This window comes from Halomonas borealis (assembly GCF_004798905.1).
GTDB lineage: Bacteria > Pseudomonadota > Gammaproteobacteria > Pseudomonadales > Halomonadaceae > Halomonas > Halomonas borealis.
In genome coordinates, this window is the sequence record NZ_SDMO01000002.1 from 1 (window position 1) to 115094 (window position 115094).

The following is a 115094-nucleotide window of genomic DNA, read 5'->3' on the forward strand; positions in this document are numbered from 1 at the left end:
CAAACTTGGTTCAAGATTCAAACGTTCTCTTGACGAGTCGCTTGTCTTGATATTCAGTGACTAGTCACCGACATCCCGACAAGCGCCCACATGAATTATCTGATCGATTGTTAAAGAGCCACTCACACTCGATAAGGAGCGGAGCATCTTGCGTTACCGGCCACTTGGCCAGCGCCTCGCAAGGAAGGCGTATTCTACGCGATCGGTGCGTCGTGTCAACCCGTGATCTCGCGGCTCGAAAGCGCCGAGTGGGCGACCGCGCCATCGCCTGAACAACCAAGGCGACGTCCGATCGAGTGGTGAGCATTCTACCGATTCCGGCGTTCCTGTCAACCGAGCATTTTTCGATAACGCCGAAAAACCTCAAAGAAAACAAGTGCTTCTACCACCCATCACCGCCTGCAACGTTACCCGTCGCCGGCAGCGGATGCGTACTTTACGGGCTACGGCGGAGGGACGCAAGGGCTTTTTGACCGCCTTCGCGCAATCGCCGGAGCGCCGCCGATGCGACACCCCGGCGCAGGCTTTACTCTCCGGAGGACAGGCGCACCATGCCGTTGCTGCTGCCATAGGCACTGATGCTAACTTCATACGTGCCCGGCTCCAGGCGACGCACGATGCGCGAACCAAGCCCCAGGTCGGCGGCATCGTCGTTCTGCGCGTCGACACCGTTTCCACTCAGGCTGAGGATAGTATCCACGGCGCTCGACGTACTCTCCAGCACCACTTCACGCGCCTCGTCGACCACCAGTTGATACGTGAGGTGCCCACCGGCCGACATCTCGCCATAGATCGTCTCGCCCGGCGCCATCTCGCCCCCGTCGCTCATGCGGCCCTCGAAGGCAGCGGTATTGGCACTCAGGGTATAGACGCCATTCCCGCTGTAGCTCTGCACATCCAGGGTATAATCACCGGGCTCCAGCACGGTGCTGATCAGCGAATTGCGATCGCCCCCGCTGTCGTCATCGCTGAGATCGACACCATTGCCCTGCAGGCGCAGCACCGGGTCGAAATCCTGGGACGCGAGCGCCAGGTTCACCTCGGCAACTTCCTCGACGGTGAACTGATAGCGGTTGTTGCCGATACCACCGTACTGCCCCTGGACCTCGTCGCCGCTGGCGATCGGCCCATCGTTGCGAAACTCGCCGCTGAACTCGCCACGCTGCATCGCCAGTTCATAGTCACCGCGACTGTTACCGTAACTCGCCACCTCGACGCGATAGTCACCGGCCATCAGCACCGTCTGGATGCGCGAATCGGTATTGCGACCGCTATCATCGTTGCGGATCTCGGTGCCATCGCCGCTCACGCTGAGCACGGTATCGAAGTCCGATGAGCCGAGCTCTACGGTCACCTCGGAAGGCTCGTCGAGATGCAGGGCATAGAAGTTCGACGACTCGCCGTCCAGGCTGCCGCCGATGCGATCGCCATCACGCAGCGGCCCGCCGTTGCGACGCCCCTCGGCGAGATCGCGCTGCTCGGCGAGCAGTTGATAGCTTCCCCCGGTGCTCAGCAGGTGGCTCGCACACTCCGTCGCGGCCATGTTGGGCTTGGCCGCCTGCCCCAGCTGGACACGATAGTCGCCCGCTTCCAGATAGGCATCGAGGCGCAACTCGCCGGCGGCGCACGACTCGGCCCGCTGGTTCACGTCCTCACCCAAGAGACGCATGTCGAGCCCCTCCTCACCGGACAGGGCCAGCTCGAGGTGCGCGGGGGCATCCAGGCTGAGCGAATACTCGGCCGCGCCGTCTTCCAGCCGGCCAACCAGCGGATCGCCGGCCGTCAGGGCGTTTGCCTCGTCGGCCGCCTCGGCTTCCAGCGCATAGGGCCCGAAGGCGGCACCATCGCGGCCATTGACCACCACCAGGGTGCAACGCTGCGCCTCGGGAGCGGTCAGCAGGATCGCCGATTGGCCATCGGCGCCTGCCTCGGCCGACCCCAGCCAGTGGCCTTGATCGTCGAAGGCCGACAACGAGGCGTCGAAGGGCGCTTCCAGCGTATAGCGATAGCGCTTGGCACCGTCATCGCCGCACAGCCAGTGCGCCGAATAGCGAGTCCCGTTATTGAGGTTGACCGGGCTGGTCGAGGTCAGCTCCCCCTCGATGCCCACACCGGCCGACACCTCAGGCGCCGAGGCGAAGCGCGCCTCGTCGTCGCTGCAACCCGCCAGCAGGATGAGCCCAGCCAGGCCCACCAGCAGGCGACCCGATGAAGCGCAGAAGCGCCGAGTTTCTTGAGTATCCACGTGTTGTCTCCCTACGAAGTGGCGGCGGCCCCGCATCGGCGGGGCAAGCGCACTATAGCGGAAAACGCCGTGCATCGAGCCACGACTCCCGTCACGACGCCTCACGAGACCAGAGAATCCGCCCCCAGATCGGCGATGCTGCGCGCCCCGGTGAGAGTCATGGCGACGCGCATCTCCTTGTCGATCAGCTCGAGCAGGTGCGTCACTCCCGCCTCGCCGGCGGTCGCGAGCGCATACACGAAGGCACGGCCCAGCAAGACGGTATCGGCCCCCATGGCGATCATACGGACGACGTCGAGCCCATTACGCACCCCGGAATCGGCCAGGATAGCCAGGTCGCCCTTGACCGCATCGGCGATGGCCGGCAAGGCCTGCGCGGTGGAAGGGACCCCATCAAGCTGACGGCCGCCGTGATTGGAGACGACGATGCCATCCGCCCCGAAGCGCACGGCATCGCGGGCATCTTCGGGGTCGAGGATGCCCTTGATGATCATCGGTCCATCCCAGAGTTCGCGAATCCACTCCAGGTCCTTCCAGGAGATGGAGGGATCGAAATTGTCGCCAAGCCAGGCGATGTAGTCCTCGAGCGCCGTCGGCTGACCGCGATAGTCCGACACATTGCCCAGATCATGAGGGCGCCCATGCACGCCCACGTCCCAGGCCCAACGCGGATGGGTGGCGGCCTGCAACATGCGTCGAATCCCCCCATGCTTGCCGCTCATGCCGGAATGGGCATCGCGGTAGCGCGCCCCGGGCACCGGCATATCGACCGTGAAGACGAGCGTCTTGACGCCCGCCGCCTTGGCACGCTCCAGGACATGGCGCATGAAGCCGCGATCCTTCAGCACATAGAGCTGGAACCAGAGTGGGCGCCCCACGGCCGAGGCGACCTCATCGATAGGGCATACCGACACCGTGGACAACGTGAACGGTATCCCCTTGCCGGCGGCCGCCCGGGCCGCCTGCACCTCGCCACGCCGCGCATACATACCCGTCAGCCCCACGGGGGCCAGGGCCACGGGCATGGCCAGGGACTCACCGAACAACTCGGTCGCAAGCGATAGCGAGGACATGTCCTTCAGCACGCGTTGACGCAATGCGACCCCGGCGAGGTCTTCGACATTCCGCCGCAGCGTGTGCTCCGCATAGGCGCCCCCATCGGCATAGTGGAAGAGGAAGGGCGGAATGCGACGCTTGGCGGCCTGGCGATAGTCCGTGGCGGCGGAAATGATCATGGCGAGCCCTGTACAGTGGATGAGCGGTCAATGAATGGCTAACGCAGGCTCCGTGGCCCCACTTCGGGGCCATCGACACCCGGCCGGCGCCTCTCGTCGAGCCCCCACTGACACGGCACGCCGGAGAAGCGATGCCCGGCCGAACGGGTGGAGCGCAGCCGCCCACCGTTCGAGCGCAACGAGGGACGTCGGTGGAAAGCATGGGCCGGTTCTCGACGCCTATGACGATGGATGCCCGACGAAGAAAAATTGGTAAAACCAATTAACCCTTAAGGATGTCGATAGCCTATGGCTCGACTATCAGGGTGTCAAAATTCCGCTCGCCCAACCTCCCCATACCTTGGTATTAAGGCAGGAATACAGAGCCGCAAGCCCTTGAAAAATCACCGTAATGCCCAGGCGCCTTCACGACATAACATTGGTAATACCAATTCAAAAACGCTACCATGTGAGCATAGATCTTCCGCCCAGGAATGCCCCATGTCCTACCCGACCCTGCGCCAGCCGCGCCTTGCCGACGTGATCACCGAACGCCTCGAAGCACTGATCCTCGAAGGCAGCCTCAAGCCCGGCCAACGCCTTCCGCCCGAGCGCGAACTGGCCGAGCGCTTCGGTGTCTCGCGCCCCTCGCTGCGCGAGGCGATCCAGAAGCTCGCCGCGCGCGGCCTGCTGCAAAGCCGTCAGGGCGGCGGCACCTTCATCACCGAGGACCTCCACAGCGGCTACAGCGACCCGCTACTGGAGATGCTCTCGCGGCACGGCGAGTTTCACCTCGACCTGCTCGAGTTCCGCGATGCCATGGAAGGCCTCTCCGCCTACTATGCCGCGCTGCGTGCCACACCCACCGACAAGGCGGTGATGCTGCAACGCTTCGAGGAGCTCGAGGCCCGCTTCGCGGCCCGCGACGCGGCCGAGGAAGCCAAGGCCGATGCCGCCTTCCACCTGGCCATCGCCGAGGCCGCCCACAATGTGATGCTGCTGCACAGCATCCGTGGCATCTTCCACCTGCTGGAGCGAAGCATCGTCGACAACCTCGAGCAGCTGTTCGCCAAGCCCGATGCCCGCGAGCGCCTGATGACCCAGCACCGCGCGTTGCTCGACGCCATCCTCCAGGGGCGCGCCGAGGAAGCCCGCGCCTGCTCCCACGACCACCTGGTCTACGTGGAAGAGAACCTGCTCGCCGCGGCCCGGGCCGAGACCCGCGCCCAGCGCTCGCTGCGTCGCGCCCAGTCCATGCCGACACCGCCAACCGAGGCATGACGCACGCCTCGCCCACGCCCTCACGGCGCCGCCGACTGCGCGCCCTGCTGGCCCTCATCGGCCTGGCCGGCCTGGCATTATGCCTGTGGCAAACCGCCCAGGTCGCCCGCGAGCAAGCGCTTCAGGCGCTGCGCGACGACGCCGAGAATGAGCTGCGCCTGTCGGTGGCCGGCCTCACCGGGCACCTGTCGCGTCACGACTACCTGCCCGAACTGCTGGCTTCCCGCGAAGCCGTCAAACGCTTCCTGGCGGCCCCCACGCAGCAGGACCCGATGCCGCTCAACCGGCTGCTCGATCGTTTCCGCGCCACCGCCGACGTCTCCGACATCTACCTGCTCGACCGCCATGCCGACACCCTGGCGGCCAGCAACTGGCATCGCGACAGCACCTTCATCGGCGAGAACTACCGTTTCCGGCGCTATTATCAGCAGGCCATCCAGGGCCACAAGGGCCGCTTCTTCGGCCTCGGCCTACGCTCCCGGGAGCGCGGCTACTACTTCTCGGCCCCCGTATGGCTCGACGACACCGCCCCCAGCGCCCGGCCCGACGGCGTCATGGTGCTCAAGATACTACTGCATGCCGTCGAACAGAGCTGGGCCGAGCAGGATGCCGAGCTGCTGGTCACCGACGGCGACGGCGTGATCTTCATGGCCAGCCGCCCGGAGCTGCGCCTCACCGCCACCGAACCGCTCGACGCGGCCGAGCGGGCGGCCCTCCGAGCCTCGCGACGCTACGCCGACGCCGCGCTGCCACCGGCCGGCATCCGCGCGTTCGAACGGCGCGACGAGCGCGCCCGGCTGGTGGACTTCACCGCCGGCCCGCTGGTCGGCGAGCGCTACCTGAGCCTGACTCGCCCCGTGCCTGGCTTCGGCTGGGACATGCACATCCTCAAGCCGCTCACCCCGGTGATCGATGCTCAATGGCTAGCCGCCGCCCTGGCCGGGGGGCTCTATGGCCTGGTGGTGCTGGGCGGCGGCATCGGCTGGCAACGGCTGAGGCTGCGCCGTGAGCGCGAACGCTTCGCCGAGCGCGAACGCCGCACCCTGGCCCGGGCCCGCGACGAGCTGGAGCGCCACGTCGAGGCACGCACCCACGACCTGACCGCCACCAATCGACGCCTCTCCGATGAGATCGAGGAACGCCGCCGCGCCGAACAGCGCCTGCGCGAGACCCGCGACGAGTTGGTCCAGGCCGCCAAGCTGGCGGTGCTCGGCCAGCTGGCCGCCGGCATCAATCACGAGCTCAACCAACCGCTGGCGGCGATCCGCGCCTACGCCGAAAATGCCCGCGCCTTCATCGCCCGCAGCCGGGTCGAGGCCGCCGACGCGAATCTCGGCCAGGTCATCGAGCTCACCGAGCGCATGGCCGAGATCAGTGCCCAGCTGCGGCAGTTCTCGCGCAAGAGCGGCGACAACCTGACCGCCGTCTCGGTGGCCTCCTGCCTGGACTACGCCCTGCGACTGTTCCAGGTTCGGCTCGGCGAGGGCGATGTGACGGTGGAGCGCCATCAGCCCGACGACGAGCTCTGGGTACGCGCCGACCCGGTACGCCTCGAACAGGTGCTGGTCAACCTGATCGGCAACGCCCTGCAGGCGACCGCCGAGGGCCACTCACCGCGCCTGACGCTCGCCATCACCGCCGATCACCAACGCGTGCACCTGGTGGTCGCCGATAACGGCCCCGGCATCGCCGAGGAACGGCTGTCGCGCATCTTCGAGCCCTTCTACACCACCAAGGCCGCCGGCAGCGGCCTGGGGCTGGGACTCTCGATCTCGGCGCGTATCATCGACGACCTCGACGGCCGCCTGGAGGTCGCCAACGGTGCCGAAGGCGGCGCCCGCTTCACCATCAGCCTGCCCCGCGACACGGGCACCGACACCCCGGCATTCCGTGAGGAGCGACTTCCCCATGCTTGAACTCCCGGCGACCCCGGTGATGATCATCGACGACGAGGCGCACCTGCGCATCACCGCCGGCCAGACCCTGGAGCTGGCCGGCTATGAGCCCCACGCCTTCGAGCGTGCCGAGGACGCCCTGGCGGCGCTGACGCCCGACTTCCCCGGCGTGGTGATCAGCGACATCCGCATGCCCGGCATGGATGGCATGGCGCTGCTGCGCGACATCCGCGAGCGAGATCCGGACCTGCCGGTGGTGCTGATTACCGGCCACGGCGACATCTCCACCGCCGTGACGGCGATGCGCGACGGCGCCTGGGACTTCCTCGAGAAACCCTTCGCCGGAGAGCATCTGGTGGAGGTGGTACGACGCGGCATCGACAAGCGCCGCCTGAGCCTCGAGAACCGCACCCTCAAGGCCGAACTCGAGGCCCAGCAGTCGGCCCCGGGGCCCCGCCTGGTCGGCCGCACCCCGGCGCTACAACGGCTGGCCTCCATGGCTCAACGCATCAGCCAGGTCGAGACCGACGCGTTGCTGTTCGGCGAGACCGGCACCGGCAAGGACCTGGTGGCTCGCGCCATTCACGAACGCAGCGCCCGCGGCGGCCGCCCCTTCGTCGCCATCAACTGCGGCGCGGTCCCCGAGAGCACCATCGAATCGGAACTGTTCGGCCACGAGAAGGGCGCCTTCACCGGCGCCGTGGAGCGGCGCATCGGCAAGTTCGAACATGCCCAGGGCGGCACCGTGTTCCTCGACGAGATCGAGTCCATGCCGCTGGCCTTGCAGGTCAAGCTGCTGCGGGTGCTACAGGAACGCAGCATCGAGCGGCTCGGCTCCAATCAACCGGTCGGGCTGAACATCCGCGTCATCGCCGCCACCAAGGTCGATCTCAAGGCCGCCGCCGAGGCCGGCCATTTCCGCGAGGACCTCTACTACCGGCTCAACGTGGTGACCCTACCGGTTCCTCCGTTACGCGAGCGCCGCGAGGACATCCCCCTGCTGTTCCAGCATTTCGCGGTGATCGCCGCCAACCGCAGCGGCCTGGAAGCCCCACCGCTGGACGCCACCGGCACCTCGGCGCTGCTGGCCCACGACTGGCCCGGCAACGTGCGCGAACTGCGTAACCTCGCCGAACGTTACGTGCTGCTGGGCGTGACCTGCGACTATCGGCTGGAGACGCTGCTGGCAGGCGACGAGCATGAGGGCGGCGAGCCGTCCCTGCCCCGCCAGGTGGAGCTGTTCGAGAAGAGCCTGATCAGCCAGGCGCTGGCCCGTCATCAGGGCCGCGTCAGCGAGGCCTGCGCGGCGCTGGATGTGCCACGCAAGACGCTCTACGACAAGCTGAAGAAGCATGGCCTCAAGGCCGAGGACTACCGCCAGAGCGCCGAGCCCTGAGCCAGCAGATCGGCCAACGGCTGCCACGGCGGCAGCCAGGGCAAGAGGCTCGCCGCCACCACCAGCATGGCCAAGGAATTGCCCGGTTGGCGCCAATCGAAGGGCTTGAGAGCGGTGCCGAAGGAGCGCTTGAGGCGCGCCCCGGTGAGGTCGACGCTATACAACTCGTCGAGCGACAGGTGGATCACGAAGCCGACCGCCAGCGCCGCGCCGTAACTCCAGGCCAGCTGGTCGGACAGCGAGAACAGGCGATGGCCGAGGGCCGTGGTGATCAACCCGCACAGTGCCCCGGCCAGCAGCGAGTGCCAGATGCCGCGATGCACGGTGAAACGACAGAACAACGCCCCGCCGAGGTAGCGCACGGCCAGGTAGATGCCGCCGCAGGCCACCATCAACGGCCCCGGCTCCAGGCGACGCTGCAGCCACAGCGCCCCGGCCACCACGGCGGGGATCGCCAGCAGGTTGAAGATCAGGCGGATCGCCTTGGAACGGTCGGCGTCGATATCGGGGAGGATGCCACCGAAGGTTACCAGCGCCAGGATCGGCAGCCCCTCGGCCAGCCCCCATAGCCCGGCCTGCCAGCCGACATGGGCGACCACCGCGCCTAGGGACGCGGCCACGCCGAGGTGGGTTCGAAAGTCGGCCATGACCGCGGCGCCTCACTGACTGGATAAAACATCAGTTTAGCGCTCGACATGGCCAAAGAAAACAATCAGTTGGCGGATCAAGCGTTTCTTGCACCTCGCGCGAGTGCGCTGGCCCGGAATCGCCCCTCATCCGCCTGGCCCCTCAGCCCTGCGCCGCCAGGTATTCGTCCTTCAGCTTGACGTAGTTGCCGGCGGTATAGGGGAAGAAGGCGCGCTCCTTGTCCTTGATCGGGCGCAGCGCCTTGGCCGGGTTACCGGCGTAGACATGGCCGCCCTCCAGGCGCTTGCCCGGCGGCACCACGGCGCCGGCGGCGATGATCACCTCGTCTTCGACCACCACACCGTCCATGACGATGGCTCCCATGCCGACCAGGATGCGACTGCCCAGGGTGGCCCCGTGCAGGATCGCCTTGTGGCCGACGGTGACATCGTCGCCAAGGGTCAACGGGAAGCCCTCGGGATTGAAGTCGCTGGCATGCGTGATGTGCAGCACGCTGCCGTCCTGGATGCTCACCCGGCGCCCGATGCGGATGCGGTGCATGTCGCCGCGAATCACCGCCATCGGCCACACCGAGCAATCGTCGCCCAGCACCACGTCGCCCAGCACCAGGCAGGCCGGATCGATATAGACGCGCTCGCCCAGCCGCGGGCTCGTGCCCTGCCAGGGCCTCAGTGTCTTGGCTTCGCTCATCACACCGCTCCCATCGTCAGATCAGTCCAGACACCAATACTACCAGCGTCAGCGGAATCGACACCCAGCGCACCGTGGTACGCCACAGGCGAAAGCCGGTGGGGCCGGCGTCCAGGGCGCGCAGCGCCACCACCTCGGGCAGCACCCAGGCGGCGAACACCGCGATCAGCGCGCCACCCACGGGCAGGAATATCTCCGGTGGAATGGTGGTCACCAGGTCGAAGGCGTTCATCCCGAACAGCACCTCGACGTCGGCGAGCGTCGAGAAGGACAGCACCGACAAAAGCCCCACCAGCCACACCGCCACGCCCACCGCGGCGGCGGCCTGAGCGCGCTTGAGCCCCCAGCCCTGCAGGGTGGCGACCATCGGCTCGGCCAGGTTGATCGACGAGGTCCAGGTCGCCAGCAGCAGCAGCAGGAAGAATAGCGACAACCAGAAGGCCCCGAACGGCAGGTCGGCGAAGGCCACCGGCAGGGTCACGAACATCAGTCCCGGCCCTTCGGCGGGGTCCATGCCCTGGGCGAAGACCACCGAGAAGATCGCGATGCCGGCCAGCAGCGCCACGGTGATATCCAGCACCGCGACGCCCAGCGCCGCCCGCGGCAGGCTCTGATGATCGGGCATGTAGGCACCGTAGGCCATCAGCGCACAAGCCCCCACCGCCAGGGTGAAGAAGGCGTGCCCCATGGCGGCGAACAGCACCGAGGGCGTCACCGCCGACAGGTCCGGAGTGAACAGCCAGGCCAGCGCCGGACCGAAACCATCGGTGGTGGCGGCGTGGCCGGCCAGCACCAGCAACAACAGGTAGAGCAGCGGCATCAACAGGTTGTTGAGCCGCTCCAAGCCCTTGGTCACCCCGGCGGCGACCACCAGCATGGTCAGCACCAGGAACAGGGTATGGTTGAAGGTCATGCGCCCCGGGTCGGCGAGGAAGGCATTGAAGCCGGCACCGACCTGGGCGGCATCCTGGCCGGCGAAGTCACCATTGATCGCCGAGACGAGGAACTCGATGGACCAGCCCGACACCACCGAATAGAAGGACAGGATGCAGAACACCGTGAAGGCGCCGAACAGCCCCAGCCAGCGCCAGTGACGGCTATGCCCGGCCTGGGCGGCCAGATGGCTCAGCGACTGCATGGGGCTGCGTCGCCCGGCGCGGCCGATCAGGATCTCGGCCATCATCACCGGCAGCCCCAGCAGCGCCACGAAGGCCACGTAGAGCAGGATGAAGACGGCACCACCGTTCTCGCCGGCGATATAGGGAAAGCGCCAGATATTGCCCAGCCCCACCGCGGCACCGGTCACCGCCAGGATGAAGGCGCGGCGGCTGCTCCAGCGCTCCAGGGTTTCGTTCATCGCCTCGTCTCCGGCCTGAAGTGAAAAATGGCGCCAAGCCTAGCACATTGAAACCCGCCTCGACCGCCCGCATCTAAGCGCTATGACCCTTTTCACCGTCATCCTTTTCCCTCGAGGTGCGCATGTCCACGAATCCCCTGCTCGACGCCCACACCCTGCCGCCCTTCGCCGAGATCAAGCCCGAGCACGTGGTGCCGGCGATCGAGACGCTGCTGGCGGAGAACCGCGAGGCCATCGAGGCCCTGGTGGCCCGGGCCGAACGGGAGACACCCCGCTGGGAGACCCTGGCCGCGCCGCTGGAGGCGCTGAACGACCGCCTGTCGCGGGCCTGGTCGCCGGTCTCGCATCTCAACGGCACCATGAACAACGCAGCGCTACGCCAGGCCTTCGAGACCAGCCTCGGGCAACTGTCCGAGTACAGCACCTGGCTCGGCCAGCACGAAGGGCTGTTCCGCGCCTGGCAGGCCCTCAAGGACGGCCCGGCCTGGGCCGAGCTCGACGAAGGCCAGCGGCGTACCGTGGACAACACCCTGCGTGACTTCCGCCTGGCCGGCGTCGACCTGCCCACCGAGCAGAAACGCCGCTACGGCGAGATCCAGGCGCGGCTGTCGAGCCTCACCAACACCTTCTCCAATCAGCTGCTCGACGCCACCCAGGCCTGGCACCTGGACCTTCGGGATGACACCCGCCTGGCCGGGCTACCCGAGAGCGCGCTGGCGACCCTCAAGGCCAACGCCGAGGCCAAGGGGATCGAGGGCTATCGCATCACCCTGGACTTCCCCAGTTTCCTGCCGGTGATGACCCATGCCGACGACCGCGAGCTGCGCCACCAGGTCTACACCGCCTTCGTCACCCGTGCCTCCGACGCGGGCCCCAACGCCGGCGAATTCGACAATGCCCCGGTGATGGAAGAAACCCTGGCGCTGCGCCAGGAGCTCGCCGAACTGCTGGGTTTCGCCACCTACGCCGACTACTCGCTGGCCACCAAGATGGCCGACTCCCCCGGCCAGGTGATCGGCTTCCTCGAGGACCTGGCCAACCGTGCCGTGCCCCAGGCCCGCGAGGAATTCGCCGAGCTGGCCGCCTTCGCCCGCGATGAGCTGGGCATGGACGCACTCGAGCCCTGGGACGTGGGCTATGCCAGTGAGAAGCTGCGCGAGGCGCGCTACGCCATCTCCGATGAGCAGCTGCGCCCCTACTTCCCCGCGCCGCGCGTGGTCGATGGCCTGTTCCAAGTGGTCGAGCGGCTCTACGGTGTGACCTTCGAGGAACACGAGACGGCGCCCCGCTATCACCCCGACGTGCGCTACTTCCGCATCCTCGACGCCGGCGCGCCGATCGCCGGCTTCTACCTGGATCTCTATGCCCGGGAAGGCAAGCGCGGCGGCGCCTGGATGGACGAATGCCGAGTGCGTCGTCAGGAGGGCGACACGCTGCAGTTGCCGGTGGCCTACCTGACCTGCAACTTCACCCGTCCGGTGGGCGACGCCCCGGCATTGCTGACCCACGACGAGGTCACCACCCTGTTCCACGAGTTCGGCCACGGCCTGCATCACATGCTGACCCGTCAGGACGTCGCCGACATCTCCGGCATCAACGGCGTGGCCTGGGACGCGGTGGAGCTGCCCAGCCAGTTCATGGAGAACTATTGCTGGGAACGCGAAGGCCTCGATTTGATCGCCGGCCACGTCGACAGCGGCGAGCCGCTGCCCGAGGCGCTCTTCGACAAGCTGCAGGCGGCCAAGAACTTCCAGTCGGCGATGGGCATGGCGCGCCAGCTCGAGTTCTCGCTGTTCGACTTCCGCCTGCATCGCGAGCTCTCCGCACCTTCCGCCGACGACATTCAGGCGCTGCTCGACGAGGTCCGCGACGCCGTCTCGGTGCTGCCACGGGCTACCTTCAACCGCTTCCAGAACGGCTTCGGGCACATCTTCGCCGGCGGCTACGCGGCGGGCTACTACAGCTACAAGTGGGCCGAGGTGCTGTCCGCCGATGCCTGGAGCGCCTTCGAGGAAGCCGGCATCTTCGACGCCGAGACCGGCCAGCGCTTCCGCACCGAGATCCTCGAACGCGGCGGCTCCCGCGACGCCGCCGAGCTGTTCCGCACCTTCCGCGGCCGCGAGCCCAGCGTCGAACCGCTACTGCGCCACAGCGGCATCCGCGCCGCCTGATACCCACCAAGGTGACATCGCACGGCAGCGCATCCGCGCCGCCTGAACACACCCGACCCCATCGACCAGGAGGCCTCATGGCTACCCCGAAACGCTTCATCGCCGGCGCCATCTGCCCGCGCTGCGCCGAGATGGATCGCATCCGTGCCTGGGAACAGAACGGCGTGCGCTACCGCGACTGCGTCAGCTGCGACTTCTTCGAACAGCTGCCCATCGAAGACGACGGCCAGGCCGAGCTCGAGACCCGCGTCAATCGCGAGCACGAGGCGCCACAGGCCGACGACTTCCAGACCGTGAAGATCCTCGACCCCAAGGGCTGATCCCGCCCGTCGTTCCTACTACCCCGAATCGAGCGCACGGGGCCGGTGCTCTTTACAGGAGCGCCGAACACGTCGGCGAGCGAATTCGGCGCCTATGAGAGATAGGCGAGGCTTGCTCCGGGTTGATGCACCGGCAGGGCGATTCGCCCGCGCAGACATGGGTGCAGCGCTTCCCCTGGCACCTCACCCAATGCACAAGGGGCCTCCCGTAGGAGGCCCCTGGTATCTTTATCGACGCGATGGCCTAGCCATCGATGACCCCGCAGGCGACGCGGGCCCCGCCACCGCCGAGCTTGGGCTCGTCGGAGTAGTTATCGCCGCCGGCATGCACCATCACCGCGCGCCCCGCCAGGTCGGCGACCTCGAGACGCGGCGCCAGCAACGGCGTGGTGGCCTCGCCTTCGGCATCCACCGCCAACACCGGCAGGTCGCCGAGATGACCCTCTCCGTAGGGGCCGGCATGGGTACCGGTATCCTGCGGGTCGTAGTGGCCCCCCGCCGATGCCGCGGCCACCGTTTCACCGCCCTTCTCCGCCGGTTCGCAACTCGGCGTCTGGTGGACATGCAACCCATGCAGGCCCGGCTCGAGCCCACCGAGGTCCGGTGTCACCAGCAGGCCATGGGGGCTGTTCTCGAGGCTCAGGGTGCCGATGGACTCGCCGACGCCCTCGGCATCGACCGAGTGGAGCTCGACCTCGGAAGCGGCCTGGGCCGTCCCGGCCAGCCACAACGAAGCACCAAGCCCCAGTGCCAACATACCTATACGCATCATCGCGATCCTCCTTGGGGATGTACTGGAGCCTTCCAGGCTAATCGACACCATCGCCGACGCCAACCACCATCGCCACGCCACTCGCCGTGCGGAAAATCGCACAACCCGGGCGTATAGGCGTGCGGATTCTCGGAATCGATGTCGTCGAAAGGCCTCGACCTTGGTCGAACAAATTCCTGCCAAGTATTTGAATATAAAACCTTACCTTCGTCATGGAACACCCCTTGCTGCTTCCTGAGTGTCGCAAGATGGCCCGCGCGACCGTCGCCGGGCCGACCACTACCAACAACACCTCGAAAGGCCGACTCGCACCATGTCGGCCTCTCGCCACGGGAGACACGCCATGACCACCACGACCCGGATCCTCACCGGCACCCTGGCCGGCGCCATGCTGATCGCCGGCAGCGCCCAGGCCGAGCGCAGCGACTGGCCGGACAACTTCACCGTCGGCACCGCCAGCCAGGGCGGCACCTACTTCGTCTACGGCTCCGGCTGGGCCAACATGATCGCCGACGAGCTGGGCGTGTCCGGCGGCGGCGAGGTCACCGGCGGGCCCAACCAGAACCTGGCGCTGGTGCACACCGGCGACCTGGCCCTGGGCCTGAGCACCATGGGCCCGGCCGCCGAGGCCGTGGCCGGCAAGAGCCCGCTGGCTCCCGGCGTGGCGATGGATAACGTCTGCGCGCTGTTCCCGATGTATGAGACGCCGTTCTCCATCACCACCCTCGAGGGCAGCGGCATCGACACGATCGCCGACATCCCCGACGGAGCCACCATCGGCTTCGGGCCGGCGGCCTCCACCTCCGACACCTATTTCCCCAAGATCCTCGAGGAGCTGGGCGTGGACTTCGAGCGCCGCAACGGCGGCTGGAACGATCTCGGCGGCCAGCTGCAGGACGGCCTGATCGACGTCATCGCCTTCGCCGCGGGCATCCCGATCCCGGCGGTCAGCCAGCTCGAGGTGCAGACCGACGTCAACATCATCGAGTTTACCGCCGACGAACAGCAGCGGATCGTCGACGCCTTCCCGGTCTCACCGTTCCAGATTCCGGCCAGCACCTACCAGATCCTCGAGGAAGATGCGCGCGCCGTATCCATGTGGAACTTCACCATCGCCGGCTGTGACCTGCCCGAAGACTTCGTCTACGAGATCACCAAGCTGAGCATGGAGAACAACGACCGCATGCGTGACATCCACCGCAGCGCCCAGTTCAGCGTGCCGGAGAACCTCGAGTACAACACCGTCCTGCCGTTCCACCCGGGCGCCGTGCGCTGGTTCGAAGAGAACGGCTACGAGATCCCCGCCGAACAGCAGCTCTGAGTCATTGACCGTCCCGCGCCCCCGCCCCGTCCCGGTGCGGGGGCGACTGTTACACCTTCGCCTCTCCTCCAAGGGTGACTCCCATGTCCCAGCATCCCGATCCCCGTCACACCGAGCGTGACGACGAGGAGATCACCGCCGTTGTCGCCGAGGGCGTCGACGACGACGCGGCGGAATCCAACCGCCGCCTCTATTCCGGCTGGCAATGGCTGCTGTTCGCCGCCATTGCCATCGCCTACTCCAGCTTCCATCTGGTGTCGCTCAACCTTTACCCGATGGAGACCTGGTCGTTTCGCATCGTGCACATCTGCGGCGCGCTGATCCTCGGCTATGGCCTCTATGCCGGCACCCGCTTCGCCGACGACGACCGGCGTCCCTCGCCCGCCTGGCTGGGCTGGCTTGGCTATGCGCTGCTGATCCCTGCGGGCTATGCGCTGTACCAGGTATTCATGATGCAGGCCGCCATGAACGATGGCGCCATGCGCATCGCGCCCGAGATCGAGGCCTTCCACTACGGCTATCCGCTGTTGCTTTCCACCGCCGCCGGCATCGTGCTCTCGTGGAGCTTCCGCCAGTATCGCCACCGCATCTCGCCGGCCGACCTGGTGCTGATGGTCTGCGCCGTGGCCAGCGCCGGCTACCTGCTGGTGATGTTCAACAGCCCGCTGCGCGCCTCCACCGGCACGCCCTTCGCGCCGATGGGCATCTCCTACGCGGCGATCGCCGGCGCGGCGCTGATCCTCGAGCTGACCCGCCGCGTCGCCGGCCTGGCGCTGGTGATCATCGCCGCCATCTTCCTGGCCTACGTGTTCGCCGGCCCCTACCTGCCGGGCTTCCTCGGCTACCCAGGGCTCTCGGTGGGGCGCTTCTTCAGCCAGGTCTACACCGACGCCGGCGTGCTCGGCCCGACCACCGCGGTGTCCTCGACCTACATCATCCTGTTCATCATCTTCGCCGCCTTCCTGCAGGCCTCGAAGGTCGGCGACTACTTCGTCAACTTCGCCTTCGCCGCCGCCGGCCGCGCCCGCGGCGGCCCGGCCAAGGTATCGATCTTCGCCTCCGGCCTGATGGGCATGATCAACGGCACCAGCGCCGGCAACGTGGTCTCCACCGGCTCGCTGACCATCCCGCTGATGAAGAAGGTCGGCTACCCGGCGCGCAGCGCCGGCGCCATCGAGGCCGCCGCCTCCACCGGCGGGCAGATCATGCCGCCGATCATGGGCGCGGGCGCCTTCATCATGGCCGAGGTCACCGGCATCCCCTACACCGATATCGCCGTGGCGGCGTTGATCCCGGCCATCCTCTACTTCCTGTCGATCTACTGCATGGTCGACTTCGAGGCGGCCCGCAAGGGCATGCGTGGCATGCGCAAGGATGAGATCCCGCGGTTCTCGAAGCTGGTCAAGCAGGTCTACCTGTTCGCCCCGATCATCATCCTGATCGCCGCGCTGTTCATGGGCTATTCGGTGATCCGCGCCGGCACCCTGGCCACCGCCTCGGCCGCCGTGGTGAGCTGGATCTCGCCCCACAAGATGGGCATCCGCGCGATTCTCCAGGCCCTGCAGCTGGCCGGCACCATGTCGATCCAGATCATCGCCGTGTGCGCCTGCGCCGGCCTGATCGTCGGCGTCATCGCGCTGACCGGCGTGGGCGCGCGCTTCTCCTCGCTGCTGCTCGGCCTGGCCGGGGTCAGCCAGCTGCTGGCGCTGTTCTTCGCCATGTGCATCTCGATCCTGCTGGGCATGGGCATGCCGACCACGGCCGCCTATGCGGTGGCCGCCTCGGTGGTGGCGCCGGGGCTGATCGGGATCGGCATCCAGCCGCTGGTGGCACACTTCTTCGTGTTCTACTTCGCGGTGGTGTCGGCGATCACTCCGCCGGTGGCGCTGGCCTCCTATGCGGCGGCAGGCATCTCCGGGGACAACGCCATGGGCACCTCGGTGGCCTCGTTCAAGATCGGCCTGGCCGCCTTCATCGTGCCGTTCATGTTCTTCTACAGCCCGGCGATGCTGATGGAAGGCTCCTGGCTGCAGATCCTGCGGGTCGGCGTGACCGCGACGCTGGGCATCGTGCTGCTGTCGGCCACCGTCCAGGCCTGGTTCTTCGGCCCGGTGAAGGCCTGGCAACGGCTGGCGATGCTGGTCGGTGCGCTGTGCATGATCTACGGCGGCGTCATCACCGATGTGGCTGGCCTGGCCATCGGCGCGGCCCTGCTGCTGATGCAACGTGGCCACAGCGGCGGCACGCCCAGCGCGGCGACATCGAGCTGACACAGACTCCCCACCGACGCAAAAAGGCCCTGCCGGATGGCAGGGCCTTTGCGTTAGCCCGGCGTCGCCTCAGCCGCGGATGTTGTCGACCACCCGCAGGGCCGGCGTGGCCTGGTTCAAGGTGTAGAAATGCAGCCCCGGCGCGCCGCCGTCGAGCAGGCGCTGGCACAGCCGCGAGATCACCTCCTCGCCGAAGGCGGCGATCGACTCGCTGTCATCGCCGTAGGACTCCAGCTGCTTGCGGATCCAGCGCGGTATCTCGGCGCCGCAGGCATCGGAGAAGCGCGCCAGCTTGGTGTAGTTGGTGATCGGCATGATGCCCGGCACGATCGGCGCCTCGACACCCAGGGCGCGGGCCCGCTCGACGAAGTGGAAGTAGGCGTCGGCGGAGAAGAAGTACTGGGAGATGGCGAAATTGGCCCCGGCCTTCATCTTGCGGGCGAAGTTTTCCACATCACGATCGAAGCTGGGGGCCTGGGGATGAACCTCCGGATAGGCGGCCACGGCGATCTCGAAGTGGTCACCGGTTTCCTCGCGGATGAACTCGACCAGCTCGTTGGCGTAACGCAGCTCGCCGACGCCGCCCATGCCGGAAGGCAGGTCGCCACGCAGCGCCACCAGGCTGTCGATGCCTTCCTCACGATACTGGGCCAGCAGGTCGCGCAGCGCGGCCTTCTCGCTGCCGATGCAGGACAGGTGCGGCGCGGTGGTGAAACCGGACTCGCGCACCTGGCGCACGGTCTCGGTGGTGCGCTGCTGGGTGGAGCCGCCGGCGCCGTAGGTGACGGAGAAGAAACGCGGCCCGCGAGTGGCCAGAGCATCCCGGGCCTGCATCAGCTTGTCGCGCCCGGCCTCGGTGTTGGGCGGGAAGAATTCGAAGCTGATACCCAGCGGATGCTCTTGTGCGCTCATCGATCCAGTCCTCTTGGTGGAGCGGTGAAGGAGCCACGCGCCGGCGGCGGGCGGCTGATGAATGACCACATTGTGACCAGCCGGCGGCGCGCCGACCAATGAAAGTTTCGTCGCCGCTGTATCGATTTCTTTCATGTAGTGGCCGGAGTCCCCATGACTCATTTTCCGATTGCCCCCCACGGCCGACTGACAACACCGCCTCGCGCGAGGCATCATGAGGCTCCGCTCGACACGCAAGGCGACGACGCATGACGCTCGACCCCGACACCCTGATGGGTCCGCTGTGGACGCTGCTGGCCTTCGTCGGCCTGGGCTGGCTGGCGGCGCGACGCCTGGCCGTCGACCCCCGCCCCATCGCCACCCTGCTGATCTACCTGATCGCCCCGCTGACCTTCTTCCGCGGCCTGACCCTGGGTGGGCCGACGCCCGCCTACCTGCTGCTCACCGCGGCGCTGTTCGCCACCGCCTGCCTGGTGGCACTGCTGGTCAGCTCGGTGGCCCGACGCACCCTGCCCGGCGAGGAGGCCGCGGTGCTGGCATTCTCGGCCGGCACCGGCAATACCGGCTACTTCGGCCTGCCGGTGGCGCTGGTGCTGCTGCCGCCGGAGGGCGTGACGCTATACCTGTTCGGGGTGCTGGGCGTGACCCTCTATGAATTCACCCTGGGCTTCTACCTGAGCGCCCGGGGACGCTTCTCGGTACGCGAAAGCCTGTCCAAGATCCTGCGTCTGCCGCTGATCTACGCCTTCCTGGCGGCGCTGCTGGTAGAGGGCGCCGGGCTCGAGGTGCCGGCGGCCGTGATGGAGGGGCTCGAGGTGTTCCCGCCCACCTACACCCTGCTCGGCATGATGATCATCGGCATGACGCTGGGAAGCGTCTCGGTGCGCCAGTTCGACTGGCGCTTCATCGGCGCCTGCGTGGCGGTGCGCTGTGCGCTGTGGCCGCTGCTCGCGCTGGGCGTGGTGCTGGCGTTACAGGCAACCGTCGGGCTCGCCCCGACCCTCGCCACGGCGCTACTGCTGATCGGCGTGGTGCCCATGGCCGCCAACGTGGTGGTGGTGGCCATGGAACTCGGCATCGCCCCGGAGAAGGGCGCGCTGGCGGTGCTGCTCACCACCCTGGCCGCGCCGCTGCTGATTCCGCTCTATCTCGGCTGGATGCTGCCGCTGGTCGGCGGCTAGCGGCAGGCTCTCGTGCTCGCCATGGCCCCGGCGGGAGCGCTCGGCCGTGAGTGAGCGTCAGTAACGATAGCCGTCGGGCTTGAACGGGCCCTCCGGCGCGAGGCCGGTGTACTCGGCCTGGGCATCGGTCATGTGGGTGACCACCCCGCCGAAGCCTTCCACCATGTAGCGGGCCACCTCCTCGTCCAGCCGGCGCGGCAGCACCGAGACGCCGAGCATCGCACGCCGCTCGGCCGCGTCGAGCTCGGCGAAGCGCCGCTCGTACAGGTGAATCTGCGCCAGCACCTGGTTGGCGAAGGAACCATCCATCACCCGCGACGGGTGGCCGGTGGCGTTACCCAGGTTCACCAGCCGCCCCTCGGACAGCAGGATCAGGTAGTCGCGGCTTTCCGGGTCGTACTCGCCGGGATCGCTGTCACGATAGGCCTTGTGGACCTGGGGCTTGACCTCTTCCCAGTGCCACTGGCGGCGCATGTAGGCGGTATCGATCTCGCTGTCGAAGTGGCCGATGTTGCACACCACGCAGCCCCGCTTGAGGGTCTTGAGCATCGCCGCGTCGCAGGCATCGATGTTGCCGGTGGCGGTGACCACCAGGTCGAGGCGCGCCATCAGGCTGCGGTCGATGCTCTCCATGCCGTGATTGACGCCGTCGCGATAGGGCGAGACCACCTCGAAACCGTCCATGCAGGCCTGCATGGCACACAGCGGATCGATCTCGGCGACCTTGACGATCATGCCTTCCTGGCGCAGCGATGCCGCCGAGCCCTTGCCCACATCGCCGTAGCCGACCACCAGCGCCTGCTTGCCGGCCAGCAGGTGGTCGGTGGCGCGCTTGATGGCATCGCTCAACGAGTGACGGCAACCGTACTTGTTGTCGTTCTTGGACTTGGTCACCGCGTCGTTGACGTTGATCGCCGGCACCCTGAGCGAGCCCGCCTGGGCCATCTCCAGCAGCCGGTGCACGCCGGTGGTGGTCTCCTCGCTGAGGCCGTGGACGGCGTCGAGCAGTTCGGGGCGCTGCTCGTGGAGCAGCGCGGTAAGATCGCCGCCGTCGTCGAGCACCAGGTTGGGCACCCAGCCGTCGGGGCCTTCCACGGTCTGTGCGATACACCACCAGAATTCATCCTCGCTCTCGCCCTTCCAGGCGAACACCGGTATGTCCGTGGCGGCGATGGCCGCGGCGGCATGATCCTGGGTGGAGAAGATGTTGCACGACGACCAGCGCACCGAGGCGCCCAGGTCGATGAGGGTCTCGATCAGCACCGCGGTCTGGATGGTCATGTGGATGCAGCCGGCGATGCGCGCCCCGGCCAGGGGCTGGCGCTGTCGATACTGCTCGCGGATCGCCATCAACGCCGGCATCTCGGTCTCGGCGATGCGGATCTCGCGCCGCCCCCAGTCGGCTAGGGCGATATCGGCCACCTTGTGATCCCCGGTGGGCGCGGATACGGCGGGCTGGTTCATGCGTCACCTCTTCTCGACGAAAAGCGTGCCTTCACTATAGGCAGCCTCGCGAGCGGCGGACAATCAACGCGAGGCGACGCCCGCGAAACCGGCGATGCCGACCTCCTTCAGTCGGCTCGCCAGGGTCAAGACCTCGGGGTCGTCGAAGAAGGCGGCCAGATCAACGGCGCGCGTCGGCCCCACGCCGGGCAGGGCCCGCCACTCGGCCTCGCTGCGCCCCGCCAACGCCGCCCATCCGTTCGACGGGCCGGCGGCCCAGCCGGGGGGAGGCCCCAGCGCCTCGAGCCAGGCGACGAACGGGCGCTGTCGCGCCGTCCCGAAACGCGTGGCGAGGCGCTGGGCACGTATATCGCCGATGCCGGATGCGCGCTCGAGCTCGGCGGGCGCGAGCGCCAGCCAGTCGAGCAGGCCTTCCACCAGCCCGGCGTCGATCAACGACCGCCAGGTGCCGGGCCCCAGCCCGGGGATGTCCAGTGCCGCTTCGCCGGAGAGCCACGCCAGCCGTTCGAGGAACTGGCCCTCACAGCCCGGCTCGGGGTGCCAGCAGGACAGCGCATAATAGTCAGCGGGCGACGGCGGCGTGACCTCGGGGCGCTCGGCGGCCCGCCAGGCCACACCCTCGAGGCGGGGAATCGTCGCCCCCGCCAGAGCCACGACCACGCTGTCGCCGGGGCGAATATCGAACGCCTGCCAGCGAGACAGCGAGCCGACGGAGACCCGGCGGAGCGTGCGGCCGTCGAGGCGCACCGGCATCAGCTGCAAGAGCGGCGTGATGCGACCGGTGCGGCCGATGCGAAACTCGACGCCGCGCACCTCGGCGAGCGCCTCGCGAGGCGGATACTTCCAGGCCGCGGCCCAGCCCGGGGCCTCGGCACGCCAACCAGCGCCGTCCGGCCGCCCACCCCGCTTGAGCACCACGCCATCGGTGGCGAAGGGCAGCGGGCCGCGATACCAGCGCTCGCGCAGGCGGCGCGCGTCCTCGAGGCCCTCCACGGCTCGACTCCAGCGCCCGGTATCGGCGAAGCCCATCGCCGCGAGTCCTGCGAGACGTTCGCTCATGGCGGCGGGGCCGTCGGGCCAGGCCCACACGAACAGGCCGATCTCCGCGGCCAGGGCCGGTGCCAACCGTTCCCGGGCCAGCCATCCCGCCACCTCGCTGCGCGCCCCGGCGCCACCGGCCTGTGCCTGGATGTGGTCGTCGAGGCGCCGATACAGCTCGCCCTGCAGCACCACACGCCCGGGTGGCGCCTCCGTCAATCGCTCGGGCACCGCCGGCAGGCGCCGGAGGCGGGCCGTCCAGTCCTGGCCGCTCTCGCCATCGCCACGGCTGATCGCCCGTACCAGCCGGCCGTCGTCGAAGACCAGCGTGACCGCCACGCCATCCACCTTGGGCTGCAGCCAGGCGTCGTCGCGGCGTGCCAGCCAGGTGCGGACCGCCGGCTCGCCATCGAGCTTGGCAAGCCCGGTCTGGGCGACGGGATGAACGCGCTCGCCGGCCGAGCCCGCCTGGGGCGGCGAAGCCTCGGGCGCCCGCCCGGGGAAGCATCCCCGCCAGGCCTCGAGGCGCTCGCGCGCCTGGTCATAGACGGCGTCGCTGACCGGCGAGCCACCGTCGCGACGGTAGGCGTCGTTCCAGCCTTCGAGGCGGGCGTGGAGGGCGACGATTTCACGCTCGGCGCGGGCGCCGGGCCAATCCGGGCAGGCGGCAAGCGCCGGCAGAGACCCGACATGCAGGCAGACACAGAGCAGGAACACGGTGAGACGGCGAGGCATGACGAGCACTCCGGCGGGGCCTGTCTCGAGCCTAGCAAAGGGCCCCGCCCGGCATTGCCGGACGGGGCCCTCGTGACGTGTGCGAGATCGCCGATCCCGCTAGCGGCTCACAGCCCGGCGGCGGAGCGCAGCCCGGCGGCGCGGTCCGTCTTCTCCCAGGGGAAGGCGGTGAAGGTCTCGGTGTGCGGCTCGCCCTGGGTGTCGGTCCAGGTGTAGGAGGACTCGAACGGCTCACGACCGAAGTGGCCGTAGGCCGCGGTCAGCCGGTACATCGGGTGCAGCAGGTCGAGCATCGAGGTGATGGCGTTGGGCCGCAGGTCGAAGTGCTCGCGGACCAGCTCGATGATGCGCTCGTCGCTGACCCTGCCGGTGCCGAAGGTGTTCACCGACACCGAGGTCGGCTCGGCCACGCCGATGGCATAGGAGATCTGGATCTCGCAGCGCTCGGCCAGGCCGGCAGCGACGATGTTCTTGGCCACGTAGCGGCCGGCGTAGGCGGCACTGCGGTCGACCTTGGACGGATCCTTGCCGGAGAAGGCGCCGCCACCGTGACGCGCCATGCCGCCGTAGGTGTCGACGATGATCTTGCGTCCGGTCAGGCCGCAGTCTCCCACCGGGCCACCGATCACGAACTTGCCGGTCGGGTTGATGTGGTATTCGGTGGTCTCGGTCAGCCATTCGGCGGGGATCACCTGCTCGATGATCTCACGCCGGATCATCTTGCGCAGGTCCTGCTGATCGATCTCCGGATCATGCTGGGTGGACAGCACCACGGCATCGACGGCGCAGGGCTTGCCCTGCTCGTCGTAGCGGAAGGTCAGCTGGCTCTTGGCGTCCGGGCGCAGCCACGGCAGCATGCCGTTGCGGCGCAGCTCGGCCTGGCGCTCCACCAGGCGGTGCGAGTAGTGGATCGGCGCCGGCATGTAGGAGTCGGTCTCGTCGGTGGCGTAGCCGAACATCAGCCCCTGGTCGCCGGCGCCCTGGTCCTCGGGCTTCGAACGATCGACGCCCTGGGCGATCTCCACGCTCTGCTTGCCGATCAGGTTCAACACGCCGCAGGTATCGCCGTCGAAGCCGACGTCGGAGGAGGTATAGCCGATATCGAGGATCACCCGACGCACCAGGTCCTCCAGGTCGACCCAGGCCGAGGTGGTGATCTCGCCGGCGACGATCGCCACGCCGGTCTTGACCATGGTCTCGCAGGCCACGCGGGCGTTGCGATCACGCGCGATGATGGCATCGAGCACCGCGTCGGAGATCTGATCGGCGATCTTGTCCGGGTGCCCCTCGGAGACGGATTCGGAGGTAAACAGGGAGTATTCGCTCATGGCGTCCTCGGCCCTCAGGAAATGGGAGGAAGGCATCTGGCCCCAAGGCACGGGCGGGTGGCATGGCGCCGAGGCCCGGGCGGACCGGCTGGCTGCGGATTTTACACGCTCGCCGCGGGGCTTCCTAGCGCCTTGCCATCACCGAGGACGGCCCGCGCGGCGGCGAATTTGAAGGCCGCGGCCCATTCGGCGACAATAAGCCCCCTGATTCGAGCGTGCCGCTCCCTTTCGCGGCACATTCCAGCCGAGATCCATGCCCGGCCATCCCCGACCGGGCTGCGTCATTGCTACTATCTGCCGCAGGCGAGGAGCTGACCCCCATGCCGTCCCGTTTCGATTTGGCCAATGCCATTCGCGCCCTGTCCATGGACGCCGTTCAGAAGGCCAATTCCGGCCACCCCGGCGCCCCCATGGGCATGGCCGACATCGCCGAGGTGCTGTGGAACGACTACCTCCAGCACAACCCGGCCGACCCGCACTGGCCGGACCGCGACCGTTTCGTGCTCTCCAACGGCCACGGCTCCATGCTGCTGTATTCCCTGCTGCACCTCTCCGGCTACGGCCTCGACCTGGAACAGCTGCAGAACTTCCGCCAGCTGCACGCCCAGACCGCCGGCCACCCCGAGCTCGGCTACGCCCCGGGCATCGAGACCACCACCGGCCCGCTGGGCCAGGGCCTGGCCAACGCCGTGGGCATGGCGCTCGCCGAACGCACCCTGGGCGCTCAGTTCAACCGCCCCGGCCACACCATCGTCGATCACTACACCTACTGCTTCCTGGGTGACGGCTGCCTGATGGAAGGCGTCTCCCACGAGGTCGGCTCGCTGGCCGGCACCCAGCGGCTCGGCAAGCTGATCGCCTTCTACGACGATAACGGCATCTCCATCGATGGCGAGGTCGAAGGCTGGTTCACCGACGACACCGCCAAGCGCTTCGAGGCCTACGGCTGGCACGTGGTGCCCGTCGTCGATGGCCACAAGCCCGAGGAGGTCAAGGCGGCCATCGAGCTGGCCCGGAGCCATAGCGACAAACCCAGCCTGATCGTCTGCAAGACCATCATCGGCTTCGGCGCCCCCAACAAGCAGGGCAAGGAAGAGTGCCACGGCGCCGCCCTGGGCGAGGACGAGGTCGCCGCGGCCCGTCAGCAGCTCGGCTGGCCCCACGCCCCCTTCCACGTGCCGGAAGACATCTACCAAGGCTGGGACGCCAACGAGGCCGGCGCCACCCGCCAGGCCGAGTGGCAGGCGCGTTTCGAGCGCTACACCGAGGCCCACCCCGAGCTGGCCCGCGAGTTCTCGCGCCGCCAGCAGGGCGATCTGCCCGCCGAGCTGACCAGCGAGGCGATGATCGTCCAGGCCCAGGAGAAGGGCGACTCGATCGCCAGCCGCAAGGCATCGCTCGCCTGCCTCAACGAGCTCGGCCCGCAGCTCCCCGAACTGCTCGGCGGCAGCGCCGACCTGGCGCCCTCCAACCTGACCTTCTGGAAGGGTGCCGAGGCGATCTCCGCCGAAGCCCCCGGCGGCAACTACCTGCACTACGGCGTCCGCGAGTTCGGCATGGGCGCGGTGATGAACGGCCTGGCCCTGCATGGCGGCTTCGTCCCCTACGGCGCCACCTTCCTGATCTTCATGGAATACATGCGCAACGCCGTGCGCATGGCGGCGCTGATGGGCCAGCGTGCGGCCTACGTGTTCACCCATGACTCCATCGGCCTCGGCGAGGATGGCCCGACCCACCAGCCGATCGAGCAGCTGACCAGCCTGCGCACCACGCCCAACCTCTCCACCTGGCGCCCCTGCGACACCGTGGAGACCGCGGCGGCCTGGAACGCGGCCATCAAGCGCCACGCCGGCCCCACCGCCCTGGTGCTGTCGCGCCAGGGGCTGCCGCATCAGCAGCGCGACTCGCAGCAGCTGGCCGATATCCAGCGCGGCGGGTACGTGCTGAAGGACTGCACGGGTACCCCCGAGCTGATCCTGATCGCCACCGGCTCCGAGGTCGGCCTGGCCATGGACGCCGCCGCCGAGCTCGGCGAACAGGGTCGTGCGGTGCGCGTGGTCTCCATGCCCGCCACCGACGTCTTCGACACGCAGGATGCCGCCTACCGCCAGGCCGTGCTGCCGGCGGAAGTGGGCAACCGCATCGCCGTCGAGGCCGGCCACCGCGACTACTGGTACAAGTACGTGGGCCTCGAGGGCCGCATTCTGGGCATGGACAGCTTCGGCGAATCCGCCCCGGCCGGCGACCTGTTCAAGCACTTCGGCTTCACCGTGGAGAACCTGGTCGCCGAGGCCGAGCTGCTGCTGGACGACGCCGACGACGACTGATCGTCATCCCGACGCCACGCGTCACGACGAAGGGCACGGCATTCGCCGTGCCCTTCGTCGTTATAGGCCCCGCTACCCGCGACTCGAGCCGCCCGGGGTGGGCCCGTCTCAAGCGAGGGTGACGTCTTCCGACAGGTACACATCCTGGATGGCGTTGAGCAGCTCGACGCCCTCGGCTATGGGCTTCTGGAAGGCCTTACGGCCGGAGATCAGCCCCATGCCACCGGCGCGCTTGTTGATCACCGCGGTGCGCACCGCCTCGCCCAGATCGCTATGGCCCTTCGAACCACCCCCGGAGTTGATCAGCCCGGCTCGGCCCATGTAGCTGCTGGCCACCTGGTAGCGGGCCAGGTCGATGGGATGATCGGAGGTCAGCTCGTCATACACCTTGCCGTGGGTGTGGCCGAAGCCGATGTCGCGATAGCCGGCGTTGGTCTCGGCCAGCTTCTGCTTGACGATATCGGCCTTGAGGGTCGCCGCCAGGTGGATGGCCTGGCCGGTGAGGTCCGCGGCGGTATGGTAGTCGTGGCCCTGGTGCTTGAAGGCCGGGTTGCGCAGATAGGCCCACAGCACCGTGACCATGCCCAGCTGATGAGCGCGCTCGAAGGCCTCGCTGACCTCGGCGATCTGGCGGCGACTCTCGGGGGAGCCGAAGTAGATGGTGGCGCCGACCGCCGCACAGCCCATCTCGAAGGCCTGCTCGACCTGGGCGAACAGCGTCTGATCGAACATCGCCGGGTAGCTCAGCGTCTCGTTATGGTTGAGCTTGAGCAGCATGGGGATCTTGTGAGCATAGCGTCGCGCCACCGACGACAGGCCGCCAAGCGTCGAGGCCACGGCGTTGCATCCCCCCTCGATGGCCAGCTCGACGATGTTGGCCGGATCGAAGTAGGCCGGGTTGGGGGCGAAGGAGGCGCCGGCCGAGTGCTCCACGCCCTGGTCCACCGGCAGGATGCTCAGGTAGCCGCTGCCGCCGAGCCGGCCGTGGTCGAACAGCGCCTGCATGTTACGCAGGACCTGGGGGCGGCGGTCGCCGTGGGCCATCACTCGATCGATGTAATCGGGGCCCGGCGCGTGGATCGACGCGGCCGGGATGCCGCGGCACTCATGGGTCAGCAGGCTGTCCGTTTCACTGCCGAGCAACTGCGCTATATCGGTCATCGCACCCTCTCTCCTTGATGATTGACTGACGGTATTCCCCTAGCCTAGAGCAAGCGGCGGCCCACAACAGCCCACCGATGCAACGAGAACACCGCCATATTGGCTATCCCGAACTCGACTTGTCAGCGCTTCCCGCCGGCATCCGTCTCTCGCTGCCTACAATGCCCGCCCGACGCCGACACGAATGCCTCGCCCCGGCGAAAGAGCAACGGATTTCCCCCCGCCTCCCTGGCATGATGACGCCTGGGAAGGGGCCATTCAGGAGGAACGACGTGATCGCACTACTGCGCGGATTTCTGTGGCTCACGGGGGTGTGGCTGGCCGGCGAGACGCTGGTCGTGCTGCTCGACCTCCCGGTCTCGGCCGGGGTGGTGGGCATGCTCTTGATGACCGCTCTGCTGATGCTGCGCATCGGGCGACTCGATGACATCGCCGCCGCCGGCCAGCCGTTGATCGGCCTGCTAGCGATGCTGATCATGCCCGGCGTGGTGGGGGTGTTCTTCCTCGCCGACGACTTCGCCGGCCAATGGCTGGCCGTCGCGGTAGCGCTGATGGGCGGCACGCTCGCCAGCGTGCTGACCACGCTGTTGCTGATGCGCCGCTGCATGCCTTCCGGTCCCGAGCCGGAGACGCCGAAGGAGCCCCGCTCATGAGCGATGCCCTGATAGAACTGCGCGAGGCATTGCTGATCACCCCGCTATCGTCCATCGCCATGACGCTGGCCGCCTATCTCGCCGCCCTGTGGGCTGTCGAGCGCCTGGGGCGCCCCAGCTGGTGCCCACCGGTGCTGCTGGCCGCGCTGCTGGTCGCCGCCACCCTGTGGGGGCTGTCCATCGACTTCGCCGACTACCGACGCGGCGCGGACTGGCTGATGTTGCTGCTTGGCCCGGCCACGGTGGCGCTTGGGGTGCCGCTCTACCAGCAGCTTCATCATATCCGCGCGCTGTGGAGGCCGCTGGCTCTGAGCCTACCCCCGGCGGCGGCGCTAGCCTCCTGCTATTCGCTGGCGCTGGCCTGGGTGATGGGCGCCAGTCCCGAGGTACTGGCCTCGCTGGCGCCCAAGTCGGTGACCGCCCCGATCGCGCTCGGGATCGTCGAGGCGCTCGGCGGTTCGGTGCCGCTGCTGATGGGCGGGCTCCTGGTCACCGGCGTGATGGCGACCCTGGCGGTCAGCCTGCTGGCCCCGCCGCTGGGCATTCGCGACCACCGTATCCTCGGCTTCGCCCTGGGGGTCAACGGCCATGCCATCGGCACCGTACGCGCCTTCGAGATGAGCCCCACCGCCGGTGCCTTCGCGTCTCTGGGCATGAGCCTGACCGGCATCCTCACGGCCCTGTGCCTGCCGCTGGCCTGGCGGCTGCTGGGCCTCTAGGCGGGCGCCGGTGACCGTCTCGCGACGACGATCGCGAAATAGGCTAGAATCGCCGCCTCGTATCTACCGGAATCGGGAGTCTCGGACAGGCCATGGCCCTACGTATCGCCATCAACGGTTACGGCCGCATCGGCCAATGCGTGCTGCGCGCCCTCGTCGAGCGAGGCATGCCGGAGCTGGAGGTGGTGGCCATCAACGAGCTGTCCGGGCTCGACACCATCGCCTACCTGACCCGCTTCGACACCACCCACGGCCGCTTCCCCGGCCGCGTGGAGGTGGACGACCAGTACCTGATGATCGATGAGCGGCCCATCCGCGTGCTCTCCGAGGCCGACCCGGCCAACCTGCCCTGGGCCGAGCTCGGCATCGACCTGGTGCTGGAATGCTCCGGCAGCTTCAAGGAGCGCGCCACCGCCGAGACCCACCTGGCCGCCGGCGCCGGGCGTCTGCTGTTCTCCCAGCCCGCCGAGAGCGACGTCGACGCCACCATCGTCAGCGGCATCAACGACGCCGACCTGACCCCGGCCTGCCGGGTGATCTCCGCCGCCTCCTGCACCACCAACTGCCTGGTGCCGGTGTTGACGGTGCTCGACGAGGCACTGGGCCTCGAACACGGCGTCACCACCACCATTCATTCGGCGATGAACGACCAGCCGGTGATCGATGCCTATCACCAGACAGACCTGCGCCTGACCCGCTCGGCGATGCACTCCATCGTGCCGGTGGACACCGGCCTGGCGCTCGGCATCAACCGCCTGATGCCGCACCTCGCCGAGCGTTTCGAGTGTCTGCACGTGCGCGTGCCGACGATCAACGTCTCGGCCATGGACCTGGCACTCTCGGTACGCACCGACACCGACGCCGACGCGGTCAACGCCCTGCTGCGCGAGGCCAGCACCCAGCGCCTCTCGGGGCTGCTCGGCTACACCGAGACGCCCATGTCCTCGGTCGACTTCAACCACGATCCGCGCTCCGGTATCGTGGACGCCACCCAGACCCGGGTGGCCGGCGGCCGCCTGATCAAGATGCTGTGCTGGTTCGATAACGAGTGGGGCTTCGCCAATCGCATGCTCGACGTCGCCGGCCGCATCGCCCGACTGGGCCCGGTGCCGCCCTCCGATGCCTGAGACCCCTTCGGCCTTCCCAGACGAGGAATCTGCTTCCATGAACGTGCGCAAGATGACCGACCTCGACCTCGACGGTAAGCGAGTCCTGATCCGCGAGGACCTGAACGTACCCGTCAAGCACGGTCAGGTGACCAGCGATGCCCGCCTGCGGGCGGCCCTGCCGACCATCCAGGCGGCGCTCGAAGCCGGCGCTCAGGTGATGCTGATGAGCCACCTCGGCCGCCCCACCGAGGGCGAGCCGGCCACGGAGTTCTCCCTGGCACCGGTGGCCGACCATCTCGGCGGCCTGCTCGGATGCCCGGTGCGCCTGGCCAAGGACTACCTGACGGAGGCCCCTGCCTTCGCCGCCGGCGAGGTCGTGCTGCTCGAGAACGTGCGCTTCAACCGGGGCGAGAAGCAGGACGACGAGGCGCTTGCCAAGGCCTACGCGGCGCTGTGCGACGTCTACGTGATGGACGCCTTCGGCACCGCCCACCGTGCCCAGGCCTCGACCCACGGCGTGGCACGCTTCGCCCCCGCGGCCTGCGCCGGCCCGCTGCTGGCCCAAGAGCTCGAGGCGCTGGAGCAGGCGCTGGCCACGCCGAAGCGGCCGATGGCCGCCATCGTCGGCGGCTCCAAGGTGTCCACCAAGCTCGAGGTGCTCAACGCGCTGTCCGAGAAGTGTGACCGGATCATCGTCGGCGGCGGCATCGCCAACACCTTCATCGCCGCGGCCGGCTACAACGTCGGCAAGTCGCTGCACGAGGCCGACCTGGTCGACGTCGCCCGGACGCTGATGGACAAGGTCGAGATCCCGCTGCCCTCCGACGTGGTGGTGGCCACCGAGTTCTCCGACTCCGCCACCGCCGAGGTCAAGCCGGTCGATCAGGTGAATGACGACGAGATGATCCTCGACATCGGCCCCGAGACCGCGGCACGGCTCGGCGAGCAGCTCAAGGCCGCCGGTACCATCCTGTGGAACGGCCCGGTGGGCGTGTTCGAGATCGACCAGTTCGGTCACGGCACCGAGGCGCTATCCCACGCCATCGCCGAGAGCGAGGCCTTCTCCATCGCCGGCGGCGGCGACACCCTGGCGGCCATCGACAAGTACGGCATCGAGGACCGCGTCTCCTATATCTCCACCGGCGGTGGCGCCTTCCTCGAATATGTCGAGGGCAAGGCCCTGCCGGCGGTGGTCGCCCTGCAAGCGGCGGCCCGTTAACCCACTCCATCGATACCGGGCGCGGCGCCGGCCCGCCGCGCCCCTCACGGACTACAAGGTGACTTCATGGCACTGATCAGCATGCGCCAACTGCTGGACCACGCCGCCGAGCACGGCTACGGCGTTCCGGCCTACAACGTCAACAACCTCGAGCAGATGCGCGCCATCATGGAGGCCGCCGACGAGACCGACTCGCCGGTGATCATCCAGGCCTCCGCCGGTGCCCGCAAGTACGCCGGCGCGCCCTTCCTGCGCCACCTGATCCTGGCCGCCGTCGAGGAATTCCCGCACATCCCGGTGGTCATGCACCAGGATCACGGCACCAGCCCCGCGGTGTGCCAGCGCTCCATCCAGCTGGGCTTCTCCTCGGTGATGATGGACGGCTCGCTGGGCAGCGACGGCAAGACCCCGGCCAGCTACGACTACAACGTCGACGTGACCCGCCGCACCGTGGACATGGCCCACGCCTGTGGCGTCTCCGTCGAGGGCGAACTGGGCTGCCTGGGTAGCCTCGAGACCGGCATGGCCGGCGAGGAAGACGGCGTCGGCGCCGAGGGCAAGCTCGACCACGAGCAGCTGCTGACCGACCCCGAAGAGGCCGCCGACTTCGTCAAGGCCACCCAGGTCGATGCCCTGGCGATCGCCATCGGCACCAGCCACGGCGCCTACAAGTTCACCCAACCGCCCACCGGCGACACCCTGTCGATCTCGCGTATCAAGGAGATCCACGCGCGCATCCCCGAGACCCACCTAGTGATGCACGGCTCCTCCTCGGTCCCCCAGGAGTGGCTCAAGGTGATCAACGAGTTCGGTGGCGCCATCCCCGAGACCTACGGCGTGCCGGTCGAGGAGATCGTCGAGGGCATCAAGCACGGCGTGCGCAAGGTCAACATCGACACCGACCTGCGCCTGGCCTCCACCGGTGCGGTGCGTCGCTTCATGGCCGAGAACCCGGCCGAGTTCGATCCGCGCAAGTTCCTCAAGGCCAGCACTGCGGCCATGAAGGCCGTCTGCAAGGACCGCTATGAGGCCTTCGGCACCGCCGGCCAGGCCAGCAAGATCAAGCCGATCAACCTCGAAGAGATGTTCCTGCGCTACGAGCGTGGCGAGCTGGACCCGCGCGTCAAGTAAGCGACGCCGCCCACCGGCCCTCGGCCGGTGGCCCCCCCCTGCGAGCCCCGTCATGCATAATCTCTGGATTCCCGTCGTCGCGATCCTGCTCGTCGCCGGGCTGATCTTCGGCGGCCAGGCGGTCTCCGACGCCCAGCGTAACGACGCGATCGCCACGCGCATCGCCGAACGTCTCGAGGCGCCAGACACGCTCGAGATCGAGCGCCTGCTCGAGGTCAACAAAGGCTACGGGCTGTGCGGCGAGGCCGTAGGCGGCGAGCGAACCGCCGTGCCGTTCTACTACCACAGCGTCACCGAGCGGCTGGCGCTGGGCGCCGATGCCTCACTCTACCGCGAGCACTGCACCCGCCACATGCCCTGACACCCATCGTCAGGCGCCTAGGAATAGCGCGCCCGGAAGTGCCACTCGCCGGGCGCCATGTCGTTGTGGATCGCCGCCACGATATCGGGGTCGAGGGCCGGATCGTCCAGGGCATAGAGCCCGCACGCCGACAACGCCTGAGGCGTGCTGAGCGTGTCGGCGATGCGCTCGTAGACCACCCGCGTGCAGCAGGGCATCCGCTCGCTGCTGTCCGCCACCCCCAGACGGATCCCGTTGAGCCGGGCCACATGGCTCTTGAAGCTGGGGAAAAGCACGGTCTGGGTCATCTCGTGGCCGTTGAGCGACTCATGATCGACCAGGAACAGGCGGTCGGTCAGCAGCATCGCCGCACCACGGTAGCGGTTGTGCCAGTAACGTCCGCCGGTACGCGGTGGCATGCGTTCGATGCGTTGGTAGAGGATGTCCTCGCCACGCCGCTCGAGGCAGACCAGGGTGCACAGCACCTGGCCGGGCCGCGACATCGCCAGGTAATACTCGTGGTAGCAGCCGAGGTAGCGCGACATGCCTTGCCGGCCCCTTTCGAGCAGCGTGGGAGGCAAGGCAAGCGAAGGGGCTCGCCGGGTGGCACCGCCCTGTTCCGGATGCAGCCGCACCAGCTCGCGGAACGCCCCGTGGGAGAGCAGGATCTCGTGGACCTCGACGCCGAAGAAGTCACAGATCCGACGCATGGTGTTGCTGGCAGGCTTGTAGCGACCGCTGAGATAGCGGTTGAACTGCGCCCGGTTGATATCGAGCCGACGGCACACCTCGGCGATGGAGCGGTAGTAGCTGCACATCAGCCGCAGGTTGGCCGCGAAGTCATCATGCATGTCGTACGGAGTCCTCGGGGGGAGCGCTTGCCGCGCGATGGCGCACAAGGGTGCACTGGGTGCGCCTAACAGTGCGCCAGAGTGCACCATAGCGTCAAATCCCAGCGCGCCTCCCAGCTGCTTAAATCCCTCATACCACCAATAAGGCCAAAATGGAGACAACTGAAATGCTGGCTTTTCTCAACGACCTGCTCTGGGGCAAGGTCTTGATCGTGCTGCTGATCGCCGTGGGCATCGGCTTCACCGTGGCCTCTCGCTTCGTACAGTTCCGCTACTTTGGCCGTATGTTCCGCATTCTCGGTGCCAGCCAGGCCTTCAGGCGCGACAAGCATGACCACCTGAGTTCCTTCCAGGCGCTGGTGCTGTCGGTCGCCGGCCGGGTCGGCGGTGGCAACATCGCCGGCGTCGCCGTGGCCATCACCCTAGGCGGGCCGGGCGCGATCTTCTGGATGTGGCTGGTCGGCCTGATGGGCATGGCCACCAGCTTCCTCGAGTGCACCCTGGCGCAGACCTACAAGCAGTCCGAAGGCGATGGTACCTACCGCGGCGGCCCGGCTTACTACATCGCCCGCGGCCTCGGCCGCCGCTGGAACTGGCTGGCCGGGCTCTACTCGGTGCTGTTGCTGGCCACCTTCGGCTTAGCCTTCACCGCCCTGCAATCCTATTCCGTGGCCACCTCCTTCAGCGACGCCTTCGGGGTGCCAGTACTCTACAGCGGCCTCGGCTTGGCCCTGCTGGTGGGCCTGATCATCTTCGGTGGCATCAAGCGCATCGCGCGCATCACCGAGTTCCTGGTGCCGATCATGGCCGTCGGCTACATCCTGGTCACGCTGCTGGTGCTGGCCCTGAACATCACCCAGATCCCCGAGGTGATCGGGCTGATCGTGAGAAGCGCCTTCGGGCTCGAGCCCGCCATCGGCGGCGGTATCGGCGCGGCGATCCTGATGGGCGTCAAGCGCGGGCTGTTCTCCAACGAGGCCGGCCTCGGCAGCGCCCCTAACGTGGCGGCGGTGGCCTATGTGCCGCACCCGGTCAACCAGGGCATCGTGCAGGCCTTCTCGGTGTTCATCGACACCGTGGTCATCTGCTCCGCCACCGCCTTCCTGATCCTGCTCAGCGGCGCCTACGACCCGGCTTCCGGCGTCGATGTCGCGGGCATCGCCCTGACCCAGGAAGCGCTGGCCGATCATGTCGGCGAATGGGGCCGCACCTTCGTCAGCATCGCGTTGCTGCTGTTCGCCTTCAGCACCATCCTCTACAACTACTACCTGGGCGAGAATAGCCTGAACTTCTTCAGCCGCCGCAATCAGGGCCTGTTCAACGTCTTCCGCGTGACCATCGTGCTGCTGGTCTGCTGGGGCGCCACCACCGATCTTGGCACCGCGTTCGGCTTCGCCGACGTGACCATGGGCCTGCTGGCGGTGGCCAACCTGATCGCCCTGATCATGCTGTTCAAGCCCGGGCTGCGCATCCTGAGTGACTTCGACGGCCAGATCCGCGACGGCGTCGAACAGCCGGTCTTCAACGCCAAGGACCATCCGACGCTGGGGCTGGACCCCAAGTCCTGGGAGCTCGAACCCGAAGACCTCGAGCGCGCCCACCAGACGCTGGGCAACGCCCGGCACTGATCCGCGCCTGCGGCGTCTCGCATCGCACCTGCGGCCCCGCTTCGGCGGGGCCGCTGCGTGTCACGCCACCTTGACGCGACACCCGGCTTCGCGCTGGACTGAACGCCCCGCGCCACGGCGAAACCCGTGGGCGACGCTCACGCTCAGCCAGGAGCCCGCATGCCCGCACCGCCATCGCTCGTGTTCGCCTCGCCGCGCGCCGCAGCCCCGATCGTCTTCACGCCCCACGCTTGCCGGCCATGTTGAGCACACTCTCGCTGCCGCTCGCCCTCGCGGCCTTCGTCGCCTGCACCCTGGTCATCGGCGTGGTGGGCACGCGCCTGACCCGCATCGTCGATGAACTGGCCGACCGCACCGGCCTCGGCGAGGCCATCGCCGGCGCCGTCTTGCTGGGCATGGCCACCTCGCTGTCGGGGCTGGTGCTGTCGGTCTCGGCGGCCCTGGCCGACCACCCCACCCTGGCGATGAGCAACGCCCTGGGCGGCATCGCCGTGCAGACCCTGTTCCTGACCATCGCCGACCTGACCCATCGTCGCGCCAACCTCGAGCACGCCGCCGCCTCCATCGGCAACCTGATGCAGGGCGGCCTGCTGCTGTGCCTGCTGGCCCTGGTGCTGGTGGGCCGCTTCGCCCCGGAGTGGACGCTGTGGCAGGTTCACCCCGTCACCCCGCTGATCGTGATCGTCTACCTGTTCGGGCTGCGGCTGGCAGAGCGCACCCGCGACCGCCCCATGTGGCGCCCGGCCCAGACCCGGGAGACCACCCCGGACGTGCCGGATGCACAGGTCGCGTCACGCTCGTCGGCGCGACTGTGGTTGAGCTTCCTGGGCCTGGCGCTGGTGCTCGGTGCCAGCGGCTGGCTGCTGGAAGGCGTCGCCTCGGTGATCGCCGAGGACACCGGCCTCGGCCAGTCGATCGTCGGCGTGCTGATGACCGCGGTGGTCACCTCGCTGCCGGAGCTGGTCACCTCGGTGGCGGCGGTGCGGCGTGGTGCGCTGACCCTGGCGGTGGCCGGTATCATCGGCGGCAACGCCTTCGACACCCTGTTCGTGGCCGCCTCGGACGTCGCCTATCGCGGCGGCTCGATCTATCACGCCATGCCCGACGGCGTGGCGCTGTGGGTGGCCCTGTCACTGCTGATGACCGCCATCCTGATGGTCGGCATGATCCACCGCGAGCGCCTGGGGCCGGGGCGCATCGGCTTCGAGAGCCTAGCCATCGCCGGCTGCTACCTGGCCGGGGTAGCGATGCTGGTGGCGACCTCACACTGAGCACCGAACCCTGGCGCCGAATGTGCAACAAGAGTTGAATTGAAAAACAGTGTTCACAAAGTGGTGAAAAGCGTCTTAAACTAAAGGAGGACGCCGCGATATGACACAATAGCGTTAAAACCGAATGACACGCCCGCGAGGTTACCGGTGATGGCCCGCCCACTCTGCCTGCTCTTCGACTGCGACGGCACCCTCGTCGATAGCGAGCCCCTGCTCGCCGCCGAGATGGAAGCCAGCCTCACCGCCGTGGGCTTGCCCTTCCAGGCCAGCGACTATGTCGGAGAATTTCGCGGCGCGCGCTTCCGGCATATCGTCGCCGAGCTTGAGCGCCGCCATGGCCGCATCGACCCCGAGCGCCTCGACGCTTTGGAACGCGACATGCGCGCCAACCTCAACCGTCGCCTGGCGACCGACCTGATGCCCATCAGCGGCGCCCCCGAAGCGCTGGCCGCCCTGGCCGGGCACCCCATGGGCGTGGTCTCCAACGGGCCGGTCAACAAGATCCGCACCTCGCTGCTCGCCACCGACCTCGAACCGGTCTTCGATCATCACCTGTTCAGCGGCTACGAGGCGCAGTGCTGGAAACCCGACCCCTGCCTGTACCGCCACGCCGCGGCGTTGATGGGTTATGCCCCCGAGGAGTGCGTGGCCATCGATGACGCCCTGGTCGGCGTCCAGGCCGCGCTTAGCGCCGGCATGACGGTGATTCACTTCAACCGCTTCGCCGATGCCGAGGAGACGCCGGAAGGCGCCATCATGATCACCAGGCTGTCCCAGCTGCCCACCGTGATCGCTCGCCTGGCGCATCACCGGCAGCGCATGATCTCGCAGGCCTGAGACGCTCCCCCACCATGGTCTAACCCTATTCGACTTGCCATGCGGCGACGTCTACGAGTAGCTTGGGAACGTTCCCATTTACTCGATATTCGCTCATGCACAGCGCCTCTTCCCGCACCGATGCCACCCTGCTCGAGGTCGCCCGCGACGCCGGCGTCTCCAAGACCAGCGTCTCGCGCTACTTCGGCGGCGAGCGCGAGCGGCTGTCCGCCGACCTGCAGGCGCGCATCGCAGGCGCCGCCCAGCGGCTCGGCTACCGCCCCAATCAGATGGCCCGCAGCCTCAAGGGCGGGCGCTCGCGGCTGATCGGCATGCTGGTGGCGGATATCCGCAACCCCTTCTCGGTGGCGGTGATGCATGGCCTCGAGCAGGCCTGCCGGGCCCGCGGCTTCTCGCTGATGGTCTGCAACACCGACAACGACCCGGCCCAGGAACGCGAGCACCTGGCACTGCTGGCGGGTTATCGGGTCGAGGGGCTGGTGATCAATCCCACCGGCCAACCCAGCCACGAGCTGCGTCAGCTGGCCGACCAGGGCCTGCCACTGGTGCTGCTCGACCGCACCCTCGGCGACCTCGAGGCCGACGTGGTGGGCCTCGACAACGCCCACGCCATCGACACGGCCCTCGATCACCTGCTGGCCCAGGGCTACGGCGAGGTGCTCTACCTCAGCGAGCCGCCTTCCCGGGCCAGCTCCCGCCAGGCCCGCCTGGCGCGGGTCGAGCAACGCCTGGGCGAGGGCGCGGGGCTTAGCGGCGAGGCCTGCTGCCTGGAGCCAGGCGATGCACCTGCCCTGAACGCCGCCATCGCCGCCTTCCTGGCCGCCCCGGGCGCGGCGCCGAAGGCGCTGCTGTGCGCCAACGGCAACGTCACCCTGGCCGCCACCCGCGCCCTGCAGGCGCTCGACGTGGGCCTCGGCGAGACGGGCCTGATGGGCATCGACGAGCTCGACTGGTGCGAGCTGGTCGCCCCGGGCATCACCACCCTCGCCCAGCCCACCGAGGACATCGGCCGCGCGGCGGTCGACCGCCTGCTGCGACGCCTCGACGCCCCCGGCGAGCGTGCCCCGCCACGCCGCAGCGACTACGGCGGGCGGCTGATCGCCCGCGGCTCCACGCGGCGCTGAGCGGCGCCGCCAGGCCGCCCAACTCGACGCCCGACACCCCAATGGTAACGTTCCCAACCCGAGAGGCCCGCCATGCACACATCCGCTCCCGAGATCCTCACCTTCGGTGAGGCCATGACATTGTTCGTCGCCCAGACCCCCGGCGCCCTCGCCGAGGTCGACGCCTTCAGCCGCGGCATCGCCGGAGCCGACACCAACGTCGCCATCGGCCTGGCGCGGCTAGGCTTTCATGTCGGCTGGCTGAGCCGGGTCGGCGACGACAGCTTCGGCACTTACATTCGCCATACCCTCGAGGCCGAAGGCCTGGACTGCCGCCACCTGGCCCGCGATCCCGACCACGCCACCGGCCTGGTGTTCAAGGAACGCGCCGCGGAGGGCGCCGACCCCCACGTCGAGTACGTCCGCCGCGGCAGCGCCGCCAGCCAGCTGTCGCCGGCGGACGCCGCGACGGTGGAGTTCACCGCCGCTCGCCACCTGCACGCCACCGGCATTCCTCCGGCGTTGTCGGGCTCCGCGCGTGCGCTGTCGCAGCACATGCTCGACCAGGCTCGGGCGGCCGGCGCCAGCATCTCCTTCGACCCCAACCTGCGCCCCGCCCTGTGGGCCAGCGAGGCCGAGATGTGCGAGACCCTCAATGCGCTGGCGGGCCACGCCGACTGGGTGCTGCCCGGCCTCACCGAGGGACGCCGGCTGACCGGCCTGGAGACGCCGCACGACATCGCCGGCTTCTATCTCGAACGCGGCGCCAAGGCGGTGATCATCAAGCTGGGGCCGGAGGGCAGCTACTACCGTGGTGCGCTCGGCGGCCGAGAGGAAAGCTTCAGCGTGCCCGGCGTGCCGGTAGCCGAGGTGGTGGACACCGTGGGCGCCGGAGACGGCTTCGCCGTAGGCGTGGTCAGCGCGCTGCTCGATGGCCGCTCGCCCCGGGAAGCGGTGCGTCGCGGCAACCTGATCGGCGCCCAGGCCGTGCAGGTGCGCGGCGACATGGAGGGCCTGCCCTCCCGCGAGCGCCTGACGGTCCTGGAGGCCGATGCATCACCTTCCACCGCGTGACCCGGCCGCCGGCCGCGCCCAACGTCCATCGCACAAGGAGCCCGACATGAAGAAACGCATCCTGGCCTACGGCCGCCTCAACGACGAGCAGTTGCGCGAGCTGCGCCGCGACTTCCACGTCGACGTCTTCACGAACCTGGAGTCCGCCGACGACCCGGCCTTCCGCGAGGCCCTGGGCGAGGCACACGGACTGGTCGGCGCCAGCCTCAGCATCACCCCCGCGCTGCTCGACGCGGCGCCCCAGCTGGAGGCCATCGCCAGCATCTCGGTGGGCTATGACAACTACCCGGTGGAAGAGCTGACGCGACGCGGCATCCTATTGTGCAACACCCCGGACGTGCTCACCGAGACCACCGCCGACACCGGTTTCCTGCTGATCATGAGCGCGGCGCGACGCGCCGTGGAGCTCGCCGAGTTCATCAAGCACGGCGAATGGCAAACCAGCATCGGCGCGGCGCAGTTCGGCTCCGATGTTCACGGCAAGACCCTGGGCATGGTGGGCTTCGGGCGCATCGGTGCGGCCATCGCCCGACGCGGGGCGCTGGGCTTCGGCATGCGCATCCTGTATTCCAACGCCTCGCCCAAGCCGGCGCTGGAGGACGAACTGGGCGCCCGGCGCCGCGAGCTCGACGAGCTACTCGGCGAGGCTGATTTCGTGTGCGTGACGGTGCCGCTGAGCGCCGAGACCGAGCGGCTGATCGGCGCCCGGGAGTTCGCGCTGATGCGCGACTCGGCGATCTTCGTCAACATCGCCCGCGGCAAGGTGGTCGACGAGGCGGCGCTGATCGCGGCCCTCACGGCCGGTGAGATCCGCGCCGCGGGGCTCGACGTCTTCGAGCGCGAGCCGCTATCCCAGGACTCGCCGCTGCCGCACATGGCCAACGTGGTAGCGCTGCCGCATATCGGCTCGGCGACCCACGAGACCCGCACCGCCATGGCACAGCGCGCGGTCGACAACATCACCCGCGCGCTCAACGGCCAGCGGCCCATCAGCCTGGTCAACGCGGCGGCCTGGCCACGCGCCTGACGCCCCGCCGACCCTCACCTTCCCCGACACGCGAGGACACCATGACTGCCCCCCTCTGCCTGCTCTTCGATTCCGACGGCACCCTGGTCGACAGCGAGATCCTGCTCGCCGAGGTGATGGCGGAGACGCTCACGTCCTGCGGCCTGCCCTTCACCGCGCGACAGTACATGGAAGCGTTTCGTGGCGTACGCTTCCTGGCCATCGTGCGCGAGCTGGAAGGCCGCTACGGCGCCCTCGACGAGGAGCGGCTGCGATCCATGGAAGACACCCTGCGCAGCCGCATGGAGGCGCGCATGCGCGAGGAGCTCCATGCCATCGATGGCATGCCGGCGGCCCTCGAGGCCCTGGCCGAGTACCCCAAGGCGGTGGTCTCCAACGGCCCCGAGCGCAAGATTCGCTGCGCCATGCACAGCGCCGACCTGGCGCACCACTTCGGCGAGCGGCTGTTCAGCGCCTATACCCTCGGCGTGTGGAAACCCGACCCGTCGCTCTACCTCAAGGCCGCCGAGGCCATGGGCCATGCGCCCGAGCGCTGCGTGGTGATCGACGATGCCGCGGTGGGCGTGGCGGCCGGGCTCGCCGCCGGCATGCGGGTCGTGCATCTGAACCGCTTCCCGGAAGAGGAAAGCACGCCGGACGGCGCCATCACCATTCATCAGGCCGGCGAGCTGCCGGCGGCGATCGCCGAGCTAGCCGCCAAGGCGACGCAGCCGGCCTGAGTCGACCGCTCTTGCTGAATGATTCCCCTGAACGACAGCGCCCCACCGGCCATACCGGCGGGGCGCTGTCGTCTCGAGTGCGCATCTTCGGGCTCAGGCCATTAGCGACCGTACCGCAAGCTCCACGCCACGCAACTCGGCCAGCCCCTTGAGGCGACCATAGAGCGGATAACCGGGCGCGGTATCACGATGCTGATCATCGAGGATATGGTGACCGTGATCGGGACGTAGCGGCAGGCGTGGGCCGCCTTCCCGTTCGCGACGACGCTCCTCGGCGACCAGTTCCCGGACGACCCCGACCATGTCCACGTCGCCGTCGAGGTGCGGCGCTTCATGGAAGGACCTCGGATCCGGCGACTCACGCTGGGTCGAGCGCAGGTGGGCGAAGTAGATCTTCGGCCCGAAGCGCCCTGCCATCGCGACCAGGTCGATATCGGCGCTGACGCCATAGGAGCCGGTGCACAGGGTCAGGCCGTTGGCCGGGCTGGGCACGACGTCGAGGATCCACCGGGCATCCTCGGCGGTCGAGACCACCCGCGGTAGCCCCAGCAGTGGACGGGGCGGATCGTCGGGGTGGATCGCCATGCGGATGCCCACCTCCTCGGCCACCGGAACCACCGCCGCGAGGAAGTCACCCAGATGCTCGCGCAGTCGATCGGCGTCGATCTCGGCGTACTCGGCCAGCACCCCCCGAAACTGCTCCAGGGTATAGTGCTCCTCGGCCCCCGGCAGCCCGGCGATCAACGTATTGACCAACTTATCGCGGCCGGCCGCATCCAGATGGTCGAGATGCTCCCGAGCCGCGGCCTTCTCGGCATCACTGTATTCGGCCTCTGCGCCAGGGCGGGCCAGCAGGTAGAGGTCGAAGGCGGCGAAGGCGGTCTGATCGAAACGCAGCGCCAGGGCGCCGTCCGACAGCGCCCAGGTCAGGTCGGTGCGAGTCCAGTCAAGCACCGGCATGAAGTTGTAGCAGACGGTATCGATGCCGCAGGCGGCCAAGTTGCGCAGGGTCTGGCAGTAGGTGGCAATCAGCTCATCGCGCTGGGGCAGGCCCAGCTTGATCGCCTCATGCACTGGCACGCTCTCCACCACCGACCAGGTCAGCCCGGCGGCCTCGATCATCGCCTGGCGCTCACGAATCGCCTCCACCGACCACACCTGGTCGTTAGGTAGCTCATGCAGCGCCGTGACGATCCCGGTCGCTCCGGTCTGACGGATCTCGTCGAGGCGAATAGGGTCGGCCGGACCGAACCAGCGCCAAGTATGCTCCATGATAATATCCTCTTGTTCAGGCTCGCCCGAGGGAGATCAACGCCCCGGCGAGCCCATGTTGCGTCAGGGTGGTATAAGCGTTGGTGACCGCCTCGGCGAAGGAGGCATCGACCGCCAGCGCCGGTGGAAAAACGGCCTCCACGGCCAGGAAGGCCGCGACCAGGGCCGGGATATCGTCGCCATAGCGCGCATGCAAGGCCGCCAGGCGGCCGGCCAGCGGATCGTCCACCGCGAGAGGCCGCCCGCCCAGGTCGGCACCCGCCGTATAGCGAATCCAGGCGGCCACACCAAGCGCAATGCAGGGCGCACCTTCTCCCTCCGCCAGGCGAGCCTCTGCACCCTGCAGCCAGCGCTGGGGCAGCTTCTGGCTGCCGTCCATGGCGATCTGCTGCAGCCGATGACGCAGGCTGTCATTGGCAAAGCGCGCGAGCAGCTGCTCGGCATAAGCGGCGAGGTCGGTACCCTCGGGCATGGTCAGGGTCGGCGCGGCCTCTTCCAGCATGTAGCGGCGCAGAAGGACTTTGAGGTCATCGTGGCTGACGGCTTCGAAGACCGTCTCGATCCCGTCCAGGGCGCCTAGATAGGCCAGCAGCGAGTGGCTGCCATTGAGCATGCGCAGCTTCATGGTCTCGAAGGGGGCCACCTCGGCGACCATCTCCACGCCGTCGGCTTCCCAAGCCGGGCGACCCTGGGGGAAGTCGTCTTCGATCACCCACTGGGCAAAGGCCTCGCAGACCACGGCATTGGGGTCCTCGACACCCAGCTCACTCAAGCGGGCAAAGTCGGCATCGGTCATCGCCGGCACGATGCGATCGACCATGCTGCAGGGGAAGGCCACCTCGGCGGCGATCCACTCGGCCAGGGCGGCATCACCCCGCTCGGCCAGCTGGATGACGGCGGTGCGGGTGCGCTGGCCGTTGTCCGGCATATTGTCGCAACTCAGTACCGTGAAGGGTGCCAGCCCCGAATCGCGGCGCCGGCGCAGCGCCTCGACCAGGATCCCGGGCGCGGTGCGCGGCGCCGCGGGCGTGGCGATATCGGCGGCGATCATCGGCGCGTCGGCCAGCAGCTCGCCGCTGGCCGGGCTCAGGAAGTAGCCCTTCTCGGTCACCGTGAGAGTCACGATACGTGTCTCGCGAGAGGCCATGCGTGCGAGTAGCGCCTCGCGGTCGCGTCCCCATTGGCCGTGTTCGTCACGACCGGTGAACAGCGCCTCCTCGATCACGCCGATTTCACGGACGGTGACGCTCTCGCGATTGGCGTACTCGACGACGTGGTAGCGGTGGCCGGCCTCGCGCAGAGCGTCGACCAGCCCGACGCTTGAGCGCAGGTTGGCGCTGCTCACCCCCCAGGCGGCGTCGCCGCTGCGTTGGCGATAGCGCTCCAGGTAGATCGCCTGGTGGGCGCGATGGAAGGCACCCAGCCCCAGGTGGACGATGGCGATGCGCCCGCTGGCGGCGCCGACCGGCAACCGTGTGACATCCGGCATCACGATCTCCATGTCAGAGGGTATCTCCACCTCACTGGCCCAGTATCAGGTTGGGCAGCCATAGCGAGATGAACGGCAGATAGGACACCAGCAACAACACCACCAGGTTGCAGGCCAGAAACGGCAGGATGGCTCGGGCCACAGTCAGCATCTGCAGGTTGCCAATCCCCGCGACCACGAACAGGCACACCCCCACCGGTGGCGTGGTCAGGCCGATCATCAGGTTAAGCACCGCCATGACCGCGAAATGGACCGGATCCATGCCCACCCCAGTGGCCACTCCCAGCAACGCCGGGAACAGGATGATCAATGCGGCGATGGTCTCCATGAAGGCGCCGACACACAGCAGAATCAGATTGAGGATCAGGATCACCACCAGCGGGTTCTCGCTGATCGACAGGATCCCCGAGGCCACCATCTGCGGGATTTGCTGGCTAGTCAGGATCCAGCCGAACAGATTGGCCAGCCCCACCAGCAGCAACAGCGCCGAGGAGGTCAGCACAGTATCGCTGAGGATACCCGGCAGCTTGCGCCAGGAGAGCCCCTTGTAGACGTACATGCCGACCACCAGCGCGTAGAGACTGGCGACGATGGAAGCCTCGGTGGGGGTGAAGAAACCGCCGATGATGCCGTAGAGGATGATAGCCGTCATCAGCAACGCCCAGAAGGCGGTGCGCCCCTCGCGCAACAGCTCAAGTAGCGGCACACGTTGCTCCTTGGGGTAGCCGCGCCGGACGGCCAGCAGGTAGACGGTGACCATCATCGCCACGCCTAACAGGAGGCCGGGAATGGCGCCTGCCAGGAACATGCGCCCCACCGAAACACCGGTCAGCGAGCCGGCGATGATCATCGGCACGCTAGGCGGAATGATCGGCCCGATGGTCGAGGATGCCGCAGTGACGGCCGCAGAGAACGGCTTGTCATAGCCGGACCTAGCCATGCCAGGGATCATCACCGAGCCGATGCTGGCGGCATCGGCCACGGCGGTGCCGGAGATGCCGCCGAAGATCATCGACCCACCGACGTTGGCAAGCCCTAGCCCACCGCGGATATGGCCGACCAGGGCGTTGGAGAAACGCACGATGTGTTCGGTGATATTACCGACATTCATCAGATTCCCGGCCAACACGAAACCGGGAATGCACAACAACACGAAGGTATCGATGCCGGCGTAGAGGCGCTGTGGAACGATGGTCAGCGGAATCCCCGCCAACAGTAGATAGCTCAGCGAGGCGAGGCCCAGCGAGAAGGCGATCGGCATCCCCATCACCAGCAGTACCAGGAAGACGGCGAACAGCACGATGACTTCCATTATGGGGTCTCCGTATCGGCTTGAGAGGGCGAGCGGCGGATGGCCAGCAGGCCCTCGACGAGACCAAGAGCGCTGTACAGCAGAACCAGTGCGAACAGCACCACGGTGGAGAAGAAGATATAGAGCATCGGGACCTTCAACGTCGGCGAAGTCTGCCAGACACCATTAGCAGCGTATTGCCAGGCATAAGGCAGCACGATAAGGGCGAAAACGCCCGTCAACAGGCCGATCAGGGCCTGATAACCCGCTCTGGCGCGAGGACCCATCCAGTGATGGAAGAGTTCCACGTTGACGTTGCGATGCCGGCGGATCACCACTCCCGACGACAGCGCCACCATGTAGAGGAACAGATAGCGCGACAGCTCTTCGGTCCAGGGCGGCGAGGAAGGTAGCACCACACGCCCGGCGATCTGTAGCAGTACGGTCGCGGCAATGCCTACCAATGCCAGAGTGGCCAAGGTAATGAGCAGGGTGTCCAGCCAGCCAATCACGCGGCCGGCGACGCCCGTCAGGCGCGGAACCGTCGGCGGGGCGTCAAGCTCCTCGACGATCCGGTGTTCAGAGGCATCCATGGTTACACCTCATGGGGGGCAACGCTCCCCCGTGGAGAGCAGGGAGACGGCGGGCGGCATAACATCCGCCCGCCTCGGAGGCTTACAGGTCCTGGATAGCGTCGTAGAGCTCACGTTGCTCGTCGGTGAGCGCCTCCAGCACCGCCGGACGGGCTTTCTCGGCGAAGGCCTCGGTATCGACCTCGACGAATTCCATGCCGAGATCTTCCAGGCTCTGACGCAGACGTTCCTGGTCCGCCGCGAACAGATCGGCTTCATAGGACTGCATGTCCTGGGCGGCATCGCGGACGACCTGTTGTAGGTCATCGGGCATCGCCTCGAGCCGATTCTTGCCGATCACCACATAGATCCAGCTGCGCACGTGCCCGGTGAGGTTCACGTAATCCTGGACCTCGTTGAAGCTGGCACTCTCGATCAGGCTAAGCGGGTTTTCCTGGGCCTCGATGGTGCTTTGCTGAAGCGAGGTGAAGACCTCGCTGAAGGCCATGGGCGTGGGCCGTGCACCCAGCGCTTCCCAAGTGTCGACGAACAACGGAACGTTGGGCACCCTCAAACGAATCCCATCCAGATCCTCGGGAGATGTGATCGGCCGGTTGCTGGTCAGTTGCCGGGGGCCACGCTCGAACCAGGCCAGCGGCACCAATTTGGCACGCTCGGTGATCTGAGACTCGATCTGATCGCCGATACCCCCTTCCACGGCCCGCTCAAGATGCTCAGAGTCACGGAAGGCATAGGGCACGGCCATCATCGCCGCCTTGGGCGCCCAGTTCTGAAGGCTTTCGCCGGTGATGGTCATGTCGGCCGTGCCAAGCTGAATGCTGTTGATGACATCCATCTCGCTGCCGAGTTGTTCATTGGGGTAGACCTGCACCTCGATCTGCCCGTCGGAGTTCTCCTCGACGAGCTCCTTGAACTTGAGGGCAGCCTGATTCCAGATGTGCTGCTCATTGGCTAGATGGCCAAATTTCAGGGTGTAGTCGGCGGCCAGACTAGCCTGGCTACCGAGGATGGCTACGCCTAGCACAGCGCTGGTCACGAGTCGTTTGATCATGGTGTGTTCTCCTGGCACTTGCTTTGTATGTTGTTGGCTTGCGTGCACGTCCCGTCAGGCACCGACCTCTATCAGTACCTTGCGGGCCTTTTCGGGATGCTGATCGATCATCTGGATGGCATCAGGCATGTCATCGAAAGGCAGGCGATGGCTCACCAGCGCCAGCGGATCCAGGCGCCCGGACGCCATCAGCTCGATCACCTCCGGAAACTTGCGGTTATTGAGTCGCGAACCGACCAGGGTCAGCTCCTTCTTGATCACCTCCAGCTGTACTAGGTCGCTGGGCGTGGGGTTGAAACCGAGCAGCCCGATGCGCCCTGCCGGCGAGGCCATGCGCAGCATCTGTGGCAACAGGGCCGGCACACAGGCGGCATCGGCGATCAACGGTATGCCCTCACCGCCGGTCAGCACTTCGATCTCCGCCTCGACTTCCTGCTGCGCGCCGTTGAGGGTACGAGTGGCCCCCAGTTCTCGAGCGGTGGCCAGGCGAGCATCGATCACGTCGCTGACGGTAATGTCCTCGATGCCCAGGGCACGGGCGACCTGCAGGATGGTCAATCCGATCACCCCTGCACCGAGGATCAACAGGCGATCGCCGGGGAGGGGCTGCATGCGTCCCAGCACGTTGGCGGCGATGGAATAAGGCTCGACCAGAGCGGCGGCATCCAGCCCCAGCGTTTCGGGAAGACGGTGCACGTTGGCCGCCGGCACGTTGACCCGCTCCTCGAAGCCGCCGTTGCGATGCACGCCGACCACCTCCAACGCGTTGCAGACATTGGGACGGTCGATACGGCAGGGGTAACAGTGGCCACAGCTGACCACCGGATCGATGCACACCCGGTCGCCGATGGCGACGCCCTCGACCTCCTCCCCCACGGCCTCGATCCGGCCGGCGAATTCATGGCCGGTGATGCGCGGGAAGCGCACGAAGGCGTTATCGCCATGGATGATGTGCATGTCCGAGCCACAAATGCCGGCGAAGGCCACCCTTACCAACACCTCACCGGGAGCGGCCATGGGAACCTCGGTATCGACCAGGCGATAATCCTGGGGAGCGCTGACCTGAAAGGCTTTCATTGATTTACCTCGTTACCAGTGCCATAGGGTGCCATCCTCGAGCCGATTGACCGGCAGGCTGGCACGGCGATAGGGGTATTGGGCGGCGGCAGTTTCATCGATGTCGACGCCATGTCCTGGCGTCTCGCCGACCAGGAAGTGGCCATCCTCGAAGCGATAATCATGAGGAAAGACCTCATCGGTGACGGCGTCGTGGGGCATATACTCTTGGATGCCGAAGTTGGGTACCCAGGTATCGAAGTGGATCGCCGCCCCCAGACACACCGGTGATAAGTCAGTGGGGCCGTGGAAACCGGTGCGCACGTGATAGAGCCCAGCCAGGTCGGCCAGCCGTCGCATGTGAGTAATGCCGCCGGCATGGGTCAGGGTGGCTCGGATGTAATCGATCCACTGGTTCTCGATCAGTGCCTTGGCGTCGTACAGGCTGTTAAAGACTTCACCCACCGCTAGTGGCGTGGTGGTGTGCTGACGAATCAGCCGGAAGCTCTCTTGATTCTCCGCCGGCACACAATCCTCTAGCCAGAACAGGTGGAAGGGCTCGAGCTCCTTGCCCAAGCGTGCCGCCTCGATAGGCGTCAGCCGATGGTGCACATCATGTAGCACGTGCAAGTCTTCACCGAAGCGCTCACGTACGGCGGCGAACAGCTTGGGTGCATGGTTGAGGTACTTGGTGGTATCCCAGACGTGTTCGGCAGGCAGCTCGGCGTCAGCGGGCTCGTAGCGCTCACCAGGGTTCTTCGCCACGCCATAGATGCTGGCGATGCCCGGCACCCCCGCCTGCACGCGCACCGCGCGGTAACCCTTCTCGACGTGCTGAGCAACTTCATCCAGGCAGGCTTCGATGTCCTTGCCGGTGGCATGACCATAGACCATCACCCGCTCACGACTTTTACCGCCCAGCAGCTGATACAACGGCATGCCGGCAGCCTTGGCCTTGATGTCCCACAGCGCCATGTCTACGGCGCCAATCGCACTCATGGTCACCGGCCCCCGCCGCCAATAGGCACCGCGGTAGAGGTAATGCCAGATATCCTCGATGCGCTGTGGGTCACGGCCGATCAAAGCGGGAATCACATGCTCTTCGAGGTAAGCGACCACCGCCTGCTCGCGACCATTGAGGGTCGCATCGCCGATGCCGTAAGTCCCCTCGTCGGTGACAATCTTGAGGGTGACGAAGTTACGCCCCGGCGCGGTGACGATGGTGTAGGCCCGCTCGATTCTCATGAGCTCGCCTCCTCGATGAGTGACTGGGTCTGCTGGTCCTCGAACATGTCGGGGTAGCGACGCACCAGGTCGGGCAACGAAATGAGAACCTCACGCAAATGGGCCTGCATAGCGAGGCCGGCGGCATCGGCGTCACCATGCTCGATGGCAGCGACGATATGCGCATGCTGATCGATCAACGTCTCGATGGGAGTGCTGTCGGGAACGCTCAGGTAGCGCACCCGATCGAACTGCGCTCGGACTCCTTCGACGACTTTCCAGGCTGCTTGCTGATAGACGCCCAGAGCCAGTGTGCGATGGAAGGCCTCGTCGAGGCGGTAGAAGCGAGCATGATCATGTGGAGCGATGCAGCGACGTTGACGCTCCAGCAGGTCATGCAGCTCCGCCAGAGTATCGGCCGTCAGCCCCTTGGTCGCCGCCAAGCGAACGACAGCCAACTCGATGGCCTCGCGCACGAAACGTGCCTCGAGAACCGCCTGCTGGGAAATCTTGACGACGAAGGTGCCGCGCTGAGGTCGTACCTCGACCAACCCGGCTTCCGACAGTCGAATGAAGGCCTCGCGCACCGGCTGGCGACTCACCGCAAAGGTGTCGGCAAGCTCCTTCTCCGAAAGCGCCTGCCCCGGCACCAGGACCATCTGAATGATCGACTCACGCAGAACCCGATAGAGCCGCTGACGCACCGGGTCGCCGACGGGCGTGTCGCTCCACAGCGCTTGCAGTGTCGTGTTCATGTATTTCCCCTCGACTCGGCGGGCTGAAAGCCTGGCCGCCCCTTTTCGATAAAACTAGTATGGTAGTATGGTGAGAAAACAAAAAGGACCTAAGCGCTAGACTTTGGTTTAACTATGATCGTTGGAGGCCTGCGTGAAACGACGTCCATATGCTGGAAATGACTATAGAAAGGCACTCAACATCCACGACCTTGAGCGCATTGCCCAGCGCCGCCTACCCAACTTCGTGTTCGAATACCTGCAGGGGGGTGCCGATGACGAACGGACCCTGAAGCGCAACCGCGAGGTATTCGACGACTATCTATTCGAGCCAAGGACCCTGACTCGGGTCGGTACCCGCGATCTCTCGACCACCCTGTTAGGCAAGCCTGCCGCCATGCCCCTGGTGATTGGGCCGACCGGCTATAACGGCCTATTAACGCAAGATGGCGACATCAAGATGGCAACGGCAGCCTCCCGTAAAGACATCCCGTTCGTGCTCAGCAATGTCGCCACGACGTCCCTGGAAGACATCGCCAACCTCGCGGGCCTCAGCGCCTGGATGCAGATTTACTTTTATCGTGATCGAGACTATGTCAGGAAGCTGGTGGAGCGCTGCCGGGAAGCCGGTTACGAAACCCTCGTGGTCACCACCGACAGCGCCATCTACGGCAATCGGGAATGGGACCGCCGCAACTTTCGCAAACCCATGCAGCCCACCCTGTGTAATTTCCTTCATCTGCTATCGCGACCACGCTGGATCACCGACGTACTCATTCCCGATGGCATGCCAACCTTCAAGAACCTGGGCGACCTCCTGCCGCCCGGAAAACAATCGGTGCAAGGCGCCTCGGCGATCATCGGCGAGCAGCTGGATCCGACTCTCAACTGGGATGACATCGCCTGGCTACGTGATCAATGGCGGGGCAAGTTGATCATCAAGGGACTCCTATCCCCCGAAGAAGCCGAGCGAGCCGCGACACTCGGCGTGGATGCCGTCGTGCTCTCCAACCACGGCGGTCGACAGCTCGATCACGCCCGCTCGCCGTTCGACGTCCTGCCCGAGGCCAGGGCGCGCATCGGCCAGCGTTGTCAGCTGTTCGTCGATAGCGGCTTTCGGCGGGGAACAGACGTCGTCAAGGCACTGGCTCTGGGCGCCGATGCGGTCTGGTTAGGGCGCGCCACCCTGTACGGATTGGCCGCGGGCGGACAAGCAGGCGTCGAGCACGCCCTGGATATCCTGCAACGAGAAATCGACCGCACGATCGGCCTGCTGGGAGTCGACCGAATCGGCGACCTGGAAGCGAGCTCCCTGGTGGGCGCCCAGCGCGGATAGCGGACGCCCCACCGCCGCGTATCGAAAAAATGGGCCCACCCCCGGCGGGGTGAGCCCTTTCTGCGTGCGGTAGGAAGATGCCTTAGCTCGGTAGCACCTGGGTGGCGGCTTGGCTTCGACGGCGCTTCTTGCGCCGCCCGCGGCTGATCATGACCTCGCCGACCAGCAGTGCCAGGCCGACGCCGACCAGGATCTTGCCCGCATAGTCCCAGTCCATCGGCTCGCCGGGCGTCACCACGAACAGCACGATGCCGGCGACCACGTGCAGCCCCACCACGGCGGCCCACAGGCAGGCCAGGCGGTTACCCAGCGGTAGTCGGAAGGGCCGCGGCGCGTCACTGCTCAGGCGCAGCTTGATGAACGCCAGGCACATCAGCACGTAGGGCATCATGAAGATCATCGCGAAGATCGACAGCAGGGTCCAGAACAGGCCCTCGGCGGTGTCAGCCACCAGCCCATAGACCACCATCACCAGGATACTCACCGTCGAGGCGAGCAACGCCGAGCCTACCGGGGTGTCGTGGCGCGGATGCACGATGCCGAACACCTTGGGGAACTCGCCGGCACGGGCGGCCTCCACCGCGGCACGATTGGTGCCCATGCTCCAGGTCACCATGTTGGTGAAGAAGGTGAAGAGCACGAAGCCGCCCACCAGATTGGCGAGCAGCCCGCCCCAGCCGTCGTGGCCGTACATGTTGAACAGCGACTCGGCGAAGATGGTGGTGACATCGGTCTGATCGGTGGGCACCGCGGCCAGCACCCCGATGGTGCCCAACACATTGAAGGCGGCGATCAAAAGGCCCGAGGCCAGCACCGCCCGGGGAATGTCACGGCGCGGGGCGACCATTTCCTCGGCGCTGCAGCAGGCGAGTTCGGTCCCCATGATGCCGTACACCATCACGCCCAGGGCGGCGATGGACGCCGGTGAGGTGGGCAGGATCCCGTCCAGGGTGAAGGGATTGGCGAAGCCCTCATTGAAGCCATAGCGCAGGCCGCCGACCAGCAACACCAGTACCGAGAACAGTTTCAGCACCGCCCCCAGGTTGGGCAGCCATTTGCCGATGCGCAGGCTCGCGCTGGTGCACAACGACGTCACCAGCGCCAGGCTGCAGCCGATGAATATCTGCAGCCACAGGCTCATGCCGGGGAAGTAGAAAGCGCTGAGCATGCCGGCGAACAGGATATAGACCGACGGCATCCACAGGGCATTGTTGACCCAGTACATCCAGGACACCCGGGCCCCCCAGCGAAAGCCGAAGGCCAGGCGCACCCAGTGATAGACGCCACCATTGTTCGGGTACGTGGTGCCTAGCTCCGAGGTCATCATGGCCATGGGCAGGAACAGCAGCACCAGCACATAGGCCCACCAGAACAGGCTACTCGACCCCAACGAGGCGGCCAGGGCAATCTGGTCCATGAACAGCATCGCCGAGACGGTATAGAGGGTCACGTCTCTAAGCCGCAACACCTTGTTTTTATTAACTTCCATAAAGAAAGACTCCAAAAGGAGGACAGCATCGTGAGGCGCGTGTCGGGCATCGAACGCCCGACACGCGAAGCGGGTAGCAACGAGGGGCTCGCGCGGCCTCATGCCGCGCGAGGAGGCCTCACCAGTGCCCGGCGGCGCGCAGGTCCTCGACGGTCTCGAGGATGCTGTCGCGCAACACGTCGACGATGAAGTCGACCTCCTGATGGGTCAGGGTGATGGCGGGAGACATGACGTTGAGGTGCACGATGGGCCGCACCAGCAGGCCACGTTTCTCGGCGCGCAGGTGGACCCACTCGCCGATGTTGAGGTCTTCGGGGAACAGCTCGCGGGAGGCCTTGTCGGCGACGAACTCCACGCAGGCCATGAAGCGGCGGGCGCGCACTTCACCGACGATCGGCAGCTCGGCCAGGGTAGCCAGGCGCTCCTCGAAGTAGCGTCCTACCTCGCGGGCCCGGGGCAGTAACGCCTCGCGCTCGATGATCTCGATGTTCTTCAACGCCGCGGCGCAAGCCACCGGGTGTCCGGAATAGGTAAACCCGTGGCTGAAGCAGCGCCCGGTGCCGGGCTCGGCGATCACCTCCCAGAGCCGCTCGGAGAAGATACAGGCGCCCAGCGGTTGATAGCCGGAGGTCAGGCCCTTGGCGGTGGTGATGATGTCCGGCACCACGCCGAACTCGTCCTCGGAGGCGAAGAAGTGGCCGAGGCGACCGAAGGAAGTCACCACCTCGTCGGAGATGTAGAGGATATCGTGGCGCTGACACACCTCCCACATGCGGCGGTGATAGCCCTCGGGAGGGATGATCACCCCGCCGGAGCCCATGATCGGCTCGGCCAGGAAGGCCCCGATGCGCTCCGCACCGACCTCGGCGATCTTGGCCTCGAACTCCGCGATCAGGGCGTCGAGGAACTCCGCCTCGCTGCGGCCCCGCGCCTCCCGGTAGGGATAGGGGCAGCTCAGGTGATGGATGCCCTCGGAGAGGAAATCGAGCTCCGGTGGGCGATCGGCCTGCTTGCCGCCCAGCGACATGGTCAGGTAGGTCGAGCCGTGGTAGGCGTTGATGCGGGTGATGACCTGCTTCTTCTCGGGCTTGCCGCGACAGTTCTGGTAGAAGTGCACCAGGCGGATGGCGGTATCGACCGCGGTAGAGCCGCCGGTGGTCAGGAAGACGCGATTCAGGTCGCCCGGCGCCAGCTCGGCCAGCTTCTCGCTGAGCTCGATGGCGCGATCGTTGGCCATGTCGGCGAAGGAGTTGGAGTAGGCGAGGCGGCGGGTCTGGTCGGCGATGGCCTCGACCATCTCCTCGCGGCCCAGGCCGATGTTGGTGCACCACATGCCACCGACGGCATCCAGGTAGCGCTGACCCTCGGCATCCTGGATATGGGCACCGTCGCCGTCGACGATGTTGAGAGAGCCGCGCTCGCGATGCTCGTCGAAGACGTGGTAGCCGTGCATGTAGTGCGCCTTGTCGGCGCCGGTGAGGCGGGCGTTGTCAACATTGGAAAAACGTTTCGATTCGGTAATATTATTCATACGCATCCTGTCAGCGGCAAAGAGTCGCAGCAGTATAGGCACCCCCTCATCGCTACCCCCATACCCCAATTGGGTGGGTCGCCGACATCGCCATGCGCCTCGTCACTTCGCCCCGGAGATTTACCATCGCGATACCATCGCCCCGCGATACAGCGGACACACCCCCGCCGGAGCTCACCCTCGCCGCGCTGGAGCGCTGGCATCACGCCCTCGCCGAGGCCGATGAGCGGTGTCATGAGCCGGACTTCGCCGAGGCTCTGATCGCGGCCATCGACTGCCTGGTACCCACCGAATCGGCCCTGGTGATTCTCGAGGATGCCCGTCAGGCGCCCCGGTTGCTGTACCAACGCGGCATCCCCGCCGAGGGCCACGATCGGATACTTGGGCGCTATTTCTCCCGCGGCTACCTGCTCGATCCCTTCTGCCTGGCCGTGGATCAGGGGCTCGCCGAAGGCTTCCACCATCTCGGCGAGATCGCCCCGGACGACTTCTTTCACAGCGAATACTACCGGGTCTACTACCTGGAGGCGGGCGCGGTGGAAGACTGCTACTTCCTGCTGGACCTGGCACCGGGGCAACGCATCTCCCTCTGCCTCTATCACGGCCTGAGCGCCACGCCCTTCACGCGCCCGGAGCTCGAGACCCTGCGTGCCCTGGCCCCCATGATCCTGAACCTGGGGCATCGCCACTGGCAGCCCGCCGACCCGCCGCCGATCGATGCCTCACCGAACCCCCTCACCGACCTGCTGCGCGGCGCCTTCCGGCGCTTCGGCGCCGATCGCCTCACCGAGCGCGAGCAACAGGTATGCCGGCTGCTGCTGCGCGGCCACTCGGCCAAGTCGAGCGCCCGGGAGCTCGACATCTCGTCGGAAACGGTGCGCATGCACCGCAAGAACCTCTACGCCAAGTTCGCGGTGAGCTCCCAGGCCGAGCTGTTCGCGATCTTCATCGACTGGATCGACCGCTAGATCCTCCCCCCGTATCATCGAGGCTCATTCGTACCGCCCAGGAGGCCTCATGGCATCCCTGCACGACCAGCTGCGTGGCCTGGTCTACTCCACCGAACACGGCGACACCTGCCCCGACTGCCGTCAGCCCATCGACGATTGTCGCTGCGCCGACGCCGCCGAGGAAGATCGCCTAGCGGGCCTGGACGGCATCGTCCGCCTGCGCCGCGAGACCAAGGGGCGCAAGGGCAAGGGCGTGACCCTGGTCGAGGGCGTGCCGCTCAAGGCCGACGAGCTCAAGAGCCTGGCCAAGGACCTCAAGAAACGCTGCGGCACCGGCGGGGCGCTCAAGGAAGACGTGATCGAGATCCAGGGTGACCAGCGTGAGGTGCTCAAGGGCGAGCTGGAGAAGCGGGGGTTCAAGGTCAAGCTGGCCGGCGGCTAAGGAAACACGGATTTATGGCTGCGCTCGACGCCCCGCAGGACCGCAGCAAGTGCACAGGTTCGTCGGGAACGAACCTAGCGATCCTGGCCGCCGGCGGTACTCGAAAGCCTCATTGACGGACATGTGAACTCCGGGTGATTCGGCCCCTCGGGGGCCCCACCCCCACGGGGCCATCCTTCGGATGTTGGTCGCTTCGCTCGGCGCTGCGTTCCGGCGGCGGCCAGCCTCTCATCGCCCGCGACATACATCAGCGCTTCCCCAGAGTCGAAAACGTGTCGTGGCTCGCCGACTCGTCGAATGAATCCGAAGGCGCTGGATCGGGCGTTATCTCCAGCGCCTCGACCAGCGCGATTAAGCCCGCTTCGGCGCCGGCCGCCACCTTGAGCGCATAGAGGTCGTCGGCGCGGGTGTGCCCCAGGTTGATACAGGCCAGCGGCTTGCCGGCCCGGGCCGCCTCGCGGGCGAAGCGAAAGCCCGAAAAGACCATCAACGACGACCCCACCACCAGCAGCCCATCGGCCTCCGCCAGCATCGTGAACGCCTCGCTCACCCGCGTGCGCGGCACGCTGTCGCCGAAGAACACCACGTCGGGCTTGTAGATGCCATCGCCGCAGCGCGTGCAGTCCGGCACGCGAAAACCGGAGAAGTCGGCGGCCTCCAGGTCGGCGTCGCCATCCGGGCCCACCGGGGCCTCGAGGGTCAGCCAGTGCGGGTTGCGGGCCTCGAGCTCGGCATGCAGGTCGTGGCGCATGCGCGTCGCCCCGCAGCCCATGCAACGCACCCGATCGGCGCGCCCATGCAACTCGATCACCCGCCGCGAGCCGGCCCGCCGGTGCAGGCCATCGACGTTCTGGGTGATGAGGCCAGACACCCGACCCGCGGCTTCGAGCCGGGCCAGGGCCCGGTGGGCGGCATTGGGCCGTGCTTGCTGCAGGGTGCGAAAGCCGACCAGCGCCCGGGCCCAGTAGCGCTGGCGGGCGGCGTGGCTGTCCATGAACATTCGATGCTGCATGGGCGGCGAACGCTTCCAGTCACCATGGTCGTCGCGGTAGTCGGGGATCCCGCTGGCGGTGCTGACCCCGGCCCCGGTGAGTACGGCGAGGCGCGGCGTACGCGTCACGAAACTCGCCAGGGCCTCGATGTCGCCGATTTCGCTCGTCACTCCCGACTCCTCGCTCCTCATGCCTTCATCCACGGCGGCGCCTTGCGCCCTCGTCCCTTGCACGAACCGAGCATGGCCCCGAGGGCACAAGGTTGTCTAGAATAGGCAGCATATCCCACGGGCAAGGACTCCCGATGGCCTGGCTGGCATACCTGCTCCCCCTCATCTTCCTGTTCCCCCTGGCGGCGACCGCGGTGATCGTGATCGCCCTGCGCAACCTGCACGACGCTCGCGTCAGCTCGCCCTTCGATGCCCATCCGCTGCGCGAACCCGGCCAGTCGCTGCGCGACCGCCTCGACCGGGCCTTCGCCGACCTGTTCCTCAACGGTGCCCTGGGGCCCATCGTGATCATGACCCCGCTGGTCTACGGCATGGGACGCATGCTGTTCGCCAGCCAACATAACTGGCTGGAATGGACCCTCTACGGGGCCCTCTCCTCGGCCCTAGTGCTGGTGTTCTGCTTCCGACTGATCCATGACTTCCAGCGCATCCGCCGCCTCAAGCGGGGGCTCGCCTGTGAACTGGCGGTCGGGCAGGAGCTCGAACGGTTGATTCGCCCCGAATCACACCCCTACTTCGTCTTCCACGACGTGCCCGGTGCCGATGACACCCTCGATCACGTGGCGGTGACGCCCCATGGGGTCTTCGTCATCGAGACCTGGGCACGCAGCCCGGCGATACGGCCCAGTGGCGAGGAAGACAACCGGGTCATCGTGGAACGCGAACGGCTGCGCTTCCCCGGCGGGTTCGAGCGACGCCCGCTGCGCGACACTCGTCGCGCCGTCCGCTGGCTGAGCGTGTGGCTGGAGAAGGAATTGGGTCGGGTGGTGCCGGTGAAGGGCATCCTGGCCCTGCCCGGCTGGCGCATCGAAGAGGCCGAGGCCGCCGACGACCTGCTGGTGGTCAGCGGCGAGGCCCTGGCCGACCGGCTGCCCGAACAACGCCTGGCCACCCTCGACGACGCCACCCACGGCGCGGTGATCGCCGCCATCCACCGTCGCGCACCCTCCTGACCCGGACGTGGCGCGCCGCACTGGCGACCATCCCTCAATCGAAGTCCGCGATCCTCACTCGGGACGCACAGCGTCCCCGGTCGAGGCGTACCAGGCTGTCGGCGCCCGGGAAGCGCTCGAGCGCATCGGCGTCGATGCCGATGCGCACCTCGGTCAGCAGGCGATTGCCGCGTCCACGGCATTCGAGCCGCAACGCGCGCCCGGTATCGTCGCCGAAGGCGGCCTCGAAGGCATCGATCAAGGCGTTGCGCCCCACCTCGCCGCCGCGATGCAACGCCACGAAGTCGCCGAAGGCGCTGTCGTTGACCGCTTCACGTAGCGCCAGCGAGGTGGCGAACAGCGTCTCGGCGGGCAGCGCCAGGCAGGCCGCGTGCTTGGCATACTGGTAGCGATCCAGGCAGCTGGCACGCCCCGGCATGCCGCGGTCCAACCGCCGTCCCAAGGCCTCGGGCAGCGCCAGCGGCGCATGGGCTCGGCAGAAGCCACCATCCGGCCGTGGTGCCTCCAGGAAGCACCCCTTGCGCCGCCATTCGCGGCGCGTCACGCCTTGCTTCCGGAAGTCGGCGGGCAATGAGGCCCACAGCCCGTGCAGCACGAAACCGTCCTCCGCTGCGCGGCGCAGGCGCGACTCGCGGCACTCCCGGGGTGGCTGCGAGCGGCTGGCGCAGAAGCCGGGGTGCCAGGTCAGCGCCAGGGTATAGCGCTCGACACCCTCGGCGGCAAGCGGCGGCGCCGCCCAGACGGATGCCGTCACCAAGGCGCCGAGCAGCAGAGACGCCAGCAGCAGAGCCGCCCGACCGGCGCGGCGGATCATCAGAGTCAATGGCAGTGCCCTCCCCCCTGGCGACGGCCCCACAGGAAGGCGCAAAGCGACAGCGAGGCCGGCACCCAGGCGCGGATCAGGCCCGACAGCAGGAACCCCAGCGCCAACCCCCAGGTGATTTCCCAGGCCATCCCGGCCCAGGCCGTGATCAGCTCCATGATCATCGCGCCCTCCTCTCGCCATGGCATGACTCCCCAGCATAGCTCCCGGGGCCGCATCCCGTTCAAGTCGGGTCCGGCCCCATGCGACACGGCACCGGGGTCAATCGCCCTTGAGCCGCCCACCCATTTCCTGGGCCAGGTTCACGGCATAGTGATCGGTCATGCCGCCGATGAAGTCGAGCATGCGCCGATAGCTGTCATACAGCGACCAGGAGGGCAGCGGGGTGTTCTCGCCGATCAGCGCCAGCACCCGCTGGTGCTTGAAGGTGGAATGCCCGGTGTGATGCAGCTCATGGGCGGCGCCGATGAAGGCCTCGAGCAGGATGCCCAGCGTCGTGTGCGCGCCGATCTCCAGCTTGGCCTTGCGCTCGTTGCGGAAGATCCGCTCGCGGGCCAGCTGCTTGGCCGCCTTCACCCCCCAGTCCAGGTCCGGATGGCACAGCTCGAGCAGGTCGTCGCGCAATCGCCCACCGAGCAGCTCGCCCTCGTGCTGGACGAACACCTTGGCCACCTCGGTCACCGCGTGCTCCATGGCCGCGCCCCGCAGCGCGGCGATGCGCCGCCGCTGGGAGACGCCCTCGCGCTGCATGGCCGGGAAGTCGCCGGGCTCGCCGCCGGCGATCTGCGTCAGGATGCCGGCGACCTCATCGAAACCGAGGATGCCCATCTCCAGGCCATCCTCCAGGTCGAGCAGCGCGTAGCAGATGTCGTCGGCGGCCTCCACCAGCCAGGCCAGCGGGTGCCGACACCAGCGTTGCTCGCCCTGGGGCAGCAGCCCCAGCCGCTCGGCCACCTCGGCCAGCAACGGCGCCTCGCTCTGGTAGCAGCCGAACTTGCCGGCGGCGCCGCCATGCTCGACGGTCCAGGGATACTTGAGCAGGGTGCCGAGCGTCGCCGCGGTCAGGCGCATGCCGCCGCGGAACTGGTTGTACTCGATCTGGGTGACGATACGAAAGCCCTGGGCATTGCCCTCGTAGGTCAGGAGATCGGCGCGCTCGGCGTCGGAGAGCCCCTCGAGCAGGCCGCTGCCGTCGCTCTCGGCGCGCTTGAACCAGTCACGGATCGCATACTCGCCGGCATGCCCGAAGGGTGGGTTGCCGATGTCATGGCCCAGGCAGGCGGCCTGGACGATCACCCCCAGGTCGGCAGGAGTGATCCACTCGGGCAGCCGGTGGCGCAGCTCCTCGCCGACGCTCATGCCCAGCGAACGGCCCACGCAGCCCACCTCGAGGGAATGCGTCAGGCGGGTATGGATATGGTCGTTGTCGGTGAGCGGATGCACCTGGGTCTTGCGCCCCAGGCGACGGAACGAACCGGCGAAGACGATGCGGTCATGATCCTTGTGGAAGGGGCTACGGCCGACCTCCTCGCGGATCGTGCCACGCCGGTCGTGGAGCCGAGCCGGGTCGAGCAGCCGCTCCCAGGTCATCTGCGTCATGGGCATTCCTCCTTGAGGAACCCATTCTGGCACCGGGCGGCGCCCCGCCCAAGCGAACGGAGCAGTTTTCGCTCACCCCAGCCGTCGTTTGAGCAGCAGCGCGTACATCAGGCCGGCGAGCAACAGGGTGCCGGCGAACAGGTAGATGCCGATGGAGATGCCGCTGTTCACCAGGATGCTCCAGTCGCCGCCGGAGATCGACATCGCACGGCGCAGGTTGAACTCCATCTGGCCACCCAGCAGCAGGCCGAGCACCACCGGCACGGTGGGAATCTCGAGCTTGCGCAGCCCATAGCCGAGCACCCCGAAGGCCAGCATCATGTAGAGATCGAAGGCGCTGTTGTTGAGTGAGTAGATGCCGACGAAGGCCACCAGCGTCACCATCGGCATCAGGAACCAGGACGGCGCCTGCAGCACCTTGGCGAAGAACCCCACCAACGGGATGTTCAACACCAGTAGCATGACGTTGCCGATGAACAGCGCCGCCACCAGCCCCCAGACCATATCCGGCTGCTGCTCGAAGAGCAGCGGACCCGGCGTGATGTTCATCGACAACAACAGCGCCAGCAGGATCGCCGTGGTGCCGCTGCCGGGAATACCCAGCGACAGCATGGGGATCAGCGCCCCCCCGGCGGCGGCGTTGTTACCCGCCTCCGGCGCCGCCACGCCACGCGGGTCGCCCTCGCCGAACTTACCCTTGGCGCCCCACCAGCGCTTCTCCAGCACATAGGAGAGGAAGCTACCGAGCGAGGCCCCGGCCCCCGGCAGCACGCCGGAGATGAAGCCGATCACCGAGCCCCGCCCGATGGTCGGCGCGCAGTCGAGCGAGCGCCGCATGCCCGGCACGGCCGAGCCGATGCGCATCGCGGCGTCGGCCTTATCTCGGTCGCGCTCGAGGAACAGCAGGCACTCGGAGACCGCGAACAGACCGACCAGGGCGACGATGTAGTCGATGCCGTCATACAGCTCGTACCAGCCGAAGGTATAGCGCGCCACACCCGAGACCGGGTCGATGCCCACCGTCCCCAGCAGCAGGCCCAGGCTGGCGGCGATGAAGCTCTTGGTGAAACTGCCGGTGGTCACGCCGCCGATGGTGGCGAAGGCCAGCACGAACAAGGCGAAGTACTCGGCGGGGCCGAAGCGGATCGCCACCGTGACCAGCAGCGGGGCGAACAGCGTCAGGCCGATGGTGGCGACGGTCGCGCCGACGAAGGAAGCCACGGCGGAGAGCCCCAGCGCTTCGCCGCCGCGACCGGCACGGGCCATCGGGAAGCCATCCAGGGTCGTCATCATCGCCGGCTCGTCGCCGGGGATGTTGAGCACGATGGAGCTGATCCGCCCACCGTACATGCAGCCATAATAGACGCTGACCAGCAGGATCAGCGCCGCGGTGGGCGCCAGGCCGAAGTTGAAGGCCAGCGGAATCAGCAAGGCCACGCCGTTGACCGGGCCGAGTCCCGGCAGGGCGCCGATCAGGGTGCCGATGGTGCAGCCGATCAGCGCCAGCAGCAGGTGCTGGGGCTGCAGCGCCACGGCGAAGCCGTGGACGAGGAAATCGAAAATATCCATAGCGAAACGCTACACCTTCAGGCCGGGCATATCGGGCAGGGGAATCCCCAGGGCGAACTCGAACAGCGCGTAGAGCGCCAGCCCCAGCAGCAGCCCGTAAGGCAAGGCCTGTCGCCAATGCGCCCCGAACAGACGCATCAGCACGACGGTGGCCACCAGGGTCGAAGGGATGAAACCGCAGGGTTCGAGGAAGGCCGCATAGGTCCCCAGCAGCAGCAACACGCCGAGCTGGCGGCATAGCGCCGCCGCATCCGGCCAGCGCTGATTGAGGCCCGGTCGAGCGATCAGATACACCGCCAGCAGGCCCAGCGGCACGCTGACCAGCTGCGGAAACACCCCAGGGCCGACGGGCTGCATGAAGCCCGTCACGAAGCTCTGGGCATGCCACCAGGCGCCCAGCGCCAGCAGCGCCAATACCGCCCCGGCGATGCGATCGCCCAGGGCGGCATGGGACGTCTCCGCGTCATCGCTCACTGGATGACCCCGATCTCCCGAGAGATGGCCTCGACATTATCGATCGACTCGCGCACGAAGTCGTTGAAGTCTTCGCCACCCCGCCACAGCGGCACCAGGCCGTTCTGCGCCGCGACCTCCTTCCATTCGTCGCTCTGGTAGAGGGCCTCGAGGGTCTCGACCATGGCCGCATAGTCGGCGTCGGATACCTCGCCGCCGGTATAGAAACCGCGCCAGTTGTAGCCGGTCACGTCATAGCCCTGGGACACCGCCGTCGGCAGCTCCTCGAAAGGCTCGGGCAGTGGCTCGTCGGACAGCACCGCCAGGGGGCGCACATCGCCGGACTCGATGAAGCCGGCGATCTCGCCCAGGTCGGTGGACACCGCATCCACATGGCCACCCATCATCTGGGTCACCGCGGGGCCGCCACCATCGAACTGCACCCAACGCAAGGCGCTGATCTGATCACCCGGCAACCCGGCCGCCTTGGCCAGCCGCAGCGCGCGGATATGGTCCCAGCCGCCGGCGCCGCTGGAGCCGGCCATGGCCACCGCGGTCGGGTCATCGACGATGGCCTCGAGCAGTTGGTCGAGGCTCTCGTAGGGGCTGTCGTCGTCGACCAGGATGACGCCCACGTCGGTCCCCAGCATGGCCAGCCAGCGCATGGTATCGGCGTCCCCGGGATAGCGCCCCTGAGCGATCTGGGTCATGCCCACGGTGCTGGTCGCCACCATCAGGTTGCTGTCGTCGGCCCGCTTGCCGGCCACGTTGGAAAATGCCACGGCGCCGACACCGCCCGGCATGTTGGTGACCTGGACGTTACCCTCCACCAGCTCCAGATCGCGCAGCAGCTTGCCTACCGAGCGGCAGGTGAAGTCCCAGCCGCCGCCGGGATCGGCGGGCGCGATGCATTCGTCGATGGGCAGCGCCTGGCTGGGCAGGCTGACCGCCAGCCCCAGGCCCAGCAGGGCGGGCGCCATCAGACGGCGTGGTGTCATGAAAACCTTGCTCGGCATGTCGTCGCTCCTGGTGCTTGTTGTTGTCGTGTTCGCCCCCGCAGGGACAGGCTCAGATGATGCCCTTCTCGCGCAGATCGCCATATTCGGCGTCCACCAGCCCCAGTTCGGCGAGGATGTCCTCGGTGTGTTCGCCGAGTCCGGGCACGGGATGGTGTATCGCCGCCGGCGCATCGCGCATCTTCACCGGGAAGCCGGTGGTCGGCACCTTGCCATGCGCCCCCTGATCGAGCTCCATGGCCATCTGCTGATCGCGGACCTGAGGGTCGTCGAAGGTCTCGCGCAGATCGTGAACCCGCCCGCAGGGCACGCCGGCGGCATTGAAGTGCTCGATCCATTCCGCCACGCTGCGCCGCGCGATCGCCCGATCGAGGATCTCGCGCAGCGCCTCACGATGGGTCATGCGCCGCCGGTTGTCGGCGAAGCGTTCATCGTCCAGCAGCGACAGCATGTCCAGGGCGCCGAGGAAGCGCTCGACCATGGTGTCGTTGCTCGGCGCGATGGCCACCTCGCCGTCGCTGGCCTGGAACAGGCCATAGGGATACAGCATAGGATGGTCGTTGCCGGTGCGCGTGGGCACCTCGCCGGTGGCGAAATACTCCGCCGCCAGGTAGCCCATCATGCCGATCAGGCCGTTGGTCAGCGCCGTCTCGACGATGTCGCCCTGGCCGCTGCGTTCGCGGCGCACCAGCGCCGCGCTGATGCCGAAGGCCAGGTTCTGGCTGGCCACCATGTCGCTGATCGGCGGCGCGGCGCGCATCGGGGCCTCGCCGGCGCTGCCGTTGACGCCCATGAAACCGCTCATCGCCTGGGCGATGAAGTCGTAGGCGGGACGGTCGCGATAGGGGCCGGTGGAGCCGAAACCATTGATGCGCCCCACCACCAGATGCGGGAAACGCTCGCGTAGGGTGGCATCGTCGAGCCCCATCTTGCCCATCACCCCGGGGCGAAAGTTCTCCACCAGCACGTCGGCGTCATCCAGTAGCCGGTACAGGATCGCCTTGCCCTCCTCCCGGCGCAGGTCCAGGGTCAGCGAGCGCTTGTTGCGATTGAACTGGGCGAAGTACCAGCTTAAGCCGTTCACCATGTTGCCCTGGGAGCGCACGATGTCGCCGCGTCCCGGGGGCTCTACCTTGATCACCTCGGCGCCGTGGTCGCCGAGCATCTGGGTACAGAAGGGCCCGGAGATGACCCGCGTCAGGTCGATGACCCGGATGCCCTGCAGGGAGCCCTCGGCGTGGGGCGCGATATCCGTCATGCTCATCCTCTTGCGGTGGGTACGGCGGAACAGTCGCCGAGCGCCAGGCGCGGCCCGGCCTTGGATACCTGGCCCGGCAGGGGCCGGCCCATCAACCGCGAGGCGACTCGGGCGGCCTCGATCATGCCGTCGAGATCGATGCCGGTGGCGATGCCCATCTCGTCGAGCAGGTAAATCAGGTCCTCGCTGGCGATGTTGCCCGAGGCGCCAGGCGCGAAGGGACAGCCCCCCAGCCCGCCGATGGAGCTCTCGTAGCGATCCACGCCTAGTGCCAGGCCCTGCATGACGTTGGCCAGGCCGAGGCCGCGGGTATTGTGGAAATGCAGCGTGGGCGCGATCTGCGGGGCGGCCTCGCGCAGGTGGCGAATGCGCTCGGCGACCAGCGGCGGCGTGGCCATGCCGGTGGTATCGCCGAGCGAGACATCGCGGATGCCCAGCTCGGCGAAGCGCTGGGCGATCCGCCCTACGGCGGCCGCCTCCACATCGCCCTCGAAGGGGCAGCCGAAACTGGTGGCGATCGCCCCGCGCAGCGCGATGCCGCTGCCGTCCAGCACCCGTGCCACATCCTCGAACCCCGACAGCGATGCCGCCACCGAACGGTTCACGTTCTTGGCGTTGTGGGTCTCGGAGGCCGAAACGAACAGCACCACGGCATCGACGCCGGCCTCGAGCGCCCGCTCGGCGCCGCGCGGGTTGGGCACCAGGGCCGAGAGGTGCACCCCGTCGAGGCCACGCAACGCCGCCACCAGTTCACCGGCATCCGCCAGCGCCGGCACGGCCCTGGGGCTGACGAAGGAGGTGAGCTCGAAGGAGGTCACCCCCGCCGCCACCAGGGCATGAACCAGCTCGAGCTTCTCGGCGATGTCCAGCACCGTCGGCTCGTTCTGCAGCCCGTCCCGAGGCCCTACCTCGGTCACGCTGACCCGTTGGGGCCACTGCTCGAAACCCTCGACCCTAGGCATGACAACGGACTCCCTGCCGAATGCGACGCGCCGGTATGGCAATGCCTCACTATAGACAGCCCCCCGCAGGACTCACATTAGCCTTTTGTTGACCGCCCACGCCCGGGAGCCGGGGGCTCTCGGGTTTACAGGATCGCGTCATCGTCATCGAATGCCGTCGAGCAGGCATTTCGCCATCTAACAAAATTCCATAAAATCGACCGCGATCTTCGCGCCTGACAGCAAGAAGCTAATGCAAAGGCCACATTGACAACACTGTTATCTCGCATACAGCGTCGTCAGCTCCCATTTTGGCGCGGTCGACAACACCACAAGCAAGCGACAAGGCAGACGTTTCATGACCTCCACCCCCGACGCCGCGTCCTCCCAGCAGGATCACGGCTTCTTCGGCCATCCCCGACCACTGGGGTCGCTGTTCTTCACCGAGATGTGGGAACGCTTCTCCTACTACGGTATTCGCCCTCTGCTGGTGCTGTTCATGGCCGCCGGCCTCGCCGAAGGCGGTCTGGGCTTCAGCCGCGAGGACGCCGCGGCCATCGTCGGCATCTACGCCGGCGCCATCTATCTCTCGGCCTTGCCCGGCGGCTGGCTGGCCGATAACTGGCTCGGCCAGCGCCGCGCCGTGTGGTACGGCTCACTCCTGATCGCCCTGGGCCACCTGGCCATCGCTCTCTCGGCGCTGTGGGGCGCCACCGCCTTCTTCATCGGCCTGTTGCTGATCGTGCTCGGCTCGGGGCTGTTCAAGACCTGCATCACCGTGATGGTCGGCAGCCTCTATGACGAGGGCGATGCGCGCCGCGACGGCGGCTTCGCGATCTTCTACACGGGCATTAACCTGGGCGCCCTGCTGGCCCCACTGATGACCGGGCTGCTGATCGAAAGCGGTGGTTGGCACTGGGGCTTCGGCATCGGTGGGCTGGGCATGCTGGTCGCCCTGCTGATCTTCCGCCTGTGGGCGATCCCCGCCATGCGCCGCGCCGACCGCCAGCAGGGCCGCGACTCAAGCTGGGATGCCCCGGCCGTCAAACGCCGCGGCGTCGGTCTGGCGGTCATGGGTCTATCGATCCTCGTCGCCGCCCTGGTGAGCCTCGCCGCCATCGGCGTGATCCAGCTGAACCCGGTGGCGATCGCCGAAGCCATGACCAGCGTGATCATCGTCTGCGCCCTGGGCTTCTTCGTCTACCTGATGGCCTTCGCCGGCCTCAATGGCCGCGAGCGCGCGCGGATGGTGGTGGCCTTCATGCTGATCGTCGCCTCGGCCTTCTTCTGGGCCTCATTCGAGCAGCAGCCCACCTCTTACAACCTGTTCGCCAACGACTACACCGATCGCGGGCTGTTCGGCTGGGAGATCCCCACGGTCTGGTTCCAGTCGCTCAACGCGGTGTTCATCGTCATCCTCGGCCCGCTGTTCGGCTGGCTATGGCCGGCCCTGGGCCGCCGCGGCCTGGAGCCGGGCAGCGCCATCAAGTTCGTGATGGGCCTGCTGTTCGCCGCCGCCGGCTTCGGCCTGATGGTGCTCGCCGCGCGCCAGGTCATCACCGATGGCCTGGTCTCACCGCTGTGGATCACCGGCAGCCTGCTGCTGCTGACCCTCGGCGAGATGTGCCTGAGCCCGGTGGGGCTTTCCACCATGAGCACCCTGGCGCCTCAGCGTATCCGCGGCCAGCTGATGGGCCTGTGGTTCACCTCGCTGGCGCTGGGCAACCTGGTGGCCGGCCTGATCGGCGGCAACGTCAGCGCCGACAAGCTCGCCGAGCTGCCGGCGCTGTTCGGCCGATCGGCCATCGCCCTGGTGCTGTGCGCCCTGGTGCTGGCGCTGCTGACCCCACTGATCACGCGTATGCTCAAGGGCGGCTCGTCCACCGACGATGACGCCGAGACGCGTCCCTCCACTCCCACCTCCGGAGCCTGATATGTCCCACCACGCCCATACCCCCGCCGATCGCCTGGCCGCCCTGCGCGAGGCCATGCGCGAACATGCCATCGATGCCTGGTGGTTGCCGTCTTCCGACCCGCACAACTCCGAGTACCTGCCGGAGCACTGGGCCGGCCGTGCCTGGCTGTCCGGCTTCGACGGTTCGGTGGGCACCCTGGTGGTCACCCAGGACGCCGCCGGCGTGTGGGTCGACAGCCGCTATTGGGTGCAGGCCGAGGAACAGCTGGCCGGCAGCGGCATCGAGCTCAAGAAGCTCCAGCCCGGCCAGGCCGACGCGCCGATGCGCTGGCTGGCCGAGCGGCTCGACGAGGGGGCGACCCTGGGCTTCGATGCCGACGTGGTGACGCTGGCCAACGTGCGCCGCCTCGAGAACCATCTCACGCCGGCGGGGATCCGGCTGCGCGGCGATCGGGACCTGCTCGACGTCATCTGGCCGAACCGCCCGGCGCTGCCCGCCGCACCGCTCTACGCCCACCCCACGGCCTACCTCGACGAGTCTCGCGGCGAGCGCCTGGCCCGGGTACGCTCGGCCATGGCCGAGCACGGCGCCGACTGGCACACGATCTCGACGCTGGACGACATCGCCTGGCTGACCCAGCTGCGCGGCGACGACGTCGAGTTCAACCCGGTGTTCCTCGCCCACCTGCTGGTGGGTCGCGATGAGGCCACGCTGTTCGTCGCCCCGGGCAAGCTCGACGAGACGCTTGCGACGGCGCTTTCCGCCGACGGCATCGCGGTGGCGGACTACGCCGACTGGCAGCCCCGGCTCAACGATCTGCCGGCCGAGTCCCGCGTGCTGCTCGACCCGGCCAAGCTGACCCTGGGCACCCGCCAGGCACTGCCGGAGAGCACGCACCTGGCCGAGGCCGTGCAGCCCAGCACCCTGGCCAAGGGCCGCAAGAGCGACGCCGACCTGGCCCACGTGCGCGAAGCCATGGAGGAAGACGGTGCGGCGCTGTGCGAGTTCTTCGCCTGGCTCGAGGCCGCGCTGGCGCGCGACGAGACGGTCACCGAGCTGACCGTGGACGAGCGGCTCACCGCCGCCCGCGCCCGCCGCCCCGGCTTCGTCAGCCGCAGCTTCGGCACCATCGCCGCCTTCAACGCCAACGGCGCGCTGCCCCACTACCACGCCACCCCGGAGGCCCACGCCACCATCGCCGGCGACGGCCTGCTGCTGATCGATTCCGGCGGCCAGTATCACGGCGGCACCACCGACATCACCCGCATGGTACCGGTGGGCACCCTCTCGGCGGCCCACCGCGAGGACTACACCCGGGTACTCAAGGGCACCATCGCGCTGTCTCGGGCCCAGTTCCCGCTCGGCATTCCCTCGCCGCACCTGGATGCCATCGCCCGGGCACCGCTGTGGGCCAGCGGCCGCGACTATGGCCACGGCACCGGCCACGGCGTGGGCTACTTCCTCAACGTGCACGAGGGGCCCCAGGTGATCGCCTGGTCCGCGCCGGCGGCGCCGCACACCGCCATGCAGCCGGGCATGATCACCTCCATCGAGCCCGGCGTGTATCGCCCGGGGCAGTGGGGCATCCGCATCGAGAATCTGGCCGCCAACCGCCCCGCCGCGGAGAGCGAGTTCGGTGACTTCCTGCGCTTCGAGACGCTGACCCTGTGCCCCATCGACACCCGGCCCATCGACGTCGCCCTGCTCGAGGCCGGCGAGGCCGACTGGCTCGACGCCTACCACGCCGAGGTGCGCAGCCGGCTGGCGCCCAAGCTCGAAGGCGAGGCCCTGGCCTGGCTCGAGCAACGCACCCAACCGCTCGAACGCGGCTGAGCGGATGTCGCTTCAGCCTTGAGCTGAAGCCGACATGAAAGCGGGGCGCCGGCATGGCCGGCGCCCCGCTTCTTTGTTCGCCGCCCGGCTTGCCAGCCCTGGAAGAGAGCGCGTGTTGCGTCTTCTACTCACGGCTCGTGGGTCAATCCTCCACCATCTCCGGCAGCAAGGTCTTGAGCTTACGGGTCAGCGTATTGCGGCCCCAGCCCAAGAGCTCGGCGGCCTCGCCCTTGCGCCCGCCGGTGTGCTTGAGCGCGGTCTCGACCAGGATCTTCTCGAAGTCGGGGACGGCCTCTTCCAGCAGATGGGTATGCCCCGCGGCGAGCGCCCGGTCGGCCCAGTCGCGGAAGGCGGCGCGCCAGTCGCCGGCGGCGCCCTGCTCGGCGGCCTGGCCGAGCTCCGGAGGCAGGTCCTCGACCAGCACCTCGCGGCCGGAGGCCATCACCGTGAGCCAACGGCAGGTGTTCTCCAGCTGGCGGACGTTGCCCGGCCAAGCCAGCCGCGTCAGGTGCGCCTCGGCCTCCGCGGTCAGCACCTTGATATCGGTGGCGAGCTCCTTGGCGGCCTCGGCCAGGAAGTGGCTGGCCAAGCGGGGGATGTCCTCGCGCCGGTCGGCGAGCCGCGGCAGGTGGACACGAATGACATTGAGGCGGTGGAAGAGGTCCTCGCGGAAGCGCCCCTCGTCGACCAGCCCCTCCAGGTTCTGGTGAGTGGCGGCGATGATGCGCACGTCCACCTTCACCGAGGTGTGTCCGCCCACCCGGTAGAACTCGCCGTCGGCCAGCACCCGCAGCAGGCGGGTCTGGGTCTCGGCGGGCATGTCGCCGATCTCGTCGAGGAACAGGGTGCCGCCATCGGCCTGCTCGAAACGCCCCTGACGGCTGGCGGTGGCGCCGGTGAAGGCCCCCTTCTCGTGGCCGAACAGCTCGGACTCGATCAGGTCATGCGGGATCGCCGCCATGTTCAGGGCGATGAACGGCCGGCCGGCCCGTGGGCTGTGCTGGTGCAAGGCCTGGGCGACCCGCTCCTTGCCGGTGCCGGACTCGCCGTTGATCAATACCGTGATATGCGATTGCGACAGCCGGCCGATGGCACGGAACACCTCCTGCATGGCCGGCGCTTCGCCGATGATCTCGGCATCCAGCCCCTCGGGCGCATGCACCGGGCGCCGGCGCTCCCGGGCATGGGCGACGGCACGGCGCACCAGCGCCAGGGCCTCGTCGACATCGAACGGCTTGGGCAGGTACTCGAAGGCCCCGCCCTGATAGGACGCCACCGCGCTCTCGAGATCGGAGTGCGCGGTCATCACGATCACCGGCAAGTCGGGGTGCGCCTCGCGGACCCGTGCCATCAGGTCCAGGCCATCGATCCCCGGCATGCGGATATCGGTGACCAGCACATCGGGCGGATCCTCGAGCAGCCGCTCGAGGATCCGGTCGGCGCGCTCGACGCTTTCGACTTCCAGATCGGGCTGGGCCAGGGCGCGCTCCAGCACCCAACGAATGGCGCGATCGTCATCGACGATCAAGACGCGGCCGGCGTCAGTCATGGCAGGTCTCCAGCGGTATCAGCAGTCGGAATTCGGTATGCCCCGGGAGCGAATCGCATTCGATCAGCCCCTGATGGCGATGCAGGATCGACTGGGCGATCGACAGCCCCAGCCCGCTGCCCTCGGCGCGGCCGGACACCATGGGATAGAACAGCGTCTCCTTGAGCGCCTCGGGCACCCCCGGGCCGTTGTCGAGGATCGACACCTGACAGACCAGCCGATGGCGCTCGGCGCCCAGCGTGAACTGGCGCCGGGCACGGGTCTGCAGCGTCAGGGTGGGCGCTTCGATACCGGCCTCGGTCATCGCCTGTTCGGCGTTGCGCGCCACGTTGAGGATGGCCTGGATCAACTGGGATTCGTCGCCGCTGAGGTCGGGCAGGCTGGGGTCATAGTCACGAATGATCGTCACCTCCGGGCGCTCCACCGCGACCAGCGAACGGACCCGCTCCAGCACCCGGTGGATGTTGATCGGCTCGGGGCGATTGAGCCGGGTGGGGCCGAGCATGGCATCCACCAGGTCACGCAGCCGGTCGGCTTCCTCGATGATGATGTGAGTGAACTCGGTGAGCCGGGAGTCCCCCAGGTCGCGCTCGAGCAGCTGCGCCGCCCCGCGGATGCCGCCCAGCGGATTCTTGACCTCATGGGCGAGCCCCCGCGCCAGCACCTTGATGGTCTCCTGACGAGTCTGCAGCGCCTCCTCACGGGAGATGCGCAGCAGCCGGTCGCGGGGCTCGATCTCCAGCAGCAGTTCGTCCGCCGACAGCGGCGTGACGGTGTAGTCCACGGTCAGCAGCTCGCCGGTCGGCAGGCTCAGGCGGGCCTCGCGCTGGGTGTAGGGATGGAGCTCGTCGCGGGCCTTGGCCAGCAGCTCACCGATGTCGCCATCGGCGTTGACCAGCGCCGGCAGTGGCTGGCCACTCACCCGCGCGCGGCTCAGCGCCAGCAACGCCTCCGCCGCCGGATTCATCCAGCGCAGCCGCAACTGGCCATCCAGCAGCAGCACGGCGGTGGTGAGGTGTTCCATGAGGCGTTGATACATGGGGTCATTCCCGGCAATGAAGTGACGTGGCCCACCGGATCTCCGCGGGGCGGCGACCGCCAGACGGTCTCGGCACCGCCCATCTGGCCCAGACGGCGACGGCCACAGTGGCCACACCGAATAGCTGCAAGAAGCGCGCCATCTTTAGATGGGGCGATTCACGGCGCCCCCACGGTGGTCCGACACGGGATCATGCACCATTTTAGTGCACCGTTCGACGCCACGCACTGACGAATAACACTCAGCGTCCCGATCGCGCCTCCCGCTGGGCATGCGGCCGCTCGCCTCGGGCGTCATGCTCGCGTCGCGGCTGATCGCCGCGCAGGCGCTCGGCATGGCGGAAGGCACGCCCCTCGACGACCCGGTCGGCGTGGTCGAAGGCATCGAAGGGCGCGTCGTCATGCGCCGTGGGTGGGACGCAAGGCCTCGACGATCCGTCCGGACACAGCGGTCGATGTGGCCGGCGCGGGGGCAGCTAATCGTTGGCGGGATTGTTGGGATTGCTCGGCAGGTTGACGCTTGCCCGCTGCACATAGAGCGTCAGCGGCGAGGTGCGGTGACGCACCGCGCCGGCGGCGTCGAGCAGCTCGGCCTGCACCCGATGCTCGCCGCGCACCAGGTTGGAGAGCAGGAAGGTGTCGGTGTGCAGGGCGGACTGGCTGACCCGACCGTCCACCAGCAGCCGCACGCGATGGTCGGCGCGCAGCGCGGGCCGAATGGTGAGGCGCACCGGGAGGTTGCCGGCGGCGCCGGTGGGTAGCGTCGACTGCGGCTCGGGCGAGGCGATCGCGAAGGCGTCGTAGGGCATGAAGGGCTGGCCAGGCTCACCGAAGCGCGTGGCGCCGTCGGCCGGCTCTGACGTGGCGCTCGGCAGCGGCTCAACCGACCGGGACGGCACCACGGTGAGTGGGTCGAGCTCCACCGCCTTACCGCCGCTCTGGGGGTCGTCGGTGAAGACAACATTACCCTGGGCATCGGTGGTGCGGTAGATGGGTTGTGCCGCGACGGGCAGACTCGTCGCCAGCCCCAACGCCAGTATCGTGATGATCGTGTACATGCGTGCCTCCAGGATCCCGTGACGACCGCCATGGCGCGCCGTCGCCAGGATCCAGCCTAGCCCAACGCGCCCCCGAAACGGAATCCACATTCGCGGCCCGGACGCGGACGGGTAGGATGAGGCATCGACATGGCAAGCCAAGGAGCCTCGGCATGGACGCGTGGGAGAAGGTAATCGCACTGACACTGCTGGCCGGCATGGCGATGCCGCTGGGCGGCGGGATCGCCCGAGTGGTGAGGCTAGGCCCCCACGGGCTGGAGAACGAGCTGCGCCACGGCATCGTCGCCTTCGGCGGCGGCGCGCTGCTCTCGGCGGTGGCCCTGGTGCTGGTGCCCGATGGCGTCGAGGCCTTGGAGCTGGGGCCCGCCATGCTGTGCTTCCTCGCCGGCGGGCTGGCCTTCATGGGCATCGACATCGCCCTCAACCGCAGCGGCGCCTCCGCCAGCCAGCTGGTCGCCATGCTCTCCGACTTCGTGCCCGAGGCCCTGGCCCTGGGCGCGGCCTTCGCCTATGGCGGCGGCAGCGGCGTGCTGCTGGCCCTGCTGATGACGCTGCAGAACCTGCCGGAAGGCTTCAACGCCTATCGCGAGCTACGCGAGAGCACCCACTACTCGGCGCGCCGCCTGCTGACGATGTTCTTCGCCATGGCCTGGCTGGGGCCACTGGCCGGCCTCGGCGGCTTGTGGTGGCTGTCCGACTACCCCGCCGCGGTGGCGGCGATCATGCTCTTCGCCGCCGGCGGCATCCTCTACTCGGTATTCCAGGATCTGGCGCCCCAGGCGCGGCTCGAGCGCCACTGGGGGCCACCGCTCGGCGCGGTGCTGGGCTTCGCGCTGGGCATCGCCGGGCACATGCTGATCGGCTGACGGACCTCGCCCCACATGACAAGAGGCACGCCCGAAGGCGTGCCTCTTTTTGCAGCGGAGCGCGGCGCCTGCGCCGCGCGGCCTCAGCAGCTGTAGTACATGTCGAACTCGAGGGGGTGAGTCGCCATACGCAGGCGCTCGACATCCTCTGAGAGCAGCTCGATGTAGGCATCGATGGTGTCGTCGGTGAAGACGCCGCCCTCGACGAGGAAGCCACGGTCGGCGTCCAGGGCTTCCAGCGCCTGCTCGAGGCTCGTGGCCACGGTGGGAATGGCCTTGCCCTCTTCCGGCGGCAGGTCATAGAGGTTCTTGTCCATGGCATCGCCGGGATGAACCTTGTTCTTGATGCCGTCGATGCCGGCCATCAGCATCGCCGCGAAGCACAGGTAGGGGTTGGCGGTCGGGTCCGGGAAACGGGTCTCGACGCGCTTGCCCTTGGGGCTCGCGGTGTAGGGAATACGCAGGGAAGCGGAGCGGTTGCGGGCACTATAGGCCAGCATCACCGGCGCCTCGAAGCCCGGCACCAGACGCTTGTAGGAGTTGGTGGAGGCGTTGGCGAAGGCGTTCAGGGCACGCGCGTGCTTGATGATGCCGCCGATGTAGTAGAGCGCCATTTCCGACAGCCCAGCGTACTCGTCGCCGGCGAACTGGTTCTGGCCATCCTTCCAGAACGACTGGTGGACGTGCATGCCGGAGCCATTGTCGCCGACCAGCGGCTTGGGCATGAAGGTCGCGGTCTTGCCGTAGGCGTGGGCCACGTTGTGGATCACGTACTTCATTTCCTGCACTTCGTCGGCCTTCTTGACCAGGGTGTTGAACCTGACCCCGATCTCGTTCTGGCCGGCGTTGGCGACCTCGTGGTGGTGCACCTCGACGGACTGGCCGATGGCCTCGAGGGTGTTGCACATGGCGCCACGCATGTCGTGGAAGCTATCGACCGGAGGTACCGGGAAGTAGCCGCCCTTGACCCGCGGCCGGTGCGCCAGGTTGCCGCCCTCGACCTGACGGTCGGTGGCCCAGGCGCCCTCCTCGGAGGTGATCTTGTACATGGCGCCTTCGATGTCGGCCTTCCAGTGTACCTCGTCGAAGATGAAGAACTCGGGCTCGGGGCCGAAGAAGGCGGTATCGCCCAGGCCGGTGGCCTGCAGATAGGCCTCGGCGCGCTTGGCGATGGAGCGCGGATCGCGCTCGTAGCCCTGCATGGTGGCCGGCTCGATGATGTCGCAGCGCAGCACCAGGGTGGCGTCTTCGGTGAAGGGGTCGAGGAAGGCGCTGCCGTCTTCCGGGCGCAGGATCATGTCGGACTCGTTGATGCCCTTCCAGCCGGAGATGGAGGAACCATCGAACATCTGGCCGTTCTCGAAGAACTCTTCATCGATGTCACGGGCCGGAATGGTGACGTGCTGCTCCTTGCCCTTGGTGTCGGTGAAGCGCAGGTCGACCCACTTCACGTCGTGTTCTTCGATCAGGGCGAGTGTCTTCTCGGACATGAGGTCCTCCAGGAAAGCAATGGTGGCTGATTCGGCTATTTCTGCTCGGCGCGTCTCTGTCGCCGGCCGCGATGAGGCTCCGCCGACGTTGTAGCATGCTGCAGGCACGTTGCCCACGCCGCCATGCACGAGAGCATGGCACTGATCAGAACAAAGCAAGCAGCGTGCCAAAGTAGACCCTCTCACCAAAACATTCATAACATGCTGAAAGAAATGGAGAAAAAAGTAGCGCCACAAGAGTGCAAAATCGGCGCCCCGCCGCATGCCCACTCATGACGCTACCCTGATGCCCGAAAGCGCACCACGATGGTGCGCTGTTTGGCCTTTTGCACTGCCCAAGAGCATGAGCTGCTGACATGGACAATGTTAGAAGCTTCGCATCACGTCCACTCGGACAGATCCACCACCCGGTACAGGCCTGTCACCCTAGGCATCGACGCCGTCGTCGTCGCCCAGCCACTGATCGATGAGCGCTGGGTGGTCTTCGACCCAGCGACGTACACCCTCTTCAGGATTGCCGACATCCTCGATGGTTAACATCAGGTCCGATAGCTCGGCATGGCTCATGTGCCAGCCATTAAGGATGCCTGTCACTTCGGGATGCTCTTCGGCAAATCCGGCCTTGGACATCCATTTGATGTCGTCGCCACCGCCATAGGCTTCCTCGGGATCCTCGATGGCCTTGAGGTCATACTCGGCATAGGCCCAATGCGGTTGCCAAAGGGTGACCGCGATGGGGGCCTCCTTGCGATACGCCTCCTCAAGCGAAGCCAGCATGGCGGGTGACGAACTGTTCAACTGACGAAACGGCAGATCGTAGCGCTCGATGGCGGTATCCGTTTCCCCGGCGATGGCGGATCCCGATTCGATGCCCATGATCGTCGGCTTGCCCTGATATACGAACCGCTCCGCATTGGCCTTCAAATCCGCCATGGTATTGATATCGGAGAGATAGGCAGGCACCACCAGCTCGTCTTGAGCACCGTTGTACCAGGTACCATGAACATCGATGCGATCCTGATAGGGCTCTAGGTACTGGGCATCGCCATGGGGTAGCCAGACTTCCAGCGATATGTCGATATCGCGCTGGGCCAGCCCACTGAAGATGATGCTCTTGCCGGTCGTGGTCAGGGTGATGTCGTATCCACGCTCTTCCAGTAGCTGTTGCCACAGGTGAGATACAGCAATGTTCTCCGACCAGTTGTTGGTGCCGATGGTCAACGACTTGTCATCCGCCGCCACGCTACCAACGCCTAGGCCGACAAGGGCGGTACAAAAGGTAAAGGAAGCGATCGCTTTCATGGGTCTCCTTGGCGAGTTGGAAATAAGGATCAAGAGCCTAGCAACTCTTCGTCATAGCCGTAGGTCGACAGACGGTCGATACCTCGTTCAGTGATCAACACCTGCTCTTCGAGTTTGACTCCCTCACTGCCATCGCGATGCCCGATATAGGCTTCCACGCACAGCGTCATACCAGGCTCGAGATGGCCGTCGTAACCGACATCGTCCCAGTCCATGTCGTGAGCGATCAGCGGCCATTCACCGGTCATCCCGCAACCGTGCACGATGTCCAGGTAACGGTTCTCGCGATACCCTTGAGGAATCGGCCAGGCGCGACGCGAATACTCGCGAAAGCTCATACCAGGCTCGAGCAGGGCGATATTACTTTCCAGCTGATCGGCCGCCATCCGATAGAGCCGCCGCTGTTCCTGGGTGGGTCCACCGCGACCGGGCACATGGAAGGTCCGCGAGAAGTCGGTGTAATAGCCGAAGCAGCCGACGATATCGGTATCAAAGGCCACGAGCTCGCCCGGTGCGATAATCTTATCGGAGCACTCTTGGAACCACGGGTTGGTACGCGCTCCGGAAGTGAGCAGCCGAGTTTCAGCGTACTCACCTCCCGTGGCCAGCACATGCTGGTTGAAGATGGACCACAGCTCGTTTTCCGACATGCCCGGACGTAGGCTAGCCTCCATACGCGCCATGGCGGACTCGGTCAGTGTCACCGAGCGATGGATCAAGCTCAGCTCATCGATACTCTTGATCGACTTGGCCCCCTCCATGACCACCGCTGCATCCATGAGCTCGAAACCAGCTTCATCGAGAGCGGACACCGCGGCGGTGGGGGCAGACTCGATACCGAGACGCTTCCCCTGGGTCATAGAGCGTTCGAACAGAGCCCGGATATCATCGACGAAATTCGCTGTGTGGCGGGCGCAGTGCGGACCACTGTACTGCGGCATCACCGCCCGTGCCGGCCGAACCTCATCGAGTAACTGGGAACCCTTGGCCAGATGCAAGCAGGCACTGAACTCGAAGAGCACCACCGGACCCTCAAGAGGCACATACAGATAACGAGCGGGATTACGCTGCGAGTAGACCTGCATGTTGCGCGAACCACAGGCATAGCGGATGTTAATCGGGTCGAACAGGATGACCGCGTCCATCTCATGGTGGCGCATCTGCTGACGCAGGCGCTCTAGGCGGTAGCGCTCGACGCGAGCGATCAGCTCGCCATCGATAGATTGACGGCGGAAGTCACCGTCGCTGTAGAGGCGGTCGTCGCGAGACGCGTCGGCCAGGGCCACAATCTGACTCATGGAAAAATTCTCGTTGGTGGGCAGGCAAATGGATCGGTCAGGCATGAGCGCCGAGGGATTCCCTCGGCGCTCGCCTAGCCCATGAGGTCGTCGTGGCGACGCTGATTGTGGGCATCGATATGAGCCTGGGTCACGCGACCATAGATCTTCTCGGTGTGCTCCAGGCTCCCCATCATGTTCGGGCTCTTGGCGTAGCCCAGCAGGGTGCACAAACGCTGTCCCTTGGCGGCCGCCACGCGGTGCATCGAGTAGCGCCCTTTGAAGAGTTGCAGGTCACCCGTATTGAGGGTCAGCGACTCGACCTCGGCATGGTCGCCTTCGAGGATGCGCTGCACACCGGCGAAGTTTTCCTCGCCGGGCCGGCGGATGCCGGGCGCATACTGGAATTCCCCACCGCTGTGAGGCCGTCGCGTCATCAGGCTGACGATGAACTCGTTAGTGTCGAAGTGCCATGGCAGCTCGGTATCGTCGGGCATGACGTTGATGACCAGGCCGGCAATGGGATCGGCGAATTCGTAGATGACCGGCTCCTCGAGACAGTCGGCAATGAAACGCTGAAACGCCGGGTCGCGATAGAGTGCCTTGACGATGGCATCCTCGGGAATGTGGTCCTTGGCCACGAACCCGTTGGTATAGTGCTGAAAGCAGCGTATCGGGTGATCGTCGGGCAGGTCGGGGTCATCCGGGGTGATATACGGATTGACGTTGTTATCGGAATAGTAGGCCAAGGGCGCCAGGGCCTCACTTTCGCGGCGTAGCGCCTCGACGACATCGTCACGGATGAACTGGGACAACAGTGCGCAGCCGTCCTGTCGCAGCTGGGCACGCACTCTTGCCACCGCATCGCGATAGGCGTCGCCTTCCTGTTGGTCAATCGGGTATTGCCGCAGGTCGACCAACCTCGCCAGGGGAGTGTCCGCGGGTGCTTGCGGGGTCGGTGAAGATTCTTCGCGGAGCGCGGAAGATGGCATCGGCTTGCCTCCTCTCGGGTAGCGGGATGAATACTGCGGCCTAGGCTAGGCGGCCCCGCTCACCAGCTACAATCAGAATTCCGTCGCCGATGTCATGAAATTTTTATCAATTGATTCAGGTGGTTGAGAATGCCCCTCAAGAAGGCGGCCGATATAGCTCGCGCAGCAGCGAGGCCAGCGGAATCGCCACCTCGGCAATACGTGGTTCATCGGCAAAGGCTAAGTACCAAGGGATGCGAGGCATGTCTCCGGCCAATGGCCGCATCACCACCCGCCCCTTCGCCTCGGCATCGCGCACCGCCCAACGCGACAGGATACTCACCCCCTTACCAGCAGCCACCAGGTCGAGAATCAGGCTCACGGATTCGACCTGCACCATCCGCGATGGGTAGACCCCAGCGGGCTGGAAGAAGTGTTCGAACTCATGTCCCGCCTCCGGCGCCACGCTATAGGTGAAATGACGCTCCTGATCGAATACCTCAGGAGGCACCGCATCGCTATCGGCATAGGGATGAGACAGAGGCAGCACCGCCATTAGCGGCTCCTCGAACAGCTCGCGGTAATCGAGGCCCCGCTGAGCAGGAACCTCGATCATTGGAATCATGTCGACCCGCCGGGCCAGCAAGGCGCCCGTCATCTCGGGCATCGACAGGCTCACCAGGTCGATGTCGCCATACGGAGGGTCATAAAGATGGGGCACGACCCGCGAGAACATATCATAAGGCCCAATGCCCAAGCGGATGGGCGGCTCCCCATGGCGCGCCAGCTGCCATGCCTCAATTTCCGCGCTGCGCAGCCTCGGCAGGGTATCCCGGGCGGCGGCCACCAGGCGTTCGCCGGAGGCCGTCAGCACCAATCGACGCCCTTCGCGCACGAACAAGGATATCCCGAGACGCCGCTCCATCTCGCGGATACGATGCGTGGCCGCCGGCTGCGTCACACCAATCGCCGCCGCCGCATCATGGACCGTGCCATGCGTAGCGATGGCATCAATCAGCACATAGAACTTGATATCCAGCATGGCAGAGCTCACCTGATCAACAGGGGTATCATTCTACCCAAGGGGCCAAGTCTCAACGACCGAGGCGGCCGAGAATCGCCGCTCGCCGACGCCGCCCTCCTTTCGCAGCCCCTTGAATCCATGGGCCGAACGAGTCGCGCCCGCGGTTTCCGGTCGACAAGGCTGGTAGCGTCGAGGTCCTGACTCTATAATGCGGCCCCACTTTTCCCAGCAGGATCCCGTCGTGATCGAGAATCTTAGAAACATTGCTATCATCGCTCACGTCGACCACGGCAAGACCACCCTGGTCGACAAGCTTCTCCAGCAGTCCGGCACTCTGGACCGCAAAGCCGAAGGTCAGGAGCGCATCATGGACTCCAACGACCAGGAGAAGGAACGCGGCATCACCATCCTGGCCAAGAACACGGCGATCCGCTGGGATGACGGTGACGGCCGCGACTACCACATCAACATCGTCGACACCCCCGGACACGCCGACTTCGGTGGCGAGGTCGAGCGCGTCATGTCGATGGTCGACTCCGTGCTGCTGATGGTCGATGCCGTCGACGGCCCGATGCCGCAGACTCGCTTCGTCACCCAGAAAGCCTTCGATCAGGGCCTCAAGCCGATCGTGGTGGTCAACAAGATCGACCGCCCCGGCGCGCGCCCGGACTGGGTCATCGACCAGATCTTCGATCTGTTCGACAACCTCGGCGCCAGCGACGAGCAGCTCGACTTCCCGATCGTCTACTGCTCCGCCCTCAACGGCATCGCCGGCACCGAGCCGGAAGAGCTCAGCGACGACATGCGCCCGATGTTCGAGGCCATCACCAACATCGTCGAACCGCCCAAGGTCGAGCTCGACGGCCCGCTGCAGATGCAGATCTCGGCACTGGACTACAACAGCTATGTCGGCGTCATCGGCCTGGGCCGCATCACGCGTGGTGCCCTGCGCCCCGGCCAGCAGATCACCGTGGTCACCAAGGAAGGCAAGGAGCGCCGCGGCAAGATCGGCCAGGTGATGACCCACCTCGGCCTGGAGCGCGTGCAGACCGATGAGGCCACCGCCGGCGACATCGTCTGCATCACCGGCATCGAGAACCTGGCGATCTCCGATACGCTCTGCGACCCGAGCAACGTCGAGGCGCTGCCGGCGCTGACCGTCGACGAACCGACCGTGTCGATGACCTTCCAGGTCAACGACTCGCCGTTCGCCGGCAAGGACGGCAAGTTCGTCACCAGCCGCAACATCCGCGACCGCCTCGAGCAGGAACTGATCCACAACGTCGCGCTGCGTGTCGAGCAAGGCGACAGCCCCGAGAAGTTCATCGTCTCCGGCCGCGGCGAGCTGCACCTCTCGGTGCTGATCGAGAGCATGCGCCGTGAAGGCTTCGAGCTGGCCGTCGGCCGCCCCGAGGTCATCATCCGCGAGATCGACGGCGTCGCCCAGGAGCCCTACGAAGAAGTCATCATCGACTGCGAGGAGCAGCACCAGGGCGCCATCATGGAAGAGCTCGGCTACCGCAAGGGCGAGCTCCAGAACATGAACCCGGACGGCAAGGGCCGCGTGCGCCTGGACTTCAGCATCCCGGCGCGTGGCCTGATCGGCTTCCGCGGTCAGTTCCTGACCCTGACCTCCGGTACCGGCATCCTGACCAGCCGCTTCGACCAGTATGGCGCGCTGCGCCCCGAGGCCTCCGTCGAGCGCCACAACGGCGTGCTGGTCTCCATGGTCTCCGGCAAGGCGCTGGCCTATGCGCTGTTCGCCCTGCAGGATCGCGGCAAGCTGATCGTCGAGCACGGCACCGAGGTCTACGAAGGCATGCTGATCGGCATCAACAACCGTGCCGACGACATGGTCGTCAACCCGACCAAGGCCAAGAAGCTCGATAACATGCGCTCCTCCGGCAGCGATGAGGCCCTGATCCTGACGCCGCCGGTGCGCTTCACCCTCGAGCAGGCCGTCGAATTCCTCGACGACGACGAGCTGGTGGAAGTCACGCCCCACCACATCCGTCTGCGCAAGAAGCTGCTCTCCGAGAACGAGCGCAAGCGCGCCAAGAAGAAGTAAGCGCCTTCGCCGCACGCCCCGGAGCCCGCCATCATGGCGGGCTCCTGCGTTGTGGCCTCTTCCCCCCGCCGGGGACTATGCTGAAAGCCTGATCCTTTACCCTGGAGGTGACCCGATGCATAAGCATGTCGAATGGGACGATCCCGGCAGCGCCAGCGTGCTGCGCTATTACCAGGACCACCCCCATGATTATCCCGAGCCCTACACAGGCAGCATCATCAGCGCACGCCTGAGCGGCTTCACCGCACGCGTGAGGGTCGATGCCTGGGTCGACGGCACCAGCACCGGCGAGGTGGTCGCGCTGATCGCCGATGACACCGGCCGCCGCGAGCAGCGCGTCGGCGAACTGGCGATCGGCGACACCGTGCGCCTGCCCGATGCCCGGCGCGCCATGGAACCTCCCCACCCGGCGGCGGACGACGATCGCGACTGAAGCGACGCCGGGATTGCCATCCGCCTCGCCAACGGCTCCTAAACGCTAGCCATCTGGTCAAGCGCCTCGGATCTAGCGCACAGTGAAGGCCTTGGGGCTGGGCATCCTAGCGCAGCACACCGCGGCCCGCTCTCGATGGCATACGCCACGAGGCCACGCGCACTCCGGGAACCGATGAGCACGAACAACGTCTGGACGCACAAGGGCACCTTCCTGCTCGCCGCCGTCGGCTCGGCGGTGGGGCTGGGTAATCTGTGGCGCTTTCCCTACCTGGCCGGCGAGAATGGCGGCGGCGCCTTCCTGCTGGTCTACGCCCTGACCATCTTCGCGGTCGGCATCCCGATCCTGATCGCCGAGACCATGCTCGGCCGCAACAGCCGGCGCAGCCCGATCATGGGCATGCGTTTCTTGACCCGCACCCATCGGACCTCGCGGGCCTGGGAATCGATCGGCTGGCTGGGGGCCGCCTCGGCCTTCATCATCTTAAGCTTCTACTCGGTGATCGCCGGTTGGGCGATCCACTACACCGGCCAGATGATCGCCGGGACGCTGTCCGCTGCCGATGCCGAGGGCGTGGCCGCCAGCTTCGATGCCCTGCTGGCCTCGCCGGCACTGCTGACCCTCTATCACAGCCTGTTCATCGGCTCCTCGGCGCTGGTGGTCGGACTGGGCGTCCATCGCGGCATCGAGAACGGCCTGCGCATCCTGATGCCGGCGCTGTTCGCGATCCTGATGGTGGTGCTGGCCTACGCCGCGACGATCGGCGACCTGGCCGCCGCCGCCGACTTCCTGTTCACCTTCGACATCGCCAGCCTCAGCCTGGAAGGCTGGCTGGCGGCCATGGGCCAGTCGTTCTTCACCCTGAGCCTCGGCATGGGGGCGATCATGGCCTACGGCGCCTACATGTCCGGCGCCGCCTCGCTGACCACCACCGCCTTCACCATCGCCTTCATCGACACCGCGGTGGCGCTGATCGCCGGCCTGGCGATCTTCGCCCTGGTATTCGGCGCCGGCCTCGACCCGAGCGAGGGCCCCGGGCTGATGTTCGTCACCCTGCCGTTGGCCTTCGCCGAAATGCCCGGCGGCACGCTGCTCGGGGCCATCTTCTTCCTGCTGGTGCTAGGGGCGGCGCTGAGCTCGGCGATCTCGCTGATCGAGCCGGTGGCCGCCTACCTGGTCGAGCGCTTCGACCTCAACCGCCCCCAGGCGGTCTCCGCCATGGTCATCGCCAGTTGGGCGCTGGGCCTGCTCACGGTGTTCAGCTTCAATCGCTGGGCCCTGGACTCGCCCTTCCACGCGCTGTTCGGGCGTAGCGCCTTCGGCCTGCTCGAGCTTGCCACCAACATCGCCATGCCGCTCGGTGGCCTGCTGATCTCGCTGTTCGCCGGCTGGGCCCTGACCCATGGCGAGGTGATGAAGGAGATGCGCACCGGCGAGACCTGGTTCCGGGTCTGGCGACTGCTGGTGCACTTCGTGGCCCCGGCCGCCGTGGCCTTCGTGTTCCTGCGCAGCCTGCCTCAGGTGCAGGGCTACGGCATACCCGCCATCGGCGCCCTGGTCATCGTCGGCACCTTCGCCGCCGGCCGCAGCTTCCTGGCGGAGCGCAACGCCTCATGAGACGCCTCGCGCCGCCCCATAACAATGAACAACTGCTTACAGGTGCGACATGTCAGCCATCATCGACGTCCGACACGTCAACAAGGCCTTCGGTGGCCTGCGCGTCATCAACGACTGCTCCCTGCAGGTGGAAGAAGGCGCCATTACCGGCCTGATCGGCCCCAACGGCGCCGGCAAGTCGACGCTGTTCAACATCATGGCCGGCGCCCTGCCGCTGGACAGCGGCGAGATTCGCTTCGACGGCGAAGACATCACCAACCGCCCCGCCGACCAGCTGTTCCATCGCGGTCTGCTGCGGACCTTCCAGATCGCCCACGAGTTCTCGAACCTGACGGCGCTCGAGAACCTGATGATGGTGCCGCCCCGGCAGGCCGGCGAGAGCCTGTTCGCGACCTGGCTCAAGCCGGGCCAGGTACGCCGCGAGGAAGACGAGGTGCGGCGCCGGGCGCTGGAAGTGATCGACTTCATCGGGCTGCATCACGTGCGCAACGAGCTGGCCGGCAACCTCTCCGGCGGCCAGAAGAAGCTGCTCGAGCTCGGTCGCACCATGATGACCGACGCCAAGGTGGTGCTGCTCGATGAGATCGCCGCCGGGGTCAACCGCACCCTGCTCGGCGACCTGATCGGCAACATCGAGCGTCTCAACCGCGAGATGGGCTACACCTTCCTGGTCATCGAACACGACATGGAGATGATCGCGCGGCTCTGCGACCCGGTGATCGTGCTCGCCCAGGGCAGCGTGATGGTCGAGGGCAGCATCGCGGAGATCCAGAACAATCCCGAGGTCATCGAGGCCTACTTCGGCTCACCCGCCGCCTGAGGCGTACTCCGGCACCGACAATAACGACAGGGCGGCCGGGCCGCCCGATAACAACAACGCAGAGACTCCCTATGCCACTACTCGACGCACGCGACGTGCAGGGCGGCTACGGCGGCATGAACATCCTCAACGGGGTGGACATGGCCATCGAGGCCGACGAGATCGGCGTCATCGTCGGCCCCAACGGCGCCGGCAAGTCGACCATGCTCAAGGCCGTGTTCGGCCTGCTCCAGGTCAGCCAGGGCGAGGTCCTGCTGCGCGGCGAGCCCATCCACAACCTGCCACCCAACCGGCTCGTCCAGAAGGGCATGGGCTTCGTGCCCCAGGAGTACAACGTCTTCCCGAGCCTCTCGGTGAAGGAAAACCTGCAGATGGGCGCCTACCTCAAGCCTGGCAGCGTCAAGCGCATGCTCGAGCGAATCTACGAGTTCTTCCCGCCGCTCAAGGACAAGCGTCACCAGCCCGCCGGCGAGCTCTCCGGCGGCCAGCGCCAGATGGTCGCCATGGGCCGCGCACTGATGGCCGAGCCCGAGGTGCTGCTGCTCGACGAGCCCACCGCCGGGCTTTCGCCACGCTACATGAACGAGATCTTCGCCCGTGTGAAGGAGATCAACGCCGCCGGTGTCAGCATCCTGATGGTCGAGCAGAACGCCAAGCAGGCGCTGGCCATCGCCGACAAGGGCTTCGTGCTGGCCGCCGGCCAGAACCGCTTCACCGACACCGGCGCGGCCCTGCTGGCCGACCCCGAGGTCGCCAAGAGCTTCCTGGGCGGCTGAGCCCGCCTCGACGGATCATCGGAGAGACCCCGTGAACGAACTCGTCTTCTTCATCAACAACGTGGTGATCGCCGGCAGCGTGGCCGGCTCGATCTACGCCATCGGCGCGGTGGGCGTGACGCTGATCTTCAGCATCATGCGCTTCGCCCACTTCGCCCACGGCGACATGATGACCTTCGGCGCCTTCATGGTGCTGTTGCTCACGACGCTGTTCCCCGGCGCCGGCAACGCCATCGGCGTGCCCACGCCGCTGATCATGCTGCCGCTGGCCATGGCACTGACCGCGCTGCTGGCGGTGGGCATCGACCGCGCCTTCTACAAACCGTTGCGCGCCCACGGCGTGAAGCCGATCGTCATGGTCATCGCCTCGCTGGGCGTGACGCTGATGCTGCAGGGGCTGATCCGGCTGTTCGCCGGCACCGGCGGCGAGAGCCTCTACGTCGATGACCGCAAGGAGATCTTCCGCCTGACCGTGCCCCTCGAGGGCGTGCGGGTGCCGGTGGTGATCACCGAGCCCCAGCTCTACCTGTTCGCGCTGACCCTGATCAGCGTGGTGGCGTTGCACTTCTTCCTGTCGCGCTCGCGGCTGGGCAAGGCCATGCGGGCGATGTCCGATAACCCCCCGCTGGCCCAGGCCTCGGGCATCAACACCAACACCATCGTCGCCGTGACCTGGGTGCTCGCCGGCGGCCTGGCCGCCATCGCCGGCACCCTGCTGTCGCTGGATGTGACCTTCAAGCCCGACCTGAGCTTCTTCCTGCTGCTGCCGATCTTCGCCGCGGCCATCGTCGGCGGCGTGGGCCACCCCTACGGCGCCATCGCCGGCGGCTTCGTGGTCGGCTTCGCCGAGACCCTGGCGGTGTTCAACTGGGGCATCCTGCTCAGGCCCTTCCGCGACAGCCTGCCCGAGTGGCTGGCCCAGGCCGGCAACCTGGCCTTCGTCGGCACCGAGTACAAGATCGTGGTGCCCTTCTTCATCCTCGTCGCCATCCTGGTGTGGCGCCCCACCGGCCTGTTCAAGGGCAAGGTGATCTGATGAGCACGACACGCACCGACACCGTCGCCGCCCCGCGCCGCTTCCCGCTGCGCGAGGTCATCCTCTTCGTGGCCCTGCTGGCCGCCGTGCTCGGCGTCTACGCCATGATGGGGGCCGCCTACAGCACCCGCATGCTGGTCGAGGCCGCCTGCTACGCCATCCTGGCCCTGGGGCTGACCATTCAGTGGGGCTACGCCGGCCAGTTCAACGCCGGGGTCATGGGCTTCGTCGCGCTGGGCGGCTTCTGCGCCATGTTCTTCAGCGTGCCGGTCAACGACGCCTTCTGGGACTCCGAGCTGCCCGGCCAGCTGGCCGTGGTGCTGGCCTACATCGTCGGCGCCGTGCTGGTGGTGTTCGGCGCCTCACGCCTCGATCGCCTGGGCGTACCGAAGACGCTGCGCACCGTCATCACCGTGGCGCTGGCCGTGGTGCTGTACATGGTGGTGATCAGCGCCTTCCGCGAGGTGGCCGGGCAGATCGAGTCCCGGGCCGGCTTCGTCGGCGGCCTGGGCCTGCCGCCCTGGGTCGGCTGGATCGTCGGCGGCGCGCTGGCCGGCGGCGTAGGCTACTTCATCGGCAACATCTGCCTGGGCCTGCGCAGCGACTACCTGGCCATCGCCACCATCGGCATCGCCGAGATCATCAAGGCGTTCCTCAAGAACTCCGACTGGCTGACCCGCGGCACCGCCACCGTCTCGCCGCTGCCCTGGCCGGTGCCCGGCCCCGCCGAGGTCGGCTTCACCCTGGCCCGGGCCCTGTACCTGTCGGTGACGGCGGTGCTGATCGCGGCGATCTTCTTCCTGCTGCACCGCGCCTATCACGCCCCCTGGGGGCGAATGATCCGCGCCATCCGCGACAACGAGGTCTCGTCCGCGGCCATGGGCAAGAGCATCAACCGGCGCCGCCTCGAGATATTCGTGCTGGGCTGCATCCTGATGGGCATCGGCGGCGCCGTGCTGGCGAGCTTCAACAGCCTGTTCGACCCCCAGGGCTACCTGCCGCTCAACCACACCTTCCTGGTGCTGGTGATGGTCATCCTCGGCGGGCCGGGCAACAACCTGGGCACGATCTTTGGCGCCGTGGCGGTCTACATCATCTGGCTGATGTCCGAGCCGCTGGCGCTGTGGTTGATGGAGCTGGCGGTGCACTTCGGCGAAGGCGCCTTCGGTTGGGAGGCCCCGGCCAGCATGGACAGCCGCGCCCTGCAGGCCCGGGTGTTCGTGATCGGCCTGCTGATCACCCTGGTGTTGCGCTTCGCGCCCAAGGGGCTACTGCCCGAGAAGGTCAAGCACGTGGATTGACGCCTCCCCGCGAGCCAGATTCGCACGCCTGAACGCCCCGATGCCCGGCATGAGACCGGGCCGGAGGCGTGGTGGCATGCCATAAATGAGTGATCGCTCAAAAATATCTTGAGCGATCACTCAGCAATGTTTAGGGTGGGCAGCGTCACACGCGGAAAGCCGTGAAATGGCTTGCCGTCAAGCGATGCAATCAGGCAGAAGATGAGGTTGAGATGAGCCACGCGACCGCCAGAATGGAAAACGTCGAGACTCGCTATGCAAGAATCGAGGGCCACCACATTGCTTATCGGGAGATGGGCGAGGGAAGCCCCCTGATCCTGATTCACGGCATCCCGACCAACAAGCTGATGTGGCGTGACGTCATGCCCAAGCTCGCCGAGAAGTACCGTGTCATCGCGCCGGACATGCTCAACTATGGCGAGTCCGACATGCCGCTGGATGCCGATGTCTCCATCAACGCCCAGACGCGCATCATCGTCCAGCTGATGGACGCGCTCGGCGTGTCGAGCGCCGATATCGTGTCGCACGACATCGGCGGTGGCATCGGTCAGCTGCTCGCCGTCAATCACCCGGAACGGGTGCGTCGTCAGGTGCTGATCGACAGCGTGTGCTTCGATTCCTGGCCGATTCCGGAGTTCAAGCGCCTGCTGGAACCGGGAGTGGAAGAAGCGACCAGCGTCGAGTCGTTCATCACTACCATGCGCGACTTCATGCCCAAGGGCGTGCACAATCCCGATGCGATGACCGAGGAACTGCGCGAGATCTACGTCAAACCGTGGAACAGCGCCGAAGGCAAGGCCGCCTTCTTCCGCAACATGCGTCGTCTCAACAAGGAATATACCGAGGCGATCGCCGGCGAGCTCAAGCACATCCCGCACCGGACCCTGGTGCTGTGGGGCGACAAGGACGACTTCCAGAAGCCGGACTATGCGCCGATGCTGGCGGATGCCATCCCCGGTGCGGAGCTGGTCTGGGTCAAGGATGCCGGCCACTGGGTGACCGACGAGCAGCCGGAAGAAACCTCGCGCCTGATCCTCGAGTTCCTGGCCGCGTGAGACGCGGCCTCGCGAAGGGGCGGCGGTCGGCCGCGATGCTCGATGACGGCAAGATGGCGCCAACGTGCGCCACTGCCTGCCGAACATCGCGCTAGGCGGCTCCCCTTCCCGCGAGGCACACCCGGCAAGCCGCAACGACAAGCCCCCGGCGGGTCACCGCCGGGGGCTTCGTTTTCGCCACCTACGGGATGCCTACTCGTCGGCGTCGACGTAGCCTTGAATGGTGAAGGTTCCGTCCTCGACGCGCATCTCCTGCACCACGCCCGGCACATCGCCGCTGGCATCGAACTCCTGGGTGCCGGAGGCGCCCTCGTAGTCGATCTCGGTGCCGGCGGCGATCAGCTCCTTGGCCTTCTCCCACTCGCCGGGCAATACCACCTCGCCCGGCGCGGAAGCGACGCTGCGCAGCGCCTCGTTCAGGCCCTCGCGGTCGGCGCTGCCGTTCTGCTCGATGGCCAGGCCCAGCAGGAAGGTCGCGTCGTAGGCCTGGGCGGCGAAGACCGCGCTGGGGTCGATGCCGGCCTCCTCGGCCTGTTGATGGAACATGTCGGTGCCGGGCAGCTCCGGGCTGCCCGGGCGAGTGGCGATCATGCCGTCGAGCACGTCGGCGCCGATGGCCTCGACCAGGCTGTCACCGACCATGCCGTCACCGCCCACGTACTGGGTGAACATACCGCTCTCGTAGGCCTGACGCACCACGGTCTGCCCGGAGGTATCGGCATAGGCCAGCACCACCAGGGTCTCGGCGCCGGTGGCGGCCAGGCTGCCGAGCTCGGAGCGATAGTCGGCGCGGTTGTCCTCATGGGCGAGGTCATCGAGCACCGTGCCGCCGCCATTCTCGAAGGCCGTCACGAAGGCCTCCGACAGGCCGCGGCCATAGTCGTTGTTGACGTAGGTGACCGCGACCTCCTCGAGGCCCTTTTCCAACAGCAGCTTGGCCAGCATCTCGCCCTGGAAGGCATCGGAGGGCACGGTGCGGAAGACCAGATCGTTGTCGTCCAGCTCCGTGACCGCCGGCGCCGTGGAGGCCGGGGAGACCATGGTCACGCCCCCGGGGATGGCGGCATTGTTGGCCGCGGCCACGGTGGCGCCGGTACACAGGGCGCCGACGATGGCGGTGACCTGCTCGGTATTGACCATGCGATCGGCCGCGTTGGAGGCCGCCGAGGCGTCGGAACAGGTGGTGTCGCCGGTCGGCATGACGATGTCCTGGCCGTCCAGCAGCCCGCCCTGGGCATTGATCTGCTCCACCGCCAGGTTGGCGCCGTCGAAGATCGGCGGCGTCAGGCTCTCGATGCCGCCGGTGAAACCACCCAGAAAGCCGATCTTGACCTCGGCCTGAGCCATGCCGGACAGGGCCAGGGCGGAGGCGGCCACTGCCGATACTAGAACGCGTTTCTTCATGATTGTTGGTCTCGCTCTGGTTGCTCGAATCATCCGCTGCGCGAATCACACCTCTTCAATCTGGAAGGCCGCCGCCCAAAACACAACTCGCGCCTGCCAACGCTGGCCGTCGGGCGATGGCCTGCGACGACTTTCACGCGACGCCCCGGTGGCGTCGCATGATGATAAGTCTTCAGCGCTTCCTTTCTGTAGAATCGCGGCCCTGCAAGTTTTCTTGCTACCAAAAGCCTGAATAACAGAAAGGAGCCACCCTTGTCCGACTCCCAGACACCCGCCGGCGGCAGCCTGTGGCGGCGTATCCCGCTGTGGCAGAAGATCCTCGCCGGTTTGGCGCTCGGTGTGCTCACCGGTGCCTTGCTCGGCGAGGATGCCAGCCTCTTCAAGCCGCTCGGCGACATCTTCATCAACGCCATCAAGATGCTGATCGTGCCGCTGGTGTTCTCCACGCTGGTGGTCGGCATCACGGCCATGCGCGACCCGCAGAAGATGGGCCGCATCGGCGCCCGCACCATCCTGCTGTACCTGCTGACCACCGCCTTCGCCATCGCCATCGGCCTGCTCGCCTCCTGGGTGTTCCAGCCCGGCACGGGACTGGACATGAGCTTCGACTCCGCCGTCGAGCCCAAGGAGGCGCCGGGGCTGACGGAGATCATGGTCGGCCTGGTGCCCCAGAACCCCATCGATGCGCTGGCCAACGGCAACATCCTGCAGATCATCGTGTTCGCCATCGGGCTCGGTATCTCGCTGACCCTGATCGGGGACAAGGGTGAGCCGGTGGTGCGCGTCTTCGAAAGCTTCGCCGACGCGATGGTCAAGCTGACCAACATCGTCATGGCCTTCGCGCCGATCGGCGTGTTCGGCCTGATCGCCCACGTGGCGGGCAGCTACGGCCTCGAGGTCTTGCTGCCGCTGGCCAAGGTGATCGGCGTGGCCTACCTGGCCAGCGCGCTGCACGTGCTGGTGGTCTACTCCGGGCTGCTGGCGCTGCTCGGCCGGCTCAACCCGCTACGCTACCTGCAGGGCATCCTCGACGCGCTGGTGGTGGCCTACTCCTCGGCCTCGTCGTCCGGCACCCTGCCGGTCTCGCTGCGCTGCGCGCGCAATAACCTCGGCGTTTCCGAGGGTGTGTCCGGCTTCGTGCTGCCGGTGGGCGCCACCATCAACATGGACGGCACCGCCATCTATCAGGGCGTGGTCGCGGTGTTCATCGCCCAGCTGATCGGCGTCGACCTGAGCCTCGCCGACTACGGCATGATCATCGTCACCGGCACCCTGGCATCGATCGGCACCGCTGGCGTGCCGGGCGCGGGCCTGGTGATGCTGTCCATCGTCATGTCTCAGATCGGCCTGCCGCTGGAGGCCATCGCGGTGATCGCCGGCATCGATCGCATCCTCGACATGGCACGCACCAGCGTCAACGTGGCCGGTGACCTGATGGTCACCACCCTGGTCGGCAAGAGCGAAGGCGAGCTGGACGAAAGCGTCTACAACGCCCGCCGCACGAGCTGATCCCCGGCGCCGGGAGAGCCCTCGAGACACCCCGCCCGGCGCCGCTCCCACCCTGCTAGGCTGAGTGCATACCCTCTTTCCCTGGAGGTCCGCATGCTCAGCGTCTTCTCCGGCTCCCGTGCCGAGATCGGGGCGGCCCACGGCCGCGCCCATGCCGCCTTGATCGCCTCGAGCCTCGAGGTCTACGACCGGCTGTTCCACGACTTCGTCGGACTGCGCTGGGCCGAGGCCCGCCGCAGCGCCGAACGCTTCCTGCCGATGATCGAGCGTGGCTTCCCGGCGATTCTCGACGAGATGGCCGGCATCGCCCAAGGCGCCGGCCTCGAGCTCGAGGACATCCTGACGCTCAACTGCCGCAGCGAGATCTCACTGACCCAGGCCAGCGGCGGCTGCACCGCCCTGGCGGCACACCGCGACGGCACCCAGTGGCTGGCCCAGAACTGGGATTGGCGCGGCGATCAGCGGCACAACGTGGTGGCCATGGAGCTGCACCCCGATGACGCACCGGCGCTGGTCAGCGTCGGCGAAGCCGGCATGGTGGCCAAGATCGGCCTGAACGCCCACGGCGTGGGGGTGTGCCTCAACGCCATTCGCTCACGCACCTGTGGCGAGGGGCTGCCGATCCACGTGGCATTGCGCAAGATTCTCGAGGCCGAATCGTTCGACGCGGCAACTCGGGTGGCCACCCACGACCGGGTCTGCTCGCCGGCCCACTTGCTGATCGCCAGCGGCGACGGCCGCGCCGCCGGCTACGAGGTGCACCCCGGATTGCCCGGCGTGCTGGAACCGCGTGGCGGCACGCTCACCCACAGCAACCACTTGATCGCCGAGGCCGCGACATGCCAGGTGCAGGACTTCCCCCGCCCGGACTCCGCCCTGCGGCTGTCGCGCATCGAGCGGTTGCTGCACGAGCGGCTGGCGACGAGCGCCGCGCTCGACACCGAGGCCCTGTTCACCATGCTGGCCGATCACGACAACGCCCCCTCCGCCATCTGCCGGCACGACGATCCCCAACAACCGGAGGCGGAACGCATGGAGACGCTGTTCGCGGTGGTCATGAACCTCCATGAACGACGCCTCACGCTGCGCCACGGCAAGCCCTGTGACAGCGAAGATACCCTCGTGGCGCGGCTCACCCCCGCCTGACCCCCGGCGGCAAGGCGTGACGAGGCCCGCAGCCGCCCAGGCCTCGATGGCTTTCAGCGCCGCCGCCAGGCGCCGAGCCTCGGCGGCTCCTCCAGCTCGCCCTTGAAGTACTCCTCGGTGGTACGCAGGAAACGTCGCAGGTGCGCGGCGATGGCCTCTTCACGGCGGAACGTGGCAAGCGCCGGATCCTCGTCGTCAGGCGACTCGTGGGAATACGCCCAGGCCATGCGTACCGAACCGGCGCTGACGTCGCAAATCTGCAGGACGGGGGCGGCGCCGCGAAACGCCGCCCGGATGTGATGGGCCATGTCACCCTCCCGATAGTGGCTATTAATAATAACGATTATCAATTGCAAATATCGGCATTGTCGGCCCTCCTGTCAAGCCGCCAGCGCCTCCTCCACCAAGCGCCGCGCCTCATCGCTCATCGGCAGCTTCAGGGCCAGCGCGTGAGCCCGGGGCGACATCTTCTTCCAGGTCTTCTGCACGATGCGGATCAGGTGGTCATGATCGACCTGCCTCGAGAAATCGCCGAAGTAATGCTCCAGGAACACCAGGCAGGCGCAGTCCTCCACCGCCTGCGTGCCCTCATCACGGCCCAGGCCCTGCTTACGGATCATCGCCGCCACGCGCTCGGCGTCTTCCTCCGCATAGCCGGCCTCGCGCATCAACGCCGCCGTCGTCTCGCCGGCGCGCTTGCCCTGATCGCGCCGCCAGGTGAGATACCCCACCCGGCCCTCCGGGTAGTCGCCGCGCGGCACCTGCCAGCGTTGCAGGTGCTGGCCGCGCACCGCCAGCCGCACCAGCTCGTCCGGCGCCTCGTCGAGCGCATCCAGCCAGCCGCTCATGCGCCCCGCATGCCACAGTTCCAGCGGCTGCACCTCGCCCCCCGCCTCCGTTCGGCGAGGGTCCTCTGCGTGCAGGGCATCCAGGGCGGCCAGCACCTTCTCATAGGGGGTCTTGTTCACGGGTGTTCTCCTCATCGTCTCTGTCCTGTCATCTCCCCCATGTAAGCATGTCGAGACGACGCTGACAGCCGGCCAGGCACGAAGCCATGTTTGCCAGCCGGGCCGCCGGACGTTACGTTATTGCACGAACATTCAATAAAAGGACGCCCATGAACACCGCCATTCGATGCTCGCTCGCCACCCTGGCCCTGGGGCTCACCGCCCCGCTCGCGGCCCAGGCCGACGCCCTCGAGCAGCAGCTCGACGACCTTCAGGACTTCCAGATCATCGCCCACCGCGGGGCCAGCGGCCACGCGCCGGAACACACCTGGCCGAGTTACGAGAAGGCGCGCGAGATGGGCGCCGACTACCTCGAGCTGGACCTGCACATGAGCGCCGACGGCGAACTGATGGTGATCCACGACGACACCCTGGACCGCACCACCGACGGCACGGGCCAGGTGAAGGCCCACACCCTGGCCGAGCTCAAGGCGCTGGATGTGGGCGGCTGGTTCAACCAGGCCCACCCCGAACGGGCCGACGAAGCCTTCACCGGCGCCCGGATGCTGACCCTCGACGAGGTGATCGACCGCTACGGCACCGACGTACGCTACTACATCGAGACCAAGTCGCCCGAGCGCTACCCCGAGTTACAGCACTCGCTGGTCGAGACCCTCGAGGCCGAGGGGCTGGTCGAGTCCGGCTCGGTGGCCATCCAATCGTTCAGCCAGGACAGCCTGCGGCAGATCCACGACCTCAACGCCGATATCCCGCTGGTGCAGCTGGTGTGGTACTCCCCCACCGAAGACGGCAACGGCCTGACCGAATGGACCGGCGTGACCCCGCCGCCCGCCGAGATCAGCGACGCCGACCTCCAGGCCATCGCCGACTACGCCGTGGGCATCGGCCCCAACGTCGTCTATGACGGCGAAGACGTCATCGACGCCGGCTTCGTGGAGCAGGCCCACGACAACGGGCTGCTGGTGCACCCCTACACCATCAACGACCCCGAGCAGATGCAACGCCTGCTCGACTGGGGCGTAGACGGCATGTTCACCAACTTCCCGGATCGGTTAAGCGAGCTGGTAGAGTAAGGCGCTTCAGAATCCAGTGAGTTCAGTTGGTTAGCTCCCCCGCATCTGCGGGGACCGGTTAAAGCGATCCTCAATCAGCGTAGCGGTGGACGGGTTATCCCCGCGTCTGCGGGGACCGGTGCTGCTGGCCCGCTAAACGGCCGGTAACCCGCAGGTTATCCCCGCGTCTGCGGGGACCGGTGGGCAAGATTGCGCCCGCTGCGGGCGGTGCTCGGGTTATCCCCGCGCCTGCGGGGACCAGAGCATCTCTCGCCAGAAGACGTCCTCGGTCACCGGGTTATCCCCGCGCCTGCGGGGACCAGCGATTCACCTCGACCAGCTCTTTCTTGAAGGGCGGGTTATCCCCGCGCCTGCGGGGACCAGTTTTTTTCCACTTTTATCTAGCGCGGCTACTTCGGGTTATCCCCGCGCCTGCGGGGACCAGTAGAAACCAGGCATGTAGCCCTCAGAAGGAGTCGGGTTATCCCCGCGCCTGCGGGGACCAGGTTTGGAGTGCTTTAACCATAATTGACACATTCGGGTTATCCCCGCGCCTGCGGGGACCAGTTGGACCTACACCGGGCGCAATCTCTACACATCGGGTTATCCCCGCGCCTGCGGGGACCAGCTCCACAGGCTCGACAGGATCATGCGCCCGAACGGGTTATCCCCGCGCCTGCGGGGACCAGCATCTATCGATCAGGCACCGGCCTGTCTACGCCGGGTTATCCCCGCGCCTGCGGGGACCAGTTCTGCGTAAGCAAGCAGAGGGATGTCGCTGACGGGTTATCCCCGCGCCTGCGGGGACCAGAACACGATGCGGGCCCAGATGGCGCGAGAGTCCGGGTTATCCCCGCGCCTGCGGGGACCAGTTCGCCGAGGCCATTGAGGCGGGTCGAACAGCAGGGTTATCCCCGCGCCTGCGGGGACCAGAGCGTCTCCGCGGGCGAGGCGCTGACCGGCTCCGGGTTATCCCCGCGCCTGCGGGGACCAGACCTACACCCAAATTGATGGCTTTCTTGAGGGCGGGTTATCCCCGCGCCTGCGGGGACCAGGAATACGGGGCTGCTCCTCTCATCCTGGTTCCCGGGTTATCCCCGCGCCTGCGGGGACCAGATGCGCCACGCCGGTGCCATCACTGTGCTGAACGGGTTATCCCCGCGCCTGCGGGGACCAGTCGGCGGGATTGAGGTTTTTCATGGAGCGAGACGGGTTATCCCCGCGCCTGCGGGGACCAGGGCGTCAACGGTGCCCGTGTCATGGGTATGTGCGGGTTATCCCCGCGCCTGCGGGGACCAGTTCGCTGCCCTGGTCATCACCCCCCGCACGATCGGGTTATCCCCGCGCCTGCGGGGACCAGTTTGCGGGTCTGAAGCCAAGCCATCGTGGAGCCGGGTTATCCCCGCGCCTGCGGGGACCAGAGCCCCGTCGCAAATCTCAAGCACCCAATCACCGGGTTATCCCCGCGCCTGCGGGGACCAGGCCAGGGGCGCAAATCCAGATAGCACATTCGTCGGGTTATCCCCGCGCCTGCGGGGACCAGTTTTCCCCGCCTATCGCTCGCCCAGCTAACCGCGGGTTATCCCCGCGCCTGCGGGGACCAGCGCGTCAGCGCCCAGGCGTCGCCGCTGTGAGACGGGTTATCCCCGCGCCTGCGGGGACCAGCGAACCACATCGGCCAGGGTGTCGACCACCATCGGGTTATCCCCGCGCCTGCGGGGACCAGATCGCCGGAGCTGCGGCAGGCGGGATGTACCACGGGTTATCCCCGCGCCTGCGGGGACCAGCCCACCACCTGCCCCCTGGTGGCCGGCACATACGGGTTATCCCCGCGCCTGCGGGGACCAGTCCACCATCTGCTCGTGAATCTGCTCCAGCAGCGGGTTATCCCCGCGCCTGCGGGGACCAGAGAACGCGGCGACCGAAGGGGCGAATATCTACCGGGTTATCCCCGCGCCTGCGGGGACCAGGCGAGGTGCTACAGAAGAGCCGCCTAATCAAGACGGGTTATCCCCGCGCCTGCGGGGACCAGGTCGGCCAACCAGGCGCTGGCCACCTGAATGCCGGGTTATCCCCGCGCCTGCGGGGACCAGCCGGTGATCTCCGACATGGCCATCAACACCTGCGGGTTATCCCCGCGCCTGCGGGGACCAGCTCATCATGGGCTTCGACGCATCCCTTGGAGGCGGGTTATCCCCGCGCCTGCGGGGACCAGAGGCCGACCAAGGCCGTGTCGGGATATTGCAGCGGGTTATCCCCGCGCCTGCGGGGACCAGTTCATCTTGGTGCCCGGGTAGAACACCGGAACCGGGTTATCCCCGCGCCTGCGGGGACCAGGCATGGCGGGCGAGGTCGATAGCGCGCGGTATCGGGTTATCCCCGCGCCTGCGGGGACCAGGCGATGAACTGACGAGCAATCAATTGATACAGCGGGTTATCCCCGCGCCTGCGGGGACCAGTCTAGCGAAATCGCGTTAGCCAATTCTTCACGCGGGTTATCCCCGCGCCTGCGGGGACCAGCGGTAAACATCGTCAGGATTATAACGCACAGTCGGGTTATCCCCGCGCCTGCGGGGACCAGAAATTGCGGATCGACTCGGCATAGAGCGTGAACGGGTTATCCCCGCGCCTGCGGGGACCAGTGATGGGCTCGAGGCTACCGCGACGGTCAGCACGGGTTATCCCCGCGCCTGCGGGGACCAGAAGGCAATGGCCGCATTCACCCTTTCGGAGCACGGGTTATCCCCGCGCCTGCGGGGACCAGTCGCCGGATTATCTGTTAAAACCTTCTCATCGCGGGTTATCCCCGCGCCTGCGGGGACCAGACTAATCGTAGTCGATTGTTTCTCATACACAAAATCGCCGGCGGAAATTCCACCGGCGATTTTGCTCATTAATTGATCAATCTAAATTTTTAAAGAGCGAGTAATATCAGCTAGTTATCCAATTGAGGTAGAAAGCGCACCAACCGCAACCCGTCATGATCAACGGGCTCGCGTCGGTTCTTGCCATAAGTTTGAAACTCGAACCCCGATTCATGGCTGCTGGCCCAGGCCATGGCGACATTGCCGCCCTCGGCCAGAGCATTGATCTGTTCCCAGATCATCTCGCGCACACGCTTGGTGACGTCACCCACATAGACACCAGCGCGAATTTCCAGCAGCCAAACGGCGAGTCGTCCGCGCAGGCGCGGCGGCACCGCCTCGGTGACTACGACCAGCATTGCCATATCATTTACTCCGGTGCCCCTGGTCGCCGACGGAATCCGGCTCGGGGATCGCCGGAGGCATGGCCTCTGGTGCTGGGGGCGGCGGGTCGATCTCGCCGGCCGCCAACACTTCTTCGATCATCGGGATGAGTCGCTGCAATAGTTTCGTCTGCTTGAAGGCGTCGCGACAGGCAGTACGCACCTCCCGCTCGGGCGCTGCGGGGCTGCGCGCCGCCACCCGAAAGGCAGCGGGCACGACCGTCTCGAATTTGATGATATCGGCGATGTCATAGACGAAACTCTGGGGCTTACCGGTATGCAGAAAGCCAATGGCCGGTGCGTAACCCGCAGCCAGGATCGCCGCCTCGGTAATGCCATAGAGACAGGCCGTGGCGGCGGACAGGCACTGATTCGCCACATCCGAGGCGTCCCACTGGGTGGGGTCGTAGCGTCGCCCCTGCCACTTGACGCCGTACTGCTTGGCGAGCAGTTGATAGGTCTTGCGCACCCGGGCACCTTCCATGCCGCGTAGTTGCTCGACGCTGCGCCGGGAGGGCGGCGGCTCGCCGAAGCGCAGCTCGAACATCTTGCGCACCACCTTGAGGCGCAACGAGTCGTCCAGCGCCAGTTGTGCCTGGTAAAGCAGCTTGTCGGAGCGCGCGCCGCCGGGCTGGCCGGCGCTGTAGAGCCGCACCCCGGCATCGCCGACCCAGATCAATAAGGTGCCGACGATCGCCGCCAGCTTGACGGCGGCATGCGAAACCCGGGTGCCCGGCTCGAGCAGCAGACAGGCCACCGAACCAACGGGAATATGCATGCGCTCCCCGTTGACCTCATCGATGACCACGAAGGCCCCGTCACGCACGTCGATCTGGCCCATGCCGACGAAGATCATCGACATTCGGTCTTTCTCTGGGATCGGCTTGAGCGGAATGAATCCCATCTCGGCCTCCTTGCAAGAGCCCTGCCCTATGGGCGGCGCAGCATCATCAAGCCACAGCCGAAGGCCTTGGCCCGCCCCACCCCGTGAGCGAGGGTCTCGATCAGCCGCCCTGAATCGGTGACCTCCAGCAGCCCCTCGTAGTCCACGCTGGAGAACTGGATAGCCTCGCTCCGCCCGGGCTTCTTCAGGGTGTGCTGCCGATAAGTCCCCACCTCCGGCGGCACCGGTAGATGAAACCCGCTCGCTTCGGCGCGGGTCGCCAACCAATCGCGGGCCGCCTGATCCATCGCCTGTACGCATTCGGCACCGGTGCGCTGCCCGGGCGGGAAGGGTTTCTTTGCCGCCATCAGTACGTCGGCACGCTGCCCACGCTTGCCCGCCACCGACTTCGCCACCGTGGGATTGGCCCGAAGCCGGAAAGCCAAGCGGTCGCCGGCGGCCAGCGCCGGGGCGAAGGGCTTGCACTGTACCTCGAACAGGTCCGACGCCGCGTTGGGTTCGCGATCGGAGAGCACATAGAACAACGGCAACCCCTTGGGCGCCTGCCCGGCCTCGCCTTCCTCCATCTCCTGGCGAAACAGGAAGGGGCGCGCGCCCTCATGGTCGGGAAACAGTCGCCATAGCAACTGGTGGGCTCCGTAGGCGCCGCCGCCCATGATCTCGAATAGAGTCTCGCGGGACAGCCCGTTGAGGTCGACTCGCACGCGTGAAAGATACATCAGCGTTCCTCCCTATAAGGCTCATCACGGGACAAGCGTCGGTGCTCGGCGCGCGGCCCGAACTGCCAGCGGCGGCGATTGAGCGGTTGATCCCAGACAACGCTGGACTCCACGCCGTGGGCTTCGCCATCGAGCCTCTGGGCATCACCCTCCCAGGCATACATCACGTCACCGGGCAGCCGTAAGGCTCGCTTCTCGCCGGGGACGACTTCCTCGAACTCGCTATCCAGGGCAATACGCAGATGCGCGACCGTGACACGCTGTGGCGCCAGCGGCGCCGCCAAGGGGCAGGACTTGCGCCCGAGATACAGCATGAAGCGGGGGCGCTCGAGGGCGGCCTGTAGGGCCTCCATCGAGATCGACGCCGCCGCGGTGGCCCATATCGCAACGGTCCACAAGCCGTCACAGCGATAGTCACGGCTGGAGAGGATGGTATTGATCGCCTTGCGTGGCGCGCTCAGCTCATCGCGACGCGTGCGGTAGCTCAGCCCCTTCTGCGTCGAGGGGACCTGGGCGGTGTGATAGTCGCGCAACAGGGTGCCGGGCGAGCGCTGCTTGACGGCGATGCTCACGCTGTCGCCCAGCGCCTGCTGACCGGCATCGTCGTCGCGCCGAATGCCCAGCGCCGCTCCCAGCAGCCCGAGGATCGCGCCGCGCCCAGGGTGAGTGGCGGTGGGGCGCGTCTCGCCCACCGCCGCCTCGCCCCAGCTGGCGAGCGGCGCATAGAGCCGAAAGACCAGATATTCCGTCATGTCGGCTCCTTAGTCGTCGCCCTTGAGGAACTCGGTCAACTCGCCGAGATTGCCGGTCCGCACGCCTCCCTCGAGAGCAGGCTCGGCATAGTCGGGCAAGGCGGAGACGACGAAGCGTCGCTCGGCGCCGGCGCCATAGGCCGCATCGAAGGCCCTGGCCTGAGCCTCCAGCCGGCTGACGGCATCGTCGGCCTGATCCTGACCGGTGACGGGTTTCAGGAAGGCCGCCGAGAGCGAGCGCGGTTGCTGGTCGCCGGCCTCGGCGAGCACGTAACTGGCATGGGCGCGGGAGCCGAAGCTGTTCTGCTTGCCCTTGGGCGAGGTACGCACGGCGGCCTCCACCAGGGCCACGATGGCGCACTCGGCCAGTTCGGTGTTGCCTCTGAGGTTCTCGATCAACTGCTGGCGATCGATGCAGATGTAGGTGTAGAACAGCCCCGCCCCGAAGCCGGCTTCGCCGACATGGGCGGCGCCGCGATGCTCGTCGCCGGTGTTCAGGTCGTCCACGGCGGTGAAGTAATCGTCCTCCACTTCCGCGGCGTGCACGGTGATGGCATGCGCGACCTGACAGGCCGCTTCGACATTGTATTCCGGCACCGCCGCCAGCATGCGACCGAACAAGGCGATATCCGCCGCCGCCGGCCGGTGGCGCAGCAGCTTCAGGTCGTCCTTGTCGGGGGCCCGGTTCTCGGCGGCCAGAGTGTCGACCAGGGCATCCACGGCCGTCTGCTCCTCGGGGCCGATATGCACCAGTTGGCTGGTTTCCAGCTCATTCTTGGCGACATCGCCGAAGACCTTGGCGATCTCCGTGGCCCAGGCCCGGGCGTCCTTGTCTTTTATCCCCTTTTCGCTCAGCCGCCTTTCGGCTTCGATGCCCACCCGCTTGGTGCGCTGGCCGCGATGCTGCCCCAGGGCCTCCTCGAACAGCGCCGAGGTGCGCCAGGTACGCTTGAGGCTCTGCGACGAGACCCTCAGGCGCTTGGCGCCGCCCATGATGGCGGTTTTTGGCCGCCCCAGGTCGTCGCGGTTGAGGTTGGCCGGCGGATAGGCGGTCAGCAGGTGAAGCTGGATGAAGTGACTCATGATGAAGTTCCCTGTCGTGATGATGGCAATGGAGGTCGATCAGGCGTTCTCGCGCTGATAACGGGACAGTTCGCCGAAGTAGTCGTTGGCCCACACGAAGCCCAGGCGCTTCGAGGGCTCGGCATACGGCCGGCCCCGGTATTCGCGCCACCACAGGGCGATGTTATCGGCCAGATGGACGACGCTGACGTCGCGCTTGTCGATCAGCGCCAGGGCACGGCGCAGGCGTTGCACCAGCTCTTCCGGCGAACGGCAATCCAGTAGCTGCTGGAAGCGCAGCTCGCTCATGCAGGGCTTGCCGGTGCCGTTCTTTTCTCTCCCCAGCCGGCTGCCCAGGGTGGCGTTCGGGGTTTCCTGGCGTAGTTCGGCCAGCACAAGGGCGATGCAGGCCCATTGCTGCAGGCGTTCATCACGGTGCGCTTGCGGCACGTCGGGTAGCCCCTGCCACAGGTGGCGAAAGCCTTCCGTCAGCATGGCGGCCTCCGGCGACGCACAGCGCCGGAGCCTGGCCCTCACGCCCTTGGGCCAAGGCGGCGCGTTCGTGAAGGCCTTGAGTTCCTGGGGGCTCAGCGTCAGGCGCTGCCACCAGCGGCGCACCTCGAAAGCTTCACTCCCGGCGTCATTCTTCTGGAGGGCCAACAAGCGCTCCGGCACCGCCGGCACCTTTCCCGCCGCCTCCCGTGCTTCCATCTCACTCATGGTGCGACCTCCTCGGTGGGTGTTCCTTGGGTCGTCGTCAGCTCGAAGCCGCCGTCCTTGGCAAAGTTCGAGACGACCTTGCTACCCTTGCTGCGCCCCGCGAGCCACGCCAGCAGTTGGCGACGCGCGCGAATGACGCGCTTAAGATCCAGCTCCTCCATCGGGCCGCTCAGCGCCTGCGCCTCGAACAGCGCCAGCGCCTCGCGCCGCAACTCGCGATACCAGCGCTCCGCCAGGGCAGACGGCATATGCGGCCCCTCGCCTTCGGCCAGCGCCTGCTGCATGCCGAGCAGCGCCCGAAAGAAACCGGCTTGGGTCGCCTCGAAGAACTGGGTATCGATGGGTGTCATGTCCCCATTGGCATCGGCGGGGCGCGAGAACCAGGCCACCTTGATCTGGTTGCGCACCATCCAGGCCACCTGGCGGGCCAGCTCGGTGAAGGTTTGCACCCAGGTACGCAGCCGCTCCTGCTGCGCCGGAGGCACCGCGACCAGCGGCAGCTCCACGCCATACCAGCCCCGCGGCTTCATGTTGTCCATATCGTAGCCAAAGGCCCACAGCCGGGGCTTGAGCAACGCCTCGATGTCCTCGCCGGCACGCCGCTCCTGAGCCACGAAATCCACCTTGTGGGTAAGATAGTCATGGATCACGCCTGCCGGCAGGGCGCCGCTACCTTCGGCATCATTGAGCACCAGGTTCGACCAATGCCGGTAGCCCAACCCGCCCGGCTGCCCCTTGGTCGATAGCGGCGGCTGACTGGGCTTCTTGGGGTCACGGCGATAGGGGGTCAGGGGATGCTGCCAAGGGCCGTCGTAGTTGGCGCCGTAGTTCTTGGCGCGGATCTCGATCACCATCTGCGATGCCTGGCGGCCACAGAGATCACAGCAGCCTTGACGCTCCTCGGCCTCCAACCGAAACCGCCGCGGCATGGCCCAGTAAGCATGCAAGGGGTGCATGTCATCGGGCAGGACCTCCGCGCCTTTCTTGTCGCTGACGCGAGTCGGCCCCATCCAGGGAAAGAGGGTATCGTCATCGGCGCGCGGTGCGTCTCCGGGCTTGCCGTTTGGCGCGATCGCGGCGATGGGGGCCACGTTCAACCAGAGTCGCCGCCAGAGGCTGGCCTCGGGGTCATCCGGCATCACCAGGGTGGTCAAAGGGCCGCCTCCGCGCAGCCCGACCCGATAGCCGGCACCGCCCGACGGCGCGTTGATCTGGAGGGTGAACAGCGCCAGCGCCGCGCAATCCTCGCAGATCGCCTCGACCCGCCCTCGCTTGACGAAGTGATCGGTGTTCAGCTTGAGTCCGTTGGCGCCCGGCGAGTCGATCAGCAACCCGGCCACCGGGCCGGGCTTGGCATCCTCGAGCGGGTCGAGATCCTGCATAAAGCGCGGCCCAGCGCCATCCAGCGCGAAGGCCGCGGCGAAAGGCGCGAAAACCGCTTCCAGAGCCTCGACGCTGGGTAGCTCGATGCCGTGATCTAGCCACTCACCGTAATCCTCGGGTGGCCAGGCGGTCTGCAGCAGGCCGATCAGAAACTGATAGGCCGCGCCCTGGAAGTCCGCTCGCGGCAGGGCCAGATCGACAATATCGGGGTCGGCCACCGCGCTGGGCGGCCGGTAGTCGATGGCGCCTTCCTTGGTGCGAAAAGGCAGCCATGGGTCATTAAGTAGGTTCATTACCTCTTTCCCCTCCTTTTTATTAGGCCAGCAATCACTCGCGGGATAGAGAAACAGACAGCCTTCGCAACGATGCTCACCCAGTCCCACTCACCAATCTTCCAGAACACTTCCTCAAGCCAGTTGCGCACGACCAAAGCCCCTCATCAGCACATGATGGCCTAAGGGTAACCTCACTCAACGCATAAATACAAGTTACTTGCATATACGCCTTACAATAACCTCTCCTCTAAAAGACTCTCACATGGACGACCAAACCAGAAGAGTGAGATCATTGGCGCTGCTCCCCATCTGAATGGGGATAAACCGTTACTGGCCTATACGCCAACCCGTTCCCCGCGTCAGCGGGGATTTTCTCCTTCCCTTGGAAACCTCACTCCCCACTGGGCGTCATAAGCGCAGGCGGAGTCGGCCTCGACCAGCCAGGGGCGGGTGAAACGCAGCGCCTTGTAGCGTTCCTGCAAGGCCTCCCACCGGGCTTGATCGGCGCTCGGCAGGTCGGCTAGCTTGGCGGCCTGGCTCTGACGTAGCTTGAGCTGGCTCAGCATATCGGCGTGGCGCTCGCCTTCGGCCCATAGCGACAGGTCGCCATCGGCAGCGCGCCTGAGCAGCACCACGTTGACCGTCGGCTCGTCGATCAGACGCGTGCCGATCTCCTGTTCCTCCTGCCATTTGTGGCGATCCCAGACATAGCCACTGTCCAGCTCCAACGCATTGAAGGTTGCCATCGATGACGCGACGTTCTGCATGCCACGTTGCTCCCAGCGCGCGCCCTGCAGGCCATCCGGCACCAGGTCGGCCACCTCGCCGTAGACGCCCTCTATCAGCGTCCGCGCCTCCCCGGGCACGCGGATCGCTCCCCACTCACGCAGGACGCGTTGCGTCAGCCACAGGATCGAGGTGTCGCGGTAGACGGCATTGGTGCCCGGCAGGGCTCGCTTCAGCCATTGCTCGTCGGGTTCTTCCGACCAGTCTGGCGCCAGCACCCGGAGGGTGGGAGGGCGACGCGAACCGCGAGCATGACGCTGCAGGCGCCCGGCGCGCTGGATCAGCAGATCGATGGGCGCCAGGTCGCTGATCATCATGTCCACGTCACAGTCCAGGGATTCCTGGAAGACCTGGGTACTGATCAACACCTGGCCACGGCGCTGCTCCGGCGTAGAGGCCTTGCCCAGCCGCTCGATGACATCGGATTCGATGCGCTGACGGTCGAGCATGGCGAAGCGGCTATGGAACAGCAGGCAACGCTCGGGCGCCGGGTGGCACTCACGAACCGCCTCGAAGGCGCGAATGGCATCATCTACGGTGTTACGCACCCAGGCCACGCACTCGCCGGCCTCGACGGCTGCCATGACGACCTCGACGGCCTGCTCCTCCTGGGTCAGCCACTCGACGTCGACCGCCCGCGACACCTCCGGCCGCGCCCCCAAAGCCACCTCGCGGGGCAATTCTTCCGCGACCTGCGTCAACAGGGGGAAGTCGTCTCGAGCGAGCTTGGCGGGTTCCCTGGAAAGCCCGGCACGCCAGGCCGCGGCCAGGGACTCGCGCATCGACCGAGGCAGCGTGGCGGTCAGCAGGATGGCGCTGCCGCCCTGACGCGCGTGGTAGCACAGCAACTGACTGAGCAGCGTCTGCATGTAATGATCGTAGGCGTGCACCTCATCGACGATCAGCACCTTGCGCGCCAGCCCATAGAGCCGCAGTGACTGATGGCGAAACGGCAGCAGCCCCATCAATGCCTGATCGATGGTGCCCACGCCCACCTCGGCCAGCAGCGCCTTCTTGCGCGAATCGGCGAGCCAGCGGTTGCACTGGGCCGTGGCCGTCGATTCTCCGGGCTCATAGTCGCGATCTCCCGGCTGTGGCCGGTCGATCGCCAGGGCGAAGTCGTCATTCAACTTGCTGGCGCCGTGGGCCAGCACGAAGGACGGGCGGGAATCGGCGCTATAGAAGCGACGATGCAGGTTACCAAGGCGCGCATACATGGCGTTGGAGGTCGCCATGGTGGGCAGGGCGAAGTAGAGCCCCTCACCATGCCCGGCGGCCAATAGTCGCTGGGCAAGGATGCAGGCCGCCTCCGTCTTGCCGGCGCCGGTGATGTCCTCGAGGATGAACAACTGCGGCCCCGCGGAAAGGGAAAGCGTCTCGGCCTCGCGCTGCAGGGGCGTCGGGGTGACCGGCTGGCCATCGAACCAAGACTCGAGCCCGGCATAGGCCAGTGGTTCCGGCAAGCGGTCGAAGCCGGTATCGCGTAGCGCCTTTTCCGCTCGCGGCTGGGCATAATTCTGCCAGTAGTCGACAAGCGACATTTCACTGCGACAGTAGTGGAAATGCGCCTGATTCGAGCCCAGCCAATCGCTGAGCGTCGCCCAGCCGGCGATGGTCCAGCTCAGCGACCGAAAGGCGTCCAGCCACTCGGCCGAGATCAGTTTCTCGACGGGCCACTCGACCTCGATAAGGCGAGCCCAATCGGCGATGAATGCTTGTGCGACGCCGACATCATCGGCGCTGTCATCGCGCCCAAAGAAGCGGTCCAGGTCCAGCGAGGTTCCCGTGACCGGCTGGCCATGATGACCGAACATGGGAGTGAATAATGCCGTCATGGGCTCGATCAACCGGCGGCGAGTCTGGCGCTCCGGCATGCCACCGGGCCAGCGGAGCGTGCCGTCCTGCAGCCATTCCATCCAACACTCTTGCCACAGCAAGGCGCCCAGCCGGTCATGGCGTACCGTGTACTCGAAGCGCGGCAGCGCCGGGACCAACTTGGCTCCTTCCGGCCGGGCCAGCCCCTGGAAGGTCCGCGAGAACTTGCCGAGGTCGTGCAGACCGAGAAGAAAGACGAAGAAGCGCCGCAGCGCCTCGGGGGACATCTCGAGCCGGGCCGCCAGGCGTTGGGTCAAGGGACGCTCGGGGGCCAGCAGCAACCAGCCCACGGCGGCCACGTCCAGGCTGTGATAGGGCAAGAGATGGTAGGGCACGCCTTCGCCTTCTGGTTTGGCCTTGCCCCAGTACAGGTAATACGACATCCCTGTCTCCTCTGCACCACCGTGTCTTCACCACCATACAATCATTCTTAGCCATCTCTTGCCACGCCTGGGCATTCATCCCCCCTAATTCTTCAACCCGGCCTTGTTTCGGATCATCCGCGGACGAAGACTCGACGGACGCTCGCGACTCGTACCCCAGGGACACCCGGGGCCGCTATCGGTCGATCGAGATGCTGGCATCCTGGGGTAGCCAGGCGATGGACGCGCCAATCGGCGCACGCTTCGCCGGCCGCCGGCACGTGCGGGCCTACGGCGAGAAGCGTCGCGAATATCGAGACTTCGTGCTGAGCCGCTTCCGCGGCGTGCCGGAGGACACCGGCGAGATGTTGGGCGAGCATGGCAAACGGGGAGACGAGGCCTGGCAGACCCGCGTCGCGGTATGGCTGATTCCCGACCGCCGCCTGCCGCCCGAGGAGCGGGAGATGCTGGTCGTCGACTACGGCATGTGCGACGGCGAGCTGCGTCTCTACTGCCGCGGGCCGCTGGTGCTCTATGCCCTGCGCGAACTGGGGGTGAATCCGCACCATGGGGAGGCCGAGCCCCGCGCCCAGCAGATCGAGGTGGCCAACCGCGAGGCCCTGGCCGAGTGGATCCGCTGGAGTTGAGGGCCCGGAAGCGCAGGCCGGCGCTTCCGGGCTGATGCGACTTAGAAGGTGTAGACGACCCCGGCGGTGAACATGTCGATGTCACCGATCTCGTCGGTGTCGAGGCGCTCGACCTCGAGTCGGCCGGTAAGGTCGAGCAGCTCGAAGCGCGCGCCCAGGCCGTAGACCGGGTCGGTGCCTGAGTAGTCGCGGGTCAGGCCGCGGCCGCGGCGCTCGCCGTCCCAGTCGGCCATGCCGGCCTTGGCGTAGAAGCCCAGCGGGCCGAAGCTGAGCCCGGCCACGCCCATGGCCTCGACGGCGCTCACCTCCAGCGTTCCGGAACGGCCGTCCACCTCGCCGTTCAGGGTGTCGCCGTTGATGTAGCCAAGCTCGGCGCCGAGGTCGAGGAATGGCAGCCAGCCGAAGTTGTAGCCGGCGGTCAGCTTGACCATGTCCGCTTCGTCGTCGAAGTCATTGTCGCCGTGCATCTGGCCGACGCCGCCACCCAGATAGAGGCCGGTGGCACCGGTGGCGAGGGCGGGTGCAGCAGCCAGGGCCAGGCCCGTCGCCAGGGAGACGGCGAGCAGTGAGCGCAGGGGCGTAGTTCGGGGCATGTCGATTCCTTCCGAGCACAGGAGTGAAGCCCGACAGTGTAGCGCGCCGCGGGGGCCCGGGTCAGGTCACGGGCGGCGCACCGCCTGGCGGCGGGTGCCGGGGAGGCCCAGCGGCGCGCTACCGCGGGCGCCTTCGCGGCCACGCCACCCGGGGCCATCGAGACGAGGGCACTCAGCGCTGGCGGGGGACGATATTGTTATGTTATAACGCCTACCACTTTTGCGGAGACGTTTCACCATGGCGCATCGACCTCACCGCCATCGCCCCGAGGGGCCCTGTCACTTTTCGCTGATGTCGCTGTCCGCCCCGCGCCGTCTGCTGCTGGTCGCCGCCCCGCTGGTCGTGCTGTGGCTGGCGGTGGCCTGGGCGACGGGAGCCTTCGCCTGATGACCCGCCTGCAACTACACGATCTACAGCTCGCCCGCGGCGGCCAGACGGTGGTCGAGCATCTCGACGGCCGCTTCCAGGATGGCGCCATCACCGCGCTGATCGGCGCCAACGGCGCCGGCAAGAGCACGCTTATCGCCGCCATCATGGGGATGCTGACGCCGGTAGCCGGTCGCGTCGACAGCCAGGTTCCCCGCGAGCGCTGCGCCTGGCTGCCCCAGCAGCTGGCCCTCGATCTTTCCTTTCCGATGAGCGTGGAGGAGCTGATCATGAGCGGCACCTGGCCGAGCCACGGTGCCTTCAAGGGCTACTGCGGCCCGCACTACCAGCGCGGCCGTGAAATCATGGCGCGTCTAGGCATCTCGCACCTCGCCCACCGCCCGCTCGGCGAGCTCTCCGGCGGCCAGCGCCAACGCGCGCTGATCGGCCGCACCCTGATGCAGGAGGCCGAGCTGCTGCTGCTCGACGAGCCCTTCGCCAACGTCGATGCCGAGACCGTCGAGGTGCTGATGGAGGTGCTGCGCGACATGGCCCGGCAAGGCGCCACCCTGATCGTGGTGCTGCACGACATGGAGCAGCTCTCACGCCTGGCCGACGACGTGCTGATGCTCTCCGGCGGCCACGGCCGCTGGGTCGGCCCCGAGGCGCTGCTAAAACACGATACCGGCCAGGTGCCCCGCGCGCCGCGCCTGCCCTTCGATTTTACCGAGGATTCCCATGCTGGCCCTGCTTGACGCCTGGTTCGTCGCCCCCTTCGACTATGGCTTCATGCAACGCGCCCTGGTGGCGGGCCTGGCGCTGTCGCTGGCCGCCCCGCCGCTGGGCGTGTTCCTGATGCTGCGCGGCATGAGCCTGATCGGCGATGCCATGTCTCACGCCATCCTGCCCGGCGTGGCGCTGGGTTTCCTGTTCGCCGGCTTCTCGCTGCCGATGATGAGCCTCGGCGGCATCCTCTCGGGGCTGCTGGTGGCGGTGCTGGCCGGCAGCGTGTCGCAGATGACCGGCCAACGCGAAGACTCGGCGATGGCCAGCTTCTTCCTGATCTCGCTGGCCGCGGGGGTGATGATGGTGTCGCTGGGCGGCAGCAGCGTCGATCTGACCCATGTGCTGTTCGGCTCGATCCTGGCGGTAGACACCACCGCGCTGTTGCTGATCGCCGGCATCGCCAGCCTGATCGTCGTCGCCCTGGCGGTGATCTTCCGCGCCCTGGTGGTCGAATGCCTCGACCCGCTGTTCCTGCGTGGCCAAGGGGTGCGCGGCGGCCTGGTACACGGCGCTTTCCTCGGGCTGGTGGTACTCAACCTGACCGCCGGCTTCCAGACCCTGGGCACCCTGATGGCGGTGGGCCTGATGATGCTGCCGGCCACCACCGCGCGCTTCTGGAGCAATCGCCTCGAGGGCCTGATCGCCATCGCCATCGCCATCGCCATGGTGGCCAGTGCCGGCGGCCTGCTGCTCTCGTACCACCTGAGCCTGCCTTCCGGCCCGTCGATCATCCTGATGGCCGGCCTGGCCTATGTGGGGTCGGCGCTGTTCGGCCGCCAGCACAGCCTGAGCGCCCGCTTCCGGCGTCGTGCCGCGCCTCTGACCCCGCCGACGCCCTCTTCCTGATGCCGCTTCTCGACACTCGGAGTCTCCCGATGCCCTTCGCCAAACCCTTCACGCTGCTCGCCGGCGCCGCCACACTACTGGCCCTGCCCGCCGCCACCCAGGCCGATGACCGCGTTCACGTGCTCGCCAGCTTCAGCGTGCTCGCCGACATGGTCGAGCAGATCGGCGGCGACCATGTCGAGGTCACCTCGCTGGTCGGCCCCGACAGCGACGCCCACGTGTTCACCCCACGGCCCACCGACGCCCGCGCCCTATCCGAGGCCGACCTGGTGGTCTTCAACGGCCTGCAGTTCGAGGGCTGGATGTCACGACTGGTCGAGGCCAGCGGCTACGCGGGGCCGACCGTGGTGGCCACCGACGGCATCGAGCAGACGCTCGGCGATGCGGCTCACGAGACGAAAGAGCCCGATGAAGGGCATGAGGATCATGAGCACGGTGATCACGGCCATGACGAACACGGCCACGACGAACACGGGCATGACGAGCACGGCCACGACGAGCACGGGCATGACGAGCACGGCCACGACGAGCACGGGCATGCAGGCCATGACCATGCGCACGGCGGCCTGAACCCTCACAGCTGGCTGGACCTGGGCCTCGGCGAGCTCTATGTCGGCAACATCCGCGATGCCCTGATCGCCGCCGACCCGGCCCACGAGGCCACCTACCGCGAGCGCGCGGCGGACTATCAGACGCGAATCGACGCCCTGGACGCCGAGGTGCGCAGCCTGATGAGCGAACTCCCCGAGCACACCTCGGTGATCACCGGCCACCAATCCTTCGACCACTTCTCACGCGCCTACGGCATCGATTTCCTGTCGCCGGCCGGGCTGTCCACCGCGACCGAGCCCAGCGCGACCCATATGGCACGGCTGATCGACGTCATCAGCGACAGCGACGTGCACGCGCTCTTTCACGAGAACATGACCAGCCCGGCGATGATCGAGCAGCTCTCCGAGGAGGCCGACCTGCCGATCGCCGGCACCCTCTACTCCGGCGCCCTGGCGGCCGAAGGCGAGGCCAGCACCTGGCTGGGCATGATGCACCACAACGCCGAACTGCTTCACGGCGCCCTGGCCACCGACGACGCGGCCCACGACCACGATCACGAACACACCGATCACGAACACACCGATCACGAACACACCGATCACGAGCACTGAGCCGACGCCCGCGTCGTCGCATGCTTCCATGAGCGTGCCCAACGCACGAGGCCGCCCCGAAGGGCGGCCTCGTCGCGTGTAGTACCGATGCACCCGAAAATCAGGCTTCGGGAATCTCCAGCGCTTCCTGCACCACCGGCCAGGCCGGCTCGCCGTCGCGGGTGGTCACACCCTCGAGGAAGGTCTCGACCTGCGCCGGATTTTCGCGCAGCCACTCCAGGGCGACCGCTTCGGGTTCACGCTCCTCGAAGCTGAAGCCGCGAATCATCTCGCTCTGCTGGTCAGCGCTGAAGCTCAGCTGGTCGAGCAGCCGGGTGGCATTGGGGTTGGACTCGGCGAACGCGGTGGTCACCAGGGTCTTCACATCGCTGCGTCCCCCCTCCGGGCCCCACATGTCCTGGGTATCATCGAGGTAGCGCACGTCATGCTCGATGTTCATCCAGTGTGGCGTCCAGCCGGCGAAGACGATCCATTCCTCACGGTCGATGGCACTGCCGGCCGCGCTGAGCATGCCCGGCGTGGAGGTCTCGGAGAGCGACCAGTCGCCCAAGCCGTAGGTGTCGGCCTCTACCGCGCCATTGAGGGTGTCGCTCATCCCCGAGCCCACCTCGATGGAGTAGATGGTGCTCTCCAGCTTGTCGGCGAATTCAGGGTCGTCCAGTTGCTCGGCGGAGGTCAGCCCGGCCTCGTAGACGTAAACCGGTACGGCGAAGCCGAGGCGCGCGCCGTCGACGTTGTTGCCCAAGTCGACCAGCGTGCCCTTTTCCATGGCGGTGTCGTACATGCCTTGCTGAGCGGGGAGCCAGCCGGCGAGGAAGGCATCGAGCTCGTCCTGGTTCAACGCCTCGTAGGTGATGGTGGAACCCAGCTCCTCCGCGCGGGGCTCATAGCCCAGGGTTTCGAGCAGGGTGGAGGCGAGCGACGTCTTGACGGTCACGCCGGGCCAGGCGGGGGAGGATAAACGGACCTCGGCCGGCTCCTGGGCGTGGGCCAGGCCACTCATGGCCAGCAGCGAGCCGGCCAGCACAAAAGACAGCGAACGATGGGGCAAGATCATTGAAGCTCCTTGGCGGGATGCGCCGTGTTGGGACACGCCGCTGACCCTAATCTTCCCGAGCTTGATCGACAAGCCGGGCCATCAACGCTCGTCGACGGCCCGGCGCCGGGTTCAGTCGCCCTTGCCGGCCATGCGCGCGGCCTCGACCACCTCGATCCAGTAGCCGTCCGCGTCCTTGACGAAGACCACGTCCTTCATCTTGCCCTGATCGGGGCGCTTGATGAACTCGACCTGGTTGGCATCGAACCAGGCCGTGGCGGCGTCCAGGTCCGGCACCGAGAAGCAGATGTGGCCGAAGCCCTGGGGCTCGGCGTTGCCATCATGATAGGCGAAGTCCGCCTGATCTTCGGTGCCCCAGTTGTGGGTCAGCTCCAGCAAACCCTTCTGGGAGAAGGTCCAGACGGTACGCTCGTCGATATCGTCCGGCACCTGATCACCCGCCTCGAGCTTGGCCAGGAAATACAGCGAGAACTGCATCTCCTCGAAATCGAGCCGACGCAACACGCGCATGCCGAAGACCCGCGAATAGAAGGCCAACGCGACTTCCGGATCCTTGACCCGCAGCATGGTGTGGTTGAGGCGAAAGCCATCGGTGTCGCCGGTGGTCGTCTTGACGCCGGGATGCTGCTCGCCGTTGAAGCCGTTGGAACTCATCGAACCTCCTCGTCCTGGATCATGGGAATGCCTCAGGTATGGAGGCACGGCGCACGCTTTTCCACCCCGGGAGGCCGAGTTTTCCATGCACACGTTATGCACAGGCCTGTTCATAACGACCACCACCCTACGTGCCCTCATCGCGACTGGCGCTACCCCCGGCCAGAGCCTATCTTTTCCCTAGGCCATATCTGAAAACTGTCTGCGCTCGGCTATACCGCGTTAAACATCAGCTCAAGCCCTCATTGGCACTCCGTAAACGCCGGCTTCTCGCTGATGTGTGCCTTGTCTAGCCTTTGCTCGCCGACGTTTCAGACAACGCCTAACGTTCACCATCCTGGGAGTGCGAGATGAAGACCGCCGATCCATCCTTCGGGGATCACATCACCCTCAAGGAACTCGCCCACGCCCTGACCCATGGCTTCTCGCCGATCGTCGAGGTGGAGTCCATGGACGGCATCTACACGGTGCGCCTCCATCACGCCAACGGCATCACCACGCTCTCCGACAAGCAGGGGCAGACGTGCACCTTCCTCGGCACCGGCGAGATCCGCGACCTGCTGGGTGGCCTGGGCCTGAGCCACGGCGTGCTGACCTGGTCGGACCAGTGCGGCGACGAGATGATCGGCGTGCCCGGCCATGCCATGACGCCGGACGAGATGCTGGCCCATGGCACGCGCATCGCCTTCCGCTGATGTTCACAGCGACGCTCAAGGCCGCTAGGCTGGGGATAACGACAGCAACACCCTCAGGGAAAGGATACCCTGCGAGATGCCCATGCCCGTGACCCACGCCCTGCCCCTCGCGGCCCGATTCGAGCGGCTGATGCCACTCGCCATGCTGGCGATGCTGCTGATACTCGCCGGCTGCGCCGGTCCCCAGCTTGCCACCCGCGAGGCCGAGGGGCTGTCGATGGATCGGGCGCTGATCCTGGCCGAGGCCCGCCAGGCGCTGGGCACGCCCTATCGCTATGGCGGCACCGGGGCCGACGGCCTCGACTGCTCGGGGCTGGTACAGCGCGTCTATGCCCGGGCGGGTATCGGGGTACCACGCACCTCGAGCCGACAGTTTGCGCGCCTGCCGCCGATCGACGAGGCACGGCCCGGTGACCTGTTGTTCTTCGACACGGCCTCCGGCGGCGACGCCAGCCATGTCGGTATCTACCTCGGTGACGACGAGATGATCCATGCCCCGGGGCGTGGCCGCCAAGTGAGCGTGACCTCGCTGTCGCTGGACTACTGGCAAGAGCGCTTCCTGGGCGCCGCCGCACCGGCCCCCTGAGCCCGGCGGCACGCCCTAAGCATATGACCAGAGATTGTTTCCCCGCTCGCACGGAGGATGCAATCCTGTCTCGACCGTCCGGTATCGCCATGCCGATACCGCCCCACCCCAAGGAGGACACCATGTCACTGCGACTCGGCGACATCGCCCCCGATTTCACCCAGGACAGCACCGAAGGTTCCATCCACTTCCACGAGTGGGCCGGCGACAGCTGGGTAATCCTGTTCTCCCACCCCAAGGACTTCACCCCGGTGTGCACCACCGAGCTGGGCGAGGTCTCGCGGCTCAAGCCCGAGTTCGACAAGCGCAACACCAAGGCCATCGGGCTGTCGGTAGACCCGCTCGAGGATCACAAGGCCTGGAGCGGCGACATCGAGGAGACCCAGGGCAGCGCCCTGAACTTCCCG

The 115094-nt window shown here is 66.9% G+C and carries 101 protein-coding genes and 1 CRISPR repeat array (1 of these 102 running past the window's edge); of the genes, 48 read left to right on the forward strand and 53 right to left on the reverse strand.

The window, feature by feature from the left end:
• Positions 1-526: 526 nt before the first annotated feature.
• Together ETC07_RS03005 and lldD are read right to left on the reverse strand one after the other, a co-directional pair.
• A complete protein-coding gene (locus ETC07_RS03005) occupies positions 527-2245 on the reverse strand; it encodes a hypothetical protein (protein ID WP_136247031.1) in 1719 nt (572 codons plus the stop codon).
• A gap of 101 nt (positions 2246-2346) precedes the next feature.
• Positions 2347-3480, reverse strand: coding sequence for an FMN-dependent L-lactate dehydrogenase LldD (gene lldD / locus ETC07_RS03010; RefSeq protein ID WP_136247032.1), 1134 nt, complete (start codon positions 3478-3480; stop codon positions 2347-2349).
• Between the two features lie 480 nt (positions 3481-3960).
• Between lldD and ETC07_RS03015 the strand changes: the two genes are divergently transcribed.
• From ETC07_RS03015 to ETC07_RS03025, 3 genes are read left to right on the forward strand one after another with little or no spacing between them, the layout of a single operon-like run.
• Positions 3961-4740 (forward strand): GntR family transcriptional regulator, encoded by a 780-nt coding sequence (locus ETC07_RS03015; RefSeq protein WP_136247033.1) that lies wholly within the window; start codon positions 3961-3963, stop codon positions 4738-4740.
• A complete protein-coding gene (locus ETC07_RS03020; protein ID WP_136247034.1) occupies positions 4737-6656 on the forward strand; it encodes a sensor histidine kinase in 1920 nt (639 codons plus the stop codon). The genes ETC07_RS03015 and ETC07_RS03020 overlap by 4 nt, the downstream gene beginning before the upstream one ends.
• Entirely contained in the window at positions 6649-8031 is a 1383-nt protein-coding gene (locus ETC07_RS03025; protein WP_136247035.1) for a sigma-54-dependent transcriptional regulator, read from the forward strand. Before ETC07_RS03020 ends, ETC07_RS03025 begins: the two co-directional genes overlap by 8 nt.
• On the opposite strand, the gene ETC07_RS03030 is transcribed toward ETC07_RS03025, so the two are convergent.
• The 3 genes from ETC07_RS03030 to ETC07_RS03040 form a co-directional block, all read right to left on the reverse strand.
• Entirely contained in the window at positions 8007-8678 is a 672-nt protein-coding gene (locus ETC07_RS03030; RefSeq protein WP_136247036.1) for a metal-dependent hydrolase, read from the reverse strand. The genes ETC07_RS03025 and ETC07_RS03030 overlap by 25 nt on opposite strands.
• Before the next feature lie 142 nt (positions 8679-8820).
• A complete protein-coding gene (locus ETC07_RS03035) occupies positions 8821-9369 on the reverse strand; it encodes a gamma carbonic anhydrase family protein (protein WP_136247037.1) in 549 nt (182 codons plus the stop codon).
• A gap of 16 nt (positions 9370-9385) precedes the next feature.
• The gene (locus ETC07_RS03040; RefSeq protein ID WP_136247038.1) at positions 9386-10726 is read right to left on the reverse strand and encodes a sodium-dependent transporter; all 1341 of its coding nucleotides are present in this window, start codon (positions 10724-10726) and stop codon (positions 9386-9388) included.
• Between the two features lie 122 nt (positions 10727-10848).
• On the opposite strand from ETC07_RS03040, the gene prlC reads away from it, so the two are divergent.
• On the forward strand, positions 10849-12897 hold the full coding sequence (prlC, locus tag ETC07_RS03045; RefSeq protein ID WP_136247039.1) for an oligopeptidase A: 2049 nt from the start codon (positions 10849-10851) through the stop codon (positions 12895-12897).
• Positions 12898-12974: 77 nt separating this feature from the next.
• On the forward strand, positions 12975-13217 hold the full coding sequence (locus ETC07_RS03050) for a YheV family putative zinc ribbon protein (RefSeq protein WP_136247040.1): 243 nt from the start codon (positions 12975-12977) through the stop codon (positions 13215-13217).
• A gap of 244 nt (positions 13218-13461) precedes the next feature.
• Here the strand turns inward: ETC07_RS03050 and sodC are convergent, their stop codons facing one another.
• A complete protein-coding gene (sodC, locus tag ETC07_RS03055) occupies positions 13462-13989 on the reverse strand; it encodes a superoxide dismutase family protein (protein ID WP_136247041.1) in 528 nt (175 codons plus the stop codon).
• A gap of 343 nt (positions 13990-14332) precedes the next feature.
• Between sodC and ETC07_RS03060 the strand changes: the two genes are divergently transcribed.
• Entirely contained in the window at positions 14333-15310 is a 978-nt protein-coding gene (locus ETC07_RS03060) for a TAXI family TRAP transporter solute-binding subunit (protein ID WP_136247042.1), read from the forward strand.
• An 83-nt stretch (positions 15311-15393) separates the two neighbouring features.
• A complete protein-coding gene (locus tag ETC07_RS03065; RefSeq protein ID WP_136247043.1) occupies positions 15394-17580 on the forward strand; it encodes a TRAP transporter permease in 2187 nt (728 codons plus the stop codon).
• 69 nt (positions 17581-17649) lie between these two features.
• Here the strand turns inward: ETC07_RS03065 and metF are convergent, their stop codons facing one another.
• Positions 17650-18492, reverse strand: coding sequence for a methylenetetrahydrofolate reductase [NAD(P)H] (gene metF, locus ETC07_RS03070; protein WP_136247044.1), 843 nt, complete (start codon positions 18490-18492; stop codon positions 17650-17652).
• Between the two features lie 248 nt (positions 18493-18740).
• Here metF and ETC07_RS03075 point away from each other — a divergent pair, with 248 nt between their 5' ends.
• Complete coding sequence (locus ETC07_RS03075; protein WP_136247045.1) at positions 18741-19673, forward strand: AEC family transporter; 933 nt, start codon at positions 18741-18743, stop codon at positions 19671-19673.
• A 57-nt stretch (positions 19674-19730) separates the two neighbouring features.
• Here the strand turns inward: ETC07_RS03075 and ahcY are convergent, their stop codons facing one another.
• The 3 genes from ahcY to metK all read right to left on the reverse strand — a co-directional run bounded on the left by ahcY (position 19731) and on the right by metK (position 24238).
• The gene (gene ahcY / locus ETC07_RS03080; protein ID WP_136247046.1) at positions 19731-21137 is read right to left on the reverse strand and encodes an adenosylhomocysteinase; all 1407 of its coding nucleotides are present in this window, start codon (positions 21135-21137) and stop codon (positions 19731-19733) included.
• A 63-nt stretch (positions 21138-21200) separates the two neighbouring features.
• Positions 21201-22910 (reverse strand): NAD-dependent DNA ligase LigB, encoded by a 1710-nt coding sequence (gene ligB / locus ETC07_RS03085; RefSeq protein ID WP_136247047.1) that lies wholly within the window; start codon positions 22908-22910, stop codon positions 21201-21203.
• Positions 22911-23017: 107 nt separating this feature from the next.
• On the reverse strand, positions 23018-24238 hold the full coding sequence (gene metK, locus ETC07_RS03090; protein WP_136247048.1) for a methionine adenosyltransferase: 1221 nt from the start codon (positions 24236-24238) through the stop codon (positions 23018-23020).
• A 320-nt stretch (positions 24239-24558) separates the two neighbouring features.
• Between metK and tkt the strand changes: the two genes are divergently transcribed.
• A complete protein-coding gene (tkt, locus tag ETC07_RS03095) occupies positions 24559-26565 on the forward strand; it encodes a transketolase (protein WP_136247049.1) in 2007 nt (668 codons plus the stop codon).
• Between the two features lie 108 nt (positions 26566-26673).
• Here the strand turns inward: tkt and ETC07_RS03100 are convergent, their stop codons facing one another.
• Positions 26674-27726 carry a class I fructose-bisphosphate aldolase gene (locus ETC07_RS03100; RefSeq protein ID WP_136247050.1) on the reverse strand — a complete coding sequence of 351 codons (1053 nt, stop codon included), beginning with the start codon at positions 27724-27726 and terminating at the stop codon, positions 26674-26676.
• A 275-nt stretch (positions 27727-28001) separates the two neighbouring features.
• Here ETC07_RS03100 and ETC07_RS03105 point away from each other — a divergent pair, with 275 nt between their 5' ends.
• The 6 genes from ETC07_RS03105 to ETC07_RS03130 all read left to right on the forward strand — a co-directional run bounded on the left by ETC07_RS03105 (position 28002) and on the right by ETC07_RS03130 (position 32918).
• Complete coding sequence (locus ETC07_RS03105) at positions 28002-28379, forward strand: CidA/LrgA family protein (protein WP_168709163.1); 378 nt, start codon at positions 28002-28004, stop codon at positions 28377-28379.
• The gene (locus ETC07_RS03110; protein ID WP_136247052.1) at positions 28376-29098 is read left to right on the forward strand and encodes an LrgB family protein; all 723 of its coding nucleotides are present in this window, start codon (positions 28376-28378) and stop codon (positions 29096-29098) included. The genes ETC07_RS03105 and ETC07_RS03110 overlap by 4 nt, the downstream gene beginning before the upstream one ends.
• 92 nt (positions 29099-29190) lie before the next feature.
• Complete coding sequence (locus ETC07_RS03115; RefSeq protein ID WP_136247053.1) at positions 29191-30225, forward strand: type I glyceraldehyde-3-phosphate dehydrogenase; 1035 nt, start codon at positions 29191-29193, stop codon at positions 30223-30225.
• 37 nt (positions 30226-30262) lie between these two features.
• Entirely contained in the window at positions 30263-31426 is a 1164-nt protein-coding gene (locus tag ETC07_RS03120; RefSeq protein WP_136247054.1) for a phosphoglycerate kinase, read from the forward strand.
• Positions 31427-31492: 66 nt separating this feature from the next.
• Positions 31493-32557: a class II fructose-bisphosphate aldolase gene (fba, locus tag ETC07_RS03125; protein WP_136247055.1), complete on the forward strand. Its 1065-nt coding sequence runs from the start codon at positions 31493-31495 to the stop codon at positions 32555-32557.
• Between the two features lie 52 nt (positions 32558-32609).
• On the forward strand, positions 32610-32918 hold the full coding sequence (locus tag ETC07_RS03130) for a hypothetical protein (protein ID WP_136247056.1): 309 nt from the start codon (positions 32610-32612) through the stop codon (positions 32916-32918).
• Between the two features lie 17 nt (positions 32919-32935).
• Here ETC07_RS03130 and ETC07_RS03135 read toward each other — a convergent pair whose 3' ends face one another.
• On the reverse strand, positions 32936-33748 hold the full coding sequence (locus tag ETC07_RS03135) for a helix-turn-helix domain-containing protein (RefSeq protein ID WP_136247057.1): 813 nt from the start codon (positions 33746-33748) through the stop codon (positions 32936-32938).
• Positions 33749-33915: 167 nt separating this feature from the next.
• Between ETC07_RS03135 and ETC07_RS03140 the strand changes: the two genes are divergently transcribed.
• From ETC07_RS03140 to ETC07_RS03170, 7 genes are all read left to right on the forward strand, one after another.
• Positions 33916-35376: an alanine/glycine:cation symporter family protein gene (locus ETC07_RS03140; RefSeq protein WP_136247058.1), complete on the forward strand. Its 1461-nt coding sequence runs from the start codon at positions 33916-33918 to the stop codon at positions 35374-35376.
• A 239-nt stretch (positions 35377-35615) separates the two neighbouring features.
• Positions 35616-36647: a sodium:calcium antiporter gene (locus ETC07_RS03145; RefSeq protein WP_136247059.1), complete on the forward strand. Its 1032-nt coding sequence runs from the start codon at positions 35616-35618 to the stop codon at positions 36645-36647.
• A gap of 150 nt (positions 36648-36797) precedes the next feature.
• On the forward strand, positions 36798-37484 hold the full coding sequence (locus ETC07_RS03150; protein ID WP_136247060.1) for an HAD family hydrolase: 687 nt from the start codon (positions 36798-36800) through the stop codon (positions 37482-37484).
• A gap of 95 nt (positions 37485-37579) precedes the next feature.
• On the forward strand, positions 37580-38608 hold the full coding sequence (locus ETC07_RS03155) for a LacI family DNA-binding transcriptional regulator (protein WP_136247061.1): 1029 nt from the start codon (positions 37580-37582) through the stop codon (positions 38606-38608).
• A 72-nt stretch (positions 38609-38680) separates the two neighbouring features.
• The gene (locus ETC07_RS03160) at positions 38681-39661 is read left to right on the forward strand and encodes a sugar kinase (protein ID WP_136247062.1); all 981 of its coding nucleotides are present in this window, start codon (positions 38681-38683) and stop codon (positions 39659-39661) included.
• Between the two features lie 46 nt (positions 39662-39707).
• Positions 39708-40688 carry a 2-hydroxyacid dehydrogenase gene (locus ETC07_RS03165; protein ID WP_136247063.1) on the forward strand — a complete coding sequence of 327 codons (981 nt, stop codon included), beginning with the start codon at positions 39708-39710 and terminating at the stop codon, positions 40686-40688.
• A 41-nt stretch (positions 40689-40729) separates the two neighbouring features.
• Complete coding sequence (locus ETC07_RS03170; RefSeq protein ID WP_136247064.1) at positions 40730-41407, forward strand: HAD family hydrolase; 678 nt, start codon at positions 40730-40732, stop codon at positions 41405-41407.
• A 93-nt stretch (positions 41408-41500) separates the two neighbouring features.
• Here the strand turns inward: ETC07_RS03170 and uxuA are convergent, their stop codons facing one another.
• The 8 genes from uxuA to ETC07_RS03210 form a co-directional block, all read right to left on the reverse strand.
• Complete coding sequence (uxuA, locus tag ETC07_RS03175) at positions 41501-42679, reverse strand: mannonate dehydratase (RefSeq protein WP_136247065.1); 1179 nt, start codon at positions 42677-42679, stop codon at positions 41501-41503.
• A 16-nt stretch (positions 42680-42695) separates the two neighbouring features.
• Positions 42696-44180 (reverse strand): mannitol dehydrogenase family protein, encoded by a 1485-nt coding sequence (locus ETC07_RS03180; protein ID WP_240724544.1) that lies wholly within the window; start codon positions 44178-44180, stop codon positions 42696-42698.
• Between the two features lie 19 nt (positions 44181-44199).
• Positions 44200-45480, reverse strand: coding sequence for a TRAP transporter large permease (locus ETC07_RS03185; RefSeq protein ID WP_136247066.1), 1281 nt, complete (start codon positions 45478-45480; stop codon positions 44200-44202).
• A complete protein-coding gene (locus ETC07_RS03190; protein WP_136247067.1) occupies positions 45480-46052 on the reverse strand; it encodes a TRAP transporter small permease in 573 nt (190 codons plus the stop codon). Before ETC07_RS03190 ends, ETC07_RS03185 begins: the two co-directional genes overlap by 1 nt.
• A gap of 82 nt (positions 46053-46134) precedes the next feature.
• On the reverse strand, positions 46135-47103 hold the full coding sequence (locus tag ETC07_RS03195; protein ID WP_136247068.1) for a TRAP transporter substrate-binding protein: 969 nt from the start codon (positions 47101-47103) through the stop codon (positions 46135-46137).
• A gap of 54 nt (positions 47104-47157) precedes the next feature.
• Complete coding sequence (locus tag ETC07_RS03200) at positions 47158-48180, reverse strand: Zn-dependent oxidoreductase (protein ID WP_136247069.1); 1023 nt, start codon at positions 48178-48180, stop codon at positions 47158-47160.
• Positions 48181-48192: 12 nt separating this feature from the next.
• Positions 48193-49404, reverse strand: a complete 1212-nt coding sequence (gene manD, locus ETC07_RS03205) for a D-mannonate dehydratase ManD (protein ID WP_136247070.1) — start codon at positions 49402-49404, stop codon at positions 48193-48195.
• The gene (locus tag ETC07_RS03210) at positions 49401-50138 is read right to left on the reverse strand and encodes a GntR family transcriptional regulator (protein ID WP_136247071.1); all 738 of its coding nucleotides are present in this window, start codon (positions 50136-50138) and stop codon (positions 49401-49403) included. Before ETC07_RS03210 ends, manD begins: the two co-directional genes overlap by 4 nt.
• A gap of 133 nt (positions 50139-50271) precedes the next feature.
• Here ETC07_RS03210 and ETC07_RS03215 point away from each other — a divergent pair, with 133 nt between their 5' ends.
• Positions 50272-51453 (forward strand): alpha-hydroxy acid oxidase, encoded by a 1182-nt coding sequence (locus ETC07_RS03215; RefSeq protein ID WP_136247072.1) that lies wholly within the window; start codon positions 50272-50274, stop codon positions 51451-51453.
• 82 nt (positions 51454-51535) lie between these two features.
• Here ETC07_RS03215 and ETC07_RS03220 read toward each other — a convergent pair whose 3' ends face one another.
• Entirely contained in the window at positions 51536-52942 is a 1407-nt protein-coding gene (locus ETC07_RS03220; protein ID WP_136247073.1) for an APC family permease, read from the reverse strand.
• Positions 52943-53060: 118 nt separating this feature from the next.
• On the reverse strand, positions 53061-54473 hold the full coding sequence (locus ETC07_RS03225) for an aminotransferase (RefSeq protein ID WP_136247074.1): 1413 nt from the start codon (positions 54471-54473) through the stop codon (positions 53061-53063).
• Between the two features lie 92 nt (positions 54474-54565).
• Between ETC07_RS03225 and ETC07_RS03230 the strand changes: the two genes are divergently transcribed.
• Positions 54566-55441 carry a helix-turn-helix transcriptional regulator gene (locus ETC07_RS03230; RefSeq protein WP_136247075.1) on the forward strand — a complete coding sequence of 292 codons (876 nt, stop codon included), beginning with the start codon at positions 54566-54568 and terminating at the stop codon, positions 55439-55441.
• A gap of 49 nt (positions 55442-55490) precedes the next feature.
• Complete coding sequence (locus ETC07_RS03235) at positions 55491-55865, forward strand: translation initiation factor Sui1 (RefSeq protein ID WP_136247076.1); 375 nt, start codon at positions 55491-55493, stop codon at positions 55863-55865.
• A gap of 247 nt (positions 55866-56112) precedes the next feature.
• On the opposite strand, the gene ETC07_RS03240 is transcribed toward ETC07_RS03235, so the two are convergent.
• Positions 56113-57027: an NAD-dependent protein deacetylase gene (locus ETC07_RS03240; protein WP_240724545.1), complete on the reverse strand. Its 915-nt coding sequence runs from the start codon at positions 57025-57027 to the stop codon at positions 56113-56115.
• A gap of 134 nt (positions 57028-57161) precedes the next feature.
• Between ETC07_RS03240 and ETC07_RS03245 the strand changes: the two genes are divergently transcribed.
• Positions 57162-58040 (forward strand): nuclease-related domain-containing protein, encoded by an 879-nt coding sequence (locus ETC07_RS03245; RefSeq protein ID WP_136247078.1) that lies wholly within the window; start codon positions 57162-57164, stop codon positions 58038-58040.
• 34 nt (positions 58041-58074) lie between these two features.
• On the opposite strand, the gene ETC07_RS03250 is transcribed toward ETC07_RS03245, so the two are convergent.
• The 8 genes from ETC07_RS03250 to ETC07_RS03280 all read right to left on the reverse strand — a co-directional run bounded on the left by ETC07_RS03250 (position 58075) and on the right by ETC07_RS03280 (position 65720).
• Positions 58075-58854: a ribonuclease T2 family protein gene (locus tag ETC07_RS03250; RefSeq protein ID WP_136247264.1), complete on the reverse strand. Its 780-nt coding sequence runs from the start codon at positions 58852-58854 to the stop codon at positions 58075-58077.
• A 5-nt stretch (positions 58855-58859) separates the two neighbouring features.
• The gene (locus ETC07_RS15615; RefSeq protein ID WP_168709153.1) at positions 58860-59027 is read right to left on the reverse strand and encodes a hypothetical protein; all 168 of its coding nucleotides are present in this window, start codon (positions 59025-59027) and stop codon (positions 58860-58862) included.
• Positions 59028-59124: 97 nt separating this feature from the next.
• Positions 59125-60462, reverse strand: a complete 1338-nt coding sequence (locus ETC07_RS03255; RefSeq protein WP_136247079.1) for a deoxyguanosinetriphosphate triphosphohydrolase — start codon at positions 60460-60462, stop codon at positions 59125-59127.
• A 72-nt stretch (positions 60463-60534) separates the two neighbouring features.
• On the reverse strand, positions 60535-62031 hold the full coding sequence (locus tag ETC07_RS03260) for a tripartite tricarboxylate transporter permease (protein WP_136247080.1): 1497 nt from the start codon (positions 62029-62031) through the stop codon (positions 60535-60537).
• A 9-nt stretch (positions 62032-62040) separates the two neighbouring features.
• The gene (locus tag ETC07_RS03265) at positions 62041-62505 is read right to left on the reverse strand and encodes a tripartite tricarboxylate transporter TctB family protein (RefSeq protein WP_136247081.1); all 465 of its coding nucleotides are present in this window, start codon (positions 62503-62505) and stop codon (positions 62041-62043) included.
• Entirely contained in the window at positions 62502-63500 is a 999-nt protein-coding gene (locus tag ETC07_RS03270; protein ID WP_205742497.1) for a Bug family tripartite tricarboxylate transporter substrate binding protein, read from the reverse strand. The genes ETC07_RS03265 and ETC07_RS03270 overlap by 4 nt, the downstream gene beginning before the upstream one ends.
• Positions 63501-63552: 52 nt before the next feature.
• Positions 63553-64758 (reverse strand): CaiB/BaiF CoA transferase family protein, encoded by a 1206-nt coding sequence (locus tag ETC07_RS03275; protein WP_136247082.1) that lies wholly within the window; start codon positions 64756-64758, stop codon positions 63553-63555.
• 2 nt (positions 64759-64760) lie between these two features.
• The gene (locus tag ETC07_RS03280) at positions 64761-65720 is read right to left on the reverse strand and encodes a hydroxymethylglutaryl-CoA lyase (protein WP_136247083.1); all 960 of its coding nucleotides are present in this window, start codon (positions 65718-65720) and stop codon (positions 64761-64763) included.
• A 337-nt stretch (positions 65721-66057) separates the two neighbouring features.
• On the opposite strand from ETC07_RS03280, the gene ETC07_RS03285 reads away from it, so the two are divergent.
• Both ETC07_RS03285 and ETC07_RS03290 read left to right on the forward strand, forming a co-directional pair.
• On the forward strand, positions 66058-67632 hold the full coding sequence (locus ETC07_RS03285) for a peptide MFS transporter (RefSeq protein WP_136247084.1): 1575 nt from the start codon (positions 66058-66060) through the stop codon (positions 67630-67632).
• Position 67633: 1 nt separating this feature from the next.
• The gene (locus ETC07_RS03290) at positions 67634-69448 is read left to right on the forward strand and encodes an aminopeptidase P family protein (RefSeq protein WP_136247085.1); all 1815 of its coding nucleotides are present in this window, start codon (positions 67634-67636) and stop codon (positions 69446-69448) included.
• Between the two features lie 142 nt (positions 69449-69590).
• On the opposite strand, the gene ntrC is transcribed toward ETC07_RS03290, so the two are convergent.
• The 3 genes from ntrC to ETC07_RS03305 all read right to left on the reverse strand — a co-directional run bounded on the left by ntrC (position 69591) and on the right by ETC07_RS03305 (position 73093).
• The gene (ntrC, locus tag ETC07_RS03295) at positions 69591-70997 is read right to left on the reverse strand and encodes a nitrogen regulation protein NR(I) (RefSeq protein ID WP_136247086.1); all 1407 of its coding nucleotides are present in this window, start codon (positions 70995-70997) and stop codon (positions 69591-69593) included.
• Positions 70990-72036: a nitrogen regulation protein NR(II) gene (gene glnL / locus ETC07_RS03300; protein WP_136247087.1), complete on the reverse strand. Its 1047-nt coding sequence runs from the start codon at positions 72034-72036 to the stop codon at positions 70990-70992. The genes ntrC and glnL overlap by 8 nt, the downstream gene beginning before the upstream one ends.
• A gap of 475 nt (positions 72037-72511) precedes the next feature.
• A complete protein-coding gene (locus ETC07_RS03305; RefSeq protein WP_136247088.1) occupies positions 72512-73093 on the reverse strand; it encodes a DUF4124 domain-containing protein in 582 nt (193 codons plus the stop codon).
• Positions 73094-73245: 152 nt separating this feature from the next.
• Between ETC07_RS03305 and ETC07_RS03310 the strand changes: the two genes are divergently transcribed.
• Positions 73246-73959 (forward strand): ZIP family metal transporter, encoded by a 714-nt coding sequence (locus tag ETC07_RS03310; protein ID WP_136247089.1) that lies wholly within the window; start codon positions 73246-73248, stop codon positions 73957-73959.
• 83 nt (positions 73960-74042) lie between these two features.
• On the opposite strand, the gene glnA is transcribed toward ETC07_RS03310, so the two are convergent.
• From glnA to ETC07_RS03335, 5 genes are all read right to left on the reverse strand, one after another.
• Positions 74043-75449, reverse strand: coding sequence for a glutamate--ammonia ligase (gene glnA / locus ETC07_RS03315; protein ID WP_136247090.1), 1407 nt, complete (start codon positions 75447-75449; stop codon positions 74043-74045).
• 426 nt (positions 75450-75875) lie between these two features.
• Entirely contained in the window at positions 75876-76751 is an 876-nt protein-coding gene (locus tag ETC07_RS03320) for a glycine betaine ABC transporter substrate-binding protein (RefSeq protein ID WP_136247091.1), read from the reverse strand.
• Positions 76752-76780: 29 nt separating this feature from the next.
• The gene (locus ETC07_RS03325; protein WP_240724546.1) at positions 76781-78094 is read right to left on the reverse strand and encodes a M24 family metallopeptidase; all 1314 of its coding nucleotides are present in this window, start codon (positions 78092-78094) and stop codon (positions 76781-76783) included.
• Between the two features lie 29 nt (positions 78095-78123).
• Positions 78124-79020: a HalD/BesD family halogenase gene (locus ETC07_RS03330; RefSeq protein ID WP_136247092.1), complete on the reverse strand. Its 897-nt coding sequence runs from the start codon at positions 79018-79020 to the stop codon at positions 78124-78126.
• Between the two features lie 136 nt (positions 79021-79156).
• Positions 79157-80041, reverse strand: a complete 885-nt coding sequence (locus ETC07_RS03335) for a LysR family transcriptional regulator (RefSeq protein WP_136247093.1) — start codon at positions 80039-80041, stop codon at positions 79157-79159.
• Between the two features lie 223 nt (positions 80042-80264).
• Between ETC07_RS03335 and typA the strand changes: the two genes are divergently transcribed.
• The 8 genes from typA (at position 80265) to ETC07_RS03375 (ending at position 89129) form a co-directional block, all read left to right on the forward strand.
• A complete protein-coding gene (typA, locus tag ETC07_RS03340; protein WP_136247094.1) occupies positions 80265-82091 on the forward strand; it encodes a translational GTPase TypA in 1827 nt (608 codons plus the stop codon).
• 115 nt (positions 82092-82206) lie between these two features.
• Complete coding sequence (locus ETC07_RS03345) at positions 82207-82524, forward strand: hypothetical protein (RefSeq protein ID WP_136247095.1); 318 nt, start codon at positions 82207-82209, stop codon at positions 82522-82524.
• Between the two features lie 174 nt (positions 82525-82698).
• Entirely contained in the window at positions 82699-84141 is a 1443-nt protein-coding gene (locus tag ETC07_RS03350) for a sodium-dependent transporter (RefSeq protein ID WP_136247096.1), read from the forward strand.
• A gap of 49 nt (positions 84142-84190) precedes the next feature.
• Complete coding sequence (locus tag ETC07_RS03355; protein WP_136247097.1) at positions 84191-84961, forward strand: ABC transporter ATP-binding protein; 771 nt, start codon at positions 84191-84193, stop codon at positions 84959-84961.
• Between the two features lie 71 nt (positions 84962-85032).
• Positions 85033-85737: an ABC transporter ATP-binding protein gene (locus ETC07_RS03360; RefSeq protein WP_136247098.1), complete on the forward strand. Its 705-nt coding sequence runs from the start codon at positions 85033-85035 to the stop codon at positions 85735-85737.
• Positions 85738-85768: 31 nt separating this feature from the next.
• Entirely contained in the window at positions 85769-86773 is a 1005-nt protein-coding gene (locus ETC07_RS03365) for a branched-chain amino acid ABC transporter permease (protein ID WP_136247099.1), read from the forward strand.
• The gene (locus ETC07_RS03370) at positions 86773-88074 is read left to right on the forward strand and encodes a branched-chain amino acid ABC transporter permease (RefSeq protein WP_136247100.1); all 1302 of its coding nucleotides are present in this window, start codon (positions 86773-86775) and stop codon (positions 88072-88074) included. Before ETC07_RS03365 ends, ETC07_RS03370 begins: the two co-directional genes overlap by 1 nt.
• A 212-nt stretch (positions 88075-88286) precedes the next feature.
• Positions 88287-89129: an alpha/beta fold hydrolase gene (locus tag ETC07_RS03375; RefSeq protein ID WP_240724547.1), complete on the forward strand. Its 843-nt coding sequence runs from the start codon at positions 88287-88289 to the stop codon at positions 89127-89129.
• Positions 89130-89321: 192 nt separating this feature from the next.
• On the opposite strand, the gene ETC07_RS03380 is transcribed toward ETC07_RS03375, so the two are convergent.
• A complete protein-coding gene (locus ETC07_RS03380) occupies positions 89322-90536 on the reverse strand; it encodes an ABC transporter substrate-binding protein (RefSeq protein ID WP_136247268.1) in 1215 nt (404 codons plus the stop codon).
• A gap of 249 nt (positions 90537-90785) precedes the next feature.
• On the opposite strand from ETC07_RS03380, the gene ETC07_RS03385 reads away from it, so the two are divergent.
• The gene (locus ETC07_RS03385; protein WP_136247101.1) at positions 90786-92042 is read left to right on the forward strand and encodes a dicarboxylate/amino acid:cation symporter; all 1257 of its coding nucleotides are present in this window, start codon (positions 90786-90788) and stop codon (positions 92040-92042) included.
• Positions 92043-92135: 93 nt separating this feature from the next.
• A complete protein-coding gene (locus ETC07_RS03390; protein ID WP_136247102.1) occupies positions 92136-93188 on the forward strand; it encodes a C45 family autoproteolytic acyltransferase/hydrolase in 1053 nt (350 codons plus the stop codon).
• Positions 93189-93241: 53 nt separating this feature from the next.
• On the opposite strand, the gene ETC07_RS03395 is transcribed toward ETC07_RS03390, so the two are convergent.
• Both ETC07_RS03395 and ETC07_RS03400 read right to left on the reverse strand, forming a co-directional pair.
• Positions 93242-93496 carry a hypothetical protein gene (locus ETC07_RS03395; protein ID WP_136247103.1) on the reverse strand — a complete coding sequence of 85 codons (255 nt, stop codon included), beginning with the start codon at positions 93494-93496 and terminating at the stop codon, positions 93242-93244.
• A 72-nt stretch (positions 93497-93568) separates the two neighbouring features.
• Entirely contained in the window at positions 93569-94171 is a 603-nt protein-coding gene (locus ETC07_RS03400) for a DUF4202 domain-containing protein (RefSeq protein ID WP_136247104.1), read from the reverse strand.
• Positions 94172-94305: 134 nt separating this feature from the next.
• Between ETC07_RS03400 and ETC07_RS03405 the strand changes: the two genes are divergently transcribed.
• Positions 94306-95229 carry a glycerophosphodiester phosphodiesterase gene (locus tag ETC07_RS03405; RefSeq protein WP_136247105.1) on the forward strand — a complete coding sequence of 308 codons (924 nt, stop codon included), beginning with the start codon at positions 94306-94308 and terminating at the stop codon, positions 95227-95229.
• 90 nt (positions 95230-95319) lie between these two features.
• A CRISPR array of direct repeats spans positions 95320-98033; the repeat unit is 29 nt; unit sequence CGGGTTATCCCCGCGCCTGCGGGGACCAG.
• 110 nt (positions 98034-98143) lie between these two features.
• Here ETC07_RS03405 and cas2e read toward each other — a convergent pair.
• From cas2e to cas3, 8 genes are all read right to left on the reverse strand, one after another.
• Positions 98144-98437: a type I-E CRISPR-associated endoribonuclease Cas2e gene (gene cas2e / locus ETC07_RS03410; protein WP_136247106.1), complete on the reverse strand. Its 294-nt coding sequence runs from the start codon at positions 98435-98437 to the stop codon at positions 98144-98146.
• Between the two features lies 1 nt (position 98438).
• The gene (gene cas1e, locus ETC07_RS03415) at positions 98439-99359 is read right to left on the reverse strand and encodes a type I-E CRISPR-associated endonuclease Cas1e (protein ID WP_136247107.1); all 921 of its coding nucleotides are present in this window, start codon (positions 99357-99359) and stop codon (positions 98439-98441) included.
• A 26-nt stretch (positions 99360-99385) separates the two neighbouring features.
• Positions 99386-100078, reverse strand: a complete 693-nt coding sequence (cas6e, locus tag ETC07_RS03420) for a type I-E CRISPR-associated protein Cas6/Cse3/CasE (protein ID WP_136247108.1) — start codon at positions 100076-100078, stop codon at positions 99386-99388.
• Positions 100078-100830, reverse strand: a complete 753-nt coding sequence (cas5e, locus tag ETC07_RS03425) for a type I-E CRISPR-associated protein Cas5/CasD (RefSeq protein WP_136247109.1) — start codon at positions 100828-100830, stop codon at positions 100078-100080. The genes cas6e and cas5e overlap by 1 nt, the downstream gene beginning before the upstream one ends.
• A gap of 9 nt (positions 100831-100839) precedes the next feature.
• Entirely contained in the window at positions 100840-101913 is a 1074-nt protein-coding gene (gene cas7e, locus ETC07_RS03430) for a type I-E CRISPR-associated protein Cas7/Cse4/CasC (protein WP_136247110.1), read from the reverse strand.
• Positions 101914-101952: 39 nt separating this feature from the next.
• On the reverse strand, positions 101953-102612 hold the full coding sequence (gene casB / locus ETC07_RS03435; protein WP_136247111.1) for a type I-E CRISPR-associated protein Cse2/CasB: 660 nt from the start codon (positions 102610-102612) through the stop codon (positions 101953-101955).
• Positions 102609-104288 carry a type I-E CRISPR-associated protein Cse1/CasA gene (gene casA / locus ETC07_RS03440; protein WP_136247112.1) on the reverse strand — a complete coding sequence of 560 codons (1680 nt, stop codon included), beginning with the start codon at positions 104286-104288 and terminating at the stop codon, positions 102609-102611. The genes casB and casA overlap by 4 nt, the downstream gene beginning before the upstream one ends.
• A 341-nt stretch (positions 104289-104629) precedes the next feature.
• Positions 104630-107314 (reverse strand): CRISPR-associated helicase Cas3', encoded by a 2685-nt coding sequence (gene cas3, locus ETC07_RS03445; RefSeq protein WP_136247113.1) that lies wholly within the window; start codon positions 107312-107314, stop codon positions 104630-104632.
• A 191-nt stretch (positions 107315-107505) separates the two neighbouring features.
• Here cas3 and ETC07_RS03450 point away from each other — a divergent pair, with 191 nt between their 5' ends.
• Positions 107506-107940 (forward strand): BrxR family transcriptional regulator, encoded by a 435-nt coding sequence (locus ETC07_RS03450; protein ID WP_205742498.1) that lies wholly within the window; start codon positions 107506-107508, stop codon positions 107938-107940.
• A gap of 41 nt (positions 107941-107981) precedes the next feature.
• Here ETC07_RS03450 and ETC07_RS03455 read toward each other — a convergent pair whose 3' ends face one another.
• A complete protein-coding gene (locus ETC07_RS03455; RefSeq protein WP_136247114.1) occupies positions 107982-108533 on the reverse strand; it encodes an outer membrane beta-barrel protein in 552 nt (183 codons plus the stop codon).
• A gap of 238 nt (positions 108534-108771) precedes the next feature.
• Here ETC07_RS03455 and ETC07_RS15620 point away from each other — a divergent pair, with 238 nt between their 5' ends.
• Genes ETC07_RS15620 through ETC07_RS03470 form a run of 4 tightly spaced genes read left to right on the forward strand, consistent with a single transcriptional unit; the run spans position 108772 to position 111695 of the window.
• Positions 108772-108921 (forward strand): hypothetical protein, encoded by a 150-nt coding sequence (locus ETC07_RS15620; RefSeq protein ID WP_168709154.1) that lies wholly within the window; start codon positions 108772-108774, stop codon positions 108919-108921.
• Complete coding sequence (locus tag ETC07_RS03460; RefSeq protein WP_136247115.1) at positions 108921-109655, forward strand: metal ABC transporter ATP-binding protein; 735 nt, start codon at positions 108921-108923, stop codon at positions 109653-109655. The genes ETC07_RS15620 and ETC07_RS03460 overlap by 1 nt, the downstream gene beginning before the upstream one ends.
• Positions 109639-110532 (forward strand): metal ABC transporter permease, encoded by an 894-nt coding sequence (locus tag ETC07_RS03465; RefSeq protein WP_136247116.1) that lies wholly within the window; start codon positions 109639-109641, stop codon positions 110530-110532. The genes ETC07_RS03460 and ETC07_RS03465 overlap by 17 nt, the downstream gene beginning before the upstream one ends.
• A 29-nt stretch (positions 110533-110561) precedes the next feature.
• Complete coding sequence (locus ETC07_RS03470) at positions 110562-111695, forward strand: metal ABC transporter solute-binding protein, Zn/Mn family (protein WP_136247117.1); 1134 nt, start codon at positions 110562-110564, stop codon at positions 111693-111695.
• Between the two features lie 100 nt (positions 111696-111795).
• Here ETC07_RS03470 and ETC07_RS03475 read toward each other — a convergent pair whose 3' ends face one another.
• Both ETC07_RS03475 and gloA read right to left on the reverse strand, forming a co-directional pair.
• A complete protein-coding gene (locus tag ETC07_RS03475; RefSeq protein WP_136247118.1) occupies positions 111796-112752 on the reverse strand; it encodes an ABC transporter substrate-binding protein in 957 nt (318 codons plus the stop codon).
• A gap of 111 nt (positions 112753-112863) precedes the next feature.
• Positions 112864-113406 (reverse strand): lactoylglutathione lyase, encoded by a 543-nt coding sequence (gene gloA, locus ETC07_RS03480; protein WP_136247119.1) that lies wholly within the window; start codon positions 113404-113406, stop codon positions 112864-112866.
• A 350-nt stretch (positions 113407-113756) separates the two neighbouring features.
• Between gloA and ETC07_RS03485 the strand changes: the two genes are divergently transcribed.
• The 3 genes from ETC07_RS03485 to ETC07_RS03495 form a co-directional block, all read left to right on the forward strand.
• Positions 113757-114101 carry a DUF6482 family protein gene (locus ETC07_RS03485; RefSeq protein WP_136247120.1) on the forward strand — a complete coding sequence of 115 codons (345 nt, stop codon included), beginning with the start codon at positions 113757-113759 and terminating at the stop codon, positions 114099-114101.
• Between the two features lie 82 nt (positions 114102-114183).
• Positions 114184-114687 carry a C40 family peptidase gene (locus ETC07_RS03490; RefSeq protein WP_136247121.1) on the forward strand — a complete coding sequence of 168 codons (504 nt, stop codon included), beginning with the start codon at positions 114184-114186 and terminating at the stop codon, positions 114685-114687.
• 122 nt (positions 114688-114809) lie between these two features.
• Positions 114810-115094, forward strand: partial view of a peroxiredoxin gene (locus tag ETC07_RS03495; RefSeq protein WP_136247122.1) — the beginning only. 351 nt of this gene lie beyond the right edge of the window; 285 of the gene's 636 nt are visible here — the first part of the coding sequence; the start codon lies at positions 114810-114812; the stop codon falls past the right edge of the window.

Coding starts and splice junctions, on each gene's coding strand:
- ETC07_RS03120 (WP_136247054.1), top strand. CDS start 30,263: ATGAACGTGCGCAAGATGACCGACCTCGACCTCGACGGTAAGCGAGTC.
- ETC07_RS03350 (WP_136247096.1), top strand. CDS start 82,699: ATGAGCACGAACAACGTCTGGACGCACAAGGGCACCTTCCTGCTCGCC.
- ETC07_RS03355 (WP_136247097.1), top strand. CDS start 84,191: ATGTCAGCCATCATCGACGTCCGACACGTCAACAAGGCCTTCGGTGGC.
- ETC07_RS03310 (WP_136247089.1), top strand. CDS start 73,246: ATGGACGCGTGGGAGAAGGTAATCGCACTGACACTGCTGGCCGGCATG.
- ETC07_RS03485 (WP_136247120.1), top strand. CDS start 113,757: ATGAAGACCGCCGATCCATCCTTCGGGGATCACATCACCCTCAAGGAA.
- ETC07_RS03030 (WP_136247036.1), bottom strand. CDS start 8,678: ATGGCCGACTTTCGAACCCACCTCGGCGTGGCCGCGTCCCTAGGCGCG.
- ligB (WP_136247047.1), bottom strand. CDS start 22,910: ATGCCTCGCCGTCTCACCGTGTTCCTGCTCTGTGTCTGCCTGCATGTC.
- ETC07_RS03170 (WP_136247064.1), top strand. CDS start 40,730: ATGACTGCCCCCCTCTGCCTGCTCTTCGATTCCGACGGCACCCTGGTC.
- ETC07_RS03360 (WP_136247098.1), top strand. CDS start 85,033: ATGCCACTACTCGACGCACGCGACGTGCAGGGCGGCTACGGCGGCATG.
- prlC (WP_136247039.1), top strand. CDS start 10,849: ATGTCCACGAATCCCCTGCTCGACGCCCACACCCTGCCGCCCTTCGCC.
- ETC07_RS03040 (WP_136247038.1), bottom strand. CDS start 10,726: ATGAACGAAACCCTGGAGCGCTGGAGCAGCCGCCGCGCCTTCATCCTG.
- ETC07_RS03490 (WP_136247121.1), top strand. CDS start 114,184: ATGCCCGTGACCCACGCCCTGCCCCTCGCGGCCCGATTCGAGCGGCTG.
- ETC07_RS03270 (WP_205742497.1), bottom strand. CDS start 63,500: ATGCCGAGCAAGGTTTTCATGACACCACGCCGTCTGATGGCGCCCGCC.
- ETC07_RS03250 (WP_136247264.1), bottom strand. CDS start 58,854: ATGATCCGCCGCGCCGGTCGGGCGGCTCTGCTGCTGGCGTCTCTGCTG.
- metF (WP_136247044.1), bottom strand. CDS start 18,492: ATGAGCGCACAAGAGCATCCGCTGGGTATCAGCTTCGAATTCTTCCCG.
- ETC07_RS03275 (WP_136247082.1), bottom strand. CDS start 64,758: ATGACGGATATCGCGCCCCACGCCGAGGGCTCCCTGCAGGGCATCCGG.
- ETC07_RS03470 (WP_136247117.1), top strand. CDS start 110,562: ATGCCCTTCGCCAAACCCTTCACGCTGCTCGCCGGCGCCGCCACACTA.
- ETC07_RS03320 (WP_136247091.1), bottom strand. CDS start 76,751: ATGAAAGCGATCGCTTCCTTTACCTTTTGTACCGCCCTTGTCGGCCTA.
- ETC07_RS03200 (WP_136247069.1), bottom strand. CDS start 48,180: ATGAAAGCCTTTCAGGTCAGCGCTCCCCAGGATTATCGCCTGGTCGAT.
- manD (WP_136247070.1), bottom strand. CDS start 49,404: ATGAGAATCGAGCGGGCCTACACCATCGTCACCGCGCCGGGGCGTAAC.
- ETC07_RS03255 (WP_136247079.1), bottom strand. CDS start 60,462: ATGACGCAGATGACCTGGGAGCGGCTGCTCGACCCGGCTCGGCTCCAC.
- ETC07_RS03110 (WP_136247052.1), top strand. CDS start 28,376: ATGAGCGATGCCCTGATAGAACTGCGCGAGGCATTGCTGATCACCCCG.
- ETC07_RS03460 (WP_136247115.1), top strand. CDS start 108,921: ATGACCCGCCTGCAACTACACGATCTACAGCTCGCCCGCGGCGGCCAG.
- cas2e (WP_136247106.1), bottom strand. CDS start 98,437: ATGGCAATGCTGGTCGTAGTCACCGAGGCGGTGCCGCCGCGCCTGCGC.
- ETC07_RS03400 (WP_136247104.1), bottom strand. CDS start 94,171: ATGAGGAGAACACCCGTGAACAAGACCCCCTATGAGAAGGTGCTGGCC.
- ETC07_RS03375 (WP_240724547.1), top strand. CDS start 88,287: ATGAGCCACGCGACCGCCAGAATGGAAAACGTCGAGACTCGCTATGCA.
- ETC07_RS03230 (WP_136247075.1), top strand. CDS start 54,566: ATGCGCCTCGTCACTTCGCCCCGGAGATTTACCATCGCGATACCATCG.
- ETC07_RS03465 (WP_136247116.1), top strand. CDS start 109,639: ATGCTGGCCCTGCTTGACGCCTGGTTCGTCGCCCCCTTCGACTATGGC.
- ETC07_RS03305 (WP_136247088.1), bottom strand. CDS start 73,093: ATGTACACGATCATCACGATACTGGCGTTGGGGCTGGCGACGAGTCTG.
- ETC07_RS03075 (WP_136247045.1), top strand. CDS start 18,741: ATGACGCTCGACCCCGACACCCTGATGGGTCCGCTGTGGACGCTGCTG.
- cas6e (WP_136247108.1), bottom strand. CDS start 100,078: ATGTATCTTTCACGCGTGCGAGTCGACCTCAACGGGCTGTCCCGCGAG.
- ETC07_RS03025 (WP_136247035.1), top strand. CDS start 6,649: ATGCTTGAACTCCCGGCGACCCCGGTGATGATCATCGACGACGAGGCG.
- ETC07_RS03345 (WP_136247095.1), top strand. CDS start 82,207: ATGCATAAGCATGTCGAATGGGACGATCCCGGCAGCGCCAGCGTGCTG.
- ETC07_RS03130 (WP_136247056.1), top strand. CDS start 32,610: ATGCATAATCTCTGGATTCCCGTCGTCGCGATCCTGCTCGTCGCCGGG.
- ETC07_RS03210 (WP_136247071.1), bottom strand. CDS start 50,138: ATGAACACGACACTGCAAGCGCTGTGGAGCGACACGCCCGTCGGCGAC.
- ntrC (WP_136247086.1), bottom strand. CDS start 70,997: ATGACTGACGCCGGCCGCGTCTTGATCGTCGATGACGATCGCGCCATT.
- ETC07_RS15615 (WP_168709153.1), bottom strand. CDS start 59,027: ATGATCATGGAGCTGATCACGGCCTGGGCCGGGATGGCCTGGGAAATC.
- casA (WP_136247112.1), bottom strand. CDS start 104,288: ATGAACCTACTTAATGACCCATGGCTGCCTTTTCGCACCAAGGAAGGC.
- ETC07_RS03135 (WP_136247057.1), bottom strand. CDS start 33,748: ATGCATGATGACTTCGCGGCCAACCTGCGGCTGATGTGCAGCTACTAC.
- metK (WP_136247048.1), bottom strand. CDS start 24,238: ATGAGCGAATACTCCCTGTTTACCTCCGAATCCGTCTCCGAGGGGCAC.
- ETC07_RS03330 (WP_136247092.1), bottom strand. CDS start 79,020: ATGCCATCTTCCGCGCTCCGCGAAGAATCTTCACCGACCCCGCAAGCA.
- ETC07_RS03195 (WP_136247068.1), bottom strand. CDS start 47,103: ATGATCAAACGACTCGTGACCAGCGCTGTGCTAGGCGTAGCCATCCTC.
- ETC07_RS03475 (WP_136247118.1), bottom strand. CDS start 112,752: ATGATCTTGCCCCATCGTTCGCTGTCTTTTGTGCTGGCCGGCTCGCTG.
- cas7e (WP_136247110.1), bottom strand. CDS start 101,913: ATGAGTCACTTCATCCAGCTTCACCTGCTGACCGCCTATCCGCCGGCC.
- gloA (WP_136247119.1), bottom strand. CDS start 113,406: ATGAGTTCCAACGGCTTCAACGGCGAGCAGCATCCCGGCGTCAAGACG.
- ETC07_RS03280 (WP_136247083.1), bottom strand. CDS start 65,720: ATGCCTAGGGTCGAGGGTTTCGAGCAGTGGCCCCAACGGGTCAGCGTG.
- ahcY (WP_136247046.1), bottom strand. CDS start 21,137: ATGAACCAGCCCGCCGTATCCGCGCCCACCGGGGATCACAAGGTGGCC.
- ETC07_RS03155 (WP_136247061.1), top strand. CDS start 37,580: ATGCACAGCGCCTCTTCCCGCACCGATGCCACCCTGCTCGAGGTCGCC.
- ETC07_RS03145 (WP_136247059.1), top strand. CDS start 35,616: ATGTTGAGCACACTCTCGCTGCCGCTCGCCCTCGCGGCCTTCGTCGCC.
- ETC07_RS03455 (WP_136247114.1), bottom strand. CDS start 108,533: ATGCCCCGAACTACGCCCCTGCGCTCACTGCTCGCCGTCTCCCTGGCG.
- ETC07_RS03180 (WP_240724544.1), bottom strand. CDS start 44,180: ATGGAGATCGTGATGCCGGATGTCACACGGTTGCCGGTCGGCGCCGCC.
- ETC07_RS03050 (WP_136247040.1), top strand. CDS start 12,975: ATGGCTACCCCGAAACGCTTCATCGCCGGCGCCATCTGCCCGCGCTGC.
- ETC07_RS03220 (WP_136247073.1), bottom strand. CDS start 52,942: ATGGAAGTTAATAAAAACAAGGTGTTGCGGCTTAGAGACGTGACCCTC.
- fba (WP_136247055.1), top strand. CDS start 31,493: ATGGCACTGATCAGCATGCGCCAACTGCTGGACCACGCCGCCGAGCAC.
- ETC07_RS03225 (WP_136247074.1), bottom strand. CDS start 54,473: ATGAATAATATTACCGAATCGAAACGTTTTTCCAATGTTGACAACGCC.
- ETC07_RS03115 (WP_136247053.1), top strand. CDS start 29,191: ATGGCCCTACGTATCGCCATCAACGGTTACGGCCGCATCGGCCAATGC.
- cas3 (WP_136247113.1), bottom strand. CDS start 107,314: ATGTCGTATTACCTGTACTGGGGCAAGGCCAAACCAGAAGGCGAAGGC.
- ETC07_RS03325 (WP_240724546.1), bottom strand. CDS start 78,094: ATGCCTGACCGATCCATTTGCCTGCCCACCAACGAGAATTTTTCCATG.
- casB (WP_136247111.1), bottom strand. CDS start 102,612: ATGAGTGAGATGGAAGCACGGGAGGCGGCGGGAAAGGTGCCGGCGGTG.
- tkt (WP_136247049.1), top strand. CDS start 24,559: ATGCCGTCCCGTTTCGATTTGGCCAATGCCATTCGCGCCCTGTCCATG.
- ETC07_RS03140 (WP_136247058.1), top strand. CDS start 33,916: ATGCTGGCTTTTCTCAACGACCTGCTCTGGGGCAAGGTCTTGATCGTG.
- ETC07_RS03015 (WP_136247033.1), top strand. CDS start 3,961: ATGTCCTACCCGACCCTGCGCCAGCCGCGCCTTGCCGACGTGATCACC.
- ETC07_RS03065 (WP_136247043.1), top strand. CDS start 15,394: ATGTCCCAGCATCCCGATCCCCGTCACACCGAGCGTGACGACGAGGAG.
- cas1e (WP_136247107.1), bottom strand. CDS start 99,359: ATGGGATTCATTCCGCTCAAGCCGATCCCAGAGAAAGACCGAATGTCG.
- sodC (WP_136247041.1), bottom strand. CDS start 13,989: ATGATGCGTATAGGTATGTTGGCACTGGGGCTTGGTGCTTCGTTGTGG.
- ETC07_RS03395 (WP_136247103.1), bottom strand. CDS start 93,496: ATGGCCCATCACATCCGGGCGGCGTTTCGCGGCGCCGCCCCCGTCCTG.
- ETC07_RS03245 (WP_136247078.1), top strand. CDS start 57,162: ATGGCCTGGCTGGCATACCTGCTCCCCCTCATCTTCCTGTTCCCCCTG.
- glnA (WP_136247090.1), bottom strand. CDS start 75,449: ATGTCCGAGAAGACACTCGCCCTGATCGAAGAACACGACGTGAAGTGG.
- ETC07_RS03190 (WP_136247067.1), bottom strand. CDS start 46,052: ATGGATGCCTCTGAACACCGGATCGTCGAGGAGCTTGACGCCCCGCCG.
- ETC07_RS03035 (WP_136247037.1), bottom strand. CDS start 9,369: ATGAGCGAAGCCAAGACACTGAGGCCCTGGCAGGGCACGAGCCCGCGG.
- ETC07_RS03150 (WP_136247060.1), top strand. CDS start 36,798: ATGGCCCGCCCACTCTGCCTGCTCTTCGACTGCGACGGCACCCTCGTC.
- uxuA (WP_136247065.1), bottom strand. CDS start 42,679: ATGGAGCATACTTGGCGCTGGTTCGGTCCGGCCGACCCTATTCGCCTC.
- ETC07_RS03450 (WP_205742498.1), top strand. CDS start 107,506: ATGCTGGCATCCTGGGGTAGCCAGGCGATGGACGCGCCAATCGGCGCA.
- ETC07_RS03285 (WP_136247084.1), top strand. CDS start 66,058: ATGACCTCCACCCCCGACGCCGCGTCCTCCCAGCAGGATCACGGCTTC.
- ETC07_RS03370 (WP_136247100.1), top strand. CDS start 86,773: ATGAGCACGACACGCACCGACACCGTCGCCGCCCCGCGCCGCTTCCCG.
- ETC07_RS03260 (WP_136247080.1), bottom strand. CDS start 62,031: ATGGATATTTTCGATTTCCTCGTCCACGGCTTCGCCGTGGCGCTGCAG.
- ETC07_RS03235 (WP_136247076.1), top strand. CDS start 55,491: ATGGCATCCCTGCACGACCAGCTGCGTGGCCTGGTCTACTCCACCGAA.
- ETC07_RS03185 (WP_136247066.1), bottom strand. CDS start 45,480: ATGGAAGTCATCGTGCTGTTCGCCGTCTTCCTGGTACTGCTGGTGATG.
- ETC07_RS03390 (WP_136247102.1), top strand. CDS start 92,136: ATGCTCAGCGTCTTCTCCGGCTCCCGTGCCGAGATCGGGGCGGCCCAC.
- ETC07_RS03160 (WP_136247062.1), top strand. CDS start 38,681: ATGCACACATCCGCTCCCGAGATCCTCACCTTCGGTGAGGCCATGACA.
- lldD (WP_136247032.1), bottom strand. CDS start 3,480: ATGATCATTTCCGCCGCCACGGACTATCGCCAGGCCGCCAAGCGTCGC.
- ETC07_RS03020 (WP_136247034.1), top strand. CDS start 4,737: ATGACGCACGCCTCGCCCACGCCCTCACGGCGCCGCCGACTGCGCGCC.
- ETC07_RS03405 (WP_136247105.1), top strand. CDS start 94,306: ATGAACACCGCCATTCGATGCTCGCTCGCCACCCTGGCCCTGGGGCTC.
- ETC07_RS03165 (WP_136247063.1), top strand. CDS start 39,708: ATGAAGAAACGCATCCTGGCCTACGGCCGCCTCAACGACGAGCAGTTG.
- ETC07_RS03290 (WP_136247085.1), top strand. CDS start 67,634: ATGTCCCACCACGCCCATACCCCCGCCGATCGCCTGGCCGCCCTGCGC.
- ETC07_RS03100 (WP_136247050.1), bottom strand. CDS start 27,726: ATGACCGATATAGCGCAGTTGCTCGGCAGTGAAACGGACAGCCTGCTG.
- ETC07_RS03060 (WP_136247042.1), top strand. CDS start 14,333: ATGACCACCACGACCCGGATCCTCACCGGCACCCTGGCCGGCGCCATG.
- glnL (WP_136247087.1), bottom strand. CDS start 72,036: ATGTATCAACGCCTCATGGAACACCTCACCACCGCCGTGCTGCTGCTG.
- ETC07_RS03335 (WP_136247093.1), bottom strand. CDS start 80,041: ATGCTGGATATCAAGTTCTATGTGCTGATTGATGCCATCGCTACGCAT.
- cas5e (WP_136247109.1), bottom strand. CDS start 100,830: ATGACGGAATATCTGGTCTTTCGGCTCTATGCGCCGCTCGCCAGCTGG.
- ETC07_RS15620 (WP_168709154.1), top strand. CDS start 108,772: ATGGCGCATCGACCTCACCGCCATCGCCCCGAGGGGCCCTGTCACTTT.